The organism is Dyella sedimenti, from assembly GCF_022760995.1.
Lineage (GTDB): Bacteria > Pseudomonadota > Gammaproteobacteria > Xanthomonadales > Rhodanobacteraceae > Dyella > Dyella sedimenti.
In genome coordinates this window covers 226,847-310,039 of the sequence record NZ_JAKWJO010000006.1, presented here as the reverse complement: position 1 = coordinate 310,039, position 83,193 = coordinate 226,847, and the positions used below count along the sequence as shown (strand labels likewise).

The window sequence follows — 83,193 nt, the reverse complement described above, 5'->3', positions numbered from 1 at the left end:
CGGAACATTTCGTCCCGAGTGAGCCGCTCATCTTACATCATCTTTCCAGGCCGTCAACACCTTTCGCGATGAATCTTTGCGACCGGGTTTTCAGTGGAACCCCGCGAGGAAGAGCGTCTCGTCCGGGGAGGAGGGAAATCATAGCGTGCCCCTCCGACTCTGGGAAGGGGGAGAAACATAATTTTTTCACTGCAATGACAGGAGGCCGGTCCCTGCCCGTCCTGCAACCTGCCGGTACGCTACGTGCTGGAGTCGCCGACCAGGGGCGCCGGGCGAACGGGGATGACGATCGCATGCGAGTTGGCGCTGGAGGAACCCGTCTCTTCCGCCAGGTCATGCCGGCACGGGATGCCGACGTGATAGGGAACGAGCGATTCGGGACAAAGGTTTTCCAGGGCGTCCCAGTCGTCTTCGAACGGAATGAATTGCTGCATGGTGCTGCTCCTGCTGGGTGGCGCGTCGGTGCGGCTGGCGCGCAGGAGCCACTTAAGCAAACGGCCCGGTCCGTACGATGACGGAATCGGGCCGTTTGCGGGCGGCGCGGAGCGAATCAGTCGATTTCGATCATCTCGAAATCGTCCTTGGTCGCGCCGCAGTCCGGGCAGGTCCAGGTATCGGGCACGTCGGCCCAGCGCGTGCCGGGTTCGATGCCTTCCTCGGGCAGGCCCAGCGCCTCGTCGTAGATGAAGCCGCAGACGACGCACATCCATTTGCGCAGGGTGGCTTGGGGGCTTTGATTCATGGGCTGGACGACTTGATATGGAGAATAAGTAGGGCATTCTCGCAACTCCCCTGCCGATGCGAAAGCGTACGGCGCCCGTTTTCCGGACGACATCGATGCCCTCAAGACTCCAAGGCCGCGGCCTCTATGTGATTACCGACGGCCCCCGCCCGAACCTGCTGGAGGCGGTGGCACAGGCCCTGGCCGGCGGCGCCCGGTTGCTGCAGTACCGCGACAAGACCGCGGACCATGACCGCCGCCTGGCCGAGGCGCGCGCGATCCGCGCGCTGTGCGCCGCGCGCGGCATTCCCATGATCGTGAACGACGATGTGCAACTGGCCATCGCCACGAACGCCGCCGGCGTGCACCTGGGCGAGGACGATGGTGACGTGGCGGCGGCCCGCGAGGCGCTGGGTACCGACGCCATCCTCGGCGTGTCCTGCTACGACTCGCTGGAACGCGCGCGCCGGTTCGCCGCCATGGATGTGGACTACGTGGCGTTCGGCACCTTCTTTCCTTCGCCGACCAAGCCCCATGCGCGCCGCGCCCCCTTCGAACTACTGCGGCAGAGCGCCACGCTCGGCGTGCCGCGAGTGGCGATAGGCGGTATCACGCCGGACAATGGGCAACCCTTGATCGATGCCGGCGCGGATTACCTGGCCGTGATCTCGGCCGTGTTCGGCGACCCGGACGTGCGCGGCGCCGCCGCGCGTTTCGCCCAACTTTTCACCACGCATTGAGACGCCCAGGATGACCACCAACCACGAACTGTTCCAACGCGCCCAGCAACTGATGCCCGGCGGCGTCAATTCGCCGGTGCGCGCCTTCAAGTCGGTGGGCGGCGAGCCGTTCTTTACCGCGCGCGCCGATGGCGCCTACCTGTGGGATGTGGAAGGCAGGCGCTATATCGACTACGTCGGCTCCTGGGGCCCGATGATCGTGGGCCACAACCACCCGCACGTACGCGAGGCGGTGGAGCGCGCGGTGAAGGACGGCCTGTCCTATGGCACGCCCTGCCCGGCCGAGGTAATCATGGCCGAGACCATCGTGCGGCTGATCCCTTCGATCGACATGGTGCGCATGGTCAACTCGGGCACCGAGGCGACCATGTCGGCGATTCGCCTGGCGCGCGGCGCCACCCAGCGCAGCCTGATCGTGAAGTTCGAAGGCTGCTATCACGGGCATGGCGACAGCTTCCTGGTGAAGGCCGGCTCGGGCGCGCTCACCTTCGGCGTGCCGACCTCGCCGGGCGTGCCCAAGGCCAACGCCGACCTCACGCTGACCCTGCCCTATAACGACCTGGAGGCGGCGGCGCGGCTGTTCGACGAGCATGGCCACGACATCGCCGGGCTGATCATCGAGCCGGTGGCCGGCAACATGAATTGCATCCTGCCGAAGGAGGGCTACCTGCAGGGCCTGCGCGAGCTGTGCACCCGGCATGGCACGCTGCTGATCTTCGACGAGGTGATGACCGGCTTCCGGGTCGCCCTGGGCGGCGCGCAGGCCCATTACGGCGTGACGCCGGACCTCACCACCTTCGGCAAGATCATCGGCGGCGGCATGCCGGTGGGCGCCTATGGCGGCCGGCGCGACCTGATGCAGCAGATCGCCCCGGCCGGCCCGATCTACCAGGCGGGCACGCTGTCGGGCAATCCGGTGGCCATGGCGGCCGGCCTGGCGATGCTGGAGCTGGTCCAGGCGCCGGGCTTCTACGAGCACCTGGCCGCGCGCACGCGCCTGCTGACCGACGGCCTGCAGGCCGTGGCCGATGGCGAGGGCGTGCCATTCAGCAGCAACCGTATCGGCGGCATGTTCGGCCTGTTCTTCACCAGCGGGAAGGTGGAGAGCTACGCGCAGGCCACCGCGGCGGACACGGCCATGTTCAACCGCTTCTTCCACGGCATGCTGGAACGTGGCGTTTACCTCGCACCATCGGCGTTCGAGGCCGGCTTCGTCTCCAGCGCACATGGCGAGCGGGACATCGCCGATACGCTGGAGGCGGCGCGCGGCGCGATGCGGGCGGCGCGAGCGGGATGAACCAATGCGGATGGCGCGGGGTGCGCCATCCGGTTTTCCGTGGGTTGCCATGCGCTTGGCGTAGGTCGGCGCATGGCGGTCGCGCACAGGTGCGCTCCTACAACAGCGAGGGGCGGATCAGGCGGCGAGGTAGGCGCGCAGGGCGGTTTCCAGGCGTTGCAGGCCCTCGGCCAGGTCCTCGTCGGTGATATTCAGCGCCGGCACGAAGCGCAGCACGTCCGGGCCGGCCTGCAAGACCAGCAGCCCGTGCAGGGCCGCGAAGTCCAGGACCGAGCCCGCCTTGCCCTTGTGCGCTTCCTTCAGCACGGCGCCCAGCATCAGGCCGCGGCCGCGCACGTCCTCGAACAGGTCGAGCGCGCCGTTGATGCGCGCCAGGCCTTCGCGCAGCGCCTGCGCCTGACGGTACACGTTGGCCAGCAGCTCGGGCGAGGACAGCTTGCGCAGCGCCACTCGCGCCACCGCGGCCGCCAGCGGATTGCCGCCGAAGGTGGTGCCATGCGCGCCGAACTGCATGGTCTCGGCCACCTTGGGGCCGGCCAGCATGGCGCCGATCGGGAAGCCGCAGCCCAGGGCCTTGGCCAGGGTCACGATGTCCGGGGTGATCTCGTCCTGCACGTAGGCGAACAGGGTGCCGGTGCGGCCCATGCCGCACTGGATCTCGTCCAGCACCAGCAGGGCATCGTGCCGGTCGCACAGCTCGCGCACGCGCCGGAGGAAGCCCGGCGCCGCCGGCAACACGCCGCCCTCGCCCTGCACCGGCTCGACCAGCACGGCGGCGACGTCGCCATGGACGAAGGCCGCTTCCAGCGCGGGCACGTCGTTGAAGTCCAGGTAGCGGAAGCCGCCGGGCAGCGGTTCGTAACCCTCCTGGTACTTGGGTTGCGCGGTGGCGGTCACGGCGGCCAGCGTGCGGCCGTGGAAGGAGCCACGGAAGGTGACGATGACGCGCTTGGCCGCGTCGCGCCCCCGCGAGGCCGCCCACTTGCGCACCAGCTTGATGGCGGCCTCGTTGGCCTCGGTGCCGGAATTGCACAGGAATACGCGCTCGGCGAAGCCGGAGGCGGCGACCAGTTCCTCGGCCAGCCGCAGCGGCGGCTCGCTGTAGAACACGTTGCTGGTGTGCCACAGCTTGTGCGCCTGGGTGGTCAGCGCCGCCAGCAGGTCGGGGTCCTGGTGGCCCAGCGCGTTCACCGCGATGCCGGCGCCGAAATCCACGTAGTCGCGTCCCTGGGTGTCCCACACGCGCGCGCCCAGGCCTCGGTCCAGCACCACGTCGCGCGGTCGATACACCGGCAGCCAGTAGCGCTTGCCGAGATCGATCAGGGACTGGGCGGCGGGGTCTTGCGCGTGCATGTCGTACTCCTGGCGTCGCCCGGACCGGGCGGCCAACAAAGGGGGAAGGGCAGGGGTGGGGATGCGCGGCCTGGTGGCCGTGCCGTTCGCATCGTAAGCCCTGTGGCAGCGCTTTGCACGACGGTGGGGTGTCAACCTGGCCCATGCGTTGTGTCCCTTGCGTTACAGCTGCCCCGAAACCGCATGGCGACACGGCCTGGACGGGTTCGCGGCGGCCTGCCGGGCAGTGACGTGTAACGCGTTCAACACGCCGTGGCCCATGCCCGATTTTCCGCGATGTGCCACGAACCGCGTCATGGCGCCATTCGCAGGCTTTGGCATGGGGCTTGCTCGACCGATCATGTGCGGGCAGGCGACGGAAGCGCCGGTTCCTTCATGCGAAGTCATGGCCGGCGCTACGCCGGCGACACCGGATGCCGCCGCAAGGCGGCGACGAGGGCGGTAACCCGGCAACCCCTGTGGCCGGGGCACCAATGGAAGCCCCCGGCCCGACCCCTGCGGGCCGGGGGCCTTCCTCTTGATGGCGGCCTGGGCGCGCGTTGCGGCCGGGCGGGCCAGCGCAAGGCCAGCCACCATCTGCGCCGCCGCCCATGCCGGCAAGGCTCAGCGAAGTTCGTCGAGCGCGAGTTGGTGCTTCTTGCACAGCCGGTAGATGGTCACGCGCGATACCTTGAGCCGCCGCGCGCATTCGCTCACGTTGAAGCGGCTTTCGCGCAGGCAGGCGATCACCGCGTCGCGCTCGGCCGCCACGCGGGTGCTGCCCAGGCTGGAACGTGCCGCCTGCTTGGTGAGGACGTCGGCAAGGTCGAGGTCGTTGACGCCGATGAGCGCGTCCTCGGCCACCACCGCCGCGCGCTGCACGCGATTGAGCAGCTCGCGCACGTTGCCCGGCCAGTGGAAGTCGAGCATGGCCCGCCGCGCGCCGGCGCTGAAGGCGCGCGCCCGGCTGGGATGCTGTTCGCGGAAGGTGTCGAGGAACTTCTGCGCCAGCAGCACCACGTCGTCCTCGCGCTCGCGCAGCGGCGGCATGCGCAGGCGCAGCACGTTGAGGCGGTAGTACAGGTCCTCGCGGAAACGACCCTGCTCGACCGCTTTTTCCAGGTCCACATGGGTGGCGGCCAGCACGCGCACGTCCAGCTTGATCAACTGGCTGCTGCCCACGCGCTCGAGCGTGCCCTCCTGCAAGAAGCGCAGCAGGCTGGTCTGCGCATCCGGCGGCAGGTCGCCCACCTCGTCCAGGAACACGGTGCCGCCGGCGGCGGCCTCGAAATGGCCGATGCGCCGCGCATTGGCGCCGGTGAAGGCGCCGCGTTCGTGGCCGAACAGTTCCGACTGCACCAGGTTGGGCGGCAGGGCGCCGCAGTTGATCGCCGCGAACGGACGGTCGGCGCGGGCGGACAGGCCATGCAGCGCACGCGCCGCCACTTCCTTGCCGGTGCCGGTCTCGCCGGTAATCAGCACCGGCAGCTCCACCGGGGCGTACTTGCGGATGCTGGCCACCACCGCGCCGATGGCCGCGCTGCGGCCGGTGATGCCGATGTCCCCCGGCTCGGGCACGAGCGGCTGGTCGCCACCAACGCGCCCCAGCGCCTCGACCAGGCGGTCCACGTCCACCGGCGTGGCGAAATACTCGATGCTGGCCTCGAGGATGCGATCGACCAGGGGTTCGTGGACGGGCACGTCCGGGGGAATCAAGGCGACCCATGGCAACCAGGGGTGATCGGCCATGAGTTGCGCCATGGCCCGGGTGGATGCCGGATCGCCATGCCGCAGGTCCGCCAGCGCCACCACCGTGTCGTTGTTGCGCATGCCGATCCCGCCCTGGGGACCGGCATCGGCTACGCGGACGATCCATCCCGCCTCGGCCAGGCCGGTCCGCTCCTCGCTGGCAGGCTGCCCGAACCAGACGACGCAGCGCCTGGCTTCTTCCCTTAACACAGCCATGGTCCCTCCCCTTTCCCCTGGTCCAGGGTCACAAGGTTTCGGCCGGGCATAGCCACGTGTGGCTATCCCCCGGTTACCACGTCCGTCGCGCCAAGCTAACCCGCGACCGCCTCAAAAATGTGATATGCATCACACAATATACAACTCCGTCGATGACCGTCACCCGACAAAAGGGGCAGGTCCGTCGAACGGAAGCCGGGGGCGGCGGCGCCGGCTAACACCAATGGCCTAGTAGGCATCCCGGCGGACCGGCCGCTACCCGCGGCCAGCCCGCGCGGCATCACCATACTCCGGTATTGGGCATGGAGGCCCAGGGCTCCCGTGGCGGAAGATGCCCTTTCTGCAGCAGCTCGATGGAGATCAGGTCGGGCGAGCGTACAAAGGCCATGTGACCATCGCGTGGCGGCCGGTTGATGGTGTAGCCCATGGCTTGCAGGTGGGCGCAGGCGGCGTAGATGTCCTCGACCTCGAAAGCCAGGTGGCCGAAGTTGCGGGCGCTGCCGTAGTCCTCGGTGGAGTCCCAGTTGTAGGTCAGCTCGATCTCCGCCTCCGGCGTCTCCGGCGCGGCGAGGAAGATCAGGGTGAACTTGCCGGCCGCGTTCTCCATGCGGCGGTTTTCCTTCAGGCCCAAACCGTCGCAGAAGAAACGCAGGCTAGCGTCGATGTCGCGGACGCGGATCATGGTGTGCAGGTATTTCATGGAGCTCCGTGGCGATGGCGCCGTGAGGGAAAGAAAAGAGCGGATGCGCTGGGCTAGGCAATCCAGTTCCTCGCGCGGCCTTGGCGCGCCACGCCGGTCAATCCAGGAACAGGTCGGGCAGCAGCGGCCGGGAAGGATCCACCGCATAGGGCGAGAAATCGGTGACACCGGCGTCGCGCAGCACGTCCTCGTCGAGCAGGAAGCGGCCGGCGAAGCCCTTCGCGGAACGGGTGAGCACCGCATGCGCCGCGTCGGCCACGATGGATGGCTGGCGGCATCGTTCCACCGCCACGCCGGGAATCATGTTGAGCGCATCGGTGGCGATGATGGAGCGCGGCCACAACGCATTCACCGCCACGCCCTGGGGACCGAATTCACCAGCCAGGCCCAGCGTGACGAAGCTCATGCCCATCTTGGCCAGCGTGTAGCCGGTGTGCGGCGCCCACCACTTGGGATCGAGCGAGGGCGGCGGCGCCAGCGTGAGGATATGCGGATTGGCGGCCTTCAGCAGGTACGGCAGGCAGGCCTGCGCGCACAGGAAGCTGCCGCGCGCGTTCACCTGCTGCATCAGGTCGAAGCGCTTCATCGGCGTATCCAGCGCGCCGGCCAGCCAGATCGCGCTGGCGTTGTTGACCAGGATGTCGATGCCGCCGAAAGCCTCCACGGTGGCGGTCACGGCGGCCTTCACCTCTGCTTCCTCGCGGATGTCGCACTTGACCGGCAACGCCTTGCCGCCGGCGGCCTCGACCTGCGCCGCCGCGCTGTGGATGGTGCCGGGCAGCCTGGGGTTGGGCACGCTGCTCTTGGCGGCGATGGTGATGTTGGCGCCGTCGCGCGCGGCGCGCAGCGCGATGGCCAGGCCAATGCCGCGCGAGGCGCCGGTAATGAAGAGGGTCTTGCCGGCCAGGCTGCTCATGGATGCGCACCTCGATCAAAAGGATCAGTGTAGGAGCGCACCCAGTGCGCGAAAAGCCTGCGGAACGCCACCGCGCCGCGATCGCGCACTGGGTGCGCTCCTACAGGAATGGAGCCTTACCCCCGCTGGAAACGCGGCAGGATGTCCCGCAACTCGGCCAGGCGACGGACCGGGTCGGTGAGTTCGAGCATGCGCTGGCGCTCGTCGTTCTGCAGCGGCAGCAGCTCGGCCAGCCGGTAGCCGACCCACGTGGCGTCGTCGTAGCGCTGCTTGGGCGCATCGCGCCATTGCGGCCCGATCGTCTCGACGAGGCGTTCCAGGATCGACGGCAGCAGGGCGAACTCCACCGGCACTTCCAGCGCGGGTTCGGCGAGCCACAGCTCGATATCGCCGCGCACCAGGCCATCGGAGCGCACGCGGGTGCGCGTGACGCGAAAACGCTCGCCGCCCTCGGCCAGGATGCCGAGCAGCCCATCCTCGCGGTTGTGGAAATCGATGATGCGCGCCAGCGTACCCACCGCCGCCGGGACCGCCGGCGCGCCGGCCTCGTGGCCTGCCAGGATCAGGCTGACCCCGAACGGGCCGCCGGTGCGCGCGCATTCGCGCACCATGTCGAGGTAGCGCGGCTCGAAGATGCGCAGGGACAGCTGCCCGCCGGGATACAGCACGGTACCCAGCGGGAACAGCGGAAGCTCGGTGAGGTGCGTCTTGGCCGCCATGAACGGCAAGTCTAGCGCGTTCGGCTGTCGCGCTAGCCGCGCAGCGCCTCCGCGAAGCGCCTGGGCGCGCCCTCGAAGCCGCCGTTGGACATGAACACCACGTGGTCGCCCGGACGGACATCCCGGCGCAGCGCCGCGATCAGCGCATCCACCGTCGGCGCGGTGCTGCCGCGGCCATGCAGCGCGCCGGTCACCCGGCTGGCGTCCCAGGGCAGTTCGGGCCGATGCAGGAATACCACGGCGTCGGCATCGGCCAGCGACGGCGCCAGCGCCTCGGCGTGCGCGCCCAGGCGCATGGAGTTCGAGCGTGGCTCCAGCGCCACTACGATGCGCGCCTGGCCCACTTTGGCCCGCAGCCCCGCCAGCGTGGTGGCGATGGCGGTGGGATGGTGCGCGAAATCGTCGTAGACGCGCACGCCGTCCACCTCGCCCACCACTTCCATGCGCCGCTTGACGCTCTGGAAGCCGGCGAAGGCCGGCAGCAGCGCGCGCGGATCGGCGCCTGCCGCCGTGGCGGCGGCCAGCGCCGCCAGCGCGTTCATCACGCTGTGGTTGCCCAGCAGCGGCCAATGGATCTCGCCAAGCAGCTCGCCCTTGTGGCGTACCTGGAACGCGGAGCCATCGGCGGCCAGCAGTTCCGCCTGCCAGTCGCCCTGCCCGATGCCGAAGGTTTCCACCGGCGTCCAGCACCCCATGGCCAGCACCTCGGCCAGGTGATGGTCGTGCGCGTTGACGATCAGCCGCCCGTTGCCGGGCACGGTGCGCACCAGGTGATGGAACTGGCGCTGGATCGCCGCCACGTCGGGGAAGATGTCCGCGTGGTCGTATTCGAGATTGTTGAGGATGGCGATGCGCGGGCGGTAGTGCACGAACTTCGAGCGCTTGTCGAAGAACGCGCTGTCGTATTCGTCCGCCTCGATGACGAACGGCTTGCCGTCGCCCTTGCGCGCGGATACCTCGAAATTGCCCGGCACGCCGCCGATCAGGAAACCCGGCGCCATACCCGCGCTTTCCAGCAGGTGCGCCAGCAGGCTGGTGGTGGTGGTCTTGCCGTGCGTGCCGGCCACCGCCAGCACCTCGCGCCCCGGCAGCACCGTCTCGCCCAGCCATTGCGGACCGGAGACGTAGCGCAGCTGCTCATCGAGCATGTATTCCACCGCGGGGTTGCCGCGCGTCATCGCATTGCCGACCACCACCAGGTCCGGCGCGGGCTGGAGGTATTCGGCCTTATAGCCATCCATCAGCCGGATGCCGAGCGATGCCAGCTGGGTGCTCATGGGCGGGTAGACGTTGACGTCGGAGCCTTCGACGGTGAGCCCAAGCTCACGCGCCAGCGCGGCGACGCCGCCCATGAAGGTGCCGCAGATGCCGAGGATATGCAGGCGCATGGATAACCCGTCCGATGGAACCCGGGCGCAACGCATGGGTCCGCCCGTGGAAAGCAGCGGGCCGCCTCGCGGCGGCCCGGTGAAGTCAGCCGTTGGCGGCGGCCGATTCGTCGGCCAGCGCGCGCTTGATGCGGGCGGTGACCTCGTCCAGCCCACCCACGCCGTCCACCACCTGCAGCTTGCCGCGGCGGGCGAAGAAATCGGCGACCGGCGCGGTCTGCTCGGCATACACCTTCAGGCGGTCGCGCACCACGGCCGGGTCGTCGTCCTTGCGGTGCTCGGCGGCGAAGCGGATCTCGCAGCGGGCGATGATCGCCTCGTTGGGCACGTCCAGCTTCACCACGGCGTCCAGCGGCTGGCCGATCTTGGCCAGCAGGTGGTCCAGCGCGTCGGCCTGGGCCAGGTTGCGCGGGTAGCCGTCGAGGATGAAACCGTTCTTCACGTCATCCTGCGCGAGGCGCTCTTCCAGCATGGCCAGCAGGATGTCGTCGGAAACGAGCTTGCCCGCGTCCATCACCGCCTTTGCCTTCAGGCCCGTGGGCGTGCCCGCCGCCACCGCCGCGCGCAGCATGTCGCCGGTCGAGATGTGCGGTACGCCGAGTTCCACCTTCAGGCGTGCGGCCTGGGTGCCTTTGCCCGAACCGGGCGGACCGAGTAGGACGAGTCGCATAGTGCTCCAAGGTATTCCCGGGCCACCGCATGCCGCGGCACCCATGGGATGCAGGAAAAGTGGCGCCCAACTTAGCTTCTGCGGCCGGTGCCGTCAAACGACATCGCCAGCCATGCGGCGCCAAGTCCTTGTTGCCAAAGGAGTTGGAGATGACGCCCTTTTGTCACAGGCGGCCAGCCGCCGGGCCGGTTTAAGCTCCACCCCTCCTTGGGATGGAAGCAGGCATCGGTCATGACGACTCCCCGGATCCATATCGTCACTCTCGGCGTCGGCGACCTGCCACGGGCCCGGCGTTTCTACGAAGCGCTGGGCTGGCGGGCTTCCTCGACCAGCAACGAAGCCATCGTCTTTCTCAAGGGCGCCGGCGGCGTGCTGGCACTGTACGGGCGCGCGGCCCTGGCCGAGGATGCGCTGGCCGAGGACCTGCCCACCGGTTTCGCGGCCGTCACGCTGGCGCGCAACGCCCACTCCAGGGAAGAAGTGGATGCCTGGTTCGCCACCGCCGTCGCCGCCGGCGCCCACGCGATGAAGCCGCCACAGGAAGTGTTCTGGGGCGGCTATTCCGGCTACGTCGCCGATCCGGATGGCCATTTGTGGGAATTCGCATTCAACCCGTACTTCGTGTTTGATGAGCAAGGCAACCTTGCCCTGCCGGACTGAGACCATGAAACCCACCAAGCCCCAAGGCCGCCTGCTGTACGCGCAATCCGGCGGCGTCACCGCCGTCATCAACGCCACCGCCGCCGGCGTGATCGAGGCGGCGCGCGCCCAGGGCGTGCCGGTCTACGCCGCGCGCAACGGCATCCTCGGCGCGCTGCGCGAGGAGCTGATCGACACCACCAGGGAATCGAAGGCCGCCATCGCCGCGCTGCGTCACACGCCGGGCGGCGCCTTCGGCTCCTGCCGCTACAAGCTCAAGTCGCTGGACGACAACCGCGCGGAATACGAGCGGCTGATCGAGGTGTTCCGCGCGCACGACATCCGCTGGTTTCTCTACAACGGCGGCAACGACTCGGCCGACACCGCCCTGAAGATTTCCCGGCTCGGCAAGGCCATGGGCTACGACGTCCGCTGCATCGGCGTGCCCAAGACGGTGGACAACGACCTGGCGGTCACCGACTGCTGCCCGGGCTTCGGCTCGGTGGCCAAGTACACCGCCGTCTCGGTGCTGGAAGCGAGCCTGGACGTGGCCTCGATGGCCGACACTTCGACCAAGGTGTTCATCCTGGAAGTAATGGGCCGCCACGCCGGCTGGATCGCCGCGGCGTCCGGCCTCGCCGGCGAAGGCGCGGATGCGCCGCCTCACCTCATCCTGTTCCCCGAGCGCGTGTTCGATGAGGCGGCGTTCCTGGCCAAGGTGAAGGCCACGGTGGAGCGCGTGGGCTGGTGCACGGTCGTAGCCTCCGAGGGCATCCGCAACGCCGAGGGCCAATTCCTCGCCGAGGCGGGCACGCGCGACGCCTTCGGCCATAGCCAGCTGGGCGGCGTGGCGCCGGTGCTGGCCACGCTGGTGAAGGAGAAGCTCGGCTACAAATACCACTGGGCCCTGCCCGACTACCTGCAGCGCTCGGCCCGCCACCTGGCCTCCAAGACCGACGCCGACCAGGCCTATGCGGTAGGCAAGGCCGCCGTGGACTACGCGCTGGCCGGCATGAACGCGGTGATGCCAGTGATCGTGCGCACCAGCGACTCGCCTTATCGCTGGAAGGTCGAGCCGGCGCCGCTCTCGCGCATCGCCAACCGCGAGAAGAAGATGCCCGCCGGCTTCCTCACCCGCGACGGCTTCGGCATCACCGCCGCGGCGCGGCGCTATCTGGCGCCGCTGATCCAGGGCGAGGCGCCGCTGCCCTATGGCAAGGATGGGCTACCGCGCTACGTAACGCTGAAGAATGCCGCCGTGGCGCGCCGACTGGAACCGTTCTCTCGCTAGCCCCCCCTTTTGCGGCCCGATGCCGCGGCGCGTTGCGTCGCACAACACGCCTGTCGCCTGGCTCTGCCTATACTCGGCCCTGACCGCCCGCAAGGGCGGCCGCCGTGTCGGGGTTCCGTTGGCGGGTCCCGGCGATGTGGTCACCACTCATGGGGAGGCTCCGATGCTGCAGCAGTATGGCTTGTGGATCGTGCTGGCATGTGCGGTCCTGGCGATTCTCTATGGCGCACTGTCCGTGCGCTGGGTCTTGGCAAAATCGCCGGGCAACGCGCGCATGCAGGAGATCGCCTCCGCGATCCAGGAAGGCGCGAAGGCTTACCTGAACCGCCAGTACACCACCATCGGCGGCGTCGGCGTGGTGCTGTTCCTGATCGTGGGCTTCGCCTTGGACTGGCCCACCGCGATCGGCTTCGCCATCGGCGCGCTGCTGTCCGGCGCCACCGGCTACATCGGCATGAACGTCTCGGTGCGGGCCAACGTGCGCACTGCCGAGGCGGCGCGCGACGGCCTGGCCGCCGCGCTCAACGTGGCCTTCCGCGGCGGCGCCATCACCGGCATGCTGGTGGTGGGCCTGGCCCTGCTGGGTGTGGGCGCCTACTACGCCATCCTCAGCCACCTGGGCTACGAGACCATGCACGCGCTGCATGCGCTGGTGGGCCTGGCCTTCGGCTCCTCGCTGATCTCGATCTTCGCCCGCCTGGGCGGCGGCATCTTCACCAAGGGCGCGGACGTGGGCGCCGACCTGGTGGGCAAGGTGGAGGCAGGCATCCCCGAGGACGACCCGCGCAACCCGGCCGTGATCGCCGACAACGTGGGCGACAACGTGGGCGACTGCGCCGGCATGGCGGCCGACCTGTTCGAGACTTACGCGGTGACGCTGATCGCCACCATGCTGCTGGGCGGCGTGATGGCCGAGCAGACCGGCAGCAATGGCGTGCTGTACCCGCTGCTGCTTGGCGGCGCCTCCATCGTCGCCTCGGTGATCGGCACCTTCTTCGTGAAGGCGCGCGGGCCGAAGATCATGAACGCGCTGTACGCGGGCGTGGCGGTGTCGGCGGTGCTGGCGGCGATCGCGTTCTGGCCGATCACCAGCCAGCTGATGGCCGACTCGGCCTTCGGCGTGGGCCACCTGTATGGTTGCGCGCTGATCGGCCTCGTGCTCACCGGCGCGATGGTGGTGATCACCGAGTACTACACCGCCACCGAGTACAAACCGGTGCAGCACGTGGCGCAGGCGTCCACCACGGGTCATGCGACCAACATCATCGCCGGCCTCGGCGTCTCGATGAAATCCACCGCGCTGCCGGTGCTGGCCGTGTGCGGCGCGATCTGGAGCGCCTACCAGCTGGCGGGCCTGTACGGCATCGCCATCGCCGCCACCGCCATGCTGAGCATGACCGGCATGATCGTGGCACTGGACGCCTATGGCCCGATCACCGACAACGCCGGCGGCATCGCCGAGATGGCCGAGCTGCCGCCCGACGTACGCGGCGTCACCGACCCGCTGGATGCGGTGGGCAATACCACCAAGGCGGTGACCAAGGGCTATGCGATCGGCTCGGCGGGGCTGGCTGCGCTGGTGTTGTTCGCCGACTACACGCACAACCTCACCAAGCACCTGAGCGTCGATGACTTCCGCTTCGACCTGTCCAATCCGTACGTGATCGTCGGCCTGTTGATCGGCGGCCTGATCCCCTACCTGTTCGGCGCCATGGCGATGGAAGCCGTGGGCCGCGCCGCCGGCTCGGTGGTGGAGGAAGTGCGGCGCCAGTTCCGCGAGATCCCCGGCATCATGGAGGGCACCACCAAGCCCGACTATTCCCGTGCGGTGGACATGCTGACCAAGTCGGCGATCCGGGAAATGCTGGTCCCCTCGCTGCTGCCGGTATTGGTGCCGGTGGTGGTGGTGTTCGGCTTCAAGTGGCTGGGCGGCTCGGAAGCGGGCGCGCAGGCGCTGGGCGGCGTGCTGATCGGCACCATCGTCACCGGCCTGTTCGTGGCCATCTCCATGACCACCGGCGGCGGCGCCTGGGACAACGCCAAGAAGTACATCGAGGACGACCACTTCGGCGGCAAGGGCTCGGAGGCTCACAAGGCCGCGGTCACCGGCGACACCGTGGGCGACCCGTACAAGGACACGGCGGGCCCGGCGGTGAACCCGCTGATCAAGATCATCAATATCGTGGCCCTGTTGCTCATCCCCCTGCTGTAGCCGCGCGGCACGCTGGCGCCCTCTCCCCGCCGGGAGAGGGCGGCCGGCCCCTGACTTTAGTCACACGCATGCGCCCTTGTCGCGCCGCACACTGCGCCTTCACACCATCACAAGGAAACCGCATGGCCATCCGGACTCGACTCTGGCTGACGCTGGCGCTGGGCCTCACACTAAGCGGCATGACACACGCAGCCGATACCATCGCCCCCACCGCCCAGGACCCCAACCTGTGGCTGGAGAACATCGACGGCGCCAAGCAGCTTGACTGGGTCAAGCAGCAGAACGCCGGCACCGTGGCCAAGTACGCCGACAGCGACGAGTTCAAGCAGCTCGATGCGCGCCTGCTGGAAGTGCTCGACTCGCACGACCGCATCCCGATGGTCAGCAAGATCGGCGACGCCTTCTACAACTTCTGGCGCGACAAAGACCATCCGCGCGGCCTGTGGCGGCGCACTTCGCTGGCCGAATACCGCAAGGACAATCCCCACTGGGAAACGGTGATCGACCTGGACGCGCTGGCCAAGGCGGAAAACGAAAACTGGGTATGGCACGGCGCCCAGTGCCTGAAGCCCGACTATCGACGCTGCCTGGTGATGCTCTCGCGCGGCGGCGCCGACGCGGACGTGGTGCGCGAGTTCGACCTGCCGGGCAAGCAGTTCGTGAAGGACGGCTTCACGCTGCCCGAGGCCAAGAGCAACGTGGCGTGGAAGGATAAGGACCATCTCTACGTCGCCACCGATTTCGGCCCCGGCTCGATGACCACCTCGAGCTATCCGCGCATCGTGAAGGAATGGAAGCGCGGCACACCGCTGGCCAGCGCCAGCACCGTGTACGAGGTCAAGCCGACCGACATGACGGTCACCGCCTTCCGCGACAACACGCCGGGCTTCGAGCGTGACTTCGTCACGCGGCAGATCGCCTTCTATGACAGCGAAAGCTACGTGCGCGGCAAGGACGGCAAGCTCACCCGCATCGACGTGCCCAACGACGCCAACAGCGAAGTGCACCGTGAATGGCTGCTGGTCGAGCCGCGCAGCGACTGGACGGTGGGCGGCCGCACCTACAAGTCCGGCTCGCTGCTCGCGGCGAAGTTCGACGACTACATGGCCGGCAAGCGCGATCTCACCGTGCTGTTCGAGCCCACCGACACCACCGCCCTGGACGGCTATTCATGGACGCGCCACCAGTTGATCCTCAACGTGATGGACAACGTGGTGAACCGGCTGGAAGTGCTGACGCCCGGCCCCGGCGAGTGGAAGCGCGAAAGCCTGGGCGGCGCGCCCCAGCTCTCCACCATTGCCGCCGCCGGCGTGGACGATGACGCGAGCGACGACTACTTCCTCACCGTCACCGGCTTCCTGCAGCCCACCACGCTCTACTACGGCACGCTGGGCCAAAGCGAGGCGCAGCCGGTCAAGCACAGCCCGAGCTTCTTCGATGCCTCCAGGTACGAGGTGAGCCAGCACTTCGCCACCTCCAAGGACGGTACGCGCGTGCCCTACTTCGAGATCGCCCCGAAGGGCCTCAAGGCCGACGGCAACAACCCCACCCTGCAGTACGGCTACGGCGGCTTCGAGATCTCGCTGCAGCCCAGCTACAGCGGCAGCGTGGGCCGCGCCTGGCTGGAAAAGGGCGGCGTGTACGTGATCGCCAACATCCGCGGCGGCGGCGAATACGGCCCACGCTGGCACCAGGCCGCGCTCAAGGCCAACCGCCTGCGCGCCTACGAGGACTTCGCCGCGGTATCGCAGGACCTGTTCGCGCGCAAGATCACCTCGCCAGCGCACCTGGGCGCGATGGGTGGCAGCAACGGCGGCCTGCTGATGGGCAACATGCTCACGCTGTATCCGCAGCTGTACGGCGCCATCGTGAGCCAGGTGGCCCTGCTGGACATGCAGCGCTACACGCACCTCTCCGCCGGCGCCTCGTGGATCGCCGAATACGGCGACCCGGACAAACCGCAGGAATGGGCCTGGATCAAGACCTTCTCGCCCTACACCAACGCCAAGGCCGGCCAGAAGTACCCGCCCGTGCTGTTCACCACCTCCACCCGCGACGATCGCGTGGGGCCGGTGCATGCACGCAAGATGGCCGCCAAGCTGCAGGCGCTGGGCTACGACGCCAGCTTCTACGAGAACATCGAAGGCGGGCATGGCGCAGCGGCCGACAACAAGCAGGCGGCCTTCATGAGCGCGCTGGGCTATACCTACCTGTGGGACCACGTGAAGTAGGCCCGCCGGGTGCGTAACATGGTGCGCCGGTCCCTGCCGGCGCACCTCCCTAGCTTCGATGAACAACCATACGATTCGCCCCGAGCTTCGCGAGTGGATCCTCGCCACCGCCCGTTCCGGCCATAGCCTCGGCGACCTGCTCAAGCTGATGAAGGACGCCGGCTACGGCGGCGAGCAAAGCCGCCAGATGGTGGCTCGCGTGCTCAACCTGCCGCTGGCCACGGTGATGGCCGCCGGCAAGCCGGGTTTCGCCGGACGCCGCGCGCGCCATCCCGAGCCTCCGCAACAGCGGGTGGATGGCCACGTGGTACGTGTCGTGGCCAGCACCGACACACCGGTGGTGCGTGTGCTCGAGAACATGCTCACCGCAGCGGAATGCGATGCGCTGATCGCCGAGGCGAAGCCGCGCCTGCAGCGCTCGCAGACGGTCGACGTGGAGGGACGCCACCAGACCGACGAGCGGCGCACCAGCCAGGGCATGTTCTTCCGCATCGGCGAGACGCCGCTGGTGACGCGCATCGAGCAGCGCATCGCCGAGCTGCTGGCCATGCCGGTCAGCCACGGTGAGGGCCTGCAGATCCTGCACTACCTGCCGGGCCAGGAATACGAGCCCCATTTCGACTGGTTCGACCCCACCCAGCCGGGCTTCGCCGCCGTCACTGCGCGCGGCGGCCAGCGCATCGCCAGCGTGGTGATGTACCTCAACACGCCCGAGGAAGGCGGCGGCACCGGCTTTCCCCGGCTGGGCTTCACTGTCACCGCGTTGCGCGGTTCGGCCGTCTATTTCGCCTATGAGACGGGCGACGAGGCCTCGCTGCATGCCGGCCTGCCCGTCATCAAGGGCGAAAAATGGATCGCCACCAAATGGTTGCGCGAACGTCCCTACCAAGCCTGAGCGGCACCGCAGCCTGAACATAGTCCGGCGCGAAACCGCATGGTGCTGCGGCGCGCCAGCCTTTTGCCGTATCCTTCCGGGTCTTTGTTTCCGACCACGCCAAGGACACCACCCATGGGTCTTCACCTCGTCTCCGCCGGCCGCAAGGTTCCGGACGAAATCAACGTCGTCATCGAGATCCCCAAGGACTCCGAACCCGTCAAGTACGAGGTGGAGAAGGAAAGCGGCGCCATCTTCGTGGACCGCATCCTGTCCACGCCGATGCGCTATCCCTGCAACTACGGCTACGTGCCGGGCACCCTGGGCGGCGATGGCGATCCGCTGGACGCGCTGGTGATCCTGCCGCTGTCGCTGGTGCCGGGCGCGGTGATCCGCTGCGTGCCGGTCGGCATGCTGAAGATGACCGACGAGGCCGGCAGCGACGAGAAGCTGGTGGTGGTGCCGATCGGCAAGGTGTTCGCCGGCTACGCCCACATCACGGACATCCAGCAGGTGTCCGGCCACTGGCTGGAGCGCATCGGCCACTTCTTCGAGCACTACAAGGACCTGGAGAAGGGCAAGTGGGTGAAGGTCGAGGGCTGGGTCGGCGCCGAGGAGGCCAAGGCCGAGATCCAGGCCGGCGTGACCCGCTACGCTACCGAACAGAAGGACTGACCCTCCCGCCAAAAGCGCGCCCGTCGGACGGCGGCGCGCTTTTTTGCGCCTGTCAGCCGCGTGGCGAGGCGGCCATGGCAGCCGGTGGATGGGCCGCGGCCATGGGCTGCGCCGTATCGAACACCGTGAGCCACCACATCAGCAAGCACACGGCCAGCACGGCGATCGACAGCGCGACCAGCACGGCCCTCAAGATCACATGGCCCTGGCGGGCCGCAGGGTTCGTCATTGGCATGACGCTTCTCCTGTTGGACAGGTGTCTTTCGTTAACGCCCCACCCCTGGCGCGGCTGACGTCAGCCCTTGCCCGGCTTGCGCCTGTCGGGTCCCGGCTTGGCCGGCTCGCCCTTCTTGCCCAGCTCCTCCAGCAGGGTCGCAAGATCCTCCGCGTGCTCCTCCTCCATGGCGAGGATTTCTTCCATCATGCGCCGCGTGGTGGGATCGCTGGCGCCGAGGTAGTCGATGATTTCGCGATAGCTGTCGATGGCGATGCGCTCGGCCACCAGGTCCTCCTTGATCATGTCGACCAGATCGTCGCCCTCGACGTAGTCCGCGTGGCTGCGCGAGAGCAGGCCTTCCGGCGAGAAGTTGGGGGCGCCATCGAGCTGAGTGATGCGCTGGGCTATCTGGTCGGCATGGCCCTGCTCCTCGTTGGCGTGTTCAAGGAATTCGGCGGCCACGCTCTTGGCATGGATGCCCTTGGCCATGTAGTAGTGATACTTGTAGCGCAGCACGCACACGATCTCGGTGGCCAGCGCCTCGTTCAGCAGCTTGACCACTGTCTTGCGGTCGGCGCTGTAGCCGGCGGTGATCGCGCCCTGGTCGATGTGCTCGCGGGCGCGCCGGCGGATAGTCTCGATATCGGTGACGAATGGCTTGGCTGCCATGGCATGCCTCCGGCGGGCTGGCTAGGGCCAGGCCCCGACCCTAGGCGGCGACGCGCGAAACGCAGGTGAAATCGGCGAGAACCGTTGAAGGCACGCATGCGGGCACGGCATTCCTGTGGGAGCGCCCCCTGTGCGCGACACCCGGCAAAGCGGCAAGCCGCAGCGCCACGGTCGCGCACAGGGGGCGCTCCCACAGGGGAAACGTCGATCAGGCCTTGCGGTAGACCTCGGCGCCCTGCGCGCGGAATTCGGCCGCCTTCTCGGCCATGCCCTCTTCCAGCGCCTGTGTTTCGCCCGTGCCGTGCTCGGCGGCGTAGTCGCGCACGTCCTGGGTGATCTTCATCGAGCAGAACTTCGGGCCGCACATCGAGCAGAAATGCGCGCTCTTGTGCGCGTCCTTGGGCATCGTCTCGTCGTGGAACTCGCGCGCCTTCTCCGGGTCCAGCCCCAGGTTGAACTGGTCCTCCCAGCGGAATTCGAAGCGCGCCTTGCTGAGCGCGTTGTCACGCACCTGCGCGCCAGGATGACCCTTGGCCAGGTCCGCGGCGTGCGCGGCGATCTTGTAGGCGATGATGCCGTCGCGCACGTCCTGCTTGTTGGGCAGGCCCAGGTGTTCCTTCGGCGTCACGTAGCAGAGCATCGCGGTACCGAACCAGCCGATCATCGCCGCGCCGATGGCGGACGTGATGTGGTCGTAGCCCGGCGCGATATCGGTGGTCAGTGGCCCCAGCGTGTAGAACGGCGCCTCGTGGCACTTCTCCAGCTGGCGGTCCATGTTCTCCTTGATGAGCTGCATGGGCACGTGGCCGGGGCCTTCGATCATCACCTGCACGTCGTGCTTCCACGCGATCTGGGTCAGCTCGCCCAGCGTGTCCAGCTCGCCGAACTGCGCCGCGTCGTTGGCGTCCGCCACGCAGCCCGGGCGCAGGCCATCGCCGAGACTGAAGGACACGTCGTACGCCTTCATGATCTCGCAGATGTCTTCGAAGTGCGTGTAGAGGAAGTTTTCCTTGTGATGCGCCAGGCACCACTTGGCCATGATCGAGCCGCCGCGCGAGACGATGCCGGTGACGCGCTTGGCCGTGAGCGGCACGAAGCGCAGCAGCACGCCGGCATGGATGGTGAAGTAGTCCACGCCCTGTTCCGCCTGCTCGATCAGCGTGTCGCGGAAGATGTCCCAGGTGAGATCCTCGGCCACGCCGCCGACCTTCTCCAGCGCCTGGTAGATCGGCACCGTGCCGATCGGCACCGGCGAGTTGCGGATGATCCACTCGCGCGTCTCGTGGATGTGCTTGCCGGTGGACAGGTCCATCACCGTGTCGCCGCCCCAGCGGATCGACCACACCAGCTTCTCCACTTCCTCGGCGATACCGGAACTCACCGCGCTGTTGCCGATGTTGGCGTTGATCTTGGTGAGGAAGTTGCGGCCGATGATCATCGGCTCGCTTTCCGGATGGTTGATGTTGGCAGGGATGATGGCGCGGCCGCGCGCTACCTCGTCGCGCACGAATTCCGGCGTGATCAGCTTCGGCAGCGCCGCGCCGAACGATTCGCCCGGATGCTGCGTGCGCAGCGCGCTGTCACGCAGCACCTCGATGCGCTGGTTCTCGCGGATGGCGATGTATTCCATCTCCGGCGTGACGATGCCCTGCCGCGCGTAATGCATCTGGGTGACGTTGGCGCCCGCCTTGGCGCGGCGTGGCGCGCGCGTGGCGGTGAAGCGGAAGGCGTCGAGCCTGGGATCGGCGGCGCGCTGGCGGCCGAAGGCGGAACTGAGGCCGGCCAGTTGCTCGGTGTCGCCGCGCTCGGCGATCCAGGCGGCGCGCAGCGCCGGCAGGCCAGTGACCAGGTCCACCTTGTAGTCCGGATCGGTGTACGGGCCGGAGGTGTCGTAGACGGTGACCGGCGGGTTGTCCTCGCCGCCGAACAGGGTCGGCGTCTGCGCCTGGCCGATCTCGCGCATCGGCACCTTCAGGTCCGGGCGGCTGCCCTGCACATGGATCTTGCGCGAGCCCGGGATCGGGCGCGTCACGGCTTCGGAGAGTTCCTGCGCGGCGCGCGCGAGGTCGTTGGGCAGGGCATTCATCGGCTAGGGTCCGGTGTCGTGGCGAGGTCCCCGTGGGGACACGCTCTGTTGGGGGATCCGTACACGGGGTACGGGATGTCGCGAACGGATTCGCATACCAGCAACAGAAGCGGCGGCGCCGGGCGCAAGGCCATGCCTGGCCATGCGGCGAAGCTCCCTACAGCGGTACTAGCCGCATCAGGTTCTAAGGGACTCTCTCAGCCGGCTGTTGCCGGCACCCCCGCTTCAAGGGGCCTATTTGAGCACGAAGCGGGGTCGCCCGCGAGTGCAGCGCCACAAGCGGCCAGTGGCGGACTCTGCCGTAGGCGCGATTCAGCGCGGCAGGTAGGCGCGCAGGAACATGTTCACGCCATCGCGGGCGGTCTGTTCCAGCTCCGCGGCGTAGGACTGGGCGCACTCCTCGCAACCGAACATGCGGCGCAGCAGCATCTCGCCCTTGATCAGGGAGATGAACTGTCCCGCCGCGCGCGCGACATTGGGGATGTCCAGCTTGCCGTCGTCGACGGCCTGTTGCAGCAGGCGCCTCATCAGACCGTGGGTGCGGTCCGGGCCCTCCTCCCACAGCAGCTTGCCGTAGCGCGGGTTGCCCTGGCGGCAGTCGCTGAGGATGGCGCGGAAGGTGCCCACGTTCTGCACGTCGCAGTCCAGCCGCACGTGATGCAGGGCGATGCGCTCCAGCGTCACCCCGATATCCTCGTCAGGCACGTACTGGTAGGTGTCCTCCGGCCAGAGGTCCTGGATGCGCGCGCGGATCACCTCGCGGAACAGGTTGTCCTTGTCGCCGAAGTGGCTGTACACGGTGAGCTTGGATACGCCCGCCTCGGCGGCGACCGCATCCATGCTGGTGCCGGCGAAGGCGTTGCGGATGAACAGGGCCTTGGCGGCCTCCAGGATCGCCGCGCGCTTTTCCATGTCCTTGGGACGGCCGGGCCCCTGAGGCTTGGTCTGCGGGATCGTGCTCATGGGCTATACCTTCACAAATGGCTTCACAAACGGGTAACACGCGTTTAGTATACGCGTCGGTTTAGTTATTTTCCATCGCCACGATACACGGCTTGGCGCATGACCACCACTATGTCAGAACTTTGCCTGAGCCCGACCTATCGGCTCGCACAGCGCGCCGTGGCCGGCTGGCTCGAACACGGTTCCGCCCGCATGCGCCAGGCGGCCTTCGCCGCGCGCGCCGCGCTGGCCGGCCTCGACGCCCCCGAACACGGGCGCCTGGCACGTTGGCTGGCCTGGCTGGAGGTCGCCGCGCAAAGCCAGGGCGCCGCCTCGCCCGAGCCGCGCGTCCGGCGCCTTGACACCTCGTTGCACCAGGCCATGCAAGATGCCATGGCCAGGCTGCCCGGCAACACGCCTGTCGTGCAGCGGGGGAATCATCGCCGCAGCGCCTGAGTGTGTCCGCGGACACCAGGCCATGCATGACTTCCGTCAACTTCGCGCGATGACTTCCGGCACTTCGTAGCTCCCCTACCAGGCCGCAGGCTTTGCACATTGTCGGAAGATGGCTAAGCGCTTATGCTTTTTAGCCTTTTTCTCGATCCGTACAGGACGCAAGCAAGATGGCAATGAACTTCGAACAGGCGCGACTGAACATGGTGGAAAACCAGGTGCGCCCCTGGGAGGTGCTGGATGCCCGCGTGCTCGACGTGCTCGGCTCCGTGCGCCGCGAGGACTTCGTTGCCCCCGAGCACCGCAAGCTGGCCTTCGCCGACCTGTGCCTGCCGCTGGGACACGGCGAGGTGATGATGAAGCCGGTGGTCGAGGGGCGCGTGCTGCAGGCGCTGGAACTCAACCCCACTGACCAGGTGCTGGAGATCGGCACGGGCTCGGGCTTCCTCGCCGCGTGCATGGCCAGGCTGGCGGCGGGCGTCACCAGCGTGGACATCCATGCCGATTTCACCGCCGCCGCGGGCGACCGCCTGGCCCACGCCGGCATCGCCAACGTCAAGCTGGAAACCGGCGAGGCGGTGGCCGGCTGGCAACCGGGCGGCCTGTTCGACGCGGTGGTGGTGACCGGCGCGGTGTACCAGATCCCGCAACGCTTCCTGGCCTGGCTCAAGCCCGGCGGCCGCCTGCTGGTGGTGCGCGGCGAATCGCCGGTGCAGCAGGTGCTGCTGCTGACCCACGAAGGCAACGGTCGCTACCGCGAGGAAGCGCTGTTCGAGACCGACCTGCCGTACCTGAAGCACGCCGAACCGCCGCACCGTTTCGTTTTCTGACCCATTCCCCAAACATGAGGCAACCCATGCGCTTGAAGCTTCTGACCCTTGCCCTGGCCCTGTCGGCGTTCCCGCTGGCCGGCCACAGCGAGGACTTGCTGGATGCATACCGAGAAGCCCGCGCCAACGACCCGGTGCTGTCCCAGGCGGAAGCGACCCGCCTGGCCACGGGTGAAGGCGTGACCCAGGCGCGTGCCCTGATGCTGCCGCAGCTCAATGGCAGCTTCGGCCTGACGCAGCAGTCGGGCAGCGGCGGCGGCTACGACAACAGCGGCACCAGCGCCCTCGGCGACTACGGCCACTCGCGTACGCGCTCGCTGTCGGCCACGCTGACCCAGTCGCTCGTCGACCTGAGCCAGTGGGCCAACCTGTCGGCCGCCAAGGCGCAGGCCTCCTCCCAGGACGCTACCTATGCGGCCGCCCTGCAGGACCTGTACGTGCGCGTGACCACGGCCTACTTCGGCGTGCTCACCAGCCAGGATGCGCTGGTGTTCGCCAAGGCCAACGAGGACGCCTACAAGGAGGCCTACGACCAGGCCGACCAGCGTTTCAAGGTGGGTCTCTCGGCAATCACCGACGTCTACCAGGCCAAGTCGTACTACGAGCTGGCCAAGGCGCAGACCATCGCCGCGCAGAACACCCTCAACGACGCCAAGGAAGCGCTCACCCAGATCACCGGCAAGCCGGTGGGCGAGCTGAAGAAGCTGCGCGAGGACCTGCCGCTGACCCCGCCGAATCCGGCCGACCCGAACGTGTGGGTGCAGCAGGCGATCACCACCAACGCCACCATCCAGGCCAACCAGTACAACGTCAGGGCGGCCGAGGACAGCATCAACGCCGCCCGCGCGGGCCACCTGCCTACGCTGAACGCCTCGGTGTCGCGCGGCAAGGACGCCACCTGGCTTCAGCACGGCAACTACAACGTGCCGGGCAACGGCAGCTACGGCACCACGGTGGGCCTGTCGGTGAGCATCCCGATCTTCTCGGGCGGCGCCACCCAGTCGCGCGTACGCCAGTCGATCTACCAGCGCGACGAGGCGCAGGACGCGCTGGAATCGGCTCGCCGCCAGGTGGTGCGCGACACGCTCAACTTCTACCGCTCGGTGCTGGCCGGCATCAGCCAGGTCGAGGCGAACAAGGCCTCGGTCGAGTCCGGCCAGAAGGCGCTGGAAGCCACCCGCGCCGGCTTCGACGTGGGCACCCAGACCATGCTGAACGTGCTCAACGCGATCCAGACCCTGACCCAGGCGGAAAGCAGCTATTCGCAGTCGCGCCACCAGCTGGTGCTCGACCAGCTGTCACTCAAGGAGTCGGCTGGCTCGATCGACCTGAAGGACGTCGAGCTGGTCAACTCGATGCTGCAGTAGGCCTTCATCGGCGTTGCTTGCGGACGAGGCCGGGCATGTCCCGGCCTCATCGTTTCCGGATGGACGGCCAGACGTCCATCGCACGCGGATGCCTTCACTCCTGCAGCAGGTTGTCGACCATGTGCATCACGCGCTTGACCGCGCCGCGCTCGCTGTCGAACACGATGCGCGCCACCTTGCCCATGTGCTCGCGGCGCGGCTGGTCGCGCAGCAGCTGCAGCACCCGCTCGCCCAGCTCATCGGCGCTGTGCACGCGCAGCGCGCCGCCCTCCTGGATGAGGGTGAGGGTGATCTCCTCGAAATTGAACGTATGCGGCCCCACCAGCACCGGCTTGGACAGTGCCGCCGGCTCCAGCACGTTGTGGCCGCCGACCGGCGCGAGGCTGCCGCCGACGAAGGCCAGGTCCGAGGCGGCGTAGTAGGGCATCAGCTCGCCCATGGCATCGATCACGAACACCTGGTGCATGGACGACGGCACGCGGTCGCTGCTGCGCGTGCCCACGGTGAAGCCCAGGCTGCGCGCGGCGTGCTCCACCAGCTTGAAGCGCTCGGGATGGCGCGGCGCGATCAGCAACAGGGCATCGGGCCAGCGCGTGAGCACCTCCAGGTGGGCCTCCAGCACGGGCAGCTCCTCGCCTTCGTGGGTGCTGCCCGCGATCCATACCGGCCGCAGCCGGCCCCATTGCTGGCGCAGGTCCTCGCCCTTCAACTCGGCGTCGTAGGGAACCGGCATGTCGAACTTGAGGTTGCCGGTCACCACGATCTTCTCCGGCACGGCGCCCAGCACGCGGTAGCGCTCGGCATCGGTGCGCGATTGCGCGGCGATCTGGCGCACGCAGCCCAGTGCGCTGGAGACCAGGCTGCCCAGCCGCCGGTAGCCGCGCAGGGAACGCTCGGACAGGCGGGCATTGACGATCATCATCGGGATGCCGCGATGGCGGCAGGCGAAATACAGGTTCGGCCAGATCTCCGTTTCCACGATGATCGCCAGGCGCGGCCGCACGCGGCGCAGGAAACGGGACACCGCGAACGGCAGGTCGTATGGCAGGTAGACATGGAACACGCTGTCGCCGAACAGCTGGCGCACGCGCTCGGAACCGGTCGGCGTCACCGTGGTAATCACCAGGGGCGCGTTGCGGTAGTCGTTGCGCAAGGCCTTGATAAGGGGCTCGGCGGCATTCACCTCGCCGACCGACACGGCATGCACCCACAGGCTGCCCTTGACACCCGGCGCGCTGAAGAAGCCGAAGCGCTCCCGCCAGCGCTTGTGGTAGTCGCGGTAGCGCACGCCGCGCGCCAGCAGGCGCAGCACGAAGATCGGCGTCACCAGGTACATGGCGAGGGTGTAGAGATAGCGCAAGGGGAAGCCTTGGGAAACGGGGCGCCAGTATATCGGGTCGCCCGTCCGCGCCCCGGGCCGCGCGGCTCGCCTCGCTATCGCTTGTTCCCTACAATGGACGGAATGCCTGGCATGCCCCGCCCTTCGTTCACCCGCTCCCTGCTCGCACCCCAGCACTGGCCCGCCTGGCTGGGCGTGGGCGTGATCTGGTCGATCGCGCGCCTGCCGCGCCCATGGCTGATGGGGCTGGGTCGCGGCCTGGGCTGGCTGGTGCAGCGGTTTCCCTCGCCACGGCGGCGCGTGGCGGAAGCCAATATCGCGCTGTGCTTCCCGGAGCTGTCCAAGGCCGAGCAGGCTGCGCTGGTGGACGCGCATCTGCGCGACATCGGCCTGATGATGGTGGAGTTCGCCCTGGGCTGGCTGGGCAGCGAGCGCGCCATCGCGCGCATGCCCATCGTCCTTGAGGGGCTGGAGCACCTGGAGGCGGCGCGCGCCCAGGGCAAGGGCGTGCTGCTGGTGGGCGGCCACTTCTCCCACCTGGAACTGTGCGCGCGGCTGGTCTCGCAGCGCATCCTCATCTCGGGCATGTACCGCCGGATGGATTCGGCGGTGTTCGAATGGGTGGTGCTGCGCGCGCGCCTGGGCTATGCGGAGGCGATGTTCGACAAGGACGACATCCGCGGCACGGTGAAGTACCTGCGCGGCGGCGGCACCCTGTGGTACGCGCCCGACCAGGACATGCGCAGCAAGGACAGCGTGTTCGTGCCGTTCTTCGGCGTACCGGCGGCCACCATCACCGCCACGCATCACCTGGCGCGCCTGTCCGGGGCGCTGGTGATCCCGTTCCACCATCGCCGGCTTCCAGGCAACGAGGGCTATGCGCTGCGCCTGGGCGCGCCGCTGGAGCCGTTCCCCACCGCCGACCCGCTGGACGATACCGCGCGCGTCAACGCCTGCATCGAGGCGATGGTGCGCGCCGCGCCCGAGCAGTACCTGTGGGTGCACAAGCGTTTCAAGACGCGGCCGGAAGGTAGCCCGCCGATTTATTGAATGTGGACAGGTGAATGTCAGCCTGCGCGGGTAGAAAGCCACCCGTGTTTTCCGCGACACCTGTTTCCCCATGTCATTCCGGTTGTTTCTGTGCTCCCTGCGCAAGCGCCGCGACTGGCGAGGCCCGTTCCCCAAGCGCCTTGCAGCCGGCCTGAAGTACATCGTCCGCTGCGCCCGCATGGCGCGGCGGCAATCGGCCTGGTTGCGCGAACTGTACGGCTCGCCCCGGCTGCGGGCCGTGCTGGCGCACGACCCGCGCCTGCACGAGCGCTGGCACCACCCCTACATCAACCGCCGACTGGGCCGCGCGCAGCGCCTGGCCGTCATCCGCAGCCACTACCGGTTTGCCTTCGAGCGCCTGCCCGCGCCCCTGGTGGATGCGATCTACCTCGATGGCCGATACCTGCTGGGCGCCCTGCCCCTCAAGGACGGCAGCGAATTGCTGCTGGAACTGCGCCGTCCGCTGGGCCGCAGCCGCGAGGGCGAACTCGCGCTGTGTCTGGTCAACACGCAGGGCCAGCTGCTGTCCTCGCTGACCTTCAGCGTGGCCGACGAGGGCCATAGCCTGCTGGTCGGCTGCATACAGGGCGCGGCGCCGGAGTTGGGCCGCGAGGCGGTGCGCGAACTCACCAGGCAGTGCCATGGGCTGCGCCCGAAGAACCTGCTGTACTCGCTGCTGCTCGCGTTCGGTGCGTTCTCCGGCGCGCGCCGGATACGCGGCGTTTCCAGCCTGTCGCATCCGTTCGCCGGCGAGGCCGACAAGATCAAGGCCGACTACGACGGCTTCTGGGAGGAGTGCCAGGGCATGCTGCAGCCCGACGGCTTCTATGCCCTGCCGGTGGGCGAGCCCGCGCGCGACGAAGCGCAGGTGGAGAGCAAGCATCGCTCGGCCTTCCGTCGCCGCGAACAGTTGCGCCGCGAGGCATGCGCCTGCCTGCTGGCGGCCCTGCGCGGCGAACCCGCCGCCTGGCCGCAGGCGGCCTGAGCCGGGTGGCGCTCAACGCCGCTCGCGGCGTGCCCGCTCGCGCGCCTCGTGCAGCTTGGCGTACTTGAGGAAGGCGTAGAACGCACCGGTGACGCTGGCGATGAAGCCTGCCCAGCCGTTGAGGAAATAGCGCTTGCCGAGGTACTGGCGCAGGAAGAACAGCGGTGGGTAGCACACCATGCGCAGGCCGGTGAAACGCTGCTGCTTGCGCAGCTTGTACGCCACCATGCCGGTGGTGTAGCGGTTGATCTTGTCCACCCGCGTGGCGATGTCGCCGTCGCCATCGTTGACGAAGTCCGCGCGGCGCAGCGTCTTGACCGGCCCGCGCACTTCCACCGCCGCATGCACCTCGACGTCGTTCATGCCGCCGCGGCGGCGGTCGAACAGGCGCAGGTGACCGTTGCGCCAGCTCCAGCGGTGCTGCAAGGTCCAGAACATGCGCTCGCGGCGCGGCAGGCGGAAGCCGGCATGGCGTGGCGCGGTCAGCGCGCGCTCGATCTCCTCGCGGGTGCCGGGCGAGAGGATCTCGTCCGCGTCCAGGTTGAGGATCCAGTCGTGGCTGGCCATGTCGTAGGCGCGCTGCTTCTGCGGGCCATAGTCGTCGAAGGGGTGCACGGCCACCCGCGCGCCATGCCGCCGGGCGATGGCCACGGTGTCGTCGGTCGAGCCTGAATCGAGCACCACGATCTCGTCGGCCCAGTCCACCTGGGCGAGGCAGGCATCCAGCGTGTCGGCGTTGTTGTAGGTGATGACCACCACCGACAGCGGTTCGCGACTCATGTCGATGCCCCGCTGCGTGCGGGAACCACGTACAGCGCCGCGCACCACAGGCCCAGCAGCCAGGCGAACAGCAGGCCCCACCAGGCCGAATAGAAGGCCAGGTGCGTGTTGAGCGGAAACAGCATCACGGCCAGCGCCAGCGTCGCGGGGAAGGCGCGGGTACGTGCCTCGGCGCCGACGCGCCGCCAGGCGGACAGCGCCAGCGCGATCGCGGCCAGCCAGCACAGCAGGCCGAGCACGCCGGTTTCGGTCAGCACCTCCAGCACCCACTGGTGCGCATGGCAGGCGCCCTCGCCCACGCCGCAGGCCTCCTCGGACACCACGAAGTGGTCATCGGCCGGCGCATAGGCGGGATAGGCATTGCGGAAGGCGCGCACGCCCACGCCATTGACCGGGTGCGCACGGAACATCCGCACGCTGGCGCGCCAGATGTCCAGACGCCCGCTCAAGGCCGCGTCGAGCGACTGGCTGGAGCCCTGCGCCGCCTGCAGCGTGTGTTCCATGCGCGCCTGGAAGCGTCCCGACGTCTTCCAGGCGATCCCGCCGGCCAAGGCCAGCAGCAGCGCGCCCAGGCCCGCCATGGCGAAGAAGCGCCGCGGCGAGCCGGCAATGTGCCAGGCATAGCCCAGCGCCACCAGGGCGTAGCACACCCACGAGGCGCGCGAGCCGGACAGCAGCACCGGCCCCAACAACAACACGAAGGCCAGCAGCCATCCCCACAGGCCCCAGCGCCGCCGGGCCGCCCACAGCGCGAACGGCGAGAGCACCGAAAGCGTGGGCCCCAGCTTAAGGTTGGCCGCGCCGAAGATGCCGGAGAGGCGCTCGGGCGCGGCACGGCCGCCCAGGCTCCAGCCGGTGAGCGCCTGCACCCAGGCATCGAGGGTCCAGAGCGCCACCACCGCCGCGACCGCCAGGTACAGCGCGCCGAGCTTGTCCTCGCGCCGGATCGCGAAGCAGGCATACAGCCCCAGTGGCACGTAGCGCAGCAGGGCCGCCACGGTGGACCAGCTCTTGCCCGGCGCCAGCGAGTCCACCGCCGACAGCAGCGCCGCCGCCACGTAGGCGCCCAGCAGCCACAGCAGCAGCCGCGCGCCGGCGTGCTCGCGCAGCGCCCCCGGGTGCCGCGCGAACAGCAGCACCACGCCGACCAGACACAGGAAGGTGCCCAGTTCCGAACTGCGGCCGAGCGGCAGCAGGGCGACCACCAGCCAGTACGGCAGCAGGGGCGAGCGCAGGGCAGCCTTCAGGGAAACGGCGATAGGGCTCATGCGGGCATCGTGTGATCGCGGCCCGCGCATTGTAGGCGAGCCGTCCGGCGGGACGGGATCAGGCGGCGACCAGCTCGTCGTACAGGGCCAGCGTGGCCTGCTGCATGTCACACAGGCGGTAGCTCTGCAGCATGGGAATGGGCGGCGCCACGCGCAGCAGCTCGGCCGCGCGCTCCACCAGGCGCTCGCGGTCGGCCGGCGGCACCCGGCCGGCCGGATAGAGCTCGGCCAGCAGCTCGCCCACGCCGCCATGCGCGTAGCCGAGCACCGGCCGGCACAGCGACAGGGCCTCGATCACGGTGCGCCCGAACGACTCGGGCTTGTTGGACAGTTGCAGCACCAGGGCAGAGATCGCATAGATGTCGCGCACGTCGGCGCGCGACGGGGACATCACCACCTGCGCCTGCACCCCACGGGCGCGGATGAGCTGGCGCAGCTCGTCCACGTAGGCCTCGCGGCCCGGCTCGATCACGCCCAGCAGCAGCAATCGCGCATCGATGCCGCGGCGCTTGAGCTCGGCCACCAGCTCGATGGCGTCGTGATGGCCCTTCAGGCGCGTGCCGCGTCCCGGCAGGGTCAGCAGGGGCGCGCCCGCCAGCGAGGGGAACTCGGCAAAAAATGCCTTGCGCCAGCCGTCGTCTGGCCGGTGGCCGTACGGAAAGGCCTCCGGATCGATGCCGCGCGGGATCACCCGCACGCGCGACGGCTCCAACCAGGGATAGTGGCCAAGCATGTAGTCGCGCAGGGTCTGCGACACCGCGATCACCCGTTCGCCGCGCAGCAGGATCGCACTGTAGCGGCCAGGTGAATTGAGCCCGTGCACGGTGGTCACGAAATGCGGCGCGGGCTTGAGCCCCTTGATGGCCCACCAGCCCAGCCAGGCCGGCAGGCGCGAGCGGGCGTGCACGATATCCGGCTTGAGCTCGCGCAGCAGGCGCCGCAGCGCCCCCACCTTCAGCAGCGTGCCCAGCGACTTGTGCCCGATGTCCAGGGTGATGTGGCGGCTGCCCTCGGCCTCCAACTGGCTCACCAGGCGGCCACCGGCGGAAATCACGATGGACTGGTGCCCCGCCTTGACCAGCGCCCGCCCGATCTCCAGTGCGGACCGCTCCGCCCCACCCGCCTGCAGGGCAGGGATCAACTGGACGACGGTCAGTGACCTCGCTGGAGTAGCGACAGCTGCCATGATGGGTTCGAAAGGTGCCTTCATCCCTGTGACCAAGCAGCAATCGTGCCTAACCCCGCCATGCGTATTGTTTCAATTGAAACTTTTTGAGGCCGATGTCAGTCGCGCAACACGTAATGCGCGCCGCAATAAGGACATGTGGATTCGCCGCCGTCCTCGACGATCGGCAGATAGACTTTCGGGTGGGAGTTCCACAGCGCCATGCCGGGCATCGGGCAGGACAGCGGAAGGTCCGCGCGCGTCACTTCGTAACGATTTTCGGCATTCGCCGGGATCAGCGGGGCAGCCGCGGGGGAAAGCGACATGGGAAATCACTCCATCAGGATACCGGACCGCGCATGTTAGCAGGCCGGCCCGCCTGCGCGAGGGCGGGCCGGGGCCGGAATACGCCCACAAAAAAGCCCGCACCGGATCCGGTGCGGGCTTTGCGCCAGTGGCGGGCTTACTTGGCCGCGTCGGCCTTCGGCACCGAGGCCTCGGTGGTGATGCGCACCTTGATCTCGTCGCTCACGTTCGGCACGTAGGCGCCCAGGCCGAAATCCGAGCGCTTGAGCGTGGCGGTGGCGTCGAAGCCCACGGTCTGCACCTTCAACATCGGATGCTCGCCGCTCTTGTTGAGCGTGGCGTCGAGCACCACCGGCTTGGTCACGCCGTGCACGGTGAGGTCGCCGGTGACCTTGAACTTATTGCCACCCAGCGCCTGCACCTTGCTGCTCTTGAAGGTGACGGCGGGGTACTTGTCGGCGTCGAAGAAGTCGGGCTTCTTCAGGTGCTCGTCCAGCTTGGCCACGTGGGTGTCCAGGTTGGCCAGCGGCAGGGTCACCTCGACCGAGGACTTGGCCGGGTCCTTGTCGTCGAACACGATGGTGCCTTCGCCCAGGCCGAGGTTGGCAGTCGGGTTTGAGAAGCCGAAGTGGTTCCAGCTGAACAGGACTTCGGTGTGGCCCGGGTCCATCGCGTAGGTGACCGGAGCGGCCTGGGCGGTGACGGCGGCGCCGAGCAGGCCGGCGAGGACGAGATAGCGGAGTGCACGCATGAGGGGGATCTCCAATGGGTTGGTGGCTTGTGCGGATCGACGGCTCAGGCGATCCGGCAGGCCTCGTCGAACGACAGGCGCGGGTTGCGCGGGAACAGGTCGCGGCTGGCATCGCCATAGCCGATGTTGATCAGGAAATTCACCTTGACCGTGGTGCCGGCGAAGAACGCGGCGTTCACGCCCTCGGCATCGAAGCCCGACATCGGACCGCAGTCCAGGCCCAGCGCGCGCGCCGCCACGATCACATAGGCGCCCTGCAGCGAGGCGTTGCGGAACGCGGTGGCCTCGATCAGCGGCTGGTTGCCCACGAACCAGCTGCGCGCATCGGCATGCGGGAACAGCTGCGGCAACTTTTCATGGAAGGCGTAGTCCATGCCCACGATCGCGGTCACCGGCGCCGCCAGGGACTTGGCGCGGTTGCCCTCGGACAGCAGCGGCGCGAGCTTGTCCTTGGCCTCCTTCGACTTCACGAAAACCAGGCGCATCGGCGAGGAGTTGGCGCTGGTGGGGCCGAACTTGGCCAGTTCGTAGAGCTGGTGCAGCTGGTCGTCGGTCACCTCTTTCGGCAGCCACGCGTTATGCGTACGGGCGGTGCGGAACAGTTGGTCGAGGGCGGCCTCGGAAAGCATCTCGCTCATGGGTATCCTTTGGGACATGGCGCGCCGCGGGTGGCGCAACAGTTCCCCAGTGTAAGCGCGGGCGCAGTCAAACTGGACCCAGGCGGATGAAACGAACTGTAGTTCTGAGGGAAACAATGCTGTCGGCGGTGCGCTCGTGCTGAAGCCGCGCGGCGACTGCTGGGTCATCACGGACGCCGCCGCCGGCAACCAGCGCCAGGCCCTGACCCTGGCCGACCTGCTGGACATGCCGATCCGCCACCTGCAGTTGGAACCGCGCGCGCCGTGGTCCTGGCTGGCGCCCCGCCTCACCCTCGGCGCCGAGCTGGCCTTGTCCTCCACCCAGGAGTTGCAGTTCGCGCCGCCCTGGCCCGCCGTCGCCATCGGTTGCGGCAGGCAATCGGCGCTCTATACCCGACTGCTGCACTCCTTGAGCGGCGGGCATTGCTACACCGTGCAGATCCTCGACCCGCGCATCGACCCCGCTCATTGGGACACCGTGATCGCCCCGCGGCACGACCGGCTGTCCGGCCCCAACGTGCTGCAGCCGCTGGGCTCGCTCAACCCGGTGGACGACGCCTGGCTGCAGGAAGGCCGCGAAGCCGATCCCGCGCTGGCCGAACTGCCTCGCCCGCGCGTGGGGGTGCTGCTGGGCGGACCGCGCCAGGGAGTCGTCTTCGACGGCAACTACATCGAGCAATTGGCCTACCGCCTGCAACTGCGGCAGCTGTCCGAGGGCGGCAGCCTGATGGTGCTGGCCTCGCGGCGAACGCCGCGCGCCCTGGTGGAGCGCATGCGCGAACGGCTGGCCGACGCGCCCGGCCTGGTCTGGGCCGGCCAGGACGACGGCAGCAACCCGTATCCCAGCGTGCTGGGCTGGGCCGACCGCCTGGTGGTCACGCCCGACTCGGTCAACATGCTTTCCGAGGCCTGCGCCGTCGGCTGCGCGGTGCATACCTTCGTGGTGGGCGGCCTGCCGGGCAAGCTGCAACGTTTCCACCAGGCCCTGCGGGATGCCGGCCGGCTGTACGACATCGAGGCAATCGCCGCGCCGCCGGCAAGGCCGCTGCGCGAAACGGCGGCGATCGCCGCCACGCTGCGCGAGCGCATCGCGGGGCGCCAGCAGCAGGGCGCTTAGCATCTGTTCGAAGCCTTGGCGTTTTCCGGTCTTTTCTTTTTTGGTCCGCGAAGTGGTGGGAGACGTCGAAACGCACGCCGCGTCCCACGGGGGACTCCCTTCGATCGTAGGCGGCAACCTGGCGCAGACGCGACAATCGAAGACCGACGCTACTGGATGACTCGCTGCGCTCGCCCCTTCGGGGCCGCCCTACGGGCGTTCTGCGCGCTTCGCGCTTGTCCGGCCTGCGCCAGGATGACGAGCAGGTCGCGCACAGGGTGCGCTCCTACAGAGAGAGGGGGCGGGCGCTAATCGGGTTCCGGCGGAGAGGGCAATGGCGACCACCATCGGCGGCGCCATGCTTCTCCCTGGATCCAACATGGCGGTGCACTTTAGAACGCGAAACCCAGCGCGGCGGTCACGTCCCGCACGTTGCCGCACAACCGCTCCAACTCGTCGTCGCGCGGCGCGATGCGCGAGCGCAGGTCGAGGGTGCAGGCCAGCGCGCGATGCAGCAGCTCGGCATGCGCCTCGGCGAGCAGGCCCGCCTGTTCGCCATCCAGCAGGCCGGCGTTGCGGCAGGCCTCGATCAGGCCCGCGTTGGCGGTGATGCCCAGCAGCGCCGGGTGCGCGGAGGCATGCGCCAGCACCAGTCCCTGCAGCGCGAACTCGATGTCCAGCAGGCCGCCCCGGCCCTGCTTGAGATCGAGCTGGCGGTCATCGGAACGGTCGCGCTCGGCGCGCCAGCGCTGGCGCATGTGGCTGACCTCGCCCAGTACCGCCGCGCGGTCGCGCGGCGTGGCCAATACCTCGCGGCGAACCGCGGCCAACTCCGCGGTGAGCGCGGCGTCGCCGGCGATCGGGCGGGCCCGCAGCAGCGCCTGGTGCTCCCACGTCCAGGCACGGCTTTTCTGGTAGCCGGCAAAGGATTCCAGGCTGCTCACCAGCAGGCCCTTGGAGCCGTCCGGGCGCAGGCGCGTATCCACCTCGTACAGGCGGCCGGCGCGGGTCAGCACGGTGAGCCAGTTCACCACGCGCTGCACCAGCCGCTGGTACCAGCGCGACCCTTCCAGCGGGCGCGCGCCATCGCTCATGGCCTGCGCATGCCTGCCGTCGTAGACGAAGACCAGGTCCAGGTCGGAGGCGAAGCCCAGTTCCTCGCCGCCCAGGCTGCCGTAGCCCAGCACGGCGAAGGCGATACCGCCGCCGGGCAGGCGGCCGTGCTGGGCGATGAGGTCGCGCTCGGCCAGCGTGGTCACCGCCTGCACGATCGATTCGGCCAGCACCGCCAGCCGCCGCGCGGTCGCCACCGCATCGGCGCGGCCGTCGCTGAAGGCCAGGCCCAGCCGGAACGCCACGCTGGCCTTGAACTCGTTGAGGCGTTCCAGTTCCGCCTCGGGCTCACGCTCGTCCAGCGTGGCCAGCACGCGGCTGATCTCGGCGCCGATGTCGGCGCGCTTGAGCGGCAACTGTTCGATGCGCGGATCGAGCACGTCGTCCAGCAGCAGGGGTTGGGCGATCACCCGCTCGGCGAGGAAGGCGCTGTCGGCGAACAGCCGCGCCAGGCGCAGCCGGGCGGCCGGCTGCTCCTCCAGCAGCGCCAGGTACGAGGAACGCCGCGCCACCGCCTGCACCAGGCGACACAGGCGCAGCAGGCAGGGCACGGGCGCGGCGCTGTCGCGTGCCACCGCCAGCAGCTGCGGCATCAGCCGGTCCAGTTGCTCGCGCGAACGCTGCGGCATGGCGCGCACGGCGCCCGCCTGCGACAGCTTCTGCAACGTCTCGGCGACCTCGGCGCCCGGGCTGAAGCCTGCGGCTTCCATCACGCCCGCGTCCAGCGATTCCGTGCAGGCGCGCTGCCACAGCGCCACGTCCGCCACCGGGGCACTGGCCGTGCGCCCGCCCTGCGGCATCAGCACCGCGGCGAATTCCTCGCTGACGTGGGCGCGGTGCTCCGCCAGCCGCGTTTCCAGCGCCTCCCACGAGTCCTCGCCCAGGCCGAGCGCGATGCGCTCGCGGCTCAATGCATCCTCGGGAATGTCGTGGGTCTGCGCGTCGCGCAGCATCTGCACGCGGTTCTCCACCCGGCGCAGGAACACGTAGGCCTCGCGCAGCGCGCGGGCGCGGGCGGCCGTGATGTGCCCGCGCGCCTCGCAGGCGGTGAGCGCCGGCAGCAGGCCGCGCACGCGCAGGGACGGCTCGCGGCCGCCGCGGATCAGTTGCATCAGCTGCACCACGAACTCGATCTCGCGGATGCCGCCCGGGCCGAGCTTGAGGTTGTCCGCCAGGTCCTTGCGCGCCACCTCGGCGTCGATCAGCGCCTTCATCTCGCGCAGGCCGGCGAACGCGGTGTAGTCGAGGTAGCGCCGGTACACGAAGGGCCGCAGCAATTCCTGCAGCTGCTTGCCCTCGTTGCGGTCGCCCGCCACCGGCCGCGCCTTGATCCAGGCGTAGCGCTCCCAGTCGCGGCCCTCGCTCTGGTAGTACTGCTCCATCGCCGCGAACGGCAGCGCCAGCCGCCCGGCGTTGCCGAACGGGCGCAGGCGCAGGTCCACGCGGGCGCAGATGCCGTCCACGGTGGGTTCGCTGAGCAGGCGCACCAGTTGGCGCGCCAGGCGCACGAAATATTCGCTGTTGTCGAGCGAGCGAGCGCCGTCGCTCTGCCCGCTGTGCGGGTAGGCCAGCACCAGGTCGATGTCGGAGGAGAAATTCAGCTCGCTGCCGCCCAGCTTGCCGAAGCCCATCACCACCAGGCGCTGCAGCACGCCCTCATGGCTGCGGCTGTGTCCGTAGCGGGCGGCCAGGGCCCGCTCCGACCAGCCCAGCGCCGCCTCCAGCAGGACCTCGTAGAGCACGCTGGTGGCCGACAGCGTCTCGGGCAGCTCGTCCAGCCCGTTGATGTCGCGGAACACCAGCCGCAATGCCTCGGCATGGCGGAAACGGCGCAGTTCGGTAAGGCAGACCGCTTCGTCGTCGGGCAGCTTCAGGGCATCGGCGCGTGCGCCGGCATCGCTGCCCGAGCGCAGCCGTTCCAGGCCCTGCGGCGCCAGCCATTGGGGCTGGCGGAACCACGTGTCGAAGGCGAAATCGCTGGCCAGCAAGGTGCGGCGAATGCGTTCGGCCACGCCCGCGTCGTCGTGCAGCGGCACGCCCATCACGCGGCAGCGGGCCACCAGTTCACCGTAGCGGTCGTCGATCAGCGCGCGCAGCGCGGGGGATTCCGTGGGCCGGTGCATGACATTCATCCGGCCATTGTGCCGCAGCGGCACCGGCGCTGCGCTCCCGTCCGTACGGCTACATGAGCCGCGCATGACCGCAAGTACCCACACGTTGCCGCGACGTGCACGGGCAGCGTCCATGGCACGTTGCCCCTATATCGCCGGGGTATCCGCCTGACGACAAGCAACAATTGGTTCATACCCGGCTGTTTACATTTTCATGTCCGAGCCATGACAGCCATCAACAGGATGCCATGATCATGTCAGTGACTCCTTCCGCGCTACCGGCGCGTCCGCTTTCCCTCCGCCTGGGGTTGATCGCCCTGCTGGCGGTGGTTTTCACCCTGGCGACCGGCCTGGTCGACGGCGGCATCGGGGTGGGTTCCGCCCAGGCGCTGAGCCAGCCGATCTTCCCCGTGGCCAACGCCTTGCCCGGCCTGCTGCTGGCCATCCTGCTGCTGGTACTGTCGCGCCGCGCATTGCTGTCGTTCGGCCTGGCCTTCCTGTTGCAGGCGCTGGTGTATGGCGTCAACGCACTGAAGGTGAGCAACCTCAACACGCCGCTGATGCCCGCCGATTTCCGCATGCTGGGCCAGCTGCGCCGCGGCGGGTTCAGCCTGCTGGGTAGCTACCTGCCGGCCAGCCCTTGGCCCTACCTGGCGCTGCTCGGCGCGTTGGCCATCATCGTGGCCGCGTGGCGCATGGAGCCGCCGATGTTCGCGCGGCGCACGCGCGGCAAGCGGCTGGTGTCCGGCGTGGCGCTGTTCCTGCTGCTCGGCACGCTGCTGGCGGGCATGCCGGGCTGGACCAGGATCTACGGCGGACGGCACCTGTGGCTCGAACCCTGGTCGGCCTCGGCCACGGCGGAGCACTCGGGCCTGGTCAGCTCGCTGGTGATGTTCCACCTGCACCAGGGGCATGGCCGCAAGCAGCCCGACGCCGCCTCGGCGCAGCAGTTGATCGAGCGCAGCGGCACGGCCCTGCGCGAGCACCTGCAACCCGCCGCAAGCCCGCAGGGCGAGCTGCCCGATATCGTGGTGGTGCAGAGCGAATCGTTTTTCGACCCCTCGATCGTAAGAGGGTACGAGAGCACCGACCTTACGCCCAACCTGCACCGCCTCGCCGCGCAGGGGCAAAGCGGCCCGCTGCACGTGCCCACCTACGGCGGCGGCACCATCCGCACCGAGTTCGAGGTGCTGACCGGCCTGTCGCTGCGCTATTTCGACGACCTGCAGTTCCCCTACCTGCAGATGAGCCACAAGGTGGTGCCCAGCATGGTGCGCGCATTGCGCTCGCACGGCTACGAAACCATCGCGCTGCACGGCAACGACCCAGGCTTCTGGAACCGCACCACCGCGTTCCGCGCGCTGGGCTTCGACCGTTTCGTGTCGCGCTCGTCCTTCCCGGCTCATGCGGCGATGGACGGCCAGTACATGGCCGACAGCGCGATGACCGACGAGATCATGGGGCAGCTGAAGAATGCGGGGCCGCCGCAGTTCCTGTTCGCCATCAGCATCGAGGCGCACGGTCCCTACGACGTGCCGCCGGCGGACACGGCGGCGCGCGACGCCATCCCGGTGCCCGAGGGCATCACCGGCAAGAACAAGCTGGAGCTGCAGAACTACCTCTACCACATGCGGCATGCCGACCAGGAACTGGGGCGGCTGGCCGAGCTGCTTTCCCGCCGCGAGCGCCCCACCCTGCTGCTGTTCTACGGCGACCACCTGCCCGCGCTCACCGACACCTACCAGCACACCGGCTTCGTGGACGGCAAGGACATGCTCAGCCAGGCCGGCACCTGGCTGCTGGTCGATCCGCGCAATCCCGCGCCTGCCCACCGCGAGACGCTGGCCTCGTGGATGCTGCCCGGCCGCCTGCTCGAACAGGCCGGCGTGCATGACGACGCCTATTTCGCGCTCACCCAGGTGATCGCGCCGCAACTGGCCGCGCTCACCCGCGCGCCCGGCGCGCCGCCGGAGGGGGAGGACAACGCCGAAAAGACGGCCGACGACGACATGGCCAACGTGGCCCTGCTGCGTATGAAGGGCAAGCTCGACCCGCTGCTGCCCAGGGCCGAGACGCAGACGGCAGGGCTCGGCGCCAGCCAGCCTCAGGTGAATGAGGCGGAATCGGCCGGCGCACACCAGTGATGCGGGCCACTGCGGCGGTGGCGCTAGAAGTCGTAGGTACCCGTGAGCAGGTAGCTGCGGCGCGTGCGCAGCGGCAGGAAGGTCTCGTCGAAGTCGGCGGCATAGAGGCGGCGCGACAGCAGGTTCTTCACGCCGACGGTGACACGCCAGCGCTCGGCGCGATACCACACGTTGGCATCCACCTCGGCCTGGCCGGGTACCGCGTAGTAGGTGGTGTAGTCCGTGCTCTGGCCCAACGAACGACTGCGCGCCAGCAGGCCGCCCGCCACGCCCCATCCTTGCAGGGCCTCGCCCTGGAACGCATGGCTGGCCCACACGCTGTAGCGCTGGCGCGGCGCCCCCGTGGGCGCCGTGCCGTCGTGGTTGCGGATCATCGCATTGGTGTAGCTGGTGCTCAGGTCCAGTCCCGGCGCGACCTGCCCGGTGAACTCCACTTCCAGGCCGCGGTTGGTCTGCCCCGGCCCCAGCGTGGCGAAGTGCGGCGGCGCATCGTCGACCAGCAGGTAGCTGTGGTCGAGCATGATGCGATACAGCGACACGGTGAGGCGGGCACGGCCGTCGAACAGATTGAACTTCGCGCCGGTCTCCAACTGGCGCGACAGCGCGGGCACCAGCGGGCGCCCGTCCTGCCCCAGATAGGACACCGGCTGGAAGCCGTTGGCCACGCCGCCATAGAGCGAGATGTCGGGGGTGAGCTTGTACAGCAGCCCGGCATTGGGCACCCACTTGGTGCGGTGCGGGCGCCAGGGCTCGCCCTGGACGTCGTCGGTGGAGACTTCGTAGGCGGCGCGGCGCAGCGACAGCAGCGCGTTCCAGCGTTCGCCCAGCGCCAGTTGGTCCTGCAGGAACAGGCCGTTGTCGACTGACCATGGCGTGCCGGCGATCGACTCGTCGTCGGCGGGGCGGACCACCGCCTGTACCCGCGGCAGCGCGGGACTGGTGAACAGGTTGTACACGCCGTCGTAGGCGTGCCAGTAGTCGTCGCTGCGGCTGACGCGCGAACGCGAGTAGTCGAAGCCCAGGGTGACTGTGTGGGTCGTCCGTGCGCCCGTTTCGAACACGCCCACCAGGTCGTTCTGCAGCGAGTAGTAGGCGTCGCCGTAGCGGTAGGCTTCCGCCCAGGCGTTGGTATCGCCGACGGGCGTGGGATCGAGCAGCGACCAGCTCTTCTGGTCGTTGCTCTGCCGCACGTACTGGCCGCGGCTGCGCCAGCTCCAGGTATCGCCCAGCTGCTGATCGAGCATCAGGTACAGGCGGTTGGTCTGGTAGCTGGCGTAGTCGTAGGGGTTGCCGGGCAGGATGCCGGCCGGCGAGGTCGTCAGGCCCGGCGACACGCCATCGTCCAGCACCAGCACGTGGTCGGGCACCGGCAGCCGGTTGAGGATGCGCTGCACGCCCACCACCAGTTGCGTGGTGTCGCCATGCCATCCGATCGAGGGCGCGACATAGGCGCTGCGGCGGTCACGGTAGCCCTGCGGGGTACGCGCGGCGTATTCGCCGGACAGCACCAGGCGATAGCTCCACCCCGGCGCATGGCCCAGCGGCCCGGCCAGGTCCATGCCGAGCTGCGTATAGCCCTGCTCGCCGATGGCATAACTCAGTTCGTGCAGCGGCTCGCTCTGCGGCTGCTTGAGGGTGACGTTGACCTGCCCGCCGAAGCTGCTGCCGGTCGCGTCGCCCAGGATCGACTGCGGCCCCTTGAGCACCTCCACGCGCTGCAGGCCGATCAGCGGCGGGTAGTCGCCCGAACCGGCGATGCTGTTGGGCATGCCGTCGGTCAGGCCATTGCCGGTGTAGAAGCCGCGCACCTGGAACAGCGGCAGGCCGTCGGCGCCGTCGACGGAGGCCACCCCGGCCACGTTGCGCAAGGCATCGGCCACGCTGAGCATCTGCTGCGAATCCATCAGGTCGCGCGTCACCACGCTCACCGATTGCGGCACGTCGATCAGGTCGGCGTCGTTGCGCAGGGCCTCGCTGTTGAGCGTGGCCATGAAGCCCACGTCCCGCCCCACCAGCGCGTTCGCCTCCACCGGCGTCAGCTCCTTGACCTGCGCATGGCCGGCCGGGGACGCGGCGCCGGCCGGCGCCGCTTCGCGCGGCGTCACCGCCACGGTGCCTTCGCCGGTGAACCGGTAGTCCAGGTTCGTGCCCTGCAGCAGCAGGCGCAGGGCCTCCGCCACCGGATAGCTGCCTTGCACGCCGTTGGAGCGGAAGCGCGCGATGGCGCCGCCGCTGGTCAATACCTGCACGTTGGCCTGCTTGCCGAAGGCGATCAGCGCGGTGGCCAGGGGCTGTGCCGGGATGTCGAAGTCGATGGCCGCCGGCGCGTGCGCATACGCCCAGCCGGCTTGCGGCGGGGCGATGCCCGTCGCGATCGCCAGGCCGCCGGACAGCAGCATTGCACGCACCTTCATGGCCTTCGCTTCTCGTCGAGCGAAAACCTTGAGTTTGACATGCGCCCGGCGTTTTTTGTCGCCACCGGATCACGCCGCCGGCGATCCCTCGCGCCGCGATGGCACCGGCCGTCAGCGGCTCCGTGGTCGCTGGCGCGCGTCCTTGAGCACCACCTGCCCGCCGGCATCGCCCACATCAACGGGTAGCACCTGGGGCAGCGCCTGCAGCCAGTCGTCGATGGCCTCGGTCTTGACCGTGCCGGTGAAGGTCAGGCCGTTCACCCCGTCGTCGGCGATGCGCAGCGGCTGGCGGCGATAGCGGTTGATGTTGGCCACCACCACCGATAGCGGCTCGTTGTCGAAGGCCAGGCGGTCGTCGCGCCATGCCGCCGCCTGCGTGGGATCGGAACGGGTCACGCGCAGGGCGGGATGCGCAGGATCGTACGATACCGACTGTCCCGCCACGATCTCCAGGCCATCGCCCTTGCCGGCGGCGTCGATGATGCGCACGCGCCCCGCGGCCATGGCGATGGTCACGCGCCGGCCCGTGCGGCGCACGTCGAAAGCGGTGCCGATGTCCTCGATGACCAGGTCGCCCGCGCGCACCACGAAGGGACGGCGGTCCCCATGCGCCACCTCGAAATAGGCTTCGCCCTCGGCCAGGTCTACCTGGCGACGATCGCGGCCGTAGCTCGCGGTCAGGCGCGTGGCGCCGCCCAGCGCGATGCGCGAGCCATCGTCCAGCGTGATGTCGCGCCGCGCGGCCACGGCGCTGGCGTAGTCCCGCGCCACGGCCGTGCCGCCGTGGCGCGACCAGCCTAGGTAGCCCGCCGCCAGCAGCAGCACGGCGGCGGCCGCCGCCGCAAGCGGCCAGCGGTATCGCCGCGGCGGCGAGGGCGCGAATTCCGCCAGCAGCCGCGTCTGCGACGCCGCATCCAGCGCGCCGAGCCGCGAGGCCAGTTCGGCCACGCGCTCGAAAGCGGCGAGGTGGGCCTCGTCCTCGTCGGTCCAGGCCAGCCACTGTTCCGTCGTGCGTTCGCTGAGCCGGGGATCGCGCAGGCGCACCCACCAGTCGGCGGCGACGCGCAGGATCTGTTCGTTCGGGGTAGTCGCCATCATGGCATCTCCGGTTCGTCCACCCGCGCCCGGCAATGCGCCAGGGCGTTGGCCACGTGATAGCGCACCATGCGCTCGCTGATCTTCATGTCGCGCGCGATGGCGCCGATCTCGCGGCCATCGATGACATGCATGACAAAGGCGCGGCCCGTCTTGGCCGGCAATTCGCGCAGGGCTGCCTGCAAGGCATGCAATTGGCGCGTGGCGGCGGCGTGGCGCTCGGGCACGGGCGCCAGGTGCACGTCGGGTTCCGGCACTTCGGGCGGATGGTCCTCGCGCACCTTGCGCATGCGCAGGCGGTCGACCGCCAGGTTCGAGGCGATGCGGAACAGGTAGGCGCGCAGCGATGCCACCTGCCCGGGCTGCTCCAGCGTGACCAGGCGCATATAGGCCTCCTGCGCCACTTCCTGCGCGTCGGACAGGGATTGCAGCCGGCCCTGCAAGAAGGCGACCAGCGCGCGGTTGTGCAGGCGGAACAACTCCGCGACGCGCATGGCATGCGCCGGGTCGGGGGATGCCGCGCCGCCCGGTCCATCGTTGACTGGCTTGATCACTCGGCCTCCGGCAGGGGCGGCGATTCTATCGCCTCGTCCGTGGCCAACGTGTCGCGCCACCACGGCACCGGACGCAAGGCCTGGTTGAGCAATTGCACGGCCTGCCAGCGCCACTCGGCGCGGCGGTGGAGCAAGGCATGCCGCCCGTCCCCCACCTCGGCCTCCATGCATGCGCGCGGCACGGCGGGCAGGTGGAACCAGCCCACGCCCTCCTCCCCCACGCCGTCCTGCCCGCGCCAGAACGCGTCGAGATTCACCGTGGCGCCCGGCGGGCGGGCCGCATCGCCCACTGCCAGCAGGCGCGTCAGGCCGCACTGCCCGGCCAGCACATAGGCCAGCGCCAGCAGCAGCTCCCTGGATGGCAGGCCATGCAGGCGGCGCGCCAGTCCATCCTCCATGGGGCCATGGAGAGCGCCGATGGCCAGGGTCTGCTCGTCGATCACGGTGAGCACCAGCCGGTGCGGTTCGCCCTGCACTTCGCCGAGTTCGATCGCCAGCTCGCCCTCTCTACCGGCGCAAGGACGCAGGGCCAACCGCAACAGGCAGCCGTCATCCATGGCCAGTTCGCCCAGGACGGCGCCGCCATGCGCGTACACGCCCTCGAACAGGGCTTCCGGCCAGCGCCGCAGCAGCAGCCGGTAATGGGCCTGCACGGCGCGCAGCCGTGCCGCCGGGCGCCAGTGCCGGTGGAGGAAAGGGTGCAGGTGGCGCTCCCGCAGGCGCGGATCGCGCTGCACGCAGGCGCGCATCAGCGCATGCGCATCGAGAAAGGCGAGGAAGCGCTGGTGGCGTACCGGCATGCATGCGGCCCGCGCCAGGTAGCGGGCCGCCATGACCGCGCGCGCGCCGGCGTGCCCGCCCCAGTCGGTACGGCCGCGCAGCGAGCGCCACCAGAGCCCGAGTCGAGGGTTGCCATCCGTGGCGATGCGCTTCCTCTGTCCAGCCACCCGCGAATGCGCGAACCCCGCCAGATGGAGGTCGCGTTCCAGGGTGCGTTGGGCCGCATAAGCGCAGCCGCTTGCCGCAAACACCCGGTCGGCGTCCAGGGGTTCCTCCCCCGGCGGTGGATTCCGTTCGTTCAAGCTCGCGCGACCCGCTTGGTGGCTATGACAAGACTTAAGACGTCCGAGCCCGTCAAAACGGAAATGCCCCGCCACGCATCGGTCAGAAGTCGGCATGCACCCCGACGAAGGCGCTGCGCGCCTCGCCCACGAAGGCGCCGGCCCCGTTGGCCGCCACGAAGTAGCGACGGTTGGCGAGGTTGCGCAAGTTGAGGTCCACGCCCCACGACGCGGCCTGGTAGCCCAGCAGGGCGTTGAGCACCACCGCCGACGGGATGCCATTGGCGTTGGTCAGGTCGCTGTAGCTGTGGCCCTGGTAGTTCACCCCGCCGCCGACGCGGAAGCCCGGCAGGCCGGCGATGGCGAAGCGGTACGTCGTCCACAGGTTGCCCAGGAAGCCGGGCGCGCCCTGCGGCCGGTGGCCCACCGACGCAATGCCCTGCGGGTTGTCGGTAATGACCGCGTCCTGGTGGGTCAGGTTGGCCAGCAGGTGCCATTGGCCGGTGAGAGCGGCATCCAGCGAGGCCTCGGTGCCGCGCGTCTTCTGGCTGTCGAACACCACCGCCTCCACGCCGTCGATGGTGGTGGCTGCCGCGACGTGGTCGCGCTTGACGTCGAAGGCCGCCGTGTCGAGCACGATGCGCCCGTCCAGCCAGGCGAACTTGATGCCGGCCTCGTACTGCCGCGCGGATTCCGGCGCGCCCACGCCGTTCTGCGTGTTCTCGGAATTGAAGTTGGCCAGGTGACTGCTGGAGACGCCGACGTAGGGCAACATCCAGGCGAACAGCTTGTAAAGCGCGCCCACGTTCCAGCTCAGCGGCGCGTCGTCGCGCGTGTCCTTGACGCCGCCGAGCAGCGGCCTGCCGTCGGTGCCGAAGCGGCCCGGCACGGTGATACGCGGGGTGAGCGAGGTGTCCCACCAGTCCTGGCGCACGCCGGCGCGGAGCTTGAGTGCATCGGTGACGTCGGCCTGGTCGGTAGCGTAGAGGCCGTAGTAGGTCGCCGCCAGTCGGTCGTCATCGCAGGAATGCTTGGCGTCGCACAGGAAGTTCACGCCGGCCAGCGAGGTCTCCGGCGGCACCGGCGCGAAGGCGTCGGGAATCGCCGGCAGGTCGGCGGTGGCGCGCTGGGTGGACAGCGTCTGGCGCTGGTATTCGAAGCCGGTCAGCAAGGTGTGGCGGACCGAACCCGTGGCGAAGTGCCAGACCGGCTCGAGCTGGTAGTCCAGCGAATTGTCGCGGTCGTCCTGCCGGCGCAGCTGGCGATTGACCACCTCGCCGTCGCTGACCTTGGTGCTGGAACTGTCGCCGTTGACCACCGCGTCCAGCGTGCGGTGCAGGTAGGACAGCCGGTTGTTGACGGTCAGCAGGTCGCTCACCGTCCACGCATCGGCCAGGGTCGGCCGCACCACGTCCGAGTGGGCGGTGGTGAACGGCGAGGAATACTTCGCGTCGCGGGAGACGTCGCGCAGCGGCGTGCCGTCGAAATAGATGATGCCGTAGGAGTCGGGCGTCTCGTGGATGTTGCGGGCATCGAGCGCGAAGTCGGTGACGTGGTCGCCCCAGCGCCAGCGCAGCGCCGGGCGGATTTCCTTGTCGCGGCTGCCCAGGTCGCGGAAGCCGTCCGCGTGGGACAGCGTGGCGTCGACGCGATAGTCGAGGCCGGCGACGCCAGTGGGGCCGGTGGCGTAGCCGCTGCCGGTGACGCTGCCGAACGAGCCCGCCTGCAGGCTCGCGCCGGCATGGAAGGTGGAGACCGGCGCGTAGTGCACGATGTTGATTGTGCCTCCCGGCGCGCCGCTGCCGAACAGGGCCGAGCCCGGCCCTTCCAGGATCTCCACGCGTTCCACGCCGTTGAGCGAGTGCGACAGGCCGCTGAGCTGGTCGCCGTCGGAAAAGCCGTCGCTGTAGATCTGGGCGTTGAGGCCGCGTATCAGGAAATGGTCGAAGTAGCCCTTGGCGTCCTGGCCGCCCGCGTTGATGCCGCTGGCGTTGCCGATCACGTCGCGCAGCATGCTGGCGCCCTGCTCGGCCATCAGCGCGCGGGGAATCACCTGCACGCTGGCGGGCAGGTCGCCCAGCGCCGTGCCGGTCTTGCCCAGGTCGGCCACCTGGCCGGGGTTGTCGACCCGCGAGTCCTGCACGACGCCCTGCACGGCGATGGGGCTGAGCGTCACCGCGTCCTGCGCCCAGGCCCCCGGCGCGGCCAGCAGGGCGGCGAGGCAGAGCGCCAGGCTGGTACGGCGATACGGCGGGCGAAGGTGGGATCCGGTGCGGGGAGGGACAGCAGGAACGGGAATGGGCGACATGGGTTTTCCTCGGCGTGGGCGAAGGCGATTCCACAAGAAACAAATGAGAATCACTTTCAATTGTTGGCGCCGTGGGTGCCGCCTCCGGCGGGTTTGGTTTAACCGCCCGGAAAATTTGTCCAATGGTGCCGGCAAGCGGGCCGGAGGCCGCCCAAAAGAAAACCCCGCACTAGGCGGGGTTTTCCGGTGTTGCCTGCCTGGAAAGGCGTGGACTTAGAAGTCCATGCCACCCATGCCGCCCATGCCGCCGGCCGGGCCGTGCGCGTGGGCTTCTTCCTTCTTCGGCACTTCGGTCACGGCCGCTTCGGTCGTGATGATCGAGCCGGCCACCGAGGCGGCGAACTGCAGCGCCGAACGGGTCACCTTGGTCGGGTCCAGGATGCCGAAGGCGATCATGTCGCCGAACTCGCCGGTGGCGGCGTTGTAGCCGAAGTTGCCCTGGCCTTCCTTCACCTTGTTGAGGACGACCGACGGCTCGTCGCCGGCGTTGGCCACGATGGCGCGCAGCGGGGCTTCCAGGGCGCGGCGGGTGATGGCGATGCCCAGGTCCTGGTCGGCGTTGCCGCCCTTGATGCCCTCGATGGCCTTCAGCGAACGGATCAGGGCGACGCCGCCGCCCGGCACCACGCCTTCCTCGACGGCCGCACGGGTGGCGTGCAGGGCGTCTTCGACGCGGGCCTTCTTCTCCTTCATCTCCACTTCCGTCGCGGCGCCGACCTTGATGACGGCCACGCCGCCGGCCAGCTTGGCCACGCGCTCCTGCAGCTTCTCGCGGTCGTAGTCGGAGGAGGTCTCCTCGATCTGCGCCTTGATCTGGCCGATGCGCGACTGGATGCGCTCGGCTTCGCCGGCGCCGTCGATGATGGTGGTGTTTTCCTTGGTGATCACCACGCGCTTGGCGCGGCCCAGGTCGCCGATGGTGGCCTTCTCAAGCTGCAGGCCCACTTCCTCGGAGATGACCTGGCCATTGGTGAGGATGGCGATGTCCTCCAGGATGGCCTTGCGGCGGTCACCGAAGCCCGGCGCCTTCACGGCGGCGACCTTGACGATGCCGCGGATGGTGTTGACCACGAGGGTGGCCAGCGCTTCGCCTTCCACTTCCTCGGCGACGATCAGCAGCGGCTTGCCAGCCTTGGCGACGGCCTCGAGGACCGGCAGCAGCTCGCGCACGTTGGAGATCTTCTTGTCGTGGATGAGGATGAACGGGTCGTCCAGTTCAACCTGCTGCGACTGCTGGTTGTTGATGAAGTACGGCGACAGGTAGCCGCGATCGAACTGCATGCCTTCGACGACGTCGAGTTCGTTCTCGAGGCCCGAGCCTTCCTCGACGGTGATCACGCCTTCCTTGCCGACCTTCTTCATCGCGGTGGCGATGATCTCGCCGATGGCGGCGTCGGAGTTGGCCGAGATGGTGCCGACCTGGGCGATCGCCTTGTCGTCGGCGGTCGGGTTGGAGAGCTTCTTCAGCTCGGCAACCGCGGCGCCGACGGCCTGGTCGATGCCGCGCTTGAGGTCCATCGGGTTCATGCCGGCGGCGACGGCCTTGAGACCTTCCTGGATGAACGCCTGGGCCAGCACGGTGGCGGTGGTGGTGCCGTCGCCGGCGACGTCGGAGGTCTTGGAGGCGGCCTCCTTGACGATCTGCGCGCCGATGTTCTCGTACTTGTCGGCCAGCTCGATTTCCTTGGCCACGGACACGCCGTCCTTGGTCACGGTCGGGGCGCCGAAGCTCTTCTCGAGCACGACGTTGCGGCCCTTCGGGCCGAGGGTCACCTTCACGGCGTTCGCCAGGGTATTCACACCCTTGAGCATGCGAGCGCGCACGTCTTCGCCGAAGCGGACTTCTTTAGCTGCCATAATTTTTTTGCCTCAAAAAAATTGAATAGGAATGGGAACGCTGGCGACGGGACAGCTACCAAGCGCGGTTTGCCGCGCGAGCACCCGTCCGACCAATCAGCCTTCAATAACAGCCACGATGTCGTCTTCCTTCAGGAAGACCAGCTCTTCGCCGTCGATCTTGATTTCCTGGCCGGCGTACTTGCCGAACAGCACGGTGTCGCCTTCCTTGACCGACATCGGACGGACCTTGCCGTCCTCCAGGATGCGGCCGGCGCCGGCAGCGATGACCTTGCCGCGGGTCGGCTTCTCGGTGGCGCTGTCGGGAATGACGATGCCGCCAGCGGAGACGCGCTCTTCTTCGAGACGCTTGACGATGACGCGATCGTGCAGCGGACGCAGTTTGCTCATGGATGGGCTCCAGCTTGGGTTGGTAGGGTTGGAACGAAAAGTGGTACCCCGGAGTGGCGCATTGCTAGCACTCCCAGTAGGTGAGTGCCAATTTTAGCGACGCAAATCCCCCCTGCAAGAGGTGCCGCTCCGATGGCTAGAGGCACCAATGGGGGAGCGACCGCACGCTTTCAAGGCCGGGCACGGCAACCTATCGACTTGGCGTGGCACAACGGTGACCATGCCGCCATCCGGCCACAGAGGACCCCGGCACCCCGTGAACGACGAGCAGGCATTGCGCGACGAACTCCTCGCCCAAGCGCGGCGACTGGGCGCCTCGGGCCTGAGCCAAGGCACCTCGGGCAATCTAAGTGCCCGCCACGGCGACGGTTTCCTGGTCACACCCAGCGGGATGCCCTACGACGAATTGCGCGCGGAGGACCTGGTACGAGTGGACATGCAGGGCCGCTACGAGCACCGCCTGCGCCCTTCCAGCGAATGGCGCTTCCACCGCGACATCTACGCCGCCCGGCCGGACGCGGCCGCCGTGGTCCACGTGCACCCGCCCCATGCCACCGCCCTGGCCATGTGCCGCATGGACATTCCCGCCGCCCACTACATGATCGCGGTGGGCGGCGGCGACTCGATCCGCTGCGCCGGCTACCACACCTATGGCACCCAGGCCCTCTCCGATGCCGTGCTCGAGGCCCTGGACGGCCGCCTGGCCTGCCTGATGGCCAACCACGGCATGCTCGCCGTGGGCAGCGACCTGGCCCAGGCCATGTGGCGCGCGGTGGAGGTGGAGACGCTGGCGCGACACTACGCCCTGGCCCTGCAGGTGGGCAGGCCGGTGCTGCTGACGGACGGGGAAGTCGCCGATGTGCTCGCGACATTCGCCAACTACGGACTGATGTCACCGAGGTCGTGATGCCCGATACCGTCCTGCTCTGCTATTGCACCTGCCCCGACGCCGCCAGCGCGCAGGCCCTGGCCGGGGCGCTGGTGGGCGAGGGCCTGGCCGCCTGCGTGAACCGCATTCCCGCCGTGCAGTCAACCTATCGCTGGAAGGGCGAGGTAACGACCGACAGCGAGGAACTGCTGCTTATCAAGACCACCGCCTCCCGCTTCGCCGCGCTGAAGGAGCGGGTGCTGGCGCTGCACCCCTACGAGTTGCCGGAATTGATCGCCGTGTCGGTCGTCGACGGCCACGCCCCCTACCTGGACTGGGTGCGCGATCCAGGTTGACGCGACGGGTGTAGGTGTGGGAGCGCACCCTGTGCGCGACTGCGAGCGACTAGGGATGAGTCGCGAGGGTGCCAAGTCTGGCTATCAGTCGCCCGCTTGCATGCCGCGACGGACCTTCGGGCTTGCAACCTCTCGCTCCGCCACCGTCGCGCACAGGGTGCGCTCCCACATTAATTGCTGCGTTGCCGATAGCCCGCCTTCGTCATTCCGGCGACTGCTGACAGGTTCTGACACTGCAGCCGATTAAGGTGCCTACCTACCCCCCGTCACTCCGGCGCTGGCCGGAATGACGAGCAAAGGCTCGCGGTTCCCACAGATTAAAGACCAGACCATCATGAAACCCTCCGACATCGCCGCACTGCTGTTGCTGGGAGCCATCTGGGGCGCCTCGTTCCTGTTCATGCGCATGGGCGCCGACGAATTCGGCGGCATGGCGCTGGCCGACATGCGCGCCATCGGCGCGGCGGTCTGCTCGATCCCGCTGCTGACCCGCCCGCGGCTGGCGGAAATGCGCACGCACTGGCGCGATATCGCCGTGATCGGCCTGGCCAACTCCGCGCTGCCGTTCGTGCTCTTCTCGTACGCGGCGCAAAGCCTGCCGGCCGGCGTCTCGGCCATTTCCGATGCCATCGCGCCGCTGCTGGTGGCGCTATCGGGCTGGCTGTGGCTGGGCGAGAAGCTGAGCGCCATGCGCGCCAGCGGACTGGTGATCGGCCTGACCGGCGTGGTCTGGCTGGTGGCCGGCACGGTGGGCTTCGGCGGCGGCCACCGGGCTTCGGGCTGGGCCATGGCGGCCTGCGTGGGCGCCAATGTCTGCTACACCTTCGGCGCGCATTACTCGCAGCGCTGCCTGCGGGGCGTGACGCCGCTGAGCGTGGCGACCGGCAGCCAGCTCGCCGCCGCGGTGATGCTGCTGCCCTTCACCGTGTGGCTGTGGCCGGCGAAAACCCCGGGCCTGCCCGCCTGGCTGGCGGCGTTGGGCCTGGCCGCGCTGTGCACCTCGCTCGCCTATGTGCTGTTCTACGGCCTGATGGTACGCATCGGCGCGGCGCGCAGCATGGCGGTGCTGTACCTGATCCCGGTGTTCGGCGTGCTGTGGGGGCTGCTGTTCCTGCGCGAGCCGGTGACCCTGGCCATGGCGGGTGGCTGCGCGGTGATCCTGCTGGGCGTGGCGCTGACCACCGGGCTGCTCCGCGGGCGCATGCCGGCGCCAGCGGGCGGGGTGGCCGCGGAACGGCGTTGAACCATCGCGGTCCATCACGGCACTCAACTGGCTGAGCCATAATCCCCGTTCGCCGGCCCTCCCCAGTGCCGGCCCTTCTCCGCTGGAGCCGCAATGCGCCTGATCCGTCCCGGCCGCCTGGCCGCCTGCCTCGCCACCCTGCTCTGCCTGCTGTCGCTCGCCCTGCCCACCCTGGCGCAGGACGACCTTGACGGCCTGCTGCCGGTGACCGAGGCCTACAAGCTCAGCGCGGATACGTCCACGCCCGGCGTGGTGAAACTGCACTGGGTGATCGCGCCCGACTACTACCTCTACCGCGGCCGCATGAAGTTCAAGGCGGGCGACGGCGTCACCCTGGGCGAGGCGCAGTTGCCCGACGGCGAGAAGCACCACGACGAGTACCTGGGCGACGTGGAGACCTACCACCATGGCGTCGACGCCAGCGTGCCCTACACGCTGGCCCCCGGCGCCAACCGGCTCAAGCTCAGCGTGCAGTACCAGGGCTGCCACGAGGTGGAGCCGAAGATCTGCTATCCGCCGCATACCGAGCAGCTCGACCTGACCCTGCCCGGCGGCGACACCCTGGGCGCCGCCCTGGGCAAGCTCGGCGCCGGCAGGAACGGCGACGGCGCCGCGCTGCCAGCGGAACAGGCGTTCCACCTGGAAGCCCTGGCCACCGACCGCCAGCACCTGCTGCTGCGCTGGACCATGCCCAAGGGCTATTACCTGTACCGCGACCAGACCGCGCTGCGCCTGAAGGACGCCGATGGCCTGTCGCTGGCCCCGCCCAGTTGGCCGGCCGGCGTGACCCACGAGGACGCGCACTTCGGCAAGACTACGGTGTATTTCGACCAGGTCGAGCTGCCGGTGGCGATCCAGGGCGATACCACGGGACGCAGCGCCATCGCGCTGGAGGCCAGCTTCCAGGGCTGCCAGGACGGCGGCCTGTGCTATCCGCTGATGACCCGCGCGCTGGATGTTTCGCTGTCCGGCGCCGCGCCCACCTCGGGCACGGCGGCCGAGCCGGCCCCGGAGATGCCGCCCGCGCATGGCGGCGATGCCGAGGTAGGCCTGGCCTACGCCCTGCTGCTGGCGCTGGCTGGCGGCCTCGTCCTCAACCTGATGCCCTGCGTGCTGCCGGTGCTGTCGATCAAGGCGGTGTCGCTGATCGAAAGTGGCGAAAGCCCCGCGCGCCGGCGCGGCCACGCGCTGGCGTACACGGCCGGCGTGCTGCTCAGCTTCGTGGTGCTGGGCCTGGCGATCCTGGCACTCAAGGCCGCCTGGGGCGTGCAGTTGCAGAACCCGCTGCTGGTGGCGGCGCTGTCGCTGGTGATGCTGGCGGTGGGCCTGTCGATGTCGGGCGTGGTGCAGTTCGGCGCCTCGCTGGGCAACGTGGGCAGCTCGCTGGCCGGCAAGCAGGGCCTGCGTGGCGACTTCTTCACCGGCGTGCTCGCCGTGGTGGTGGCCAGTCCCTGCACCGGCCCCTACATGGGCACGGCGCTGGCCTACGCGCTGGCCGCCCCGGCGCTGCATGCGCTGCTGATCTTCCTGGCGCTGGGCATCGGCCTGGCGCTGCCGTTCCTGGCGGTGGGCCTGGTGCCGTCGCTGGCCCGCCTGCTGCCCCGGCCCGGCGCCTGGATGGAGACGCTCAAGCAGGTGCTGGCCTTCCCGATGTACCTGGCCGCCGCCTGGCTGGCCTGGGTGTTGGCGCACCAGCGCGGCGCGGACGCGGTGGGCCTGCTGCTGGCCGCCGCCGTGCTGCTGGCGATGACCCTGTGGTGGTTCGAGCGCAGCCGCTGGCGCGGCGTGGGCAGCCGCGCCCTGGTCGCCGTGCTGGCGGTGCTGACCCTGGTGCCCCTGTATGCGCTGGTCCGGCTGCCGGCGGAAACGCCCGCGGCGGTGGCCGCGGCCGACGGCACGGTCGCCTTCACCCCGGCCCGGCTGGCGGAGCTGCGCAAGGCCGGCACGCCCGTGTTCGTGGACATGACCGCCGACTGGTGCATCACCTGCAAGGCCAACGAGCACACCGTGCTCAATACCGATGCCTTCCATGCGCTGCTGAAGAAGACCGGCGCGGTCTACATGAAGGGCGACTGGACCAACGAGGACCCGGCCATCACCGCCTTCCTGCAGCAGTACCACTCGCCTGGCGTGCCGCTGTACGTGGTGTTCCCCCGGGATGGTGGCGAAGGCCACAAGCTGTCCACCGTGCTGACCCCGTCGCTAGTGGAAGAGGCGCTGACCAAGGCGGCGGGCACGCCGGTCGCCAGCACCCCGTGATCAACCGCGGCACCGCGACCATCCTCGGTTTGGCCGTGCTGGTCGCCGCGCTGGGCGGCTGGCTGCAGCACGCCAGCCGGCAGGCCCGGGTACCACCGGGCACGAAGGTCGCCGAAATCGGCGATATCGCCCCCGATCTCGCCCTGCCCGGACTGGATGGCCTGGAGCACCACCTGTCCGAGTACCGGGGCCGGCGCGTGCTGCTGAACTTCTGGGCCAGCTGGTGCGGACCCTGCCTGAAGGAGATGTCCGAGCTGGTGCGAGCCCAGACAAACGTCGGCGAAAAGCAGGCGATCGTCATCGGCATCGCCATGGACGAGCCCGAACGCGTACGCACCTTCCTGGCCGCCCGCCCGGTGAACTATCCCATCCTGATCGGCCGCCTCGACAGCCCCAGCACCTCCCTGCAACTGGGAAACGTCGGCGAACTGCTGCCCTTCAGCGTGCTGCTGGACGCCAACGGCCGGATACTGGCAACCCGGCGCGGCGCCCTGGACGCCGCCCGGCTGCGCGAGTGGCTGGCGCCGGCCGCGCCCTGATGCTGTTTTGCGCAGCCATACGTCACCGCACGGTCAACGCTTAACTTCTCCTTCAAACATCGCCGAACTGCGCCGAACTGGACAATAACGGTTCGGACGCGCACACTCCGCGCCGGACGCCGGCCCCGCTGGCGGAAATCCAAGGTACCGCGTGGCGAAGATCCTGGTCCTGCACGGACCCAATCTCAATCTGCTGGGCACCCGCGAGCCGGAGGTCTACGGCCGCGATACGCTGGCCGACATCGATGCCCTGCTGGTGCAGCGCGCCCAGGCGGCCGGCCATGGCCTGGAGGCCTTCCAGTCCAACGCCGAGCACGCCCTGATCGACCGCATCCACCAGGCCCGCCTGGACGGCACGGCGATCATCCTCATGAACCCCGGTGCCTTCACCCATACCAGCATCGCCCTGCGCGACGCCCTGGCCGGCGTGGCGATCCCGTTCATCGAGCTGCACCTGTCCAACGTGCATGCGCGCGAGCCGTTCCGCCGCCATTCCTACCTGTCCGACCTCGCCGCGGGTGTGATCTGCGGTTTCGGCGCGGACAGCTACCGGCTGGCGCTGGACGCCGCGCTGCTGCGGCTGGACCGCAGCGGCTCCGCCTCCTGACCGTCGGCCGCCCCCATTCCCATCCGGCCGTCCCGGCGGCCTTCACGAACGAAAAGGTTTGAACCATGGACCTGCGCAAGATCAAGAAGCTTATTGACCTGCTCGAGGAATCCAACCTCGCCGAACTGGAAATCAAGGAAGGCGAGGAAGTCGTCCGCCTCTCGCGCGTGCCCAAGGGCGGCGTGGCCGTCGCCGCCACGCCGGTGGTGCAGGCCGCTCCCGCCGCCGCCCCGGTGACGGCCGCCGCTCCGGCCGCCGACGCGCCCGCCGATGCCGGCCTGCCGGCCGGCCACGTGGTGAAGGCGCCGATGGTCGGCACCTTCTACGCTTCCTCCAGCCCGGGCGCCGCGGCGTTCGTGAAGATCGGCCAGCAGGTCAAGGCCGGCGAGACGCTGGGCATCATCGAGGCGATGAAGATGTTCAACCAGATCGAGGCCGACGTAGGCGGCACCGTGCAGGCCATCCTGGTCGAGAACGGCCAGCCGGTGGAATTCGACCAGCCCATGTTCGTGATCGCCTGAGCGCGCTGAATCACCATGCCCATGCTCGAAAAAGTCGTCATCGCCAACCGTGGTGAGATTGCGCTGCGCGTGCTGCGCGCCTGCCACAGCCTTGGCATCAAGACCGTGGCGGTGCATTCCACCGCCGACCGCAACCTCAAGCACGTCGGCCTGGCCGATGAGTCGATCTGCATCGGCCCGGCGCCGTCGGCCGACAGCTACCTCAACATCCCGCGCATCATCGCGGCGGCGGAGATCACCGACGCCCAGGCCATCCATCCGGGCTACGGCTTCCTCTCCGAGCGCGCCGACTTCGCCGAGCAGGTGGAGCAGTCGGGCTTCATCTTCATCGGCCCCACCGCGGACGTGATCCGCCTGATGGGCGACAAGGTGGAAGCCATCCGCGCCATGAAGGCCGCCGGCGTGCCCTGCGTGCCGGGCTCGGGCGGCCCGCTCGGCGACAACGCGGACGAGAACATGCGCATCGCGCGCGACATCGGCTACCCGGTAATCATCAAGGCCGCCGGCGGCGGCGGCGGGCGCGGCATGCGCGTGGTGCGCACCGAGGCGCACCTGGCCAACTCCATCGTGATGACCAAGCAGGAGGCCAAGGCGGCCTTCGGCAACGATCAGGTGTACATGGAGAAGTTCCTGGAGAATCCGCGCCACGTGGAAATCCAGGTGCTGGCCGACGGCCAGGGCAACGCCATCCACCTGGGCGAGCGCGACTGCTCCATGCAGCGCCGCCACCAGAAGGTGGTGGAGGAAGCGCCCGCGCCGGGCATCACGCCCGAACTGCGCGAGCAGATCGGCAAGGTATGCGTGGAAGCCTGCCTGCGCATCGGCTACCGCGGCGCCGGCACCTTCGAGTTCCTCTACGAGGACGGCCGCTTCTACTTCATCGAGATGAATACCCGCATCCAGGTGGAACATCCGGTGACCGAGCTGATCACCGGCATCGACCTGGTGCGCGAACAGCTGCTGATCGCCGGCGGCGAGAAGCTCTCGATCCGCCAGCAGGACATCACGATCCACGGCCATGCCATCGAGTGCCGCATCAACGCCGAGGACCCGGACAGCTTCCTGCCTTCGCCGGGCACGGTGAAGCGCTTCGAGGCGCCGGGCGGCCCGGGCGTGCGCGTGGACACGCACCTGTACGACGGCTACCGCATCCCGCCGAACTACGACTCGATGATCGGCAAACTGATCGTGCACGGTCCCGACCGCGAGACCGCCATCGCGCGCATGCGCCTGGCGCTGGCCGAGACGGTGATCGAAGGCGTGAAGTGCAACGTGCCGCTGCAGCAGCGCATCATGGCCGACGTCGGCTTCCAGCAGGGTGGACAGAACATCCACTACCTGGAAAAGCGCATGGCCGAGCAGAAGGAAAAGGCCGCCACCGGCGGCTGAGGTTTGCTGGCGAGCCGCACGCGCGGCTCGCCGGCGTCGTCCCGACATGATGTCCGAACTGCTGACCCTTCCCGACGCGATCGACGCGATCACTGCCGCCTTCGATGAAGGCGACGGCTGGGATCGCTATGCATGGGTCTATATCCGCGGCGACATCGCTTCGCCCGAATGCCGCCTGTATCTCTCGCACATCGCCGACGAAGACGATGCGCTGATCGACGACAACGGCGAAGCCCTGCCCGCGTTCGCCGCGCGGCATCACCTGCACCATTTCCTCGAAGCCGCCGATTTCGTCGAGGTGCTGTTCGTACAGCGCAAGCGCAAGCCCGGCTCCAGCATCGCCGACTTCGCCCGCGCCCTCGACCACTACCGCCGTCACGACACCTTCCTGCCGTTGTAGGAAGGCCTCTTTCTGTGGGAGCGCACCCTGTGCGCGACGGCGCCGATGCCATTCCCCTGAGGCAATACTGGCGCTCGCGTCGCGCACAGGGTGCGCTCCCACACGGTGAACCGGGGTTTCGCGCATGGCACGGACATCGGCGACAATACCCGTCTTGTCCGCAGGAACCCGCCATGCCCTGGCTCGAACTCGCCCTCACCATCCGCTCCGAACAGCAGCCCCGCGTGGAGGAAGCGTTGGACGACCTCGGCGCGCTGTCCATCACCCTGCAAGATGCGGATGCGGAAACGCCGGACGAACGGGCGATCTTCGAGCCCGGCGTGGGCGAACTGCCGCTGTGGCCCACCATCACGCTCCATGCGCTGTTCGAGGCCGATACCGACCGGCGCGGCCTGGGCGAGGCGCTGGGCGACCTGCTGCCCTGGCTGGAGCCGGACCAGCTGCGTTTCCGCGACGTGGCCGACGAGGATTGGGAACGCGCGTGGATGGACCAGTTCAAGCCGATGCCGTTCGGCCGACGGCTGTGGATCTATCCGTGGAACATCGAGCCGCCCGCCGACGATGGGCTCGTGGTGGTGCGGCTGGACCCGGGCCTGGCCTTCGGCAGCGGCACGCACCCCACCACCGCGCTGTGCCTGGCCTGGCTCGACGGGCTCGACCTTGCCGGCAAGCGCATCATCGACTACGGCTGCGGCTCCGGCATCCTGGCCATCGCCGCGCTCAAGCTCGGCGCCGCCAGCGCCATCGGCGTGGACAACGATCCGCAGGCGCTGGTCGCCTCGAAGGACAACGCCGAGCGCAACGCCGTCGCCGGACGCCTCGCGCTGTACCTGCCGCAGGACCTGGCACCCGCAACCGCCGACGTGTTCATCGCCAATATCCTCGCCGGCCCGCTAGGCGAGCTGGCGCCTACCTTCGCCGCGCTGGCCGGACCCGGCGCGCCGTTCGCCATCTCCGGCATCCTGCAAGGCCAGGAAGAGGAACTGCTCGCGCGCTACGCCGAATGGTTCGACGAACTGCGCGTGGACATACAGGAGGATTGGGTGCGCATCAGCGGCAGGCGCCGCGGCTGAGCGCCGGTTCACGTACACACCGATGCGCGGGTGATTTGTGGCGCCCGGTGCACTAGGCTTGCCACGAGATCGATATCCGCGGCCCATATGTACGCCCAATGTCCCGATTGCCTGACCGTGTTCTCGCTGAACACGGAAACACTTGCGCAGGCGCGCGGCGACGTCGTGTGCGGGCATTGCGAGGCCGTGTTCGATGCGCTGGCCAGCATCTGCGAGCAGCTGCCGCCCGAGCCCTTCCAGTATCTGCCGCCGCACATGCCCGACCAGCCGCCACGGCTGGATTTGGCCGTCTATCGTCCGCCGGCCGAACTGCCCGCCATCGACGCGCCCGCCAGCGCGTCGACCGATGCGGCGGAAGACGGCGGCCCGCCCGCGGCGACGCCACGCTTCGCGCGTCCGAGGCAACGCGGCGGGCGCTGGCCCTGGATCGTCGCCTCCCTCGTGCTGCTGCTGGCGCTGGGCGCGCAGGTCGCCTGGGCCAAGCGCGAGGCGCTGGTCAGCGATCCCGTCGTCGGTCCCTGGCTGCGCCAGGCCTGCGCCAGCCTGGGTTGCCAGTTGCCGCTGGTGCAGGACACTTCCCGCCTGAGCCTGCTGGCGCGCGACGTGCAGGCGCACCCTTCGGTGCCCGGCGCCCTGCTCATCACCGCCAGCCTGCGCAACGACGCGCCGTTCGCGCAACCCTATCCGGTGGTGACGATCATCCTGTCCGACGCCAACGGCCAGCACCTGGCCATGCGGCGCCTGCGTCCCGCCGAGTACCTGGGCGACACGGCCCTGATGCGCCGCGGCCTGGGGCCCGGCGAAAGCACCACGCTGATGATCGAGGCCGAGGACCCGCAGGGCAAGGCAGTCGCCTTCGAATTCGCTTTCGAATAGCCGTCCATTTCCCCGGCACCGCGCTGGACGCCCGAATCGGCGATGGCGCCGGCCTGCACGTACCGTGCCGTGCCACGTTGCCTTGGCTTTGTCCATAGGACATTTCCTAGACCCAACCCTGGCTGACAACAGAGGCCGTAGGGACTTAAAATTATCGACCCGCGAGGGTAAACTCGCTCCTTCGTCTCGTGCTGCACCCGGTGTTCCATGCGAGCCGCCGCCCGCGGTATTGCCATAAACATGGCAACGGCCAACGTAGCCGTTGCGTCAGAACGTGAGGGGAAATGCCCGTGAACGCCGTAAGACTGGCCGCCAACGAGTCTCCGAAGGAGGCTTCGTCGCAAAGCGCCCTGAGCGAATGCGTCAGTCGTACCGTGCGCCGCTACCTCGCCGACATCGGCGATACCGAATGCGACGAGGGCCTGCACGCACTGGTGATCCGCGAGGTCGAAGGCCCGCTGCTGCGCGAGGTGCTGGCCTGGCATGACGGCAACCAGAGCCGCGCCGCGGCCGTGCTGGGCATCAACCGTGCCACGCTGCGCAAGAAGCTCGCCGCGCACGGCTTGCTTTAAGAAGGGAATGGGGAATAGAGAATAGGGAATAGCTGAAGAGCCAAGGCGCCGTCGCCCGCTCCCGCCATTCCCTATTCTCGATTCCCTATTCCCTGTCCTGGAAGAAGCCACCATGCCCGCTCCTGCTGTCACCCCCATTCGCCGCGCGCTGCTCAGCGTGTCGGACAAGACCGGCCTGATCGAACTGGGCCAGCGGCTCGGCAGGGCCGGCGTGGAACTGCTCTCCACCGGTGGCAGCGCCAAGGCGCTGCGCGAGGCGGGCATCGCGGTGAAGGACGTCAGCGAGCTCACCGGCTTTCCCGAGATCATGGACGGTCGCGTCAAGACGCTGCACCCGAAGGTGCATGGCGGCCTGCTCGGCCGCCGCGGCACCGACGACGCGGTGATGGCGGAACTGGATATCGCGCCGATCGACCTGCTGGTGCTCAACCTCTATCCGTTCGAGCAGACCGTGGCCAAGCCCGCCTGCACGCTGGAAGAGGCCATCGAGAACATCGACATCGGCGGCCCGGCGATGCTGCGCTCGGCGGCCAAGAACTGGAACGACGTCGGCGTGCTCACCTCGCCCGACCAGTACGAGGAAGCCCTGGCCGAGATCGAAGGCCATGGCGGCCTCTCGCGCGCCACGCGGTTCAAGCTGGCGGTGGCCGCGTTCAACCGCGTCTCCAACTACGACGGTGCGATCAGCGATTACCTGTCGGCATTGAAGCTCAACGACAACCTCGACGCCATCGCCGGCCACGATGCGTTCCCCGCGCAGGCCAACGGCCGCTTCGTCAAGCTGATGGACCTGCGCTACGGTGAGAACCCGCACCAGCAGGCCGCGTTCTACCGCGACCTGTACCCGCACGCGGGTACTCTGGCCACCTTCCGCCAGCTGCAGGGCAAGGAACTGTCGTTCAACAACATCGCCGATTCCGACGCGGCGTGGGAGTGCGTGCGCAGCTTCACCAAGCCGGCCTGCGTGATCGTCAAGCACGCCAACCCGTGCGGCGTGGCGGTGAGCCTGGACGGCATCGGCCGCGCCTACGACCTGGCCTACCAGACCGACCCCACCTCGGCCTTCGGCGGCATCATCGCCTTCAACCGCGTGGTCGACGCCGATACCGCACGCGCCATCGTCGAGCGCCAGTTCGTGGAAGTGGTGCTGGCGCCGGGCTATGAGGACGAGGCGCTGAAGGCCTTCGCCAGGAAGGCCAACGTGCGCGTGCTGGAAATCCCGCCGCCGGCCGATGGCGATCTCGCCAAGCCGCATCCGGGCAACGACGTGCGCCGCGTGGGCTCGGGCCTATTGATCCAGACCGCCGACCGCGCCGCGATCAAGCCCGAGGACCTGAAGGTCGTCACCCAGCGCGTGCCCACGCCGACCGAGATCGACGACCTGATCTTCGCCTGGAAGGTGGCCAAGTTCGTCAAGAGCAACGCCATCGTGTACGCGAAGAACCGCCAGACCATCGGCGTCGGCGCCGGCCAGATGAGCCGCGTGTACAGCGCCAGGATCGCCGGCATCAAGGCTGCCGACGAGAAGCTGGAAGTGCGTGGCTCGGTGATGGCGTCGGATGCCTTCTTCCCGTTCCGCGACGGCATCGACGCCGCGGCGGCCGCCGGCATCAGCGCGGTGATCCAGCCCGGTGGCTCGATGCGCGACGCGGAGGTGATCGCGGCAGCGGACGAGCATGGGATGGCAATGGTGTTCACGGGCGTGAGGCATTTCAGGCATTGATGGGCGGGGGGATGTGTGGCGCGCGGGGCGCCGCACCTACCCCACTACCTCGCCCCCACGCCGCACCTCCACCGACCGCGCCGCATACTTGCGCGCCAGCACCGCGCAGGTCATCAGCTGGATCTGGTGGAACAGCATGATCGGCAGCACGATGGCACCCAGCGGATGCCCCGCGAACAGCACCTTGGCCATCGGCACGCCGCTGGCCAGGCTCTTCTTGGAACCGCAGAACACGATGGTGATCTCGTCCTCGCGGTTGAAGCCCAGCGCGCGCGAACCATAGCGCGTCGCCAGCAGGGCGATCGCCAGCAGGATCGCGTTCACCACCAGCAGGCCGCCCAGCACCGGCAGCGGGGTCTGCTTCCACAGGCCCTGCAGCACCGCCGCGCTGAAGGCGGTGTAGACCACCAGCAGGATCGAGCCCTGGTCCACGTACGAGAGCACCGCACGGTGGCGCTGCACCCAGGCGCCGATCCAGCGCTGCGCGACCTGGCCGGCCACGAACGGCACCAGCAGTTGCAGCACGATGGCCCCCACCGAATCCCAGCTCATGCCGCCCTGCCCGTGCGATGCCAGCATCACGCCGACCAGTAGGGGCGTGACGAAGATACCGAGCAGGCTGGAGGCGGAGGCGGCGCAGATCGCGGCCGGGATATTGCCGCGCGCCATCGAGGTGAAGGCGATGGAGGACTGCACGGTGGACGGCAGCGTGCACAGGAACAGCACGCCCAGGTACAGGTCCGGCGTCACCAGCGGCGACAGCAGCGGGCGCAACGCCAGGCCCAGCAAGGGGAACAGCACGAAGGTGCTGGCGAGCACCACCAGGTGTAGGCGCCAGTGGGTCATGCCGGCGATCACCGCCTCGCGCGACAGCTTGGCGCCGTGCAGGAAGAACAGCAGGGCAATGGCCAGGTCGGTCAGGCCGTTGAACACCTGGGCCGTGGTGCCGTGGCACGGCAGCAGGCTGGCCAGCACCACGGTGGTGACCAGGGCGCAGGTGAAGCGGTCGGGCAGGAAGCGGCGCAGGAACATGGCCAGGGACGGGAACGGTGGCGAGGCCGCTATTGGAGCGCCCGGGCATTGATTATTCAAATCGTTTTATTTGATCCGCTGATACACTTTCCCTATGAATATCAGCCTGCGCCAGCTGCGCGTGTTCCTGGCGGTGGCGCGCCAGCAGCATTTCCGGCGCGCCGCCGAGGGCCTGCACCTGAGCCAGCCGGCGGTGAGCCGGCATGTCGCCGAGCTGGAGTCCGAGCTGGGCGTGCGCCTGTTCGACCGCACCACCCGCGAGGTGATCCCCACCGAGGCCGGACGCTACCTGGAGAACGCCGTCGGCCGCGTGCTGGACGAGCTGGAGGGCGTGCTCGACCAGGTGCACTCGGAGAGCGAGCGGCGGCGCGGCAAGGTGCACGTGGCCTCGGTGCCCACGCTGTCGGCGGGACTGATGCCCCAATGCATCGCCGGCTGCGCACGGCGCTATCCGGAGCTCACCATCCAGTTGCACGACCAGGCGCAGACCCAGGTGCTGGACGCGGTGCTCGGCGGCGAGGTGGATTTCGGGGTGGCGATCGCGCCGCCCGCCGCCGGCGAGTTCGACAGCGAACGGATCCTGCGCGATCCGTTCGTGCTGGTGTGCCGCCCCGACCATCCCTTCGCCGGGCTGGACCAGGTGCCCTGGCGTCGGTTGGCGGGCCAGCCGCTGATCCTGCTCGACTATTCCTCCGGCAGCCGCTGGCTGATCGACCGCGCCCTGGCTCGCCGCCATATCGAGGTGAACCTGGTGCAGCAGACCGGCCACACGCTGACCGCCTTCCGCATGGTCGAGGCCGGGCTGGGCATCAGCATCAGCCCCGCGCTGTCGCCTCCGCCGCCCAGCCTGGTGGCGCGGCCGCTAACGCCGGTGGAGCATCGCGACGTGGTGCTGCTCAAGCGTCGCCAACGCTCGCTGTCGCCGCTGGCCGCGCTGGTCTGGGAACAGCTGCGGCAACACGCGCTCACGCGGTCTTGAGCGCATCGCGCCTAGCGTCGCCGTTTTCGGAGAGGAACAGGCCCATGCGCTACCAGCTCTACTACTGGACCGGCATCCAGGGACGCGGCGAGTTCGTGCGCCTGGCGCTGGAGGATGCCGGCGCGGACTACGACGACGTGGCGCGCGAGCAGGGCGACGCCGTGATGATGCCGTTCCTCGACGGCAAGCAGCCGGGCGCGCATCCCTTCGCCCCGCCGTTCCTGCGCGCCGGCCGCCAGGTGATCGCGCAGGCCGCCAACATCCTGGCCTTCCTCGCGCCGCGCCATGGCCTGGTGTCCGCCTCCGCCGCCAGCCAGTGCTATGCGCTGCAGTTGCAGCTGACCATCGCCGACATGGTGGCCGAGGTGCACGACACGCACCATCCGCTGTCCGGGGATCTGTACTACGAGCAGCAGCGCCCGGAGGCGCGCAAGCGCGCCGCCGCGTTCCGCGAGCACCGCATTCCCAAGTTCCTCGGCTATTTCGAGCGCATCCTGGAGGACGGCGACGGCCGGCACAGCCTCGGCCGCCGGCACAGCTACGTCGATCTCTCGCTGTTCCAGCTGATGGCCGGCCTCGACTACGCCTTCCCGCGGGCCATGCAGGGGCTGCGGCGCCGCACGCCTCGCCTGCACGCCTTGGTCGAGCGGGTGGCGGCCCGCCCGCGCATCGCGGCTTACCTCGCCTCGCCGCGGCGGCTGCCGTTCAACGAGGACGGCATCTTTCGCCACTACCCTGAACTGGACAGGGACTAGAACACGGCGATGACGATGGCCCCGGCCACGATCAGCCCGCCGCCGATGGCCAGCGGCCAGCTCAGCGATTCGCCCAGCAGCAGCACGCCGAGCACGATGGCGATGGCCACGCTGAGCTTGTCGATCGGCGCCACCTTGCTTACCGGCCCCAACTGCAACGCGCGGTAGTAGCACAGCCACGACAGGCCGGTGGCCACGCCCGACAGCACCAGGAACACCCAGCTGCTGGCCGGCAGCCCCGACGGGCGCGTCCATTCGTGGCGCAGGCTGAGGATGCCGGCGGTCACCAGCAGGATCACGATGGTGCGGATGAAGGTGGCGAGGTTGGAGTTGATCCCCGCCACGCCGAGCTTGCCGAACAGCGCCGTGAGCGCGGCGAAGAACGCCGAGCCCAGCGCGAACAGCAGCCAGCTGTCGCGCGGGTTCACGCAGGCATCGCCCGGCCGGGCGGCAGCGGCGCCTTACTGGCCGCCATTGTCCTGGTCCTGGGCGGAGCGGCCTTTGCCCCACTCGATGACCTTGTACATCACCGGCTTCACCGGCTCGCCGGCCTGGTTGGTCCAGGCGCCCTTCTGGTCGACCATGTAGGTCTGCGGGATGCCGCCCTTGGGCGTCACCACCACCATGTAGAGCTGGCCGCTGCGACGGTATTCCTGGATGGTCTGGTCGCCTTCGGTGCGTACCGACACGGTGGGCGGCGCATCGCCGCGGGCATCGCGCTGCGATTGGCCCGAGGAGGTGGGCTGCTGGCTCATGGTGGCGGCGGTATCGGCCGGGTTGCCGGTACCCGACTTGGGCGACGGGATGGGCGCCGGCGTTGCGGCCTTCACGCCCGGATCGTTCATGCCCGGCGGCGGCGGTGCCGGTGGGAACTGGCTGGCCGACTGCTGGGCCAGCGCATTCGAGGCAACCGCCGCACCAAGCACGGCAAGCAACGCGACAGATTTCATGGGATGGCCCTCCTGGGGAACGTGCAGCATAGCAGCGTGGAATGCCGGGACTCGTGAACCGGCCCCCCGACACTCTCCATGCGACAATCCCTGCCATGCCCAAGCTCATCCTCATCGACGGTTCCTCCTACCTCTACCGCGCCTTCCACGCCCTGCCCCCGCTCAGCAATTCGCAGGGCGAGCCCACCGGGGCGCTGTTCGGCGTGGTCAACATGCTGCGCGCCACGCTGAAGGCCAGACCGGACTACGTGGCCTTCGTCAGCGATGCGCCGGGCCCGAATTTCCGCAACGCGCTGTACGAGCTGTACAAGGCCAACCGGCCGCCCATGCCGGACGACCTGCGCGCCCAGGTGGAGCCCATGCTCGCCATCGTCGGCGCGCTGGGCTTCCCCATCCTGCGCGTGGACGGCGTGGAGGCGGACGATGTGATCGGCACGCTGGCCGAGCAGGCGCACGCGCAGGGCATCGAGGTGGAGATCTCCACCGGCGACAAGGACCTGGCCCAGCTGGTGCGCCCGGGCATCACCCTGGTCAACACCATGACCAACACCACCACCGACGGCCCCGGCGTGGTGGAGAAGTTCGGCGTGGAGCCCGCGCAGATCGTGGACTTCCTCGCGCTCACCGGCGACGCCGTCGATAACGTGCCCGGGGTGCCCAAGTGCGGCCCCAAGACGGCGGCGAAGTGGCTGGCCGAGTACGGCACGCTGGACAACCTGATGGCCAACGCCGACAAGATCGGCGGCAAGATCGGCGAGAACCTGCGCGCGGCGCTGCCGCAGCTGCCGCTGTCGCGCCAACTGGTGACGATCAAGACCGACGTACCGCTGGACCTGCCCGTCACCGGACTCACGCTGCGCGAGAAGCATGCGGATGCGTTGCGCGAGCTGTTCATCCGCTACGAATTCAAGGCGGCGCTGAAGGAACTGGACGCCGGTGCCGTCGCCATCGGCGACGCGCCGGCGCCGGCCGGCGAGGAAGCCCATCCCCCGGTGATCCAGCGCGAGGCCGACGTGCCCGCGCTGAACATGCAGGGCCGGTACGAGCTGGTCACCTCCCAGGCCCAGCTCGACGCCTGGCTGTCCAGGATCGCCACCGCGCCGCTCATCGCCTTCGACACCGAGACCACCTCGATCGACAGCATGCAGGCCGACATCGTCGGGCTCAGCCTGTCGGTGGAGCCCGGCCACGCCTGCTACGTCCCGCTGACCCACGACTACCCCGGCGCGCCCGCGCAGCTGCCGCGCGACCACGTGCTCGCCGCGCTCAAGCCGTTCTTCGAGGATGCCAACCGGCCCAAGCTCGGCCAGCACGCCAAGTACGACATCAACATCCTGTCGCACTACGGCATCGCGCTGCGTGGGCTCCGGCACGACTCCATGCTGGAATCCTACGTGTGGAACGCCACCGCCACCCGCCACGACATGGACTCGCTGGCCAGGAAGTACCTGGACTACGAGACGGTCAAGTACGAGCAGGTGGCCGGCAAGGGCGCCAGGCAGATCCCGTTCTCGCAGGTAGACCTGGACAGCGCCTGCCGCTACGCCGCCGAGGACGCCGACATCACCCTGCGCCTGCACCACGCGCTGTGGCCCAAGCTGGAAAGCATTCCCGCGCTGCGCAAGGTGTACGAGGACATCGAGATCCCGCTGGTGCCGGTGCTGGCCGCGATGGAACAGCGCGGCGTGCTGATCGACGTGGCCGAGCTGCGCAAGCAGAGCCAGCAGCTGGGCAAGCGCATGCTCGAACTGCAGCAGGAAGCCTGGAAAGGCGCCGGCCGCGAGTTCAACCTCGATTCGCCCAAGCAGCTGCAGGCCATCCTGTTCGACGAACTGGGCCTGCCCGCCAAGCTCAAGACGCCCACCGGCCAGCCTTCCACCAACGAGGAAGCACTGGAGGCCATCGCCGGCGACCATCCGCTGCCGCGCCTGATCCTGGACTACCGCGGCCTGGCCAAGCTGCGCTCCACCTACACCGACAAGCTGGCCGAGATGGTCAACCCGCGCACCGGCCGCGTGCACACCAGCTACCACCAGGGCGCGGTGGCGACCGGGCGCATCTCCTCCTCCGATCCCAACCTGCAGAACATCCCGGTGCGCACCGAGGAAGGCCGGCGCATCCGCCAGGCCTTCGTGGCGCCGGAAGGCTGGGTGGTACTGGCGGCGGACTACTCGCAGATCGAGCTGCGCATCATGGCTCACCTGTCCGGCGACGAGGGCCTGCTCAAGGCCTTCCGGGAAGGCGGCGACGTGCACCGCGCCACCGCCGCCGAAGTGTTCGGCCTGCAGCCCGGGGACGTGACACCCAACCAGCGCCGCGCCGCCAAGGCGATCAACTTCGGCCTGATGTACGGCATGAGCGCCTTCGGCCTGGCCCGCCAGCTGGGCGTGGACCGCGGCGAGGCCGGCGACTACATGGCCCGCTACTTCGCCCGCTATCCCGGCGTGCACGCCTTCATGGAAGCCACCCGCGAACGCGCCCACCGCGACGGCTACGTGGAAACCCTGTTCGGCCGCCGCCTCTACCTGGACAACCTCAGCGCCCGCAACCAGGCCCTACGCGCTGGCGCCGAGCGAGCCGCCGTCAACGCCCCGATGCAGGGCACCGCCGCCGACATCATCAAGCGCGCCATGATCGACGTGCACGGCTGGCTGCTGCAGCGCGACGACGACGCCCGCATGCTGATGCAGGTGCACGACGAACTGGTGTTCGAGGTGCGCCAGGACGTGGTGGAGGAAGTGCGCGCCGGCGTGGTCGAGCGGATGTCGGGGGCGGCGTCGCTGGCCGTGCCGTTGCTGGTGGAGGCGGGAGTGGGAACGAATTGGGATCAGGCACACTGAGGTCGGCTTTTTCCTTGGCATGCCGCCCTCACTCCCCACCCTGTGGGAGCGCACCCTGTGCGCGACCTCCTTTTGTCCGGCGTAGGCCGGAATCCAGAGCCTCGGTTCTCGGTTGCCGCGCCTGCGCCAGGGTGCTCCTACAATAGGGAGGCGCGGAGCAGTAGCCGGCTAAACGTTGAAATTTCGTCAAATGAATCCCCGCTAACCAGAATTCCTCCAAAGCCTGCAACTTTTCCTCCGCCCCGCGTTCTCAATACTCGGATGCACGCAACGGCATCCCAGGCTCACCACCTCCCTGGATGAGCCACCCGGCAAGCGGGCCTCTCCCCTGGGCTGCGCTACCACCCCGGCCCCGAGGATTCCCCCCTAATCCTCGGGGCTTTTTTTCGCCCGCGGCCCGGCCTTGCACCGCGAAAGGACAGCGAGCACTCGAGCCGCTAGGATTTGCGCCATCCAACCGTCGGGCCGCATGGATGACGGCCTGCTTCGCCTCAAGGGTCCCGGCAGCGTGCGCACCAAGGGAAAAGTCACCTCGTTCGATATCGCCCACCTGGCCGGGGTCTCCCAGTCCACGGTGTCGCGCGCGCTGCGCGGCAGCCCGCTGGTCAACGAGGAGACCCGGCGGCGCATCCAGGCGGCGGTGGACGAGCTCAACTACAAGGTGGACAAGAACGCCTCCGGCCTGCGCGCGCGCACCACCGGCACGCTGGCGCTGCTGCTGTTCGAGGACCCGACGGCGGACGATTCGCACATCAACCCGTTCTTCCTGTCCATGCTGGGCTCGATCACCCGGGCCAGCGCGCAGCGCGGCTACGACCTGCTGATCTCGTTCCAGCAGTTCTCGCGCGACTGGCATGCGGACTATGCCGACAGCAAGAAGGCCGACGGCATCATCCTGCTGGGCTACGGCGACTACCTGGCCATCCGCGACAAGCTGCAGAAGCTGGTGGACCAGGGCACGCGCTGCGTGCGCTGGGGCGCGGTGCTGCCGGACCAGCCGGATATCTCGGTAGGCTGCGACAACGTCAGCGGCGGCCATGCGGTGACCGCGCACCTCGCCGGGCAGGGCTATCGCCGCATCGCCTTCCTGGGCGACGCCTCCAGTCATTACCCGGAATTCTTCGACCGCTACCGCGGCCATGCGCAGGCGCTGCGCGAAGGCGGGCTGGACGTGGAGCCGTTGCTGCAGGTGGACGCCGAGAGCACCGAGCGCTCCGGCTACGCGGCAATGGAGACCCTGCTGGCGCGCGGGGTGAGCTTCGACGCCGTGTTCGCCGCCAGCGACCTGATCGCCATCGGCGCCATGCGCGCGCTGGCCGACCACGGGCTGAAGGTGCCCGCCGACGTGGCGCTGGCCGGCTTCGACGACATTCCCATGGCCAGCTTCGTCAACCCGCCGCTGACCACGGTGCTGCAGGACACCAAGCTGGCTGGCGAGATCCTGGTCGACAACCTGCTGCGGCTGATTCGCCGCGAGCCGGCGGAAAGCGCGAAGCTGCCCGCGAAGTTGATCGTGCGGCAGTCGAGCCTCAGGCCGCGCTGATCGCTGCTGTCTTGATTTCCTGTGGGAGCGCACCTTGTGCGCGACAGCAGCCATGCGAAAGTCGCGCACAGGGTGCGCTCCCACAAGGGGGAAGGTATCTCTATCGCCGCGACGGCTCGGCCACCCGCAACGTGCATACGCCCGCCAGCAGCAGGCTGGCGCCGCCCATGGCCAGGGCCCAGATCGGCTGGCCGTGGAAGAACAGGCGCAGCAGCAGGGCCAGCACGCTGGCGGCCAGCAATTGGGGGATCACGATGAAGAAATTGAAGATGCCCATGTAGACGCCCATCTTCCCCGCCGGCAGGCTGTCCGACAGCAGCGCGTACGGCAGCGAGAGAATCGACGCCCAGGCGAAGCCCACGCCCACCATCGACAGCAGCAGCCACTGCGGGTCGCGGATCAGCAGGAACGACAGCAGGCCGATGCCGCCCAGCCACAGGTTCACCAGGTGGCTCACGCGCAAGCCCCAGCGGCGCACCATCCAGGGAATGGCCACCGCCGCCACCGCGGCGAAGGCGTTGTAGGCGGCGAACAGCACGCCGACCCAGTTGGCGCCCTCGTTGTAGGCGGCCGAGTGGGTGTCGGTGGTGCCGTAGTGCACCGAGGTCACGCCGGCCGTGGTGTAGATCCACAGCGCGAACAGCGCGAACCACGAGAACAGTTGCACCCAGGCCAGCCGCCGCATCGGCTCAGGCATGCCGTAGAGATCGCCCATCACCTGGCGCAGCATGCCCTGGCTGCGCGTGGCCGACAGCCAGGCGAACAGCGCGCCGAACGCCACCAGGCCGCCGCCCAGCAGGTACATCTCCTTCTCCAGCGCGTAGAGGTGGATCAGCGCCAGCAGCAGCGCGCCCAGACCCAACAGCAACAGGCCCACCCGCCAGGCGCCCGCCACCGGCGCGGCGACATCCTCGGTGGCGCCGTCGTCGAAGGCGCCGAGCTGTTCGGGCGGGTATTCGCGCGTGCTCAGCACCGTCCACAGCACCGAGCCCAGCAGCACCGCGCCGCCAAGGTAGAAGGCGTATTTCACCGTGTCCGGGATGCCGCCCTCGCCCGCCGCGTTGCTCACCCCCAGCTTGGCCAGCAGCCACGGCAGCAGCGAGGCCACTACCGAGCCCACGCCGATGAAGAAGCTTTGCATGGCGTAGCCGTGCGGGCGCTGGCGGGTCGGCAACTGGTCGCCGACGAAGGCTCGGAACGGCTCCATCGAGATATTGATGGAGGCATCCATGATCCACAGCAGTCCCGCCGCCACCCACAGCGTGGGCGAGTTGGGCATCCACAGCAGGGCCAGCGTGGTGAGCACCGCGCCGATCAGGAAATACGGCCGGCGCCGGCCCAGGCGCGTCCAGGTGCGGTCGGACAGGTGGCCCACGATGGGCTGCACGATCAGGCCCGACAGCGGCGCGGCGATCCACAGCACCGGGATGTCCGCCACGTCCGCGCCCAGCGTCTGGAAGATGCGGCTGACGTTGGCGTTCTGCAGCGCGAAGCCGAACTGGATGCCCAGGAAGCCGAAGCACATGTTCCAGATCTGCCAGAACGACAGCTCGGGCTTGCGCGTCATGGGGCGGACGGTCCCTGCGGCGCCGGCGACACGTGCATGGCCTGGACGTCGGCCGCGTTCACCGGACCGCCTGCTCCGCCCTGCTCGCCGGTGTAGTGCGCGTTGTGGCGCAGGTCGCTCATGTTGAATCCCTGGTCCATGCGGAAGCGGCAGGTCGCCCCGGCCGACGCGGAAAACGCCGCCGTGGTCGAACGCTGCGCGCCCACACTATGCGGCATCACCACCGGCACGCGTTGTGGCGCCGCACCATCGCAGGCCACTTCCAGCAGCTTCACCGCCGCCGTCACGCCGGTCTCGATCGTGCCATGGGCATTGGCGTAGTCGAACGACACGTCGAAGCGGCCGGTGGCGGGCGCCTTCCAGGTCCAGCCGTCCGTGCCGGCGATGCGCTGCTCCGCCCCCACGCAGGCGGGCAGGCCCGGCAACGATTCGAGGCCGTCCTGGTCCATGCGGGTGAGCTGGAAGCACTGGCGCGATATGCCCTTGGGCACCGACAGCTTGCCGTCGATCGATCCCACGCGGCGGCCATCGAGATACAGCACGCCCTTGGCCGGCGCCGCGATATCCCAGTGGTCGCCGGCATCGGTCACCGTCGGCGCGTCCGGCATGGCCGGCCCGAACAGCGTGGCGCCGGTACGCATTGGCGCCGCGCCGGAGTCGACGGCCTTGAGCTGGACCACCGTCTCGTCGCCCTCGCGGTGCTGCGCAGCGCTGACCAGCAGGTCGCCGTGCACCTCGGCGGGGCGCACCAGGGTGATGCGCTGCGTGCCGAGGTCGAGCGTGATGCGCTGCTGCCGGCCGAACAGCGTGGACAGCCACGACGCCGGCAGCTTCGGGGCGATGCGGCCATCGCTCTCCAGGCCGAACACGCCGCCGATCACCATGTCCAGGTAACCCGCCACCGACCATAGCTGGCGCGGCGAGTTGACCACCGGGCCGCTCAGCTTGCCTTCGTCCACGTGCACCGCCTGCGAGACCAGCTCGTAGTTCTCCATGTTCGAGCCGGCCAGCGCGGCGCCGCGCACCAGCGAATCCATCTCGTGGGCGATGCGCGGCGCATCGTCCACCGTGCGCGCGGCGCGCAGCGCATAGGCGCTGACGAACGGCCAGATGGCGCGGTTGTGGTAGACGGGCTGGTCGCGGCGCTCGGGCCAGATCACCGGACTGCCGGCCGGCCACGACGGATAGCTCGCCAGCGCCTGCCTGGCCCGTGCCGGGTCGGCCACGCCGCTGGTCACCGCCAGGGCGATGCCGAGCAGGTCGTAGCTGTCCACCGGCATCGCGCCGGGTCCGAGATAGCTCATGTACAGGCCGCGGTCGGCGCGCCAGAAATGCGCGTTGATCGCCTGCTTCAGTGCCTCGGCCTGCGCGCGATAGTCCTTCGCCGCCGCGTCGTGTCGCTTGTCCGCCAGTTGCGCGGCCAGTTGCAACGCCTGGTAGTGCAGCACGTTGGTGGACAGCGCGAAGGATTCGCCGATAAAGCGCACGTCCTTCTCCGTCCATGCCGGATAGGTCTGCTCGCGCCAGTCGAGGAAGGAGGTCTCGCCGCGATACAGGCCCAGCGCGCCGTCGAACACGTAGAGGCGATCCTGCGCCAGCGTGTCCTGCAGCGCCTGCCACGTCTCGTCGGCGAAGGAAGGATCGTCGAGCAGGTGGCGCGCGCCCAGGAACCACACTACGCGGTCGGTGCTGATCGGCCAGCTGCCGCCCGAACCGGTGTCCTGCATCACGTACAGGCCCTGCGGCGCCGCCGCGTCGCGCACGTCGGAGAGCTTGAAGCGCAACGACTGGCGCGCGCGCGCCGGATCGATGCGCCACAGCGACAGGTCCACCGAGTAGGACAGGTCGCGCGTCCACACGTAGGGCCACTTGTCGCCCGTGGCGAAGCACGCGCAGGGAATCTCCTTGCCGTGGTCGTAGGCGCCGTCCTTGATGGCCGCCACCGAATCGTGGCCGAGGTCGTCCTGCGCCATGGCGAACAGGCCGTCGAACAGCGTGCTGGCCGTATGCACGGCCAGCTTCTGCGCGGGAATGGCGTGGTCGCCTCGTGGCGCATGCAGCACGAAGCCGCCGCCCGCCTGCGCGCTCATGCTGGCCGACTGGCCGTTCCACTGGATGCCGTCATGGGCATCGATCACCCCGGCCTGCGCGGCGCCCGCGGCGAGCCATGCCGCCAGGGCCAGCGCCAGTCGCGTGCGCTTCACGCCCTGCCCGCCCCTCATGGCGCCACCGCCATGCCGTCAACACGAATATCGCGCGCCTGTCCTGCCTGCAGCTTCACGTAGGTCACCTCTCCGAAACGGTCTCGTCCGCGTGCCCAGCCTTCCGACGTCGACGCGCGCAGGGCGCCGATGGTGCCAAGGTCCGGCAAGGGTTTGCCAGCGCTGGTGACCGCCGAGCCGGCCCCCCCGTGGATGGCCAGCACGTAGTCGCGCAAGGCCGGCTTGAAGGTGCCGCCGGGGGCGGCGGCGCGGAAGTCCACGCCATCGCCCTCGCGGCGCGTGGCCAGCGCCTGCAGGAAGTACGCGCCCTTCTCGTAGGCGTAGGTGGCGCCATCGTCGTCGTAGACGTCGAAGCGCGTTTCCTCGCCGGAAGGAAACACCTGCACGTCCAGCGACGTCACCGGCTGCTGGCCCACGTAGTCCATCACCGGCTGCTGCGGGATGATGGCGCCCTCGCGGATGAACAGCGGGATATCGCTCCAGCCCTTCGCGTCGACCGCCAGCGTCACCTCGCGGCCGCCGTCGTAGGCCTTGCCGTCGAACCAGCCAATCCAATGTCCGGGCGGCAGCCGCAGGTGCTTGGTGGTCTGGCCCTGTTCGACGATGGGCGAGACCAGCAGGTAGTCGCCGAACATCCACGCGTCGATGCGGTCGCGCTGCCTGGGATCGCCCGGGTAGGCGAACGGCAGCGGACGCACCAGGCCCACGCCGTCGGCGTGCGCGTGGTACTCGTAGCTGTAGATGTACGGCAGCAGCGCGTAGCGCAGGCGGATGGCGTCGGTGGCCGCCTTCTCCGCGATGGGTCCGTACACCCACGGCTGGCGTTTCTGGCCGAAATCGCCGTGCACGCGGAACACCGGCGTGAACGCGCCGAACTCGATCCAGCGCGCGTAGTTCTCGTCGCTGGGCCTCGGCGACTTGAAGCCGCCGCCGTCCATGCCCCAGTGCATCGCCCCCACGTCGAAGGCGGCCAGCATGCGCTGGCGCTGTGCCGCCATGCTGGCGAAACCGCTCTGAATGTCGCCGGACCACACGCCGTAGGCGTAGCGCTGCGAGCCCAGGTAGAAGTTGCGGTTGATCGACCACACGCGCTGCTCGCCGTGCGCGCGCTGGCCGTCGTACAGGGCGCGCTGCATGTTGAGGAACTGCGTGTCGACGCCGCTGTCGTCCGCCTCGTCGTTCCACCAGCCCACGATGCCTGTGTCGAAGGAGGCCTTCAGCGCATCGTTGAAGAACCAGGCGCGCGCCTCGGGCTTGTCGAAATCGATGTCGCGCACGGTCTTGTGCGAGAAATAGTCCGGCGCCGGCTTGGACTCGGCCAGCCAGTAGCCCTTCGCCGTTGCCTCGCGGCCTTCCACCGTGTCCAGGTGCACGCGCGGCTTCATGATGCCGGTCATGTGCATGCCGCGCTGGTCCATCAGCTGCTTGAGCCTGCCGCTGGGGCCATCGGGAAACTTGTCGGCGTTCCAGCGGAACTCGCCCATGTCCTCGCCCCACGCCTTCCAATCGAAGTCGAAGGTGAAGTTGTCGATGGGGATGTGCCTGGCGCGGTAGGTGTCCACCAGCGACAGCGCTTCCTTCTCGTCGATACCCCACTGGCTGTTGGTGAAGCCCATCGCCCACTTGGGGAACAGCGGCGCGGCGCCGCTGAGGCTGCGCACCTCGCCGAACAGCTCGTCGGGGCGGCCGGCCAACAGGTAGACGGTGCGCACCGGCGTGTCCGCGTCGATGGCGATGGCGCCATCGGCAAGCTCAAACCGCGCCGGTTCGGCATCGGCCAACACGCCATAGCCGGCGGTGCTCCACACCAGCGGCGCGCCGGTGTGGCCCTGCTTGCCGGCGGTGGCGACCTGGGCGCCGCTGCGCAGCAGGTCGCCGGTGGCGGCGTCGAAGGCGTTGAGGCCGCCCACGCCGTACTGCGGGTCGCCCTTGGCATGGCGCAGCGACCAGCGGCCGGCGAGCGCATGCGAAAGATCAGCGTCCAGCAGCAGCCGGCCGGTGGCGTCCTCCATGCGCAGCTCGGCGCGTTGCGGGTTCCAGCGCAGCACCAGCCGCTCCGAACGCAGCACCTGCTCGCCGCCTTGCTGCTCGCGATGCGCGGGCACCGGATCGAAGCTGGCCTGCGGGTCGATCACCGGCGTGGCCGGTTCGCGCACGCCCTCCGCGCGCAGTTGCACGATGCCCGGCGCCAGCAGGCGCAGTTCGAGTTTGCCCTGCGGCAGTTCCAGCGCCATGCGGTCGGCGGCGGCATCCGCCGCTGGCGCGGCGGCCGCGCAAGGTGCGGCCGGCGCGGCCAGCAAGGCCAGGGCAAGCAGGCGCGCGCGCATCACTGCACCACCGCGCTGCTGTAGGCGGGCAGGCTCAGCTGGCCATGGACCAGCGTCACCTCGGGCTTGCTCTTGAACAGCACGGCGCCTTTCCTGGGCAGCAGCTTCGCCGCCGGCTTCCATGCGATGGCCTTGCCCGAAAGGTTGTGCACCACCAGCACGCGCTGCTTGCCGTCATCGCGCCAGAACGCGAACAGGTGCGGGTTGCCGGTGCCGACGACTTCCAGCTTGCCGTCGCGCAGCGCGCCGCTCTGCGCGCGCCAGCCGATCAGCGTGCGATAGGTGTTGAACAGAGAGGTGGGATCGTCCTGCTCGGCCTGCACTGACACCGCCTGGCCCTGGTTCACGCTGGAAGGTTTCCAGCGCGACTCGCCCGGACCTGCCTCACGCTGCCAGCGCATCGGCTCGCGCAGATTCTCGTCGGGCTTCCTGCCTTCCATGCCCAGTTCCTCGCCGTAGTAGATGTACGGACGGCCGGGCAAGGTCAGCAGCATCGCCGCGGCCATGCGCATATGGTCGAGGTTGCCGTCGAGGCGGCTCATCACGCGTTCCTGGTCGTGGTTGGACAGGAAGGTGGAGTCGATATGGGGCGCGTCGCCCGCGATGGCGTAGGCGGCGTAGGTGTCCTTGAGCAATTGGTCGAGCCGGCCGGTCTGCTCGCCGCGGGCGCTCAGGATCAACTGCTCGGCCAGCGGGAAGTCGAAGATCGAGCCCAGCGGCTTGAGATACGGCGCCAGTTCCCTTGGCGACTTGGCGCTGACCTCGCCGACCAGGGTCACGTTCGGGTTCACCTTGGCCAGCGCGGCGTGGTATTCGGTCCACCACGCGGCATTCTTCTGCACCGCCTTGGGACTGTGCTCGTCGGACTTGAAGTCGACGTAGATGTGCTTGGCCGCATCCAGGCGGAATCCGTCCACGCCCTTGCCCAGCCAGTACTGGCCCACCTTGATCATCTCGGCACGCACGGCCGGGTTGTCGTAGTTGAGGTCGGGCATGTGGCCGCCGAACACGCCGATGTACCAGCCCTCGCCGCCCTGGTGCCAGATCGGCGTATCGGTGGCGCTGATGGCGCGAAGGTCCGGCCGCTGGAGCGACCAGGTGTACCAGTCGCGATGCGCCTCGCCGGTCTTCTGTGCGTCGGCGAACCACGGGTGGTCGCTGCCGGTATGGTTGATCACCATGTCCATGGTCACCGCGATGCCACGCTTGTGCGCCTCGTCGACCAGGTGCTGCAAGTCGGCCACCGTGCCGTACTGCGGGTTGATGCCGTAGTAGTCGGTGATGTCGTAGCCGTGGTAGCTGGGCGAGACGTTGATCGGCATCAGCCAGATGCCGCTGATGCCGAGCGACTTGAGGTAATCGAGCTTGGCGGTGACGCCGTTGAGGTCGCCGATGCCATCGCCGTTGGTGTCGTACCAGGCGCGCACGAAGATTTCGTAGTAGACGCCCGAGCCTTGCGTCGTCGCCGGCGCGGCCCCGCCGGCAAGCGCGGTGGCGGGATGGGCGGCGCCCGTGCCCAGGGCGAGCCCCAGCAGGAGGGCGAGAGATTTCAGCGAGGAATACCGCGACATGCCTTGCTCCATTCGTTGGCCGTGGGGCCTGCGATGGAACGGTACACCAGGCACGGGCTTCGCCGGGGCAGGTGGCCGCCACGACGGGCCTCGCGGGATGCTGGCGCCCGCGATGCGCAGGACGCCCGAAAGCATCGCGCCGGCGCTCCTTGCGGGGCGCCGGCGCGATCGTGGCTTACAGCTTGAACTCCACGCCCAGGTAGCTGGTACGTCCGAAGTACTGGATCGTACCGGTCTGCTGCGGGTTGCCGCCGAAGTAGGTCCGGGTCGGCTGGTTGGTCAGGTTGAGCATCTGGTACACCACCCGGAACTGCTTGGTGATGTCGTAGGACGCCTGCAGGTCGTACACCGTCTCGGCCGCGAAGGTCACCAGCTGGTTGGTCACCGCGATCTGCGTGTCGGACAGGAACGAGGAGCGGTAGTTGCCGGACAGGCGGGCCGAGAACGGACCGTAGTCATAGAACAGCGCCGCGCTGGCCACGCGCTTGGACAGGCCCGGCAGGCCGACGTAGGTGGTCGGACCGCCCAGGTTGGTCGGGTTGCGCACCGTGCTGGAGGTCAGCGCGAAGTTCGCCTGCACGCCCAGGCCGGACAGGATGCCGGGCAGGAAGTGGGTCTTGGAGCCGGACAGCTCCAGGCCGCGCACCAGGCCGCCCTTGGCGTTGTAGGCCGTCTGGTACTCACCGTTGAGGTACGGCTTGCCGGTGGTCGGGTCGGTCGGCACGGTGATGCCGGCCGCGGCGAAGTCGTAGTTGTTGAGGGTGATGTCCTGCACGAAGGACTTCACGTCCTTGAAGAACACGCCCGCGGTGACCGCGCCCGACGAATCGTCGAAGTAGTGCTCGTAGTCGAGGTCGTACTGCTGCGCACGCAGCGGATCCAGCAGCGGGCTGGTGCCGCCGTAGACGTTGTACTGTCCATTGCTAATCCACGAGCCCGCGCCGGCCAGCATCTTGTCGATCGGCGGACGCGAGAGCACCTTGGCCGCCGAGAAGCGCACCTGGTCGTCGTCGGAGAGGTGGTAGATCAGGTTCAGCGACGGCAGGTAATCGGTGTAGGTCTTGCCGACGTTGATCGGCGCGTAGTCGTAGCTGGTGAAGCCGTTGCCGTCGGTGATCGGGATGCCGGCGCCGTTGCCCACCTGCTGCAGGCCATCGCTGTACTGCGACTGGCGCGACACGCGGATGCCCACGTTGCCGGTCAGCTCGTGGCCGAATACGTTCTGCGCGTCGATGTCCGCCATGAAGAACAGGTCGCGGGTCTTCTCGGCAACCTCGCCGCTCTGCACGTAGGTCCAGCTGTTGGCGTTGATGTCCTTCACCGGGTTGGCGGTGATGCCGTGCGCGGCCAGGATCCCAGGGCCGTTCAGGGTGAGGAAGCACGGGAAGCCGGAGAACTTGCCCTTCCAGCAGGTGACCTTGGCGTCGCCGGCCGGAATGCTCAGCGGCGGCTGGCCCGCCACCGGGGTGGTGTTCCACTCCGAGCCGTAGACGTAGGCCTCGCGGTCGGCGTTGTAGTTGTGGTTGTTGAGGTACACGCCCGCTTCCAGCGCCGACAGCCAGGAGCTGTTGGGCAGGTCGTACTTCACGCTGGTGCGGAAGGCCTTCATCTTGTCGTGGTAGATGTACGGGTACACGCCGTAACGCGACAGGCCCATGTCGGCGAGGTTGGTGTAAAGGCTCGGATCGCCGAACTGCGCCTTGCCCACGTTGCCGCCGCGCAGCTGGAAGTTCATTGACTGCGCCATCAGCTGCGGGTTCGCCGTGCCCAGGCCGGAGTACGGATCGGCCGTGGTATCGACGTTGATCTCGTTGCTCGTCGCGCGCGACAGCGAGATGTCCGAGTCGATGTGCCAGTTGTCGTGGTTCCACTTCAGGTTGATGCCGCCAGAGAACACGCTGGTGGTGGTGGTGTAGTTGTCGGCGGTGGTCTCGTTGGAGAACTGGTTGCCGTAGGCGCTGCTCGTGCGCGGGTCGATGCCGGCGACAGGATTGCTCGACACCGTGCCGCCGATCAGCGTGCCCAGCGAACTCCACACCGGATTGGTGATCTGCGTGTTGTTGCCGTAGAAGTTCTGCGAGCGGAAGCCGTAGCCGAACGACTCGTTCTTGAACTTGGAGAAGAATCCGTCGCCGGTGACCTGCAGCTCGTCGGTGGGCTTCCACACGATGGTGGCGATCTCGCCGGTGCGGCGCTCCTCGCCGCCGTTCTGCTGCAACTGGATGCCTTCGGGCAAGTAGCCCGTCGGCGCGCCCGGCTGCGAGTTGATGGCGTACTGGGAACCGTCGGAAGCCTCGCCCACGAACTGCTCGGACACGTGGGGCTGGTACATCTGCGCCACGCCCAGGCCGATGCCCAGCGTGTTGTCGAGGAACTTGCCCTGGTAGGCCGCACTCAGGCGATAGCCCACCGCGTTGGCGCCGCTCACGTCGTGCGCCTGGCCGTCGTAGCTGCCGCGCGCGTCGATGTTGAGGTTCTGGCTCTTGGGCGCGTCCAGCGGGTTGGCCGTCTCCATGCCGATGGTGCCGCCCACGCCGCCGGTGATCAGCGAGGCCTGCGAGGACTTGTACACCGTGGCCATGTTGATCAGCTCGGACGGGTACTGGTCGAACTGGATGTAGTTGCTGCCACTGGTGGATGGCTGCTCGCGGCCATCCAGGGTGGTCTGGATGAAGTTGCCGGAGAGGCCGCGGATGTTGATCTGCGAGGCCTGGCCGGCGATGCGCTCGGCGGTCACGCCCGGCAGGCGGGTCAGCGCGTCGGCGATGGACTGGTCGGGCAGGCCGCCGATGTCGGCGGAGGTGATGACGTTCTGGATCGTGTCGGCGTAGCGCTGGTAGTCGATCGACTTTTCCATGCTCTGGTTGTAGCCGGTGACCGTGATGGTCGACAGGCTCTTGGCCAGTTGCTGGTCCTGGGTCTGCTTGGTGTCGCCGTTGGCGTTCTGGCCGTTGCCATTCTGTCCAGTGGCGCCCTGGCTGTTCTGCTGCGCATTGGCCGGCGTCGCCTGGTCGCCGGTCGCACCATTGCCCGCGGCGGCATCGCCGGGCGCCGCCTGGATGCCGGCGGTGAAACAGAGGCCGGACGCCAGCGCCAGGGCCAGCACATTACGTTTCAGGATCACGTCTTCCCCTCCCACGGGTTTGACATTCATTGGTTTTGTAGTTGCCGCGGCAGTCCCCACAGACTGCCGCGGGCTACGCGCCAGTGCATGCCGAAGATTCGGAGGGCCCCGTCGCGTGGCGGCCATGGTAGGGCTGCAAGAAATGGCGAACAGGCCCATGCATACGTATTCATACCCCGGTTTTTTTGTGCACCTTTGACAAAACTCCAACGGCTCGCCTCGTCGGCCCGCAACGCCGGCGCAGTGGCGGCGGCGACGCTTCCGCGCGTGGAAAGTTCGATGGCGCCACGGTTTTCCGTGCGCCGGCGCACATGCCGCGTGCGCTGCCCCGCGCCTCGCCATGCGCCTTGCTGCGCCGCAATATGATGGTTTTTTGAATACGTATGCAGTCGAGGCGTCCGCCCCGCGCTCTGCCTTTAAGCTGCCCCCGCGCTTCGCTCAGGCCAGGGGTTTCGCAGTGAGCGCGCATTGGGCGAACACGGGACATGCAACATGAGCGAAGCACCGTGGTGGCGCGGAGCCGTCACCTACCAGATCTATCCACGCAGCTTCATGGATACCAACGGCGATGGCGTGGGTGACCTGCCCGGCATCATCGACAAGCTCGACTATGTGGCCAGCCTTGGCGTGGACGCGATCTGGATCGCGCCGTTCTTCCGCTCGCCGATGGCCGACTTCGGCTACGACATCGCCGACTACCGCGAGGTCGATCCGCTGTTCGGCAACAACGACGACTTCGACCGCCTGCTGGCCAAGGCGCACCGCCTGGGCCTGAAGGTGATGATCGACCAAGTGCTCAGCCACACCTCGGCGGAGCACGCCTGGTTCCGCGAAAGCCGCCAGAGCCGCGACAACCCCAAGGCCGACTGGTACGTGTGGGCCGACGCCAGAGACGACGGCACGCCGCCGAACAACTGGCTGTCGCTGTTCGGCGGCTGCGCCTGGCAATGGGAGCCGCGCCGAGGCCAGTACTACCTGCACAACTTCCTGACCTCGCAGCCGGACCTCAACTACCACCACCCGGACGTGCGCCGCGCCGTGCTGGCGGAAGTGAAGTACTGGCTGGACAAAGGCGTGGACGGCCTGCGCCTGGACGCGATCAACTTCTGCTTCCACGACCGCCTGCTGCGCGACAACCCACCCAAGCCGGAGGACAAGCGCGTGGGCCGCGGCTTCAGCCCGGACAACCCGTACGCGTTCCAGTACCACTACTACAACAACACGCAGCCGGAGAACCTCGCTTTCCTGGAGGAGCTGCGCGCATTGATGGACCAGTACGACGAGGTGGCCGCGATCGGCGAGATCTCCTCGGAGGATTCGCTGGCCACCACCGCCGAGTACACCAGCGGCCACCGCCTGCACATGGGCTACAGCTTCGAGCTGCTCACCGACGACTTCAACGCAGCCTACATCCGCAGCACGGTGGAGAACCTCGAGGCGCAGATGCGCGAGGGCTGGCCGTGCTGGGCCATCTCCAACCACGACGTGGCGCGCGTGCTCAGCCGCTGGGGCAACGGCGACGCCTCGCCGCGGCTGGCCAACCTGCTCAGCGCGATGGTGTGCTCGCTGCGCGGCTCGGTATGCGTATACCAGGGCGAGGAACTGGGCCTGACCGAGGCCGAGGTGCCGTTCGAGGCGCTGCAGGATCCCTACGGCATCACCTTCTGGCCCAACTTCAAGGGCCGCGACGGCTGCCGCACGCCGATGCCGTGGAACGGCGGCATCCACGCCGGCTTCAGCGTGGGCGAGCCGTGGCTGCCGGTGCCGGCCGAGCACCGCGCACTGGCGGTGAGCGTGCAGGAAGCGGCGGCCGATTCGGCGCTGAACGGCTTCCGTGCCTTCATGGCCTGGCGCAAGGGCCAGCCGGCGCTGCGCTGGGGCAGCATCTGCTTCATCGACGCGCCCGAGCCGGTACTGGCGTTCACCCGCCAGCACGGCGAGGACACCGTGCTGGTCGCGTTCAACCTTTCCCGGGAGGCGGTGACCCTGCCGCTGCCCGCGCTGGGCGCCCTGACGCCCATCGACGGCCATGGCCTCGCCACGGGCCAGTGGGACGGCGAAGGACTGCGCCTGCCGGGCCATGGCGCCTTGTTCGCACGCGTGGGTTAAGCATGGGCATTTCCCCTCCGGCGGCGGACGCGCAGGCTGGCGCCGCCGTCGACTTTCCCCATCCGCCGCCGGCACCTATGATCGGGCCACCGATTCCCGGGAGAGCCCCATGCGCGCAGTGTTGATCATCCTTGGCCTTCTTCTGCTGGCCGCCGGCGTGTGGATCGTGTCCGGCCACGGCAGCTACCAGACCACCGACACGCTGGTGCAGGTCGGCTCGGCCAAGCTCACCGCCACGCATGACCAAGCCATTCCGACCTGGGCGGGCATCGCCGGCATCGTGGTCGGCGCCGTGCTGGCGCTGGGCGGTTTCCTCAAGAAGCACTGACGGTTCCCGCGCAACGGAGCTGAAAGTGCGCTGACGCGCGTTGACGTGGTGCCGACGCCGT

At 68.7% G+C, this 83,193-nt stretch carries 70 protein-coding genes and 1 riboswitch; of the genes, 34 read left to right on the top strand and 36 right to left on the bottom strand.

Annotation, left to right across the window (positions count from 1 at the left end):
• Positions 1–239: 239 nt before the first annotated feature.
• Positions 240–434, bottom strand: a complete 195-nt coding sequence (locus MJ605_RS14490) for a hypothetical protein (protein ID WP_243042245.1) — start codon at positions 432–434, stop codon at positions 240–242.
• Between the two features lie 116 nt (positions 435–550).
• The gene (locus tag MJ605_RS14485; protein WP_243042244.1) at positions 551–742 is read right to left on the bottom strand and encodes a rubredoxin; all 192 of its coding nucleotides are present in this window, start codon (positions 740–742) and stop codon (positions 551–553) included.
• Between the two features lie 95 nt (positions 743–837).
• Between MJ605_RS14485 and thiE the strand changes: the two genes are divergently transcribed.
• Positions 838–1,461, top strand: coding sequence for a thiamine phosphate synthase (gene thiE, locus MJ605_RS14480; protein WP_243042243.1), 624 nt, complete (start codon positions 838–840; stop codon positions 1,459–1,461).
• Between the two features lie 10 nt (positions 1,462–1,471).
• Positions 1,472–2,758 carry a glutamate-1-semialdehyde 2,1-aminomutase gene (gene hemL / locus MJ605_RS14475; protein ID WP_243042242.1) on the top strand — a complete coding sequence of 429 codons (1,287 nt, stop codon included), beginning with the start codon at positions 1,472–1,474 and terminating at the stop codon, positions 2,756–2,758.
• Between the two features lie 117 nt (positions 2,759–2,875).
• Here the strand turns inward: hemL and MJ605_RS14470 are convergent, their stop codons facing one another.
• The 7 genes from MJ605_RS14470 to MJ605_RS14440 form a co-directional block, all read right to left on the bottom strand.
• Positions 2,876–4,111: an acetylornithine transaminase gene (locus MJ605_RS14470; RefSeq protein ID WP_243042241.1), complete on the bottom strand. Its 1,236-nt coding sequence runs from the start codon at positions 4,109–4,111 to the stop codon at positions 2,876–2,878.
• Positions 4,112–4,714: 603 nt separating this feature from the next.
• The gene (locus MJ605_RS14465; RefSeq protein WP_243042240.1) at positions 4,715–6,055 is read right to left on the bottom strand and encodes a sigma-54 dependent transcriptional regulator; all 1,341 of its coding nucleotides are present in this window, start codon (positions 6,053–6,055) and stop codon (positions 4,715–4,717) included.
• A gap of 280 nt (positions 6,056–6,335) precedes the next feature.
• Positions 6,336–6,755: a VOC family protein gene (locus MJ605_RS14460; protein WP_243042239.1), complete on the bottom strand. Its 420-nt coding sequence runs from the start codon at positions 6,753–6,755 to the stop codon at positions 6,336–6,338.
• A 97-nt stretch (positions 6,756–6,852) separates the two neighbouring features.
• The gene (locus MJ605_RS14455) at positions 6,853–7,671 is read right to left on the bottom strand and encodes an SDR family oxidoreductase (protein ID WP_243042238.1); all 819 of its coding nucleotides are present in this window, start codon (positions 7,669–7,671) and stop codon (positions 6,853–6,855) included.
• Between the two features lie 116 nt (positions 7,672–7,787).
• Entirely contained in the window at positions 7,788–8,390 is a 603-nt protein-coding gene (locus MJ605_RS14450; protein ID WP_243042237.1) for an LON peptidase substrate-binding domain-containing protein, read from the bottom strand.
• 32 nt (positions 8,391–8,422) lie between these two features.
• On the bottom strand, positions 8,423–9,778 hold the full coding sequence (gene mpl / locus MJ605_RS14445; protein WP_243042236.1) for a UDP-N-acetylmuramate:L-alanyl-gamma-D-glutamyl-meso-diaminopimelate ligase: 1,356 nt from the start codon (positions 9,776–9,778) through the stop codon (positions 8,423–8,425).
• Positions 9,779–9,863: 85 nt separating this feature from the next.
• Positions 9,864–10,448 (bottom strand): adenylate kinase, encoded by a 585-nt coding sequence (locus MJ605_RS14440; RefSeq protein ID WP_243042235.1) that lies wholly within the window; start codon positions 10,446–10,448, stop codon positions 9,864–9,866.
• Between the two features lie 231 nt (positions 10,449–10,679).
• Here MJ605_RS14440 and MJ605_RS14435 point away from each other — a divergent pair, with 231 nt between their 5' ends.
• The 6 genes from MJ605_RS14435 to ppa all read left to right on the top strand — a co-directional run bounded on the left by MJ605_RS14435 (position 10,680) and on the right by ppa (position 18,370).
• Positions 10,680–11,108, top strand: coding sequence for a VOC family protein (locus tag MJ605_RS14435; RefSeq protein WP_243042234.1), 429 nt, complete (start codon positions 10,680–10,682; stop codon positions 11,106–11,108).
• Between the two features lie 4 nt (positions 11,109–11,112).
• The gene (locus MJ605_RS14430) at positions 11,113–12,378 is read left to right on the top strand and encodes a 6-phosphofructokinase (RefSeq protein ID WP_243042233.1); all 1,266 of its coding nucleotides are present in this window, start codon (positions 11,113–11,115) and stop codon (positions 12,376–12,378) included.
• A gap of 163 nt (positions 12,379–12,541) precedes the next feature.
• Positions 12,542–14,590, top strand: a complete 2,049-nt coding sequence (locus MJ605_RS14425; protein WP_243042232.1) for a sodium-translocating pyrophosphatase — start codon at positions 12,542–12,544, stop codon at positions 14,588–14,590.
• A 122-nt stretch (positions 14,591–14,712) separates the two neighbouring features.
• On the top strand, positions 14,713–16,821 hold the full coding sequence (locus tag MJ605_RS14420) for a prolyl oligopeptidase family serine peptidase (protein WP_425601017.1): 2,109 nt from the start codon (positions 14,713–14,715) through the stop codon (positions 16,819–16,821).
• Between the two features lie 58 nt (positions 16,822–16,879).
• A complete protein-coding gene (locus tag MJ605_RS14415; protein ID WP_243042231.1) occupies positions 16,880–17,716 on the top strand; it encodes a 2OG-Fe(II) oxygenase in 837 nt (278 codons plus the stop codon).
• 114 nt (positions 17,717–17,830) lie between these two features.
• On the top strand, positions 17,831–18,370 hold the full coding sequence (gene ppa / locus MJ605_RS14410) for an inorganic diphosphatase (RefSeq protein ID WP_243042230.1): 540 nt from the start codon (positions 17,831–17,833) through the stop codon (positions 18,368–18,370).
• A gap of 52 nt (positions 18,371–18,422) precedes the next feature.
• Here the strand turns inward: ppa and MJ605_RS14405 are convergent, their stop codons facing one another.
• The 4 genes from MJ605_RS14405 to MJ605_RS14390 form a co-directional block, all read right to left on the bottom strand.
• Positions 18,423–18,605 carry a hypothetical protein gene (locus tag MJ605_RS14405; RefSeq protein WP_243042229.1) on the bottom strand — a complete coding sequence of 61 codons (183 nt, stop codon included), beginning with the start codon at positions 18,603–18,605 and terminating at the stop codon, positions 18,423–18,425.
• A 60-nt stretch (positions 18,606–18,665) separates the two neighbouring features.
• A complete protein-coding gene (locus MJ605_RS14400) occupies positions 18,666–19,256 on the bottom strand; it encodes a ferritin-like domain-containing protein (RefSeq protein WP_243042228.1) in 591 nt (196 codons plus the stop codon).
• Positions 19,257–19,464: 208 nt separating this feature from the next.
• Positions 19,465–21,342 carry a phosphomethylpyrimidine synthase ThiC gene (gene thiC / locus MJ605_RS14395; protein WP_243042227.1) on the bottom strand — a complete coding sequence of 626 codons (1,878 nt, stop codon included), beginning with the start codon at positions 21,340–21,342 and terminating at the stop codon, positions 19,465–19,467.
• A 137-nt stretch (positions 21,343–21,479) separates the two neighbouring features.
• Positions 21,480–21,574, bottom strand: a riboswitch (TPP riboswitch).
• 80 nt (positions 21,575–21,654) lie between these two features.
• Positions 21,655–22,305 (bottom strand): TetR/AcrR family transcriptional regulator, encoded by a 651-nt coding sequence (locus MJ605_RS14390; RefSeq protein WP_243042226.1) that lies wholly within the window; start codon positions 22,303–22,305, stop codon positions 21,655–21,657.
• 111 nt (positions 22,306–22,416) lie between these two features.
• Here MJ605_RS14390 and MJ605_RS14385 point away from each other — a divergent pair, with 111 nt between their 5' ends.
• From MJ605_RS14385 to MJ605_RS14375, 3 genes are all read left to right on the top strand, one after another.
• The gene (locus tag MJ605_RS14385) at positions 22,417–22,740 is read left to right on the top strand and encodes a hypothetical protein (RefSeq protein ID WP_243042225.1); all 324 of its coding nucleotides are present in this window, start codon (positions 22,417–22,419) and stop codon (positions 22,738–22,740) included.
• Between the two features lie 167 nt (positions 22,741–22,907).
• Positions 22,908–23,567 (top strand): protein-L-isoaspartate O-methyltransferase family protein, encoded by a 660-nt coding sequence (locus tag MJ605_RS14380; protein WP_243042224.1) that lies wholly within the window; start codon positions 22,908–22,910, stop codon positions 23,565–23,567.
• Between the two features lie 26 nt (positions 23,568–23,593).
• Positions 23,594–24,934: a TolC family outer membrane protein gene (locus MJ605_RS14375; RefSeq protein WP_243042223.1), complete on the top strand. Its 1,341-nt coding sequence runs from the start codon at positions 23,594–23,596 to the stop codon at positions 24,932–24,934.
• Positions 24,935–25,028: 94 nt separating this feature from the next.
• Here the strand turns inward: MJ605_RS14375 and waaA are convergent, their stop codons facing one another.
• Positions 25,029–26,294 (bottom strand): lipid IV(A) 3-deoxy-D-manno-octulosonic acid transferase, encoded by a 1,266-nt coding sequence (waaA, locus tag MJ605_RS14370; protein ID WP_243042222.1) that lies wholly within the window; start codon positions 26,292–26,294, stop codon positions 25,029–25,031.
• Positions 26,295–26,405: 111 nt separating this feature from the next.
• Between waaA and lpxL the strand changes: the two genes are divergently transcribed.
• Together lpxL and MJ605_RS14360 are read left to right on the top strand one after the other, a co-directional pair.
• The gene (lpxL, locus tag MJ605_RS14365) at positions 26,406–27,323 is read left to right on the top strand and encodes an LpxL/LpxP family Kdo(2)-lipid IV(A) lauroyl/palmitoleoyl acyltransferase (protein WP_243042221.1); all 918 of its coding nucleotides are present in this window, start codon (positions 26,406–26,408) and stop codon (positions 27,321–27,323) included.
• 70 nt (positions 27,324–27,393) lie between these two features.
• Positions 27,394–28,308 (top strand): VirK/YbjX family protein, encoded by a 915-nt coding sequence (locus tag MJ605_RS14360; RefSeq protein WP_243042220.1) that lies wholly within the window; start codon positions 27,394–27,396, stop codon positions 28,306–28,308.
• 12 nt (positions 28,309–28,320) lie between these two features.
• On the opposite strand, the gene MJ605_RS14355 is transcribed toward MJ605_RS14360, so the two are convergent.
• The 6 genes from MJ605_RS14355 to MJ605_RS14330 all read right to left on the bottom strand — a co-directional run bounded on the left by MJ605_RS14355 (position 28,321) and on the right by MJ605_RS14330 (position 33,216).
• Entirely contained in the window at positions 28,321–29,088 is a 768-nt protein-coding gene (locus MJ605_RS14355; RefSeq protein WP_243042219.1) for a glycosyltransferase family 2 protein, read from the bottom strand.
• Entirely contained in the window at positions 29,085–30,356 is a 1,272-nt protein-coding gene (locus MJ605_RS14350) for an O-antigen ligase family protein (RefSeq protein ID WP_243042218.1), read from the bottom strand. The genes MJ605_RS14355 and MJ605_RS14350 overlap by 4 nt, the downstream gene beginning before the upstream one ends.
• 58 nt (positions 30,357–30,414) lie before the next feature.
• Positions 30,415–31,542 (bottom strand): glycosyltransferase, encoded by a 1,128-nt coding sequence (locus tag MJ605_RS14345; protein WP_243042217.1) that lies wholly within the window; start codon positions 31,540–31,542, stop codon positions 30,415–30,417.
• A gap of 98 nt (positions 31,543–31,640) precedes the next feature.
• Positions 31,641–31,847, bottom strand: coding sequence for a zinc-finger domain-containing protein (locus MJ605_RS14340; RefSeq protein ID WP_243042216.1), 207 nt, complete (start codon positions 31,845–31,847; stop codon positions 31,641–31,643).
• 137 nt (positions 31,848–31,984) lie between these two features.
• A complete protein-coding gene (locus tag MJ605_RS14335) occupies positions 31,985–32,578 on the bottom strand; it encodes a YceI family protein (RefSeq protein ID WP_243042215.1) in 594 nt (197 codons plus the stop codon).
• A gap of 44 nt (positions 32,579–32,622) precedes the next feature.
• A complete protein-coding gene (locus MJ605_RS14330; protein ID WP_243042214.1) occupies positions 32,623–33,216 on the bottom strand; it encodes a malonic semialdehyde reductase in 594 nt (197 codons plus the stop codon).
• 136 nt (positions 33,217–33,352) lie between these two features.
• Here MJ605_RS14330 and MJ605_RS14325 point away from each other — a divergent pair, with 136 nt between their 5' ends.
• Positions 33,353–34,333 carry a mitochondrial fission ELM1 family protein gene (locus MJ605_RS14325; protein ID WP_243042213.1) on the top strand — a complete coding sequence of 327 codons (981 nt, stop codon included), beginning with the start codon at positions 33,353–33,355 and terminating at the stop codon, positions 34,331–34,333.
• A 371-nt stretch (positions 34,334–34,704) separates the two neighbouring features.
• Here MJ605_RS14325 and glnE read toward each other — a convergent pair whose 3' ends face one another.
• A complete protein-coding gene (glnE, locus tag MJ605_RS14320; protein WP_425601016.1) occupies positions 34,705–37,548 on the bottom strand; it encodes a bifunctional [glutamate--ammonia ligase]-adenylyl-L-tyrosine phosphorylase/[glutamate--ammonia-ligase] adenylyltransferase in 2,844 nt (947 codons plus the stop codon).
• Between the two features lie 242 nt (positions 37,549–37,790).
• Between glnE and MJ605_RS14315 the strand changes: the two genes are divergently transcribed.
• Positions 37,791–39,680, top strand: a complete 1,890-nt coding sequence (locus MJ605_RS14315) for an LTA synthase family protein (RefSeq protein WP_243042211.1) — start codon at positions 37,791–37,793, stop codon at positions 39,678–39,680.
• 23 nt (positions 39,681–39,703) lie between these two features.
• Here MJ605_RS14315 and MJ605_RS14310 read toward each other — a convergent pair whose 3' ends face one another.
• The 7 genes from MJ605_RS14310 to groES all read right to left on the bottom strand — a co-directional run bounded on the left by MJ605_RS14310 (position 39,704) and on the right by groES (position 49,359).
• Entirely contained in the window at positions 39,704–42,094 is a 2,391-nt protein-coding gene (locus MJ605_RS14310) for a TonB-dependent siderophore receptor (RefSeq protein WP_243042210.1), read from the bottom strand.
• 111 nt (positions 42,095–42,205) lie between these two features.
• The gene (locus MJ605_RS14305) at positions 42,206–43,192 is read right to left on the bottom strand and encodes a FecR family protein (RefSeq protein WP_243042209.1); all 987 of its coding nucleotides are present in this window, start codon (positions 43,190–43,192) and stop codon (positions 42,206–42,208) included.
• Complete coding sequence (locus MJ605_RS14300) at positions 43,189–43,683, bottom strand: RNA polymerase sigma factor (RefSeq protein WP_279237591.1); 495 nt, start codon at positions 43,681–43,683, stop codon at positions 43,189–43,191. Before MJ605_RS14300 ends, MJ605_RS14305 begins: the two co-directional genes overlap by 4 nt.
• Before the next feature lie 56 nt (positions 43,684–43,739).
• The gene (locus MJ605_RS14295) at positions 43,740–44,690 is read right to left on the bottom strand and encodes a DUF535 family protein (protein ID WP_243042207.1); all 951 of its coding nucleotides are present in this window, start codon (positions 44,688–44,690) and stop codon (positions 43,740–43,742) included.
• A 217-nt stretch (positions 44,691–44,907) separates the two neighbouring features.
• Positions 44,908–47,112, bottom strand: a complete 2,205-nt coding sequence (locus tag MJ605_RS14290) for a TonB-dependent receptor (protein ID WP_243042206.1) — start codon at positions 47,110–47,112, stop codon at positions 44,908–44,910.
• Between the two features lie 213 nt (positions 47,113–47,325).
• Entirely contained in the window at positions 47,326–48,969 is a 1,644-nt protein-coding gene (gene groL / locus MJ605_RS14285) for a chaperonin GroEL (RefSeq protein ID WP_243042205.1), read from the bottom strand.
• Positions 48,970–49,065: 96 nt separating this feature from the next.
• A complete protein-coding gene (gene groES / locus MJ605_RS14280) occupies positions 49,066–49,359 on the bottom strand; it encodes a co-chaperone GroES (protein WP_038623202.1) in 294 nt (97 codons plus the stop codon).
• A gap of 256 nt (positions 49,360–49,615) precedes the next feature.
• On the opposite strand from groES, the gene MJ605_RS14275 reads away from it, so the two are divergent.
• The 13 genes from MJ605_RS14275 to purH all read left to right on the top strand — a co-directional run bounded on the left by MJ605_RS14275 (position 49,616) and on the right by purH (position 61,785).
• Positions 49,616–50,266: a class II aldolase/adducin family protein gene (locus tag MJ605_RS14275; protein WP_243042204.1), complete on the top strand. Its 651-nt coding sequence runs from the start codon at positions 49,616–49,618 to the stop codon at positions 50,264–50,266.
• Positions 50,266–50,583 carry a divalent-cation tolerance protein CutA gene (cutA, locus tag MJ605_RS14270; protein WP_243042203.1) on the top strand — a complete coding sequence of 106 codons (318 nt, stop codon included), beginning with the start codon at positions 50,266–50,268 and terminating at the stop codon, positions 50,581–50,583. The genes MJ605_RS14275 and cutA overlap by 1 nt, the downstream gene beginning before the upstream one ends.
• Before the next feature lie 334 nt (positions 50,584–50,917).
• Positions 50,918–51,826, top strand: a complete 909-nt coding sequence (locus tag MJ605_RS14265) for a DMT family transporter (protein ID WP_243042202.1) — start codon at positions 50,918–50,920, stop codon at positions 51,824–51,826.
• A 93-nt stretch (positions 51,827–51,919) separates the two neighbouring features.
• Positions 51,920–54,085 (top strand): protein-disulfide reductase DsbD family protein, encoded by a 2,166-nt coding sequence (locus MJ605_RS14260; RefSeq protein ID WP_243042201.1) that lies wholly within the window; start codon positions 51,920–51,922, stop codon positions 54,083–54,085.
• Positions 54,082–54,624, top strand: coding sequence for a TlpA family protein disulfide reductase (locus MJ605_RS14255; protein WP_243042200.1), 543 nt, complete (start codon positions 54,082–54,084; stop codon positions 54,622–54,624). Before MJ605_RS14260 ends, MJ605_RS14255 begins: the two co-directional genes overlap by 4 nt.
• Before the next feature lie 151 nt (positions 54,625–54,775).
• Positions 54,776–55,231 (top strand): type II 3-dehydroquinate dehydratase, encoded by a 456-nt coding sequence (aroQ, locus tag MJ605_RS14250; protein ID WP_243042199.1) that lies wholly within the window; start codon positions 54,776–54,778, stop codon positions 55,229–55,231.
• Between the two features lie 65 nt (positions 55,232–55,296).
• Positions 55,297–55,752: an acetyl-CoA carboxylase biotin carboxyl carrier protein gene (gene accB, locus MJ605_RS14245; RefSeq protein WP_243042198.1), complete on the top strand. Its 456-nt coding sequence runs from the start codon at positions 55,297–55,299 to the stop codon at positions 55,750–55,752.
• A 21-nt stretch (positions 55,753–55,773) separates the two neighbouring features.
• Complete coding sequence (gene accC, locus MJ605_RS14240; protein ID WP_243042197.1) at positions 55,774–57,141, top strand: acetyl-CoA carboxylase biotin carboxylase subunit; 1,368 nt, start codon at positions 55,774–55,776, stop codon at positions 57,139–57,141.
• Positions 57,142–57,187: 46 nt separating this feature from the next.
• Complete coding sequence (locus tag MJ605_RS14235; RefSeq protein WP_243042196.1) at positions 57,188–57,541, top strand: DUF7716 domain-containing protein; 354 nt, start codon at positions 57,188–57,190, stop codon at positions 57,539–57,541.
• A 173-nt stretch (positions 57,542–57,714) separates the two neighbouring features.
• Positions 57,715–58,614: a 50S ribosomal protein L11 methyltransferase gene (gene prmA / locus MJ605_RS14230; RefSeq protein ID WP_243042195.1), complete on the top strand. Its 900-nt coding sequence runs from the start codon at positions 57,715–57,717 to the stop codon at positions 58,612–58,614.
• A gap of 87 nt (positions 58,615–58,701) precedes the next feature.
• Positions 58,702–59,490, top strand: coding sequence for a zinc-ribbon and DUF3426 domain-containing protein (locus MJ605_RS14225; protein ID WP_243042194.1), 789 nt, complete (start codon positions 58,702–58,704; stop codon positions 59,488–59,490).
• A 284-nt stretch (positions 59,491–59,774) separates the two neighbouring features.
• Positions 59,775–60,062 (top strand): helix-turn-helix domain-containing protein, encoded by a 288-nt coding sequence (locus MJ605_RS14220; RefSeq protein ID WP_243042193.1) that lies wholly within the window; start codon positions 59,775–59,777, stop codon positions 60,060–60,062.
• Positions 60,063–60,174: 112 nt separating this feature from the next.
• Positions 60,175–61,785, top strand: a complete 1,611-nt coding sequence (purH, locus tag MJ605_RS14215; RefSeq protein ID WP_243042192.1) for a bifunctional phosphoribosylaminoimidazolecarboxamide formyltransferase/IMP cyclohydrolase — start codon at positions 60,175–60,177, stop codon at positions 61,783–61,785.
• Between the two features lie 36 nt (positions 61,786–61,821).
• Here purH and MJ605_RS14210 read toward each other — a convergent pair whose 3' ends face one another.
• Positions 61,822–62,817, bottom strand: coding sequence for a bile acid:sodium symporter family protein (locus MJ605_RS14210; protein WP_243042191.1), 996 nt, complete (start codon positions 62,815–62,817; stop codon positions 61,822–61,824).
• A 94-nt stretch (positions 62,818–62,911) separates the two neighbouring features.
• On the opposite strand from MJ605_RS14210, the gene MJ605_RS14205 reads away from it, so the two are divergent.
• Together MJ605_RS14205 and MJ605_RS14200 are read left to right on the top strand one after the other, a co-directional pair.
• The gene (locus tag MJ605_RS14205; protein WP_243042190.1) at positions 62,912–63,796 is read left to right on the top strand and encodes a LysR family transcriptional regulator; all 885 of its coding nucleotides are present in this window, start codon (positions 62,912–62,914) and stop codon (positions 63,794–63,796) included.
• Positions 63,797–63,840: 44 nt separating this feature from the next.
• Positions 63,841–64,551 (top strand): glutathione S-transferase, encoded by a 711-nt coding sequence (locus MJ605_RS14200; RefSeq protein ID WP_243042189.1) that lies wholly within the window; start codon positions 63,841–63,843, stop codon positions 64,549–64,551.
• On the opposite strand, the gene MJ605_RS14195 is transcribed toward MJ605_RS14200, so the two are convergent.
• Together MJ605_RS14195 and MJ605_RS14190 are read right to left on the bottom strand one after the other, a co-directional pair.
• Positions 64,548–64,979: an EamA family transporter gene (locus MJ605_RS14195; protein WP_243042188.1), complete on the bottom strand. Its 432-nt coding sequence runs from the start codon at positions 64,977–64,979 to the stop codon at positions 64,548–64,550. The two genes, MJ605_RS14200 and MJ605_RS14195, sit on opposite strands and share 4 nt — an antisense overlap.
• A 33-nt stretch (positions 64,980–65,012) precedes the next feature.
• Positions 65,013–65,501 carry a DUF2782 domain-containing protein gene (locus MJ605_RS14190; protein WP_243042187.1) on the bottom strand — a complete coding sequence of 163 codons (489 nt, stop codon included), beginning with the start codon at positions 65,499–65,501 and terminating at the stop codon, positions 65,013–65,015.
• A gap of 95 nt (positions 65,502–65,596) precedes the next feature.
• On the opposite strand from MJ605_RS14190, the gene polA reads away from it, so the two are divergent.
• Both polA and MJ605_RS14180 read left to right on the top strand, forming a co-directional pair.
• Complete coding sequence (polA, locus tag MJ605_RS14185) at positions 65,597–68,341, top strand: DNA polymerase I (protein WP_243042186.1); 2,745 nt, start codon at positions 65,597–65,599, stop codon at positions 68,339–68,341.
• Positions 68,342–68,810: 469 nt separating this feature from the next.
• Entirely contained in the window at positions 68,811–69,884 is a 1,074-nt protein-coding gene (locus MJ605_RS14180) for a LacI family DNA-binding transcriptional regulator (RefSeq protein WP_243042185.1), read from the top strand.
• Between the two features lie 100 nt (positions 69,885–69,984).
• On the opposite strand, the gene MJ605_RS14175 is transcribed toward MJ605_RS14180, so the two are convergent.
• The 5 genes from MJ605_RS14175 to MJ605_RS14155 form a co-directional block, all read right to left on the bottom strand.
• A complete protein-coding gene (locus MJ605_RS14175; protein ID WP_243042184.1) occupies positions 69,985–71,451 on the bottom strand; it encodes an MFS transporter in 1,467 nt (488 codons plus the stop codon).
• Entirely contained in the window at positions 71,448–73,673 is a 2,226-nt protein-coding gene (locus MJ605_RS14170) for an alpha-L-rhamnosidase-related protein (RefSeq protein ID WP_425601015.1), read from the bottom strand. Before MJ605_RS14170 ends, MJ605_RS14175 begins: the two co-directional genes overlap by 4 nt.
• The gene (locus MJ605_RS14165) at positions 73,670–76,000 is read right to left on the bottom strand and encodes a glycoside hydrolase family 31 protein (RefSeq protein ID WP_243042183.1); all 2,331 of its coding nucleotides are present in this window, start codon (positions 75,998–76,000) and stop codon (positions 73,670–73,672) included. The genes MJ605_RS14170 and MJ605_RS14165 overlap by 4 nt, the downstream gene beginning before the upstream one ends.
• Complete coding sequence (locus MJ605_RS14160; RefSeq protein WP_243042182.1) at positions 76,000–77,571, bottom strand: alpha-amylase family glycosyl hydrolase; 1,572 nt, start codon at positions 77,569–77,571, stop codon at positions 76,000–76,002. Before MJ605_RS14160 ends, MJ605_RS14165 begins: the two co-directional genes overlap by 1 nt.
• 175 nt (positions 77,572–77,746) lie before the next feature.
• Positions 77,747–80,695 carry a TonB-dependent receptor gene (locus tag MJ605_RS14155; protein ID WP_243042181.1) on the bottom strand — a complete coding sequence of 983 codons (2,949 nt, stop codon included), beginning with the start codon at positions 80,693–80,695 and terminating at the stop codon, positions 77,747–77,749.
• Between the two features lie 492 nt (positions 80,696–81,187).
• Here MJ605_RS14155 and MJ605_RS14150 point away from each other — a divergent pair, with 492 nt between their 5' ends.
• Complete coding sequence (locus MJ605_RS14150) at positions 81,188–82,804, top strand: alpha-glucosidase family protein (RefSeq protein ID WP_243042180.1); 1,617 nt, start codon at positions 81,188–81,190, stop codon at positions 82,802–82,804.
• Between the two features lie 109 nt (positions 82,805–82,913).
• Entirely contained in the window at positions 82,914–83,132 is a 219-nt protein-coding gene (locus MJ605_RS14145) for a hypothetical protein (RefSeq protein ID WP_243042179.1), read from the top strand.
• The last annotated feature ends 61 nt before the right edge of the window (positions 83,133–83,193 follow it).

Bases quoted from the DNA above. Each gene is read 5' to 3' on its own strand.
- MJ605_RS14200 (WP_243042189.1), top strand. From the start codon at position 63,841: ATGCGCTACCAGCTCTACTACTGGACCGGCATCCAGGGACGCGGCGAG.
- MJ605_RS14390 (WP_243042226.1), bottom strand. From the start codon at position 22,305: ATGAGCACGATCCCGCAGACCAAGCCTCAGGGGCCCGGCCGTCCCAAG.
- MJ605_RS14235 (WP_243042196.1), top strand. From the start codon at position 57,188: ATGATGTCCGAACTGCTGACCCTTCCCGACGCGATCGACGCGATCACT.
- MJ605_RS14470 (WP_243042241.1), bottom strand. From the start codon at position 4,111: ATGCACGCGCAAGACCCCGCCGCCCAGTCCCTGATCGATCTCGGCAAG.
- MJ605_RS14210 (WP_243042191.1), bottom strand. From the start codon at position 62,817: ATGTTCCTGCGCCGCTTCCTGCCCGACCGCTTCACCTGCGCCCTGGTC.
- MJ605_RS14315 (WP_243042211.1), top strand. From the start codon at position 37,791: ATGTCAGTGACTCCTTCCGCGCTACCGGCGCGTCCGCTTTCCCTCCGC.
- ppa (WP_243042230.1), top strand. From the start codon at position 17,831: ATGGGTCTTCACCTCGTCTCCGCCGGCCGCAAGGTTCCGGACGAAATC.
- MJ605_RS14375 (WP_243042223.1), top strand. From the start codon at position 23,594: ATGCGCTTGAAGCTTCTGACCCTTGCCCTGGCCCTGTCGGCGTTCCCG.
- MJ605_RS14345 (WP_243042217.1), bottom strand. From the start codon at position 31,542: ATGGCAGCTGTCGCTACTCCAGCGAGGTCACTGACCGTCGTCCAGTTG.
- groES (WP_038623202.1), bottom strand. From the start codon at position 49,359: ATGAGCAAACTGCGTCCGCTGCACGATCGCGTCATCGTCAAGCGTCTC.
- MJ605_RS14450 (WP_243042237.1), bottom strand. From the start codon at position 8,390: ATGGCGGCCAAGACGCACCTCACCGAGCTTCCGCTGTTCCCGCTGGGT.
- groL (WP_243042205.1), bottom strand. From the start codon at position 48,969: ATGGCAGCTAAAGAAGTCCGCTTCGGCGAAGACGTGCGCGCTCGCATG.
- MJ605_RS14460 (WP_243042239.1), bottom strand. From the start codon at position 6,755: ATGAAATACCTGCACACCATGATCCGCGTCCGCGACATCGACGCTAGC.
- MJ605_RS14380 (WP_243042224.1), top strand. From the start codon at position 22,908: ATGGCAATGAACTTCGAACAGGCGCGACTGAACATGGTGGAAAACCAG.
- MJ605_RS14260 (WP_243042201.1), top strand. From the start codon at position 51,920: ATGCGCCTGATCCGTCCCGGCCGCCTGGCCGCCTGCCTCGCCACCCTG.
- MJ605_RS14490 (WP_243042245.1), bottom strand. From the start codon at position 434: ATGCAGCAATTCATTCCGTTCGAAGACGACTGGGACGCCCTGGAAAAC.
- MJ605_RS14190 (WP_243042187.1), bottom strand. From the start codon at position 65,501: ATGAAATCTGTCGCGTTGCTTGCCGTGCTTGGTGCGGCGGTTGCCTCG.
- MJ605_RS14465 (WP_243042240.1), bottom strand. From the start codon at position 6,055: ATGGCTGTGTTAAGGGAAGAAGCCAGGCGCTGCGTCGTCTGGTTCGGG.
- accC (WP_243042197.1), top strand. From the start codon at position 55,774: ATGCTCGAAAAAGTCGTCATCGCCAACCGTGGTGAGATTGCGCTGCGC.
- MJ605_RS14310 (WP_243042210.1), bottom strand. From the start codon at position 42,094: ATGAAGGTGCGTGCAATGCTGCTGTCCGGCGGCCTGGCGATCGCGACG.
- MJ605_RS14360 (WP_243042220.1), top strand. From the start codon at position 27,394: ATGTCATTCCGGTTGTTTCTGTGCTCCCTGCGCAAGCGCCGCGACTGG.
- MJ605_RS14290 (WP_243042206.1), bottom strand. From the start codon at position 47,112: ATGTCGCCCATTCCCGTTCCTGCTGTCCCTCCCCGCACCGGATCCCAC.
- thiE (WP_243042243.1), top strand. From the start codon at position 838: ATGCCCTCAAGACTCCAAGGCCGCGGCCTCTATGTGATTACCGACGGC.
- lpxL (WP_243042221.1), top strand. From the start codon at position 26,406: ATGCCCCGCCCTTCGTTCACCCGCTCCCTGCTCGCACCCCAGCACTGG.
- MJ605_RS14415 (WP_243042231.1), top strand. From the start codon at position 16,880: ATGAACAACCATACGATTCGCCCCGAGCTTCGCGAGTGGATCCTCGCC.
- MJ605_RS14335 (WP_243042215.1), bottom strand. From the start codon at position 32,578: ATGCGTGCACTCCGCTATCTCGTCCTCGCCGGCCTGCTCGGCGCCGCC.
- MJ605_RS14180 (WP_243042185.1), top strand. From the start codon at position 68,811: ATGGATGACGGCCTGCTTCGCCTCAAGGGTCCCGGCAGCGTGCGCACC.
- MJ605_RS14340 (WP_243042216.1), bottom strand. From the start codon at position 31,847: ATGTCGCTTTCCCCCGCGGCTGCCCCGCTGATCCCGGCGAATGCCGAA.
- MJ605_RS14330 (WP_243042214.1), bottom strand. From the start codon at position 33,216: ATGAGCGAGATGCTTTCCGAGGCCGCCCTCGACCAACTGTTCCGCACC.
- MJ605_RS14485 (WP_243042244.1), bottom strand. From the start codon at position 742: ATGAATCAAAGCCCCCAAGCCACCCTGCGCAAATGGATGTGCGTCGTC.
- MJ605_RS14440 (WP_243042235.1), bottom strand. From the start codon at position 10,448: ATGCGACTCGTCCTACTCGGTCCGCCCGGTTCGGGCAAAGGCACCCAG.
- MJ605_RS14150 (WP_243042180.1), top strand. From the start codon at position 81,188: ATGAGCGAAGCACCGTGGTGGCGCGGAGCCGTCACCTACCAGATCTAT.
- MJ605_RS14225 (WP_243042194.1), top strand. From the start codon at position 58,702: ATGTACGCCCAATGTCCCGATTGCCTGACCGTGTTCTCGCTGAACACG.
- MJ605_RS14355 (WP_243042219.1), bottom strand. From the start codon at position 29,088: ATGAGTCGCGAACCGCTGTCGGTGGTGGTCATCACCTACAACAACGCC.
- glnE (WP_425601016.1), bottom strand. From the start codon at position 37,548: ATGCACCGGCCCACGGAATCCCCCGCGCTGCGCGCGCTGATCGACGAC.
- MJ605_RS14265 (WP_243042202.1), top strand. From the start codon at position 50,918: ATGAAACCCTCCGACATCGCCGCACTGCTGTTGCTGGGAGCCATCTGG.
- MJ605_RS14305 (WP_243042209.1), bottom strand. From the start codon at position 43,192: ATGATGGCGACTACCCCGAACGAACAGATCCTGCGCGTCGCCGCCGAC.
- MJ605_RS14205 (WP_243042190.1), top strand. From the start codon at position 62,912: ATGAATATCAGCCTGCGCCAGCTGCGCGTGTTCCTGGCGGTGGCGCGC.
- prmA (WP_243042195.1), top strand. From the start codon at position 57,715: ATGCCCTGGCTCGAACTCGCCCTCACCATCCGCTCCGAACAGCAGCCC.
- MJ605_RS14160 (WP_243042182.1), bottom strand. From the start codon at position 77,571: ATGTCGCGGTATTCCTCGCTGAAATCTCTCGCCCTCCTGCTGGGGCTC.
- accB (WP_243042198.1), top strand. From the start codon at position 55,297: ATGGACCTGCGCAAGATCAAGAAGCTTATTGACCTGCTCGAGGAATCC.
- MJ605_RS14425 (WP_243042232.1), top strand. From the start codon at position 12,542: ATGCTGCAGCAGTATGGCTTGTGGATCGTGCTGGCATGTGCGGTCCTG.
- mpl (WP_243042236.1), bottom strand. From the start codon at position 9,778: ATGCGCCTGCATATCCTCGGCATCTGCGGCACCTTCATGGGCGGCGTC.
- MJ605_RS14435 (WP_243042234.1), top strand. From the start codon at position 10,680: ATGACGACTCCCCGGATCCATATCGTCACTCTCGGCGTCGGCGACCTG.
- thiC (WP_243042227.1), bottom strand. From the start codon at position 21,342: ATGAATGCCCTGCCCAACGACCTCGCGCGCGCCGCGCAGGAACTCTCC.
- MJ605_RS14175 (WP_243042184.1), bottom strand. From the start codon at position 71,451: ATGACGCGCAAGCCCGAGCTGTCGTTCTGGCAGATCTGGAACATGTGC.
- cutA (WP_243042203.1), top strand. From the start codon at position 50,266: ATGCCCGATACCGTCCTGCTCTGCTATTGCACCTGCCCCGACGCCGCC.
- MJ605_RS14430 (WP_243042233.1), top strand. From the start codon at position 11,113: ATGAAACCCACCAAGCCCCAAGGCCGCCTGCTGTACGCGCAATCCGGC.
- MJ605_RS14455 (WP_243042238.1), bottom strand. From the start codon at position 7,671: ATGAGCAGCCTGGCCGGCAAGACCCTCTTCATTACCGGCGCCTCGCGC.
- polA (WP_243042186.1), top strand. From the start codon at position 65,597: ATGCCCAAGCTCATCCTCATCGACGGTTCCTCCTACCTCTACCGCGCC.
- MJ605_RS14145 (WP_243042179.1), top strand. From the start codon at position 82,914: ATGCGCGCAGTGTTGATCATCCTTGGCCTTCTTCTGCTGGCCGCCGGC.
- MJ605_RS14300 (WP_279237591.1), bottom strand. From the start codon at position 43,683: ATGCGCGTCGCGGAGTTGTTCCGCCTGCACAACCGCGCGCTGGTCGCC.
- MJ605_RS14420 (WP_425601017.1), top strand. From the start codon at position 14,713: ATGGCCATCCGGACTCGACTCTGGCTGACGCTGGCGCTGGGCCTCACA.
- MJ605_RS14405 (WP_243042229.1), bottom strand. From the start codon at position 18,605: ATGCCAATGACGAACCCTGCGGCCCGCCAGGGCCATGTGATCTTGAGG.
- hemL (WP_243042242.1), top strand. From the start codon at position 1,472: ATGACCACCAACCACGAACTGTTCCAACGCGCCCAGCAACTGATGCCC.
- purH (WP_243042192.1), top strand. From the start codon at position 60,175: ATGCCCGCTCCTGCTGTCACCCCCATTCGCCGCGCGCTGCTCAGCGTG.
- MJ605_RS14385 (WP_243042225.1), top strand. From the start codon at position 22,417: ATGTCAGAACTTTGCCTGAGCCCGACCTATCGGCTCGCACAGCGCGCC.
- MJ605_RS14170 (WP_425601015.1), bottom strand. From the start codon at position 73,673: ATGAGGGGCGGGCAGGGCGTGAAGCGCACGCGACTGGCGCTGGCCCTG.
- MJ605_RS14350 (WP_243042218.1), bottom strand. From the start codon at position 30,356: ATGAGCCCTATCGCCGTTTCCCTGAAGGCTGCCCTGCGCTCGCCCCTG.
- MJ605_RS14400 (WP_243042228.1), bottom strand. From the start codon at position 19,256: ATGGCAGCCAAGCCATTCGTCACCGATATCGAGACTATCCGCCGGCGC.
- MJ605_RS14220 (WP_243042193.1), top strand. From the start codon at position 59,775: ATGCCCGTGAACGCCGTAAGACTGGCCGCCAACGAGTCTCCGAAGGAG.
- MJ605_RS14165 (WP_243042183.1), bottom strand. From the start codon at position 76,000: ATGCGCGCGCGCCTGCTTGCCCTGGCCTTGCTGGCCGCGCCGGCCGCA.